Origin of the sequence: uncultured Draconibacterium sp., from assembly GCF_913063105.1 — a bacterium.
Taxonomy (GTDB): Bacteria; Bacteroidota; Bacteroidia; order Bacteroidales; family Prolixibacteraceae; genus Draconibacterium.
The window spans coordinates 173,014-288,356 of the sequence record NZ_CAJXYQ010000002.1; the positions used below are offsets into that span (position 1 = coordinate 173,014).

Here is a 115,343-nt window from a genome sequence, read left to right on the forward strand (position 1 = left end):
GTAATTTAGCCTTCCTCCCGAAATTACCTCGTCGGTGTAGGTTTTTAACTTTGCCCGATACGTTTTTGTTACAAATGTTGTATCGGTAACAGGCACTCTCACCCGTTTGGCAAGACTCTCTTCTTTCTCGTTTCTAACCAGGTTGCCTACTGAAAAATCGTAAAATTCCATACGTACAATAAAATCAGGATTGAGTTGAAAATTCTCGGCTTGTTGTGGCGAGAAGAAATTTACAAAACCTGAAGTTGGAAATTGATTATTCAGGTACTCAAAAACCTGATTGTAAAAAAACTCAGAGCTGAGCTGGTATCTTTTTGTTCTAACGGTAATAGCTTCTACCACAACGTTTACGGTAGCCATTTCCTTAGCAATAGCCATTTTATCATTACTGTCTTTATAGCCAGGAATCCAGTAATCGGCTTTATTAAAATGATTAAAGGCGGTTCGGGCACTTTCGCGCGAGTCTTCTTCTAAAAAGTGCAAACCGGCCTGGTAGCGGTCTTCAGCTGCTTTTTCGTGTGCCAGATTCAGTTCTGAGGTGTACGATTTCGGATCTTTAATAATATTTCGTGCTGCCGGTGTGCTTCTAATCAGTTCACTCATCCGGTTCACCTTATTCATTATAAAAATGGTGTGCTCCCATTTAAAAGCTTCTTTTGTGGTAAGTGCCTGGTCAATTTCTTCCTGCGACCATTGTATGGCAGTGGGGTAGCCTTCGCGCAAAACTTTTAGTGCCTTTTCGTTGGATGGGGTCGACTTTAAGCGTTCAACAGCTTTTGTGATGGCCTCGTAATAATCACCGCGTTGCAATGCTTTTTTACCCGACGAACACGAAAAAATAAAAAGGGTGAGCAGTATATAAAGTAAGTTTCTGGTTGTCATTTTTCATCAACAGTTTGTTACGGCAAATATAACCTTTTGCGGGTGGCTTTAACAAGCTATTTGTTCTATAAATAGAGTAATTTTCCCAATTCTTCCATTGCTTCGGTGGCTTTCATTTCAAGAAATATATCGGTTACCGTATGTGTAAAATGGGAAGGTTTAATGTTGATTTCGATAATTTTGGCGCCATTTTGTTTAGCTACCTCCGGAATTTGGGCAGCCGGCATAACTTCAGCATTGGTGCCAATAATTAACAGTACATCGGCTTTGGCAGCCTCCTGAAACGAGCGTTTTTTGGCAAAAGCCGGAATAGGTTCGTTAAAGAACACCATATCGGGTTTTAATATTCCTTTACAAATGTAGCAGGTGGGAGGGAGGTAGTTTAAATCGGCAAAGCTCATGTCGTACTCCGAGCTGCATTCGGTGCAAATTAATTGTTTATAGGTGCCGTGTAGCTCGTAAACATATTTGCTTCCGGCTTTTTGGTGAAGATGATCGATGTTTTGTGTAATTATTGTCTCAACAAAGCTACGTGCTTCCATTTTAGCCAGCATGCGATGCGCAATATTGGGTTCAGCATCACCTAAACTGTCGTAAAAAATCTCCTTTATTTTTTTCCACGATTGTAAGGGTTTTTTATGAAAATACTCAATCTCCAGAAAGATTGGATGGGTGGTGTTCCATAAACCGTCTTCGCCACGAAAAGGCGGAATTCCACTCTCAACAGAAATCCCTGCTCCGGTAAAAGCTACGGCATATTTTGCCTTTCGAATCAGAAAGGATGCCTGCCACAGTTTATCAATCAGCGATTTTGTGAGTTTTGTTGAATTCATAAATTTAAAATCCCGGTAAATGATTTGTTTACCGGGAGATAACTATTTTCTATTTGTATTGGTCTTTATTCTTCCGGTTCAAGTAGTTTTGATACTGAAACGGTAGTATCTTCGTTAAAACGTATTTTAAAATTCAATTTCCTGAATACCGATATCATGGGTTTGTTATCGCGGGTGGTTTCTGCAGCCAGTTTTTTTATTCCGCGTGATTTGGCAATATCTAAACAGTAACTGGTTAAGGTATAGCCCAATTCTTTCTTTTGCCATTTGTCGGTGATTAGCACTGCGTACTCCATAATTTCCACATCGGGGTCGGCAATTAAACGCCCTACGCCAATAAGTTCTTTACTGCCGTCTTCTTTTTCGTGCTCGGCAACAATGGCAATTTCACGATCGTAATCGATAAAACAAAACTGCGAAGCTACCTCATGCGAATCAAAATAAAAATCGTAACGAAAGCGGTGATAAATAGATTCTTTTGAGCAGCTGCCCAGCAACTCCAGCCACATGGGTTCGTCTTCGGGGCGTATGGGGCGCAGGGTGATGGGCGTTCCATCGCGCAGGGTTGCATCAGAAATTAAGCTTTCGGGATAAGGTCGCATTACCAGGTGCGAGTATTCTTTTGCCGGACTTGCCAGTATTTCTTCATCAACAACAATACGGGCATCCAGTGCAATAACATCTTTTGGTGTTACAATTAGCGGATTGATATCCAGTTCCTCAATTTCAGGATAATCGGCTGCCAGGTACGACATGCGAATGAGCACTTCAATCAGCTTCTCAATGTTTTTTGGGGCATCGCCACGCCAGCCTTTTAGCAAGGGATAAATTTTTAACGATTTCAGCATTTGTTGGGCCAGTCGCTCGTTTAGTGGCGGAAACTCCAATCGTTTGTCTTTAAACAGTTCGGCTGTTGTACCGCCCATGCCTACCAGCATTACCGTTCCAAAAACCGGATCTTTTTTGGTACCAATAATCAGTTCAATGCCATCTTTGGTGTCAACCATTTTTTGTACGGTAACGCCTTCAATTTTGGCATCAGGACGCTTTTCTCCGGCAGTTTTAATCATATTTCGGAAGGTGGCTCTTACCATCTCCTCATTTTCAATATTTAAAGCCACACCGCCAACATCTGATTTATGCGTAATATCGGGCGAGTAAATTTTTAATACAACCGGATATCCCTTTTTCCCCGCAATTTTTACGGCTTCGTCTTCTGTAGCAGCAGGTGTAGGGTGAGTGGTGGCAATGCCGTATTCGTTAACCAGCATTTTCGAGTCGTCTTCGTTAAGTATTTTGGCTTTTGGAAATACTTCGCTCAGGTATTTTTTTCGCAGTTCGTTTCGGTCGTATTGAAACGAAAGGGGTACTTCGCGTGGTGTTTCGTAAAGCATTTGTTGGTTTTCCGAATAATCAGACAAGGTCATAAATGCCCTGATGGCTTGCTCCGGAGCGGGGTAGTTTGAAATTCCGTTCTGGTTTAATATCTGAATGCCTTCGCGCATGGCAGTTCCTCCAAGCCACGCTGCCATTACCGATTTTGTGGTGTTTTTAGCCATTTCGGCTATCGCATTTGCCGTTGCAGTTGGGTCGGTCATGGCCTGCGGGGTAAGCAATACCAAAACTGCATCTACTTTTTTATCTTCCAGCACTATTTCTGTTGCCCGGGCAAAACGCTGTGGTGTTGCATCTCCCAATACATCCACCGGGTTGCCATGCGACCAGAAAGGTGGCAGGTAATCATTCAGTTTTTGCATGGTCTCTTCTGATAAGTTTACCAGTTTGCCTCCCATCGAGATTAGCGAATCGGTAGCCATAACTCCGGGGCCACCGGCATTGGTAACAATAGCCAGGCGATTACCTTTAGGAATTCTTTTACGGCCTACGAGGTCGGTAAAATCAAAAATATTTCCAAAATCTAACACCCTGGCCAGTCCGGCTCTTCTGAAAACAGCATCGTAAATTGAATCTTCTGATGCCATTGCCCCGGTGTGCGAGGCTGCTGCAGCTGCCGATTCGGGATAACGGCCAGACTTGTATACAATAATTGGTTTCTCGCGCGAGAAAGCTCTTGCCGCCGACATAAAAGTGCGGGCATCGGCAATTGATTCTACATAAAGAACGATGGATTTTGTGTTTGGATCCTGGCCAAAGTAGTCTATCAGGTCGCCAAAACTTACATCCATGGAGTTACCAATGGAAACAAAGTTGGAGAATCCAATATTTGATTCGTAAGCCCAATCAAGAACGGAGGTGCAAAGTGCTCCGGATTGCGAAATAAAAGCTACATGACCTTTTTTGGGCATTCCTGAAGCAAAGCTCACGTTCATATTCAGCCCGGGAACAAGTATTCCTAAGCAATTTGGCCCGATAATTCGCATGTCCGGAAATTTTGCTTTTTCTGCTTTTACCTGAGCTTCAAGTTTTTTGCCTTCGTCGCCCGATTCTTTAAATCCTGCCGACATGATGATGACCCCGTGAATGCCAGCCTCGCCACAATCTTTTACCAACTGTGGTACGGCCTGGGCCGATGTCATAATAACTGCCAGGTCGGGAGTTTTCGGAAGACTTTTTACATCCGGATAACAAGGAATACCAAACACCGCCTCGCGTTTTGGATTTACCGGATAAACTACACCATTAAAACCTCCTCCAACAAGATTACGAAGTGTTATTCCGCCAACACTGTCGGGGTTATTTGAAACTCCAACCAGCGCGATGCGTTTTGGCCGGAATATACTATCAAGTTTTTTAATTGCCATATTTCAAAATTTTTGGTCTTTTTGGGTGCTAACTACAGTCTTGCACCTCAAACTGGTTGATTCTCGATATAAATTTCATGAAAAAATACCAGCTTCTAAAATATGTTATTTCGCGATATGTTTTTCATTGTGTTGTTGTAATGTGCAGTTAGTAAGTTGTTTGAATGGTTTTGTTGCGGTGTTTTTAAGAAAATTTATGCTGTAGAACAATTGAAAATTTCGCTGTTTTTAAGCATACGCGTTGTTGTAATCATCATTTTAATAGAAAAAAGCGCCTTTTGGGCGCTTCACTATCATTGAAATCGCTTTGGTGGTTTTGTAAGCAAAATAATAATACTGCCGATTAAACATGCAACTCCGGCTACAATAAAAGGAGTCATCCAAACAATTGGACCCGACGATGCTGTTGCTGCATCTTTAAAATAACCTGCCAGCTGTGGGCCTGCAATCCCTGCAATTCCGTAGGCAGTAAACATCCATCCGTAGTTTTTGCCAACGGTTTTATTTCCAAAAAAATCGGCAGTTATGGCCGGAAACAGTGCAAAATTTCCGCCAAAATTAAATCCAATAATGCAAGCACTTGCTATAAAACCTGCTGTATGGCCATATCGGATAAAAATGTGATATATCATCAGCATAATTACTCCTTGCAATACGGTCATAAAAAAGATGGCTCTTTTTCGTCCTAATTTGTCGGAAATCATGCCCCAAACAATTCGGCCAAGGCCGTTAAATATGGCGTACCAGGCCATGGCTGTTCCGGTTATAACGCCTGCATTTTTTACTTCGTTATGTTCCAGGGCATCAATGCCAAAAAGTTTTATACAGTAGATAACCATTAAACCAGCCAATGCCGAAAAAATGAATACCGCCCAAAGGGCATAAAATTGTTTGGTATGCAGCATTTGCTTTGAGTCAAACTCAATACCTCCTGATGCTTTTGTCCCAGTCTCAGCCGGTGGTTCCCAGCCAGTGGGTTTATAATCTGCCGGAGGGTTTACCATAACCAACGAACCCAGTAAAACCATGGCAGCAAAGGCGATACCGTAAATGACAAAAACACTTTGTACACCGGGTAATTCAAATAAATGTGTGGTATTTAACAGCCCGCCAAACCACGAGCCTGCAAGTTTTACCCAAATGGTAGCACCAAACCCAAAACCAGCAACCGCTAAACCCGTTATCATTCCTTTTTTATCGGGAAACCATTTTACACCTACTGCTATCGGAACTACGTATGCCAGGCCTATTCCGGCTCCGCCCAAAAAGCCAATACACAGCAGCTGGGCGATAAAGGAATTGCCAAATATACCTCCAAGAACATATCCGGCACCTAAAACAAGTCCACCGGTAAACGCAACGATGGTTGGCCCTGATTTGGTCTGCCATTTGCCGGCAAATACCATTACTACAGCAAAAGTGGCAAGTCCGAGCGAAAATACCCAAGCTGTTTGTGTGGCCGAAAAACCATATTCCCCATTGGTGTCGGTTAATAATTTTGTAAAAACCGACCAGGCATAAATAGCTCCAAGAGCAAGCTGTATAAGTATTGCTCCAGCTACCACAACCCAGCGGTTTGTTATTTTTAGTCCTCTCATTTTGTTTTGATTTGTTAGTTTTTTATTGTCAGGCTTCAGGGTACAAAAAATACCCAAATAGTACCCAAAATTCATTTATAGTTGTTGGGGTGAATTTGGTTGGAAAAGAAACAGACATCCTCAATTGAAGATGTCTGTTTAGGAAAAGCTATCGTTTTACTTCAACTTTTGCACCGTCAATAATTTCATCAACAACGCCCGGATCGAGTAAGGTAGATGTATCGCCAAGATTGGTAGCGTCGCCTTCGCCAATTTTGCGTAATATGCGTCGCATAATTTTTCCCGACCTGGTTTTAGGCAAGCCGCTAACAATTTGAATTTTATCGGGTTTAGCAATTGGTCCGATAAATTTGTTTACCGTTGCCCGAATTTCAGCTTCAATGTTTTCCAGTTCCGCGTCGGTCATTTCCTCACAAATTACATAGGCATAAATTCCTGCCCCCTTAATTTCGTGCGGATATCCCACCACTGCAGATTCAACTACTTTAGGATGTTGGTTTATGGCATCTTCAACTTCTGCCGTACCAATACGATGACCTGAAACATTGATAACATCGTCAATCCGACCTATTATCCGATAGTACCCCTCTTCGTCACGTTTGGCGCCATCACCCGTTAGGTAATACCCCGGGAAAGAGGAGAAGTAGGTTTGATAACACCGTTGATGATCGCCCCAGGTAGTGCGCAACATGCCCGGCCAGGGGTGTTTCATGCAAAGTATTCCTTCCACGCTATTACCTTTCAATTCATTTCCCTCGTGGTCGAGTAATACGGGCTGAACACCCGGTAATGGCAAAGTAGCAAGAGAGGGTTTGGTTGGTGTAATTCCGGCCAGCGGGGTAATCATTATTCCGCCGGTTTCGGTTTGCCACCAGGTATCTACAATGGGGCAGCGCCCTTTTCCAACCAAATCGTGGTACCAGCGCCAGGCTTCTTCGTTAATCGGTTCGCCAACTGTTCCAAGTACTTTTAACGAGCTCAGGTCGTATTTTGTAACCCATTGGTCGCCCTGGGCTACCAGTGCCCGAATTGCCGTTGGTGCAGTATAAAACTGGTTTACTTTATACTTATCCACAACTTCCCAAAACCGGCCGGCATCAGGCCAGGTAGGCACTCCTTCAAACATTATTGATGTGGCACCGGTAAGCAGTGGCCCGTAAACAATATATGAATGCCCGGTTACCCAGCCAATATCCGCGGTACACCAGTACACATCTCCGTCGCTGTATTGAAATACATTTTTAAAGGTGTATTCGGCATAAACCATATAACCAGCAGTGGTATGCACAACCCCTTTGGGCTTACCGGTTGATCCTGAAGTGTAAAGGATAAATAGCACATCCTCAGCATCCATCGTTTCTGCTTTGTTTTCGCAATCAACGCCAGCAACTAAATCGTGCCACCAAATATCTCGTCCTTCAGTCCAGTTTATATCCTCTTCTGTTCTTTTTAAAACAACTGCGGTTTTAACCGATGGGCAGTTTTCCATTGCTTCGTCGGCAATACTTTTTAAGGGAATTGATTTTGTTCCCCTAAATCCTCCATCAGAAGTAATTACCACTTTTGCTTCTGCATCATTTATACGATCGGCTAATGCAGTAGCCGAAAAGCCGGCAAATACAATGGAATGAATTGCTCCAATTCGGGCGCATGCCAGCATTGCAATGGCCAGCTCGGGCACCATTGGTAGGTAAAGTGCCACACGGTCACCTTTTTCCACACCAATTTTTTTCAAGCCATTAGCAAACTGTTTTACTTTATCGAACAGTTCGCCGTAGGTGAGCCTTATTTCGGGCTCTTTTGGGTCGTTGGGTTCCCATATTATGGCCACCTGATCTTTTCGCATAAACATGTTACGTTCAAAAATATTTTCAGTGATGTTGAGTTTGCCGTTTACAAACCAGTTTACATCCGGAGCTCCCTCTCCTTCAAATTTGTAATCAAGCACCTGGTCCCATTTTTTTTGCCAGTAATGACTTTCGGCTATTTTTCCCCAAAAAGCATCGGGGTCAGCCACACTTTCCTTGTACTTCTGAAAGTACTCGGCTAAACTTGTGATTTTATTTACCATAGCAGCTATCTTTTGGTTAATTAAGAAAATGATTCGAGTTAAAACAACTCCGTAATTAAAATTACGGAAGCCCTAAAAAATGCCGTTTGCACGGTTTTGTCCTGTTGAAAATAAGTTGTGGTTATTCCCAATTATATTTGCTTCGTAAGAATTGTCGAAGGAAGGTTGAAATATTCGATATGGTAGTATTAAACAAATCAAGTTGAACATAGAAAACAACTTAATATTTCAGCTTTTGAAAATAGTATAAAATCAGTTTAGTTTAAAAGATTTTAATATATTGTAAAACACTATCTTGTTGATTGTAAAACATATAGTCGTTTTTGATAAAAACAGGTTTTTTCCTTAATTTTAAACAAATCTGCTCTTATAATTTTCACTCATTCTTTCATCGGACTTTTGTATATTCAGTAAATCTAATTGTATCGTATTTCGCAGGAAGCAAGTTTAATGGCAATACCCAAGTTTTATGAAGCAATTTATATCAAATTCAAACCAGTTGATAATTCGTTAAATACGATTTCTAAGTTTAAAATTTTTCAGGATGGTTTACAACATAAAAATAACTGAGAAAAGTTATCGCTTGTAAACATCAGGAGCCGTACCTTCGGTAAAAAAATCGCACAATGAGAATAAACAACTTTAACGAACTTCTTGAAGTAGTAAAAAAACAGGAACCCAAAAGAGTGGTTGCTGTTAACGGTGTTGATGTAACTACACTTGAAGCCTTACACGATGCGGTTGAAATGGGTTTTGTATCGCCAATTTTGACGGGTGATAAAGTTAAAATTGAGGAATCGTGTAAAAAACTGGGAATAGATAGTTCTGATTATCAGATTTACCATACCAATTCGTTGAGTGAAGCTACAGAGAAGGCAGTTGAACTTATTCACGAGAAAAAAGCCGACGTTTTAATGAAGGGAATGGTTTCAACCGATAAGTTTATGCGAACCTTATTGAAAAAGGAGTTTAACCTTGTTCCCTCGAAAGGAACTTTAAGCCATATTTCGGTTGTTAATAATCCAAATTATCACAAACTATTGGTTTTTAGCGATGCAGCGGTTCTTCCTTATCCTGATTTAAAACAAAAAATTCTGATGACCAATTACCTTATTTGCGCAGCAAAGTCATTAGGGATTAATGAGCCCAAAGTGGCGGTAATTGCACCAACAGAGCAGATTATTATTTCCATTCAGTCGTGTATGGATGGAGCAACCATAGCCAAAATGGCTGAGCATGGTCAGATTGAAGGAGGCCTGGTTGATGGGCCGATGGCGCTTGATGTGGCTATTAATAGCGAGGCGGCCGAAGTGAAAGGATTTACCTCGCCGGTAGCCGGTGATGCCGATTGTTTGTTATTCCCGAATATTGATGCTGCCAATGTATTTTATAAAACCAATTCGAAGCTGGCCAAAGGCGAAATGTCGGGGATTATTGCCGGAGCAAAAGTGCCGGTGGTTGTTTCATCAAGGGGCGATAGCCGGCAAACCAAGTTAAACTCCGTAGCGCTTGCATCAATAGTAAGTTACCAGGCAAGTATAAGTTAATTAATTTTATGCATCAGGTATTAGCCATAAATCCGGGATCAACCTCAACAAAATTTGCCGTTTATAACGAAAAAGAATGTGTTTTTACTCAAACTATCCGGCATCCGCTGGAGCAACTGCTTCGTTATAAGAATATTATCGATCAGTTCGCGTTCCGAAAAGGAGTAATTATTGACGCTTTGGTGGAAGCTAAAATAGAAGTTGATGCCATAAAAATTATAATCGGGCGTGGAGGTTTAACCTATCCGCTTGAATCGGGTGTTTACCAGGTAAACAACCTTATGCTTGAGCATTTACGGCAAGGAATTATGGGGCACCATGCCAGCAATTTGGGCGGAATGCTGGCCGATTATATTGCCCTGCAAATACCAAATGCCAAAGCATATATTGCCGACCCGGTGGTTACCGACGAGTTGGATGAGGTAGCACGTTTTGCCGGTCATCCAAGGTTTAAAAGACAATCTATTTTTCATGCATTAAACCAAAAAGCTACAGCTCGATTACATGCTCAAAAGGTTGCGGGAAAATATGAAAGTATGCGCTTAATTGTAGCGCATTTGGGCGGAGGTATTTCGGTTGGGGCACATAAAAACGGAAGGGTAATTGATGTAAATAATGCGCTTGATGGAGAAGGACCTTTTAGTCCGGAACGCTCGGGATCTCTGCCCGTTGGCCAGTTAATTGACCTTTGTTTTAGTGGAGGGTTTTCAAAAGAACAGGTACGCCGAATGGTAGTTGGCGAGGGTGGCTTTGTAGCATATCTGGGCACTAATGATGCGCTGGAAGTTGAAAAACGAGTTGGTAATGGAGATGAAAAGGCCCGAATAATTCAGGAGGCGCTTTTTTACCAGGTGGCTAAACTAATAGGTGAGATGGCAGTTGTATTGGAAGGGCGAGTAGATGGTATTTTGCTAACTGGCGGGCTGGCTTACAACAAGCAGTTGGAAACTTATATCAGCAACAAAGCAGGCTTTATTGCCCCTGTTTTTGTGTATCCGGGTGAAGACGAGTTGGAAGCTTTGGCTTCAAATGCTTTGCGTGTGGCCAAAGGCGAAATTGAAGCAAAAACCTACAACCCGGTTGTTTAAAAGGACTTATTTTCTTAATGACGATTGGCGAACAACCAAATCAATGGGTAACATTACCTTTTTATTCAGGTTTTTTCCTTCTTTAAGCGATTCGAAAAATAAGCGGGCAGCTTCTTCTCCCATTTGAAAGGTGGGATGGCTAACCGATGTTAACGGAGGATCAACAACAATGGAATGAAACTCATCGGTAAAACCGGCCAGCGAAATATCATCAGGAATTTTGTAACCTTGTTTTTTTACTTCCAACATGGCAGCAAAAGCAATGGTGTCGTTTACCCCAAAAATAGCATCTGGTTTTCCATCCAAACGTAATAATTTCCTGGTGGCCTCCTTGGCATCGTTAATACTCAGGTTGCAATGTACCAGCAGGTTTTCGTCGTATTCCAACCCACATTCCTTTAATCCGTTTAAATAGCCAACTTTGCGGTTTTGCGAAATATTCAGATGTTCGGGGCCTGAGATGTAAGCGATTCTTCGGCAACCGTTTTCATAAAAATGCTGGGTTATCTTTTTTGTGGCATCTTGTCCGTTTGCCAATACGTTCGATACATCGAGCTCTTCACAAACACGGTCGAAAAATACCAGCGGAATTTCGTTTTTTATCAGTTGATCAAAGTGCGAAAAATCATTTGTTTCCTGGCTCAGGCATACAATAAACCCTTCCACTCTTGAGCGTTGCAGGTTTTTTACCGATTCAATTTCCTTTGCCATCGATTCGTTTGATGAGCTGATAACAATAAAATAGCCGTGTTCTTTCGCTACCTTCTCAATACCCGAAATGATGGACGAGTAGAAGTGCGTATTGATGTCCGGAACAATTACACCTATCATTTTTGTTTGCTGACGCAATAAACCCATGGCCAGCGGATTAGGCGTGTAATTACGTTCCTCGGCAAGGGCTTTGATTTTTTTTGTCATCTCCGGACTAATGTCGGGATGATTTTTTAAGGCTCTGGAAACGGTGGATATGGAAACGCCCAGTTCGTTGGCAAGGTCTTTTAATGAAATGTGTCTTTTCCCCATTTATTGTTAATTATAACATTGTAAAGGTAAACAAAATTTATGTTTTGGAACACATTTATTTCACCGCAAAGCTTTGCGAAAACCTTTGCGTAGAACTGCTGTAAAGCTTGCTATTGCAGGGTTTTTGCAGAATGCTAATCTTTGCATCGGAAAGAAAATTAAAAACATCAAAAAAAACATTAAAAATTTAGAATCATGAAAAAAAGAGCAGTAGTTACAGGCGCTGGTGGTTTTATTGCAGGACACCTGGCAAGACGTTTAAAAGATATGGGTTACGATGTACGTGCGGTTGATAAAAAACCATTAACAGAATGGTACCAGGTACACGATGATTGTGATAACCTGGTATTAGACCTGAACATCAAAGAAAACTGCTACACTGCCGTTAACGGTTACAACGAAGTTTTCAACTTAGCTGCCGATATGGGTGGTATGGGTTTTATCGAGAACAACAAGGCAGAATGTATGTTGAGTGTTTTAATTAACACACACATGCTTATGGCAGCCCGCGATTTGGGAGCAACCCGTTTCTTTTATGCTTCTTCGGCTTGTGTTTACAACGGCGAAAAACAAACCGATCCAAATAATCCTGGACTAAAAGAAGCAGATGCATACCCAGCATTGGCCGAAGACGGTTACGGATGGGAAAAGTTATTTTCAGAAAGAATGTGTCGTCACTTTATGGAAGACTATGGTTTAACAACACGTGTAGCTCGTTTCCACAATGTTTATGGTCCTTACGGTACATACGATGGCGGTCGCGAAAAAGCACCGGCAGCAATGGCTCGTAAAGTAATTGATGGTGAGTTATACGGAAAAGACGAAATCATTATCTGGGGCGATGGCGAACAAACTCGTTCGTTTATGTACATTGATGATTGTGTAGACGGAATTTTGAAAATAATGTACAGCGGAATTGAAGAGCCTATTAACCTGGGTAGCGACGAAATGGTGTCGATTAACCAATTGGTGGATATTGTTGAAGACATTGCCGGTTACAAACTTAAAAGAACTTACGATTTGGATGCACCAAAAGGTGTTCGTGGCCGTAACTCAGACAATACATTGATTAAAGAATACCTTGATTGGGCACCTGCCTATCCGCTTGCCGATGGTATGAAGAAAACATACGATTGGATTAAAGAGCAAATGGTTGCTAAAAAAGGATAATTATAATATTTGCCTCTTTCCGGTTTGCCCGGATTGAGGCTTTTTTTATTTCCCCTCTTCGCATGCAGGAGAGGGGTTTTTTCAGAATCAGATTATTAGTAATGAGTTAATAGTACCGAGTAAGGAGTGCACGGTACTTACAATTTTGAATGCAGAATTATAAGAATCGAATTCTCACTACTCATTACACCAATCTCAATACTTAATACTCACTACTCAAAATCTAAAAAATAATGAGCGATAAAATTGTAATGATAAGCGGCTGCTACGACCTGTTGCATGCCGGCCATATAACCTTTTTTAAAACCGCTGCACAATATGGTAAAGTTCATGCCTACGTTGGACAAGACCAAAACATTAAATTGCTTAAAGGCAAAGCACCATATTTCTCGCAGGAAGAAAGAAAATATATGGTTGGTGCGGTTCGCTATGTTGAAAAAGCAAATGTAGCTTCCGGATCGGGAATGCTTGATTTTGAACCGGATATGAAGGAGCTGAAACCCGATATTTTTGTAGTTAACAGCGACGGGTTTACTGAAGGTAAAAAACGCATTTGCGAAGAAAATGGTGTAGAATTGCTTGTGCTCGAACGCATTCCGGAAGAAGGACTGCCTGCACGGTCAAGCTCCAGCTCTAAAAAAGAATTAAAATTTCCGTACCGTGTTTGTTTGGCTGGTGGCTGGATGGATCAACCATGGGTTTCGGAGAAATGTGCCGGCTCGGTGGTAGTGGCTCAAATGTATCCTACCATGGATTTTAACGACCGCTCGGGTATGGCAACAAGCTCACGAAAAGTAGCGCTTGAACTATGGGGCGATGAATACCCTGATGGAGACCCCGTGCGTAACGCACAGTTGTTGTTTGGCGCCGAAAATCCTCCCGGATCAGAATACATTTCAGGTACACAAGACCATATTGGTTTATTGGTACCCGGTGTAACACGTATTGATTACGATGGAAAATACTGGCCAAATAACCTGGAAAATACCGTTGATCCTGAAACCTGCGAGTGGCTTTCATCAGTGCTTAATTTTGCACCACTTCAGCCTCGTCCGGAGGGTTATAATCCATTACTGAAAGAAAATCTTGATCCAAAAATTATTAAACGCCTTGGCGAGTCGGGGAAAGCTTGTTACGATGCTATTCTTAAAAAAGATGTAAAACAGTTGGGCGAATCAATGAAAGAATCGTTTATGTGTTGGAGCGAAATGCTACCCTACACCGTGCCTGATTGGGTAATGGAAGAAATGCAAAGCAATTATTTCTCAAAATACTCGGGTGCTATAACATCGGGAAGTGGCGGTGGTTACATTGTTTTTCCATCGGAGGAACAGGTTGAAGGAACGATTAAGGTTAAAATCAGATTTTAATGTTATTTAAAACCGACATGCCCCGGCGTGTCGCTGCAATTTATTACATTGCAGGTAAAAAACGATTTATTTAGTGTACCGTACAGGTAGCAAAAACCATTAATTTGGTTTAATAACTATTTGGTACATTCGAAAACAAACAATTTAAATAATATGAAAGATTTGTACACCCTAATTATGGCTGGCGGTTCAGGAACACGATTTTGGCCACGAAGCAAAACTGTAAAACCAAAACAGTACCTGAATATATTTGGAGACGACTCTTTATTGCAAGACACAATAAAACGTTTTGCTACCTTTTCTGAAGAGGAAAAAATATATATTGTATCAAGTGCAACACAGGCAAAGGTGTTGGAAGAACAAACACCAATGCTGCCTAAAAACAACCTGATTTACGAACCTGTTGGACGGAATACTTTACCTTGTATTGGTTTGGCCGCCATGTTTGCCGAACGCGAAAATCCGGACGGGATTATGGTTGTTTCTCCTTCAGATCATCTTATAAAAAATAATTCGCTTTTTAAAGACACCGTACTGGCGGCCGCAAAAATTGCCGACGAAAAGGATGGAATTGTAACCATTGGAATCACTCCAACTTATGCAGCAACCGGATATGGTTATGTACAAACAGCAGACAACATAACCGGAACTGAAAAGATAAAGCAGTTTAAAGTTGAACGTTTTGTGGAGAAACCAGATGAAGCGACGGCCACAAAATACCTGCAAGAGGGTGGTTTCTACTGGAATAGTGGATTATTTGTATTTAAGGTATCCGTGTTTCTGAAAGCAGTTGAAGAGTTTGCTCCTGAATTATACTCGGATTTAAGAAAAATTCAGGCCGAATTTGGAAAAGACAGCTACGAGCAAACCCTTGATACCATTTACCGGGCAGTTGAAAGTATTTCGGTTGACTATGGTATAATGGAGCATGCAAAAAATATTTACCTGGTTGAAGGAAACTTTGATTGGAACGACCTGGGCAGCTGGGAATCGGTATACCTTGCTGACGAAAAGAAAGACGAAAACGGTAATGCAGGTTCGGGCGATACCATGTTTCTTGATACAAAAAACTCTTATGTGTATGCCGAAGATGATAATGTTGTGGCAGTAGTTGGAATGGAAGACGTTATTGTAGTAAAAGACGGAAACACAACATTAGTTTGTAAACGCGAAAATGCTGAAGACATCAAAAAAATAGTAGAACAACTAAAAGCAGATAACAAATCACAATACTTATAACTTACAAAATGTTCGGGTTTAGCTGAAGTTTATACCTCAGTTGAATCCGGACTTTATTTTCATCCAAACACAATGCGAACTAATCAATAGCTTAATAACCAGTTTAACTAATTAAAAAAATGAACGACCTAAAAAAGATTGTAGTCGAGCGTAAAGTGTTGGTTCCCTTTGTTCTGATAACCAGTATTTTTGCGCTTTGGGGGTTTGCAAACGATTTAACAAACCCAATGGTTGCGGCATTTAAAACCGTAATGGAAATATCAAATGCCAAAGCAGCATTGGTACAGGCAGCTTTTTACGGCGGCTACGCAACTATGGCTATTCCTGCAGCCCTCATCATCAAAAAATATTCATACAAACTAGGTATAATTATCGGTTTGGCCCTTTATGCCGTGGGTGCTTTGTTGTTTTTTCCGGCGGCGCAGTACGAAATGTTTGGTTTCTTTTTGGTATCGCTTTACATTTTAACTTTTGGCCTTGCTTTTCTTGAAACTACAGCCAATCCATATATTTTGTCAATGGGCGACCCAGCAACCTCAACGCGGCGTTTAAATTTGGCGCAATCGTTTAATCCAATGGGGTCGCTAATGGGAATGATCGTAGCCTCGCAGGTTGTGCTTCCGGCCCTGGTTTCCGATGAACGTGATGAGGCGGGAAATCTGTTATTCGATTCGTTGGGAGCAGCAGAAAAAGCGGCTATCCGAACCCAGGATTTGGCAACAATTCGCGACCCTTACGTTATTCTTGGCTTTGTGGTTATACTAATGCTGGTAGTTATTGCTGTGGCAAAGATGCCTAAACGCGAAAGTGCCGACCACGAAATTCACGCCTTGGATTCGTTTAAACGACTAATAAGTAATAAAATTTACCGCGAAGGAGTACTTGCACAGGTATTTTATGTTGGCGCACAAATTATGTGCTGGACATTTATTATTCAATATGCCGATAACCTGGGTATTTCAAAAGCAGAAGCCCAACGCTATAACATTGTTGCCATGGTGCTTTTTTTAAGTAGCCGTTTTATAAGTACAGCTTTAATGAAATATTTAAATGCGCGTTTAATGCTGTTTATTTTTGCCGTTGGAGGCATGTGTACCATTGCTGGTGTAATTGTTATTCAGGGAATGATGGGACTGTACCTACTGGTAGCTACTTCGGCCTTTATGTCTCTTATGTTTCCAACTATTTACGGTATTGCCCTTGAAGATATTGGCGACGATGCTACACTTGGCGCAGCCGGCCTTGTAATGGCAATTGTTGGCGGAGCTTTAATGCCGCCTTTACAAGGCCTAATTATCGACCAGGGAACAATTGGCCCGCTTCCTGCCGTTAATTTCTCGTTTATTCTTCCGTTAATTTGCTTTGTAGTTATTGCAATATACGGACGCAGGTCGTACAAGGCGCTAAAAATTAATTAAGAAAAATCGAAATAGAACCTGATACGGGATTCATTTTTAGCCAAGGTATCAGGTTCTTTTATTCAACTCCAATTTGCAAAAGCATTACCAAGAAAATTAAAACCGAATGGAACAAAAAAGATATTGTAAAGCATTAAAGCTCGAAGATGATAAGCAATTAATTGAAGCGTATAAAAAAGTTCATGCACCCGGTGCGGCATGGCCCGAAATTACTCAGGGCATGCGTGATGTGGGTATAGTTGATATGGAAATCTATCTTTTGGGTACTCAGCTGTTTATGATAATGGATACGGTGCCCGATTTTGATCATGATTCGGCAATGAAAGAACTGGCAACCAAGCCGCGTCAGTCGGAATGGGAAGCATATGTTTCGCGTTTTCAGAAAACCAGTGCTGAGGCTTCAGCCGATGAGAAGTGGCAACTCATGGAACGCATCTATAAAATGGGCTTATAACCTGACCAGGCTATGCTCGCCCGTTTTCTTACTCAATAATATACTGACAAAAACAACGCGCCTTAATACCAATTATTTATAACCAACAAAAACCTAAAAAATGAAAATCTTTTCGTTGTTAGCAGCTATTGTATTGCTTTTAGGATGTGTTTCATCTTCCAAAAAAACAATCGAAGAACAAAAACCTCTGAAGTACCAGGAAAACTGGGAATCGTTGGCTAAACACAACGAAGAACCCGAGTGGTTTCAGGATGCTAAATTAGGAATTTACTTTCATTGGGGAATCTATTCTGTTCCGGCCTTTGGTAACGAGTGGTATCCGCGATGGATGCATTTTGAGGGAACAAAAGAATACCAGCACCATTTGGAAACTTATGGTCATCCTTCGGAATTTGGTTACCATAATTTCGCAGAACTTTTTAAAGCCGAACATTTCAATGCTGAAGAGTGGGCAACATTATTCGAAAAAGCAGGTGCCCGTTTTGCCGGCCCGGTTGCCGAACACCACGATGGTTATTCGATGTGGGATAGTGAAATCACACCCTGGAATACCAAAGACACTGGCCCTGGCCGCGATATAACCGGAGAACTGGAAAAAGCCATTAAAGGTAAAGGCATGAAATTTATTACAACATTTCATCATGCCAAACAATTACAGCGTTACAAAGGTAAAGAGGCAGAGGAGATTGCTAATAATAAAGATAATTCTCGCGGAGCATTCCGTCACAGTCATTATCCTTTGTTTGATGGTATGCCACCTACTGTCGACGATAAGAAACTGAATTATTTGTACGGAAATATCCCCGAAGACGAATGGAATGAAAAAGTGTGGTTTGGAAAACTTAAAGAGGTTATTGATAAGTATCAGCCTGATATCATTTGGTTTGATTCGTGGCTGGATCAGGTACCTGAAAACTACCGCCAAAAGTTTTGTGCTTATTACCTGAACGAAGCTGAAAAATGGGGCAGGGAAGTGGTTATTGTGCGCAAACAAAACGATCTGCCTTTAGAATGTTCTGTTGATGATTTAGAGAAATCGAGAAAAAACAAGCTCGAAGAAAAATCGTGGATGACCGATGAAACTGTATCAACCGGTAGCTGGTGTTACACGCAGGATTTAAAAATTAAACCGGCAGCCGACTTGCTTCATGTGCTCATCGATATCGTGAGTAAAAATGGGGTATTGTTGCTCAATATATCGCCTAAAGCTGATGGTACAATTCCTGCTGATCAGCAAGAAGTATTGTTAAAAATGGGCAGGTGGTTGGAAAACTATGGCGAGGCCATTTACGGCACCAGACCCTGGTATACTTTTGGCGAAGGACCAACAAAAGAACCGGAAGGCCATTTTAAAAACCATGCCGCCTTTTTAAAAATTAAATATTCGGAAAATGACGTGCGTTATACCACCAACAACGGCAATGTTTACGCCACCATACTGGGATGGCCAGGTGCAAACAAGGAGGTTTTGTTTGAGGCTTTCTCGAAAAATGAGTGGCAAAATGCCAAAGCCATTAAAAATGTTAGCCTGCTGGGATGTAACGAAACCATCGATTTTGAACTTAGCGATACCGGTTTGAAAGTTAAAACTCCTACCCAATCTGTTGATGATATGGCCATTGTTTTTAAAATAGAATTTTAAGAAAAATACCTTACAGTAAATGTAAGCCACCTCAGTTATTTGGGGTGGCTTTTTTTGTTAAAACAAATGCCGTTTTTATATGTTTCTATATTTTCAAACCCAAAGAATCAACGAATGAATGCATATCTGTTTTTAATTGGCCTCTGCGTAATTGTTATTATATCATTTTTCACCAATATTCTTGGTAAAAAGACCAAAGTTCCCAGTGTTTTACTTTTAATTATTTTGGGTGTTGGAATTCAGCAATTGTTGCATTATTTTAAAATGGAACCCGATTATTCGCAAACCCTTGAAATATTGGGAATTGTTGGCTTAATAATGATTGTGCTGGAGGCTGCTCTTGATTTGGAGCTAAAACGGGAAAAATGGCCAATTATATGGAAATCATTCACCATTGCAACACTTTCGTTGGCGTTTACATCAGTTTCAATCTCGTTTATCATTTTACTTTTTATCCCCGAGCTTGAATTTATTTCGGCTTATGTTTACGCATTGCCCTTGTCGATTCTGAGTAGTGCGATTATTATTCCAAGTGTGTCGCATTTGTCGGAGTATAACCGGGAATTTCTGATTTACGAAAGTACCTTTTCTGATATTTTGGGAATCATGATTTTTTATATGATTATAGAAAATTTGCATGTTGAGGGCATGCGACAACTTACCCTGGTAATTAGTAGTAATATTTTTATTACCCTCGTTATCTCTGTAATTCTGAGTTATTTGTTGTTGTACATCATACAAAGTATCAGGGGGAAAGCAAAATTTTTCCTCTTTCTGGCCGTATTGGTATTGTTGTATTCCGTTGGAAAATTATTTCATCTTTCATCACTCATCATCATATTAATGTTTGGCTTGCTGTTGCGCAACCACACTGTACTGCTTTTTGGTCGTTTAAAAAAGTGGTTAAGCGATTCGCGTGTCGACAGTGTTTTCGATCAGTTTAAAATGATTACTGAAGAAACATCATTCCTGGTGCGCACCTTCTTTTTCGTGGTTTTCGGAATTAGTTTACCATTGACTAGCTTAATCAGTTGGCGGGTATGGTCAATTAGTCTTATATTTTTGGTTATTTCATACCTTGTTCGCTACCTGCTTTACTTTTCAGTAGAACAGAAGAATACCATGCCACAAACCTGGTTAGCCCCCCGCGGATTAATATCAATTTTATTGTTTTTTGCTATTCCCGAATCGCTAAGGATTAACGGATTTCAAAAGGGAATTTTGTTTGTGGTAATTATTGTTACCAATATCATCATGGGATGGGCATTGGTACTGACAGGTAGAAAATCGTCGGGTCGTGCTGAAAATGAATCTACTTCTTCAACCCAATTGGAAGCTGACGGTAAAGTGAAGGAAATTCCGCTCTAAAACTTTTAGGCGGTAACCTTTTATTTTACTACTGCTTTAAGATATACCTATCGTACAAGGTGTTAATCGAGTTGGTTTCACCAATAATGGTTAAAATATCATTTTCTTTAAGAATTGTTTTTCCTTTGGGGGCAAACACCTCTGAACCACGCTCGATAAATACAACCAGCACGTTGTTGGGCAGGGTTATATCCATAAGTTTTTTATCAATAAAACTACTGCTTTCGTTCTCTTTCTTTAGAGCAAATGAAATGTACTGTTTATCGTGTAAAAGATATTCAATAAGTTCCTGGTCAGTCTTAAACGAGAGCATATCTTTTATAAAATAATCGCGTTCAGCAAGGTCCAGTATCCCACTCAGAATTCGAAGTTGTAATTTTGGTTTTTGGTCAGAATGAACCAAAAAGAAAAAAACATTAATTGCTTCCTGTTCTTCGTCATTATTTTTTCGAACGGTTTTTGTAATCTCTTGCTCTGCAAGAACAATGTGTAGCATTGGGGTGTCAATATTCTGATGAATCATGTAATGAAATGAAACACCCTGAACAGTTAGCAACGAATCAATGGGACTGGTATTTGTGAATTCTTTGCGTAGGTTTTCTTCAGCAATATTCAACCGTTGTGCAAACGATTTGGAAACGGTTTCAATAACTTCATCAAAGTGGGCTGTCTGTGTGCAACGGCTAATTTTTGCCCTTACCAGCATTTGGTTGAACTGATCATCTTCACGCAATCCTTTTTCCCGAAGAATAGTCATAAATTCGTTTTCCAATTCATCATGCTGGTGCTTGCCCAGCAAGGCAAACCAATGAAAAATTGCTCCTTCCCGTTTTACACGCTGCCTTACGTAAAAGCGGTACCACAAATAGGTGATAAAAATGGTAAACAGGGTAAAAACAACGGGCCAAACACCCATAAAGAACATAAGGCCAAGCGATGTCAGAATACCAAAAATTTGCATAAAAGGATAAAGTGGCGAATGGTATCCCGGATCGTAGGATGCAATTTTACTGTTACGAAAAACGATAACCGAGAAATTGATGGCAATAAAAATGATAAGCTGAAAGGTGCTGGCTAATTTTACAATACCCTCTTCAGTTAAAAAGAGTATAAAAAGTATGATAAGAATAGCGGTTAAAATTATTGACGGTATTGGAGTGCCAAAGCGGCTGATAGATTTAAAATAGGACGAAAAAAGTTTATCGCGACTCATAGCAAGCGGATAGCGCGATGTAGAGAGCATTCCTGCATTTCCGGTTGAAGCAAAGGCTAAAATGGCCGAAACAATGATAAGGTAGAGTCCGATTTTTGCAGGCAGCCACTTAAAAAGTTGTTCGGCAGCAGTGGCAACAGGCGACAGGTCGTTTGCCAGCGTATTTTTATCCACCACGGCAACAATAATGTAAACACCGGCAACATAAATAAACATTATTACCGCAAGCGATAAAGCCATGCCAAGTGGAATATTTCGCTCTGGTCGTTTGATTTCTTCGGCAACACTGGCAATTTGTGTTAATCCCAGGTAGGAAACAAAAACAAAGCCTGTTGTAAAAATAAGTCCTTTTGTACCGTGAGTGAAAAAGGTGTCAAAATTGTCGGCAATTTGCACGGGTTCAGCTGACGACGAAAAGATTATGGCCCGCAATCCTTCGGCTATAAATAGCCCGATAGTAACCAGTAAAATAATTACAAAAATCTTTTGAATGCCGGATGATTTTTTTGCTCCAAAAATGTTGATTATTGTGAAAACAAAAGCAAAAAATACTGCCGTTTCTTTTATGGGGATATCCCAAAAAATGGAGGTGTAGGCACCGATACCAACCAATGCAAAAGCCGTTTTTAACGACAATGCAATATATTTTCCAATGCCCCCAATTGTACCAAACATTGGGCCCAAACTTCGGTCGAGGAAATAGTAGGTTCCGCCAGCACGCGGCAGGGCGGTGGCAATTTCGGCAATGCTAAACATGGTTGGCATAATTAATATGCCGGCAAGAAAGTAGGCCAGAATGACCGAGGGGCCGGTATATTGCGATGCAATTCCGGGGAGCAAAAAGAACCCAGAGCTAAACATAGCCCCGGTGCTTATGGCAAATACATCAAATAATCCCAGTTCCTTTTTTAACTTCATCTGTACTTTTTATTTCTACTTATGTAATATTTATACAGTTAAGTGGAATAAAAAGTTTAGCTGTCGTAAAACATCTCGGAATAGGACTGTTGCAAAAGCAGGGGGTAAGAGTTATATGGTATTGAGAATAAAAAAGGTTGCCAATTTTTTTTGACAACCTTTTTCTCTACTAGCCCAGATATGATTTTAATAATTTGCTACGCGATGTATGTCGTAATCGTCTGATAGCCTTTTCTTTTATCTGCCTTACCCTTTCGCGGGTTAATCCAAATCGTTCACCGATTTCCTCCAAAGTCATTTCCTGGCACCCTATGCCAAAAAATAGTCTTACAATGTCACTTTCTCGCTCAGTCAATGTTGCTAACGCGCGATGAATTTCTCTAGCCAGCGACTCCATGATAAGGCTTTTGTCGGCGTTTGGCGAATCGTTATTTACCAAAACATCAAGAAGACTGTTGTCTTCTCCGTCAACAAAAGGTGCATCAACCGACACATGTCGGCCAGATACTCGTAAAGTATCAGCAACCTTATCTGCAGGTAATTCTAGCGATTCTGCTAATTCTTCCGGCGAGGGCTTGCGTTCGTGTTCTTGCTCAAATTTTGAGAATGCTTTGTTGATTTTGTTCAACGAACCTACCTGGTTCAATGGCAAACGAACGATACGCGATTGCTCTGCAAGCGCTTGAAGAATAGATTGGCGAATCCACCATACTGCGTAAGAAATGAACTTAAAACCGCGGGTTTCGTCGAACTTTTCGGCTGCTTTAATCAAACCAAGGTTTCCTTCGTTAATTAAGTCGGGTAAGCTAAGTCCCTGATTTTGGTACTGCTTTGCCACCGATACTACAAATCGAAGGTTTGCTCTTGTTAATTTCTCCAAAGCCGCCTGATCGCCTTTTTTAATCCGCTGTGCTAACTCCACTTCTTCCTCTACAGTAATCAGCTCTTCCTTACCAATTTCCTGCAAATACTTATCTAAAGAGGCACTTTCACGGTTAGTGATTGACTTGGTGATCTTTAGTTGTCTCATATGTAATCCTTAAAAAATCGTGCAAATATAGAACATTAATAACTAATGGTCAAGGAGAAAGCACATCGTATTTTGTTATTAATACAAAATTAAAGGTTGTAGCTCTGGGTTTTTAGTTTTCCAGGCCAAAAACATAATATGCTGATTCTCCGTTAGGATAAACGCCTTCAACCAATATTCCTCCTCTCGCATTTCCTACTTCTCTCTTAAAATCGCCAACTTCGTAAATAGGCTTTTTATTTACCGAAGTAATAATAAAACCTTTTTCGAGGCCGGCATCTTTTAGTTTTCCTTTCTCTAATTTGGTAATCATTATACCGCTTCTGATTCCCAATTCTTGTTTAACATTGTTGCTTACGGCTTCAAATTCGGCGCCCAAAACTGTCATGTTGTCGCGCACAATCTCGGTGTCGCCGTGTTTGTTACGTAAGGTAACGGTAAATTGTTTCTTTTCATTGTCTCTAATTACAACAATATCTACGTCGTCTCCCGGGCGGTACTGACTTACTTTTTCCTGAAGCTCGGCGGCTGTTTTTGTTTTCTCACCATCAACACTAATGATAACGTCTTTTTCTTTTAAGCCAGCCTCGTTAGCTGCGCCGTTTTCAACAACTCCACCAATATAAACACCTTCAACCTTGTCAAGGTTCAGTTCTTCGGCAATTTCGGCATTTACGTCACCAATATTTACTCCCAGTAATGCACGTTGCACTTCACCAAATTCTTTCAGGTCCTCAACCACTTTTTTTACAATTGACACGGGAACAGCAAACGAATAACCGGTAAACGACCCCGTACGCGAAGCAATCGCAGTATTGATTCCCACCAGGTTTCCCTGCTGGTTAACAAGTGCACCACCACTGTTTCCCGGGTTTACGGCAGCATCGGTTTGAATAAATGATTCAATGCGGTACTGGTCTTGGTTGATTCCTAAATTACGACCTTGCGCACTAATAATTCCAGCAGTAACTGTTGATGTAAGATTAAAGGGATTTCCTACGGCCAATACCCATTCTCCCAGCTGCAGGTTGTCGGAGTTACCATAAGTTAAATAGGGTAAGTCTTCTGCCTCTACCTTAAGCAAAGCAATATCTGTAGATGGATCGGCACCTACCAGTCGGGCTTCAAATTCTCTTTTATCGTTTAAAATTACTTTTATATTCTGGGCATTTTCAATTACGTGGTTGTTGGTAATTATAAATCCATCTTCTGACATGATAACACCAGAACCAAAGCCCTGGCGTACCTCCGGCTGGCTTCTTAAACCAAAAAACTCGTCGAGAAATGGATTTCCGCTCGACCACTGGCCGGTACGAACCGATTGTGTGGCAATGTGTACTACAGCATGTACCGATTTTTGAGCGGCAAACGTTAAATCGGGTAGTTGTTGTTCACTGTTGGCGGGTAGATTAATATAGCGGGCAGCCTGCTCTTCTTTTATAGTTACAACCTGTGTTTTATCAAAAAATGTACTGTAAGCCCAAACGGCAACAAAAGCACCTGCAATTACAAGTAAAAATGTCAGCGAAATTCTTCCTACTTTTTTCATAACTTAAAATTTTAAAATACGTTCTTGTTTTCTTTTTCGGTGTATTAAGAACGCAAATTTACTGCCACTGTTTTGCTTATCCCTTGGGCTGTACGTCTATTTTGCATAATTTAACACCCTGATAGGTGCTTTGTTAAAAAGTTAAAAACAAATCATTCTTATACTGAAACTATGTCAGTTTGTCTTGTCAGTGTTTGCTGAAATAGTACGACAATTCAGCTTACAATTAAAAACACAATTCAAAAATCTATCTCTCGGGAACTTTAAACCATTTGGTATCCAGCTCAAATGCTTTATAGTTTGTTATGTAGTTTAAGGCCTCGTGAGGAGTTTCTGCCACATAATAAAGTTTCCTGTAAATATCTTTTGCAAACAATTCGACATATGAAAGCTCAAATTGTTTAAACAAGTGGTCGAAAAAATTATTTGTGTTTACAAAAACAATAGGTTTGGTATGGTAAGAAAGCTGGCGCAGGGTCATTACTTCCAATATCTCTTCCAGTGTTCCAAAACCGCCGGGAAGGGCGATAAATGCATCTGATATTTCACGCATTTTTTCCTTACGTGTCATCATATCAGGGGTAATAATTACCTCGTGTGCATTGTCTGAGGTTAAGGAACGCTCAATCATTTTTTCAGGGATTATGCCAATTGTTTTGCCACCTGCTTCTACCGCGGCAACAGTTGCTGCTTCCATCAGACCAACATTAGCACCTCCATTTACCAGTGTATGCCCTCCTTGTCCGATGAGTTTACCCAACTGTTGGGTTGCTTCAAAATAAACCGGATTAATTGCATTGCTGGAAGAACAGAAAACACAGATATTCATGATTTTAAGTATGAGTAATGAGTAATTAGTAGTGAGAAAAAATCCGGGTTAGAGCCCGGATTTTTCTATGTAATTTTGAAATTAATTTTCAAAAAGAAAGAGAAAAATTTTGTACTGGAGAGCTATTCTTTCTCGGTACTCAGTACTTTTATTCTCAAATCTGGCTTACGCATCAATATTGGCGTAAGTAGCGTGGTCTTCAATAAATTTACGACGAGGAGGTACATCGTCGCCCATTAACATCGAGAAAATATGGTCGGCTTCTGCCGCATTTTCAATGGTTACCTGCTGTAGGGTACGTTGCTCGGGATTCATGGTAGTTGACCAAAGTTGCTCGGCGTTCATCTCTCCCAAACCTTTGTAACGTTGCGTGTGCACTCCACTTTCATTTCCATCAGCCCATTCTTCGATTAAAGCCAAACGTTGCTGCTCATTCCATGCATACGCTTCCTTTTTACCTTTTTTGATGAGGTAAAGCGGTGGGGCCGCAATATACAAGTGACCGTTTTTTATCAGGTCGTTCATGTAACGGAAAAAGAAGGTCATTATTAATGTTGCAATGTGGCTTCCGTCCACATCGGCATCGGTCATAATCACAACTTTATGATACCTAAGTTTTTCCATGTTTAAGGCTTTCGAGTCTTCCTCGGTACCGATGGTAACACCTAAAGCAGTAAAAATATTTTTAATCTCTTCGTTTTCGAAGATTTTGTGTTGCATGGCTTTTTCCACGTTCAGAATTTTTCCACGCAAGGGAAGTATTGCCTGTGTTCTGCGGTCGCGACCTTGTTTGGCCGTACCGCCTGCCGAGTCTCCCTCGACAAGGAAAACCTCACATTGAGCAGGATCTTTCTCAGAGCAGTCGCTAAGTTTTCCCGGTAAGCCACCTCCCGATAGTGCATTTTTTCGTTGCACCATTTCGCGGGCTTTACGCGCTGCATGACGTGCCTGTGCTGCCAAAATTACTTTTTGAACGATTTGCTTGGCTGCTTTGGGATTTTCTTCGAGGTAGTTTTGCAGGGCTTCGCTGGTGGCCTGGTCAACCGATAAGCTTACTTCGGAGTTACCCAGTTTGGTTTTGGTTTGTCCCTCAAACTGTGGTTCGGCAACTTTTACCGAGATGATGGAGGTTAAACCTTCACGAAAATCGTCGCCACTAATGTCAAATTTTAGTTTGGCGAGCATTCCACTATGATCGGCATAGTTTTTCAAGGTACGGGTTAAACCACGGCGAAAACCGGTTAAATGGGTTCCTCCTTCAATGGTATTAATGTTGTTCACATACGAGTGAATATTTTCGGAAAAAGAAGTGTTGTATTGCAAGGCAATCTCTACCGGAATACCATTTTTTTCGGTAGTAATATGTACCACCTCATCAATAAGTTTTTCACGGGTGCCATCCAGGTATTCAACAAATTCTTTCAATCCTTCTTCCGAGAAAAACTCTTCTGATTTAAAAGAACCATCTTCAAGGGTTTCCCGTTCGTCGGTAAGTTTAAGTTTAATTCCTGCATTCAGGAATGCCAATTCGCGCAAACGGGCCGATAGTATTTCGTATTTATATACCGTTGTGAGAAAAATACTGGTATCGGGTTGGAAAGTTACATTGGTTCCTGTTTTATCAGTTGTTCCCACAACCTGCACATCTCCCTGTGGTTTACCAGTTGAATATTCCTGCACATAAATTTGCCCTTCGCGGTGTACTTCGGCTTTCAGGTAAGTGGAAAGTGCGTTAACACACGACACACCAACACCATGCAAACCCCCTGAAACTTTGTATGAGTCTTTATCGAATTTACCACCGGCGTGTAAAACGGTCATTACAACCTCGAGGGCCGATTTGTTTTCTTTGGAGTGTTTTGCAGTTGGTATACCACGGCCATCGTCTTTTACCGTGATGGAATTATTTTCATGAATGATAACATCAATATTGTTGCAGTAACCCGCCAGGGCTTCGTCAATAGAGTTGTCCACTACCTCGTAAACCAAATGGTGTAAGCCTTTTTCGTTTACATCGCCAATATACATGGCAGGGCGTTTTCTTACTGCTTCCAATCCTTCAAGCACCTGAATACTATCGGCAGAATAGTTTCCATTGCCGTTGTTTTGGACTTCATTTTTTTCAATTTCGCTCATCTCTCTGTTTTAAAATTAAATCCTTTAAAATAAAATAGTTTCCCCCGCAAAAAAGCTTTAAAAACTTTTCGAAGAAAACTAGTTGATTTTCAAGTTCTTATCTTGCTTTAAAAATGATCTGATAATCACGTCACAAATATATAAAAAATAGGCAGAAAACAGCGGTTTTACGTGTGTTAAAAGACCTTATTTTTCAACAAGATATCAACCTCTGAATGAGTGTTTAGGTGCTTGAAAATTCGTGTCAACGAATTACACGGATTTCACGAATTATATCATTAGACAGGCAGTCCTCGAGAATGATTTTAAGGTTCGTGTAATTCGTGAAATTAATGGATGAAAAAAGGAGAGCATTGGCTCTCCTTTATCCAAATTGATTGATTATGCCAGTTGTTAAAACGAATAACTTATTCCGGCCAGCATATTAAAGCTTTGAACCGGGTATCCGAACCAGCGTTGGTATTTTTGGAATCCAAAATTATTTAGTTGCGCAAAAGCAGCGAATTTATTGGTTAGCTGATAATTGCCTTTAAGGTTTAAATCGAAAGCAGCATCGAGGTTGTTTGATTTATATGTTGGCGGCAGGGCTACGGCGGTGAAATTTCGAGGATCAGGTTGCTGAATAACCAATGCTTTTCGTTCGCCCATTAAAAAAATATCGGCCGACAAACTAAGTTGTTCATTTACTTTGTAGCCAATGTTTAAGGTAGCGTCCCACGTTGGTAGGTTCCAGGCTTCTTCTTGTTCGTCGAGTTTGTAGTTGTAGTAATTAACTGATGCTGTTAATTCTAGCTTATCTGTTGAGGCGTGAAACACTTCGGCATTTAGCTTTAGTCTGTTTGTGTTGTCGTAAAGCACCTTAAAAGTATTGTCAGTCACAAGTGGTGCCGGATTGTAATCGGGGTCGAAATAAAGGCTTTCGCTTAAATAATAAAATGGTTGGTTATCGGTAATGGAATACTCGGCTGAAACTTTAAAATTGGTTTTTTTCGAAAGTTTGCCATCAAAACCACCATAGAAACGAAATTTTTGGAAGGCATTCATAACATCGTGTTCCGGATCAGTAAATGGGTTTTCGTAGGCAATTTTAGAGTAGTGGTTGCTGATATACTTGCCATCAATTCCGGCGTAAAGGCTAATCAGTTCAGGTACGGGTGTCCAGTTGGCGCGTATGTTTGGCGATAGTTTTGCTACAGCATCTTCGTCAGAGACCATGGCAAACCAGGTGTTAACACCTAATTTTAGGTTGGCAGTTTCGTCGCCGATAAACCAGGCAGGTTTAGCGTGTATAATGATTTGCGAACGGTTTCCGATGGCGGAGTCGGCCTGCAGAAAAATATCGCTGGCCTGGGTGTATAAAATACCGCCTTCAAGCAGTCCTACGCCTGTAATCATTGGTTGTTGCACATCCATTATAAAATTAGCATAATGCTCGCGCTGATCGGTTTTTGTACCAAAATAATGGTAGCTAAAATTAAACCCGATGGTTGCATCATCGTATTCGGCAGTTGGGTTTTTAAGTCCAATGTTTATACCTCCTTTGGCAAACGATTGTTTGGTGTCGAAATAGTTGATATCCTGATTATTTTCGAGTAGCGGATCGGGCACAGCCACTAAAGGGTAGCCATAATAGTTAAAAGCATCGTGTTTAAAATCGATGTTCACCGATAGTACATTGTCGCGAAACAGGTGTTTCACAAACAGGTCAATTTCGTTTTTCATAAAAGGAGCATCCACTTTGTTGCCTCCTTCCAGTTCAATTTTATCGAACGAAGAAAGGTGCATGGCATGAATTCCGAACAGTGAATTTTTTGAGTTGACATTATTAAAAAACACTTCGCCGTAGGGGCGGAAAGTTGTGCCCAGTCCGGCACGTACCAGTCCATAACCGTTGTCTTGTGGTGCTTGTGTTTCAATAATAGCGGCTTTTAACGGATTTACCGAGAATGAACTAAAAACCGGCTGGCTGTTTATGGTGTAATTAAACGTTGGCTTTTGGTGTTCTGTCTCGTCAATGGTTGGCATGCTGTTTAATTTGTTGGCGTCCGAAAGTGTTGGTTTGTAGGCTTTTGTTACCTCTACTTCCTGGGTTAAGGTGTCGCGTTGAGCCTGAGCAGCCAATCCTATTCCCATTAAGATAATTACAAGTATATATTGAATTGATTTAAACATGTTGCGCATTTTTAATTGTGTTTAATTTCCATTTGGAACGAGCTGTCTACTGCATTTTGCTGTTGTTGTGCTTCTTTTGAAAGGATAACATCCAGGCGTTGTTGAGCTTCTGCTTTTATTCCGTCGGTGTCATCGTTATAATTTTCGGCAAGGCTTTTTAAGGTGTGTTTCGCCTGAAACTGGTCGTTGTTGTCTTCGTAAATACTGGCCAGCAGTAGAAATGCTTTCCCCAGCCAATAGGTGTATGGCGTTCCTTTTTCAATAAAATCAACTATTTCTTCTTCGGATTTGGCTTTATTGTTCTCGCGGTAATAAATTTCGGCTAACAGGTATTTGGCCTCGGCACCTTGCTCAAGTTTGGTGTCTTTAGCTACATCGCGCAGCGGACTTATTGCCGAGCTTAAATTGCCCAGTTCGTAATTTGATTTCCCAATGGCATAATCGGTTTCTTTTTTAAGGGCATCGTTGGCTACGTCCGATTTTTTTACTTTTTCGGCTGCTGGTATAACCTGCTGGTAGTTTTTGTCAATAAGGTGACACCGCATTTGGCCGGTGTTGGCGCGCAGTAAATTCCATTTTCCTGTTGCTTTTTCTTCAAGTCGGTTAAAAAAGGCAAGTGCATTACTGTAGTTACCGGCATTATAGGTTAATTCCGATGCGCGTGATAATGCCTGTTCTGTAAAAATATTATCGGCCTGGTTGGCCACAAAAGTATAATGAGTGTTAGCCGCCTTGTAATCGCCATTTTTATAATGAGTTTCAGCCAGATAAAAATGAGCATTGGTAACATAGGCTCCGTTTGGGTACTGGTTCAGGTATTGCTGAAGCTGACGTTCAGCACCATCCTGCCCTGCCATGTAAACGCGTTCGGCAGCCGAGTAGGTTAGCTGGTCTTGTTCCGAAGCACTCACACTTACATTGCCTCCTAAACGTCGCACGTAAGCAAAGTAGGCGTCAACATTGTTTAGTTCAACATAGCAATTTTTAATGCCTTGCAGAGCCGAATTGGCTTCGGGTGTGCCTTTGTAGTTTTCAGCAACTTCTTTGTACTGGCGAAGGGCTTTGTTAAACTCGCCATTGTTATAATTAACCAGCCCCAACTGAAGCAGTGCATTGCGGTAAAAATTACTGTGCTGATGGTTTTCAACAATTTCCTGGTATTGCTGAACAGCCTCAAAACTGTTCCCGATTCGCTCGTTTGCACGGCCCAGTTCGTAAAGGGCATCGTCGTAATAGTCCGATTCCGGAAACTCTTTTGTCAGCTTATTCAGGTTGTTTATTTTATCCTGTTGTTTTCGTTGTAGTCCCTGGCAAAAAGCAATTTGCAGTAAGGCGTAATCGGCTTCAAGCATTTTTATGTTGTAAGCCTTTTCGTAGCTGTTAATTGCCTGGGCATAATTGGTGTTTAAAAAATAGTAATCGCCAATGCGGTTGTAGGCGTCGGCAATTTTAGGTGTGCGTTTCCCATCCATTTTTTCAACATAGCGGGTAAAGCCCTGGTGCGCTGCCTCTTTGTTGCCGGTTTTAAGGTAGGCATAGGCCATGTTATAGTCGGCACTTATGCCTTCATCGGTGCTGGTGTTTGAGCTGCTTTGCACAAACTTATTGTAAGAAGCAATAGAGTTGTTGTAATCGCCAACCCGATATAAGGCTTCTGATTTCCAATACAATGCCCTCGACTTAATATCGGCGTTAAAGCTTCCGTTATTCAACGACAGGTCGAAATATTCTATGGCCTGGTTATAGGCAAGGTTGTTAAAAAGCTCCAGCCCGCGGTAAAAAGTTACCCGTTGGTAAGCCTTTAAAACCTGGGGTGTCTTATTCTGAATCTTTTCAATTGACTCTATGGCGTCTTTGTAATTTTTTGTTACCATGTACACGTCAACCAGAATTTTGTAGGCTTCTGCATTTTTTGGCGAGTTGGGGTATTCGGCAATGTAGCGGTCAAAAGCTTTTATGGTTTCGTTAAAGGGCGAATACGATAGCTCGTAGGTTAATTTCGCATAACTAAACAAGGCATCTTCTTTAATTTCCGGATTAAAATTAAACTCAGAAGCTGCATTGTAAGCTGTTTTTGCTTTTTCCTTTTCGTTAAGTTTTATAAAACAATCGGCCAGGTGGTAGTAGGCGTTTTGTGTCATCTCATCTTCTCCGGTTGCAGCTTTTTGCAACAAGTTAGCTGCTTCGCTGTAATTTCCGGTGTGGTAATAACAAAATCCAAGGATGTAGTTCTCTTCGCGTGTTTTTGGGCCTGAGGTTGCAAAATATGATTCAAGGTAAGGGATAGCCTCCTGGTATTGGTGCAAATGAAAATACGAATCACCGATTATCCTTGAAAGTTCATTTTTATGCTCTTCAGGCACATCGTTAATAACAGAGGTGGTATAACTTACTACTTCGTTGTATTTTTTTTGTTTGTAGTAAATATGGCTAACATAAAGTGGAATAACCTGAGAATAAGCCGGGTCGTTGTTTAAGGCTGTAAACCCTTGCAAAGCCGCATCATACTCCTCATTCAGGTATTGGATATGAGCACAATAATAGGTTGCGGGTTTGCTGTAAATGTTATTCGAATTTCTAATAGATAAAAATTCTTTGTAGGCCAATTCCGTATTTCCCTGCTCCATATTGGCAAAACCATTTTTATATTGCAGCTCAATGCGCTCGGTTTCCGGCAGGTCGTTACGATCTATTTTTGCAAAGGTGCGCAATGCCACTGTGTATTGGCGCTTATCAAATTGATTTACACCAAGGTTAAACAAGGCACTGTTGATATATGGACTTTCGGGGTAGGTTTTAACAAAAGTACCAATGAGTTTGTCGCCCGATTTGTAGCCGGCATGCAGCGCTGAAACTGATTTAAAATATTCTGCTTCGGAGTACAGCTCTGATTTTGCATCAACCTGATTCTGAATTTTTTCAAATTGCCGGTAGCTCGAAATGTACTTTCCTTTAGCGTACAGCTCTTTAGCGATGTCGATATCCTTTCTTACATTATCAAACCAGGCAGTTTGTTGTGCAGATGCCGATTGATAAGATCCAATGATGAAAAAAAGAAATATCAAAATTTGAATTGTTCTCATGCTTAATTTCTTGTTTTTAATGTATTTTCTGTTGCCAAACAATTGTTTTAGATAACAACGAACTAAAATAGCTATTACATATATGCCAAACGGCTGTTAATGTTTGTAATTCTTAACAAAAAACTGTTTATTTCTTTCCTTTATTATATGAGCAGATAAAAAATTTCAAACTAATTTAGTTGCACGACATATTTTATGGACAAGAATACAGTTATACAGTTGCTCGACTCGAGTATTTACCAATACGAAAACCTGGTACTTTCAGAAGTAAATATTGAAGTAAAAGCCGGTGAGTTTATTTATGTAATTGGCAAGGTAGGAACGGGAAAGTCGAGCCTGATAAAAACTTTAAATGCAGAATTGCCGCTGTATTTTGGTACAGGTCGTGTGTTTGATTTTGACCTGGTTGGCATAAAAAGCAGAGAAGTGGCACAGCTCCGAAGAAAACTGGGAGTGGTTTTTCAGGATTTCCGGCTGCTTACCGACAGAAATGTACATGCTAACCTGTCTTTTGTACTGAAAGCCACAGGCTGGAAAAACAAATTTGAAATAGAACAGCGTGTTAATGAAGTGCTCGAACGGGTAGGAATGTCGCATAAAAAGGAAAAATTTCCGTATCAGTTGAGTGGGGGCGAGCAGCAGCGCGTAGTTATTGCGCGAGCCATTTTAAATCACGCCGATATAATTTTGGCCGATGAGCCTACGGGAAATCTCGACCCGGAAACTTCGGAAGAAATTCTTGAGCTGTTTATTCAGTTAAATAATGAAGGAAAAACCATTTTAATGGCCACTCACGATTATGCAGCCATTGCCCGAAAGCCCGCGCGAACCTGGGTTTGTGCCAACGGAAAACTGAACGACTCGGCTAAAATTACCGAGGAATTAGCTTTTGAAAACCTCTTGGAAAAAAATGTATAATTAAATCAGCTCTAAAAACAAGTGCTGAAGTACTTTTTCTTCGTTCTCCCAGCGCAATTCTTCCGCAGCCGTTTGAAGGTTTTCTTTCCAGATTTTCCTTTTTGATGGATTTAGCAAAGCTTCGTTAATGGTTTTTGCCAACTCTTTGGGTTGGTGCGATAAGGCAATTGCACCAATGGCATACGCCTCAACAATCGCTTTCATTTCAGGCAGGTTACTTACCACCACCGGTACTCCTGCATGAATATAATCGAAAAGCTTATTGGGAAGAGCAAAGCGGTAATTCAAACCCAGATCCTCCTCAATTGATAAACCCAGGTTAGCCATAGGTGTTAATTTAGCTAATTCATCAATCGGAAGCCTACCGGTAAACTGTACCTTCGCCTCAAGTGCTTCTTTTTTAACCAGGTTCTCCAGTTGTTGTTTTATATCGCCATCGCCAGCAATAATCAGTTTAGCTTCAATAAAATGCATGGCTTGTATGGCCTGTTCAAGTCCCCGGCCAATATTTAATGCCCCCTGGTACAGGATTGTTTTCTCCTCACTATCGACAGAAATGGCTTGTGTCCTATTTTTCTGAAGCGGAATGTTTCTGACCACCTTAAAACTGGTTTGGTACTTTTGGTTGTAAATATTGGCTATAGAGTTACAAACGGTGTAGCAATAGTGAATGTTTGGCAGCATTTTCCGTTCCAATCCTTCCCAAATCCTTTTTACCCGGGGGCGTTGTATAAGTTCCGGAACTTCTGTAAAATATTCATGACTATCGTAAACCAAAGTTATTCCTTTCAGTTTCGACACCAGGTAGTTGGCCGTTAGGGTATCCAGGTCGTTGGCTAATAAAATATCTGCTTTTTTAAACAATAAAAACAAGAATAAACGAAGGTTGAATTCGGCATAAAAACAGGCCCCTTTTTTAAAAAACAAGCGCATCCGTTTGGTTGCATAGCTTCTACTTACCTCAAGGCTGTTAGGTAGCAAACGTCCAATTAGTAGCACCGAAAATCCCATTTTTTCGAGCGATGTGCAAACTTTGTGCACGCGGTTGTCGGCCACAAGATCGTTGGTAACTGAAACAATTATTTTTTTTGTTTTGGTTTTCAAGGTGGTTTTCTGATTTCGTGTAAATATAGAACTTTTGTTGGGGCAAATTATTTTCTCAATCTATATTTTCTGCATTGATTCTTGTCTAACCCTGTATTTATCCGAAACCAAGTCTTGTTCGTAAACAAGTAACTTTCTTCTGGCTTCTGTATTCGGGCTTACAACTTTCGTATATCTTTGCAGGAAATTTATTTTTATGATTCGTTTTTCTGAAAATCATTCGCTGAAAGCGCACAATACATTTGGCATTGATGCCAAAGCAAAATATTATTTCGAATTTACAGAATTGGAAGATTTGGAGGTTTTTCTAAAATCAAACCAAAGCTGGAAAAACGAAAAGCTTATAGTTTTAGGCGAGGGGAGCAATATTTTGTTTTTGAACGATTTTGATGGATTGGTAATTCATCCGAATGTGCCGGGAATGAATTCGGTTTGGGAAGACCGTAATCATGAATGGATTGAAGTTGGCGCCGGAGAGGTGTGGGATGAATTTGTTGAATACGCCGTAAACCGGGGCTTGGGCGGAGCTGAAAACCTATCGTTAATACCTGGAAAAACAGGTGCTGCGCCGGTACAAAATATTGGCGCTTACGGCCAGGAAGTGTGCCGTTTAGTGGAAAAAGTTAAAGGCTTCGACCTTGAAAAAGGTTGCGTTGCTGAGTTTACCGCTGCCGAATGTGAGTTCGCCTACCGCAACAGTATATTTAAACACTACCTTAAAAACCGTTTTATCATCACCTCAGTAATTTTTAGGTTGGATAAGTTTCCTGAATTCAACCTGGGCTATGGTCAACTGGAGAAGCAAGTGAAAGAAAAAGGTGAAATTTCGCTAAGCACTATACGTGAGGCTGTAATTGAAATACGCTCATCAAAATTACCAGATGTAAAGAACCTGGGTAATGCCGGTAGTTTCTTTAAAAATCCGGTGGTACCAAAAGAACTGGCAGAGCAGTTGCAAGTAAAATATCCGGAGTTACCGGTTTATGCTGCCGAAAATAACCAGGTAAAACTAGCTGCAGGTTGGTTAATTGAGCAGGCCGGGTGGAAGGGGAAGCGCCTTGGCGATGCCGGAGTACATGCGCAACAGGCATTGGTACTGGTTAATTATGGAAAGGCTACCGGTAATGAAATTTACGCCCTTTCGGAAGATATTTTTGATGCTGTAAACACGCAATTTGGTGTGAAACTGGAACGCGAAGTCAACTGCATTTAAGCCGATTCTAAAATTTTATGCATAAAAAAATCCCGGCGTCCACTCCGGGATTTTAATTTTGTTGTTGATGTTGTGTCTTACAATTTTTTCAGGTTTGTGCTGCAAAAATACAAATTGTGCGCTTCATAAAAATGACCTTTGTCATGCAACTTTTTAAAGCCGCAAACCAATCCTTGTTTTGCTTGTTGTTTTAGCAGGCATAGTGCTGCCTTTTTCCACATAATAAGAAAACAACAAACAATGCAAAACACCAATAATTTAATTCATGCAAGTTCCCCTTACCTCAGGCAACATGCAAACAATCCTGTGCACTGGCAGTCCTGGAACGAAGAGTTAATTGAACAGGCAAAAGCAGAAGATAAGCTATTGCTGGTGAGTATAGGCTATGCCGCCTGCCACTGGTGCCATGTTATGGAGCACGAGAGTTTTGAGGATGAAGAAGTTGCGGCAATAATGAATAAATATTTTGTGTGTATAAAAGTAGACCGCGAAGAACGCCCCGATGTTGACCATTATTACATGAGTGCTGTTCAGTTAATGGGGCAACAGGGAGGCTGGCCATTAAATGTTATTGCACTGCCCGATGGACGTCCGCTTTGGGGAGGAACGTATTTTCAAAAGGAGGTTTGGATGAAAAACCTTGATGCGGTGGCACGTTACTATAAAAACAATAAACCCGATGCTGAAGAATATGCCGGCAAATTACAACAAGGTATTTTCCAGGTTTTGGTAATGCCCGAAATGGAAGCAGCAAGTAAGGTAAATGCAAACCTAATTGAACGCGGAGTAGATGGCTGGAAAACACATTTTGATTGGCAGGAAGGTGGCAGGGCAGGAGCTCCCAAATTTCCCATGCCGGTGAACCTCGATTTCTTGTTGTATTACGGATTTTCGAATAACGACACCCAGGTGATGAATTTTGTGGAAACCACTTTGCTGAAAATGGCCCGGGGTGGAATTTACGACCAGGTAGGAGGTGGTTTTGCCCGCTATTCGGTAGATGACAAATGGAAAGTGCCGCATTTCGAAAAAATGCTGTACGACAACGGACAACTTATAAGTATTTATTCAAAAGCCTGGCAACAGTTTAAAAACGAGGAGTTTAAAACGGTTGTTTACGAAAGCGTGGCTTTTATTGAACGCGAATTGATGGACGAAAGTGGAGCATTCTATTCGTCGCTTGATGCCGACAGCGAAGGCATTGAAGGAAAATTTTATGTATGGAAGCAGGATGAACTGAAAACCTTGCTGCAAGATGAATACGAATTGTTTGCCGATTATTATAATGTAAATGGCCACGGTTTTTGGGAGCACAATAATTATATTTTGTTACGCAAAGAGTCGAACAGCGCATTTGCCCAAAAATATGGACTAACTATTCAGCAGTTGCAGGTAAAAACGGGAAGATGGAAATATACCCTGTTAAAAACCCGTAGCAAACGTGTTCGCCCCGGACTCGACGACAAAACGCTAACATCCTGGAATGCTCTTGTTATAAAAGGTTTAGTAGAAGCATATAAAGCTTTTCAAAACGACGATTTTTTAAGCCTGGCCCTAAAAAATGCACGGTTTATTCAAAATAATTTGCTCTCTGCCAGCGGAAAAGTCTATCATAGCTGGAAAGATGGCAAATCCTCAATTGATGGTTTTCTTGAGGACTACGCCTTGCTTATTGATGCCTATCTTTTGTTATTTGAAGTAACAGGCGAACAGGATTGGTTAATGCACGCCGATAAAATGGCAGCTTATGTACAATCAAATTTTTACGATGCGAACAAACACCTGTACTATTTTATCGATAATCGTGAAAAGACGGTGATAACCAATCATTTTCAAAAAGAAGATAATGTAATACCTGCTTCCAACTCGGTAATGGCCAATAACCTTCACCGTTTGTATTTGCTGCATGCCAGGCCCGAATATTTGCAAATGGCAGAAAAAATGTTGCAATACATTACCCCTCATTTTGCCAATTACCCAATGGCGTATGCCAACTGGGGGAGCCTGATGCTAAAATTAAGCAAACCTTATTTTGAGGTGGCGATTTGTGGAATTAATGCCAGGCTGGTATTAAAACAATTACAACAAAATTTTCAACCCCATATACTTTGGGCGTTTTCTGAAACCGAAAGTGATGTTGCCTTTTTAAAGAACCGTTTCAGGCAAACTGAAGACCTGATTTACATTTGCAAAAATGGCGCTTGTCAGTTGCCTGTTGATTCGGTGGAAGAGGCCCTTAAAAAACTAGCCGCGCAATGAAAAAAACTGACGTACTGATTGTTGGGCAGGGCCTGGCCGGTACCTTACTGGCTTTCGAGCTGTATTTTGCCGGAGTTAAGTTTTGTATTGTTAATAATCCGAAAAAAAGTACGGCCACACGAGTAGCGGCGGGAATGGTAAATCCGCTGGTGTTTAAACGTATGACCAAAAGCTGGATGGTTGATGATTTGCTGCCGGTAATGAAAAAACGTTATAAAATGCTGGAAGAAATGCTGGGTGAACGTTTTTATTTCGATTGGCCTGTGGTAAAGCCACTTTCAGCCCAGGAAACCGAACTTTGGCAACAACGAAAAGCAGATAAAGCATTCGGGAAATACATTCAATCAATTACAGCAAACAGTCCTGTTAAGCACCTACAGACAGCCCCTGCTTATGGCGTTGTTCATGGATCTGGTTATTTAAAAACAGGAAATTTTCTGGAGGCAGCCAGGCAGTTTTTCCAAAAAAGCGAAATGCTGATTGAAAGCGACTTCCCAGCAACTAAGGGTAATTTTCAATACTCCGCTTTTCAGGATTTTACATTTGAAAAAATTGTATTTTGTCAGGGGCACTACCTGAACACCCATCCCTTGTTTGATTTTGTGCGCCTGCAACCGGCAAAAGGCGAAGTTTTACAAATTTATGCTCCTGATTTGTCGGAAGAATACATTTTAAACAAACGGGTTTTTGTATTACCTGTTGGAAAGCATCGTTTTAAGGTAGGTTCAACTTATGAATGGGACGATTTAATCAACATACCAACAGAAAAAGGAAAGGCATCTATTCTGGAACGCCTGGAGTCATTAATCCCAATTCATTACCGGATTGAAAAGCACTGGGCAGGCATTCGTCCGACGGTTGCCGACCGAAGGCCGGTTTTGGGTAAACATCCTGAACATCAATATTTTTATGTGTTTAACGGCCTGGGGACCAAGGGGGTGATGTTGGCTCCGTATTTTGCGGCAGAAACCAGAAAACTGTTGCAAAACGATTCCTATAAACTTAATAAGGAAGTTGACATTAGCAGGTTTTGGTAGCTTTTGTTGTTAGCTTCATAAAGGGATAAGTCCTATCAAAATTTTTCAAAATAAATTATGTTTACAACAATAAATAGTGTTATTTTAGTTTGGTTAAAAAATACACAATAACGAACTTAAGTAAATTACCAGGTAAAACTCCTCGTGGATGCATCTTTTCAAAAGCTTTTTATTTAAACTTGGTCTGGCCACATTGGTAAATCTTCTTTTTGCAGGGCAAATTGTTTTTGCACAATCCTTTGATTTTCCCGACAGCCTGGAGGCCGAATTAGCAGCAGCGCAACTTACAAAGCATTTGTCTGAAACAAACGATAGTTTACAAACCATAGATTTACTTTATAATTATTCGGTTTATCTTGATGAAAAAGGAGACCTGGAAGGCTCAACATTGTACATGGAAAAGGCACTAAGTACTGCCGTTGCCATTCAGGATAATCGCCAAATTGCGCGTGTTGGCAATTACCTGGCCACTAATTATTTAATGCTTGGACAGGTAGACATTTCAATAACTACGTATAACCTGGCACTTAAACACGCCGAGCAAACCAATGATTATTCAGAAATTGCCAAAATAAGTATGAACCTGGCTGAAAACTATAATTTTATAGGTGACTACAAGAATGCCATAAAGTTTGGCCTTAATTCTTTGAAGATTAAAGAGTCGGAGCAGGATTGGGAACGTATTTGTTACCATTACATGGCCATGAGTAATATTTTTAAAGAAACCGGCGACCTCGATAAACGGGAAGAATACATCTTGTTGGCCTACCAGATGAAAGATAAGCATGATTGTTCGGTTCCGAGCGATGTAGCCAAAATATACAATGGTTTGGGAGGGGTGGCACAGCAACGCTCGCAATACAAGAAGGCCCTGGCCTATTACGATACTTTAAAAGTGTATTGCGAAGAACACGATTTTGCCCAGGGAATTAATACCGCTTTAACCAACAGCGCATTAATTTACCAGGAACAGCAGAACTACGAGAAGGCTTTGGATTTAATTCTTGAATCGGAAAAATATGCGCACGAAACCCCTTACGATACCATTTTTGCAGATAATTGTAAAACGGAACTGTACCGGAGTTTGAATGAGCCGGAAAAAGCACTGGAACTGGCTATGAAAAATTTTAGACGGCATGAACTGGTTTTCTATAGTGCTGAACACCTTAAGTGTCTTGAGTTTTTATATGAAATAAATTTTCAATTAAAAAATTATCAGGATGCTTACCGTTGGAACGACTCCTTATGGATTTATCGCGACTCTTTAAGTAACCAGGGTGTACGCACTGCCATTGCCGACCTGGAAATGCAATACCAAACCGAAAAAAAAGAACAACAAATTGCCTTGCTTCAGGCAGAAAACCGGATTGAGCAACAGAAAAAGTTGGTGTACATTGCTATTTCTTTGGTTTTACTTTTACTGGTTGTAATCGGAACTTTATTGTATTTTAAAAACAAGCGCGAAAATCAAATTCATCGCCTTGAACTGCGGCAACAATTGCTGCGTTCGCAAATGAATCCGCATTTTTTGTTTAACGCCCTGGGAAGCATCCAGAATTTTATGTACAAAAACGAAACTAAAAAAGCGGCCACCTACCTCGGGAATTTTGCCCGCCTAACCCGTTCAATACTCGAACATTCGGCCGAAGAACAGATTATGTTGTGCGATGAGATTGATTTGTTAAAAAACTATCTAGAGCTGGAAAAAATGCGGGCAAAAGGCGGTTTCAATTATCGCATTCAAATTGCTGATGAAATGGATACCGAGTTTGTAAAAATACCTCCAATGTTGATACAACCATTTGTTGAAAATGCCGTAAAACATGGCTTGCGAAATATTAACTACCCCGGCGAGTTATTACTTGCCTTTTCCGAAACCGAAGATGAATTGCACGTTACAGTAAAAGATAATGGCCACGGGATTGGCAAAACCACTGGAAAAAAGAACCAGAATAAATCGCACCGTTCCATGTCGATGGAAATTTTTAAAGAACGACAAGCCATAATGCTGCGCCGCTATAAAAAGCAAATACAATTTATTGTAAGCGATTTGAGTATGGCCAGCCCGCGCGAAAAAGGAACAGAAGTTAAACTTACCATACCACTTTAATTATGATTCGTACAGTAATTATTGAAGACGAAATACATTTGCGGGAAATTAACCGCATGTTGCTAACCGAAAATTTTCCGGATGTGGAAATTGTTGGAGAAGCCGGACGTGTTGAAGATGCGGTTGAGTTAATAAAATCAGAAAAACCACAGCTGGTGTTGTGTGATATTGAGCTGGAAAATGGCAATTGTTTTCAGGTTTTACAAAAATGCCGACCCTATAATTTCAGGCCTGTTTTTATTACCGCTTTTAATCAGTACGCCATTAAAGCCATTAAATTTAGCGCCATCGATTATATTTTAAAACCGGTAAACGAATTCGAATTTTGCGATGCCATTCAGCGGGCTATCGACAGTATGCCTGAAAAGAATTCGCAACAACAAACCGAAAACCTGCTGGCACATGCCAACTACGGTAAAGCTAATAAAAAGGTAGTTTTACGAACTGCCGATGCCATGCACCTGGTTGATGTTAATGATATTATTTACTGTAAAAGCGATAACAGCTATACCACCTTTTTTCTCCACGATAAAAAAGAAGTTACCGTTTCAAAAAGCATAAAAGAGTTTGCCGAACTGTTTAGCGATTATAATTTCCTTCGCCCGCATCAGTCGTTTTTGGTAAACCTAAACGCCATCACAAAAATTGATAAAACCGATGGTGGTTTTATAATTATGAATAATGGCGCAGAGGTGCCGATATCGTCGCGCCGTAAGCAGCTTATTTTTGAACAGCTCGATAAACTTTAGTCTAACCGTTCATTTCTTACACGCTTTCAAATCCACAACTGGCGTTTTCAAATTCGTTACAAAAATGTTTTGTTGATTGTGTTTTCTTGCACTTGTTAAATACAAAACAACAATGCAAAAACACGATTCCAGATTGGTTCTATCTTCTTCAGACTATTTCTACTTATTTGAAAAAGAAGATATTGTATTTTGCGAAGAGCTTGATGACCAAACCACAATAAACCTGCAAAACGGACAACAATTTAGAGTAGCTTTTTCGCTTGACGAACTAAAACAGAAAATAAATCGTACCGACTTTTTCCAACCTCAAAGTAATTGTTTGGTAAACGCACAATACGTAAGCCGCGTGCAGCAAATTGCAGGTATTGAGGTTTTATTAAAAAATGGTCGTGTAATTCGGGTAAGCCCTAAACTGGCAAAGGAGGTGTTGCAGTTTTTCGAGAAATTTACACGAATTCAAATCTAAATTCTACACATTCATATTAACCCCCAAACACACCAACTGCTTAACGTAATTTTAATCAACAAAAACACTAAAATCATTCTACCATGAAAAAAAGCTTTTCACTTCTTGCAATTTTTACCTTGTGCTTTGTACTTGTAGGCCAGGCCCAGGTTAAAGATGTTGAAAAAGAAGCCAAACGACAAGGTACCAACCGAATTAACAGGAAAATTGATAAAGGAATTGACTCGGGCTTTGATGCCATTGAAGACGGCATTGGGAGTTTATTTGGAAAAAAGAAAAAGAAGAACCAGGGAAGTGTTCAACAGGTTGAGACCAGTATGCAAAATACAAGTGGAGGTTCGAATGTGGGCTCCGGAATTTCCATAGCCGGAAAAGATCCGGAAGCTGTGTTTAACCAATACGGCATGTTTCCACCTGACGGGGCAACTGATGTGCCAATTCCGGTTACCCTAAAATGGACACCAATGAATGGCAACGGTTTTAAAGCAGCCAGCTACGAACTGTATCTGGAAGAAGGCCAAACCAACCCAATGCAAATGTTGGGATCGAGACGAAGTAATACCATTGAATGCAAGGATTTAAAGCCTAACACAACTTATAGTTGGAGTTTTAAAGGACAGGCAGCTAATGGTCAATATATGCCCGGAGGCGGTGGAACTTTTACAACCGGCGACGCTGGCCCCATCAGAATGGATGTGCAGTGGAGTAAGTTTGATTTTGTGCCCGGCGATGAAGTAATTTTTTCCGATGGTCCTGATATAATGGAAGAAAATGGAGAATTCCCCAGTCGTTGGGATTTAGTTCAGGGACAAGTGGAAATTGCCAATGTTAATGGTGAAAATGTAATAATGTTTTTAGATGGCGGCGAAATAATTCCATACCTCGAAAATGCAAACGAAGATTATTTACCGGATGTTTTTACAATAGAATTTGATTATTACACGCCGAAAAATGGAAACAGGCTCTCTATTTACTTAACCGATCGAAAAAATAATCCTCAAAGTGAGTCTCAGGAGTTTGAAATTACCCCAATACGGGTTAGCACCCCTTCAAATGGTTATATCGAGCATCCTGAAAGGGATTATACTTATTGTGAGAACGGCTGCTGGACCCATGTGTCGCTTGCCTTTACTAAAGGTAAATTAAAGGTATATTTAGATGATACTCGTTTGGTAAATATTCCACGCTATACCGAAAATCCCACCGGTTTTACATTCTACCCTTATTTTGCCGATGCTTCGGAGCAAAAGGCATTTTATGCCAAAAATTTCCGCATTGCCAAAGGTGGTGTAAAATACTACGACAGGGTAATGACTGAAGGAAAAATTATTTGTAACGGCATCCGTTTCGACGTAAATAAAGCCACACTAAAACCTGAAAGTATGGGGCCAATCAACAAAATTTACGAGTTAATGAGCAAGCAGCCCGACCTTAAATTTAGCGTTGAAGGTCACACCGATGCCGATGGCGACGATGCCAAAAACCAAACCCTTTCGGAACAACGTGCAAAAGCAGTGGCCGATAAGTTAGTTGAAATGGGAATTTCAGCCGACCGTTTAGCCAGCAAAGGTTTGGGCGAAAGCGTACCGATTGATAATAACAATTCTCCCGAAGGAAAAGCTAATAACAGGCGAGTGGAGTTTGTAAAATTCTAAACCCCGAATTCGTCGTAATCATTATGAAAAATAAAAACTAAAATTATGAATTGGTATTTAAAAGTATTAAAACAGTACGCCGACTTTAATGGACGTGCCAGAAGAAAAGAGTACTGGATGTTTGTTCTTTTTAACATGATTTTTGGAATGATAGCAGGAGCTGCAGATGCCGCCCTGGGAACCTGGGGCGCCCTTAGCGGATTATATGGTTTGGCCATGTTAATTCCGGGAATAGCTGTTGGTGTAAGACGTTTACACGATACAGGCAAAAGCGGCTGGATGTTGTTGGTTGCTTTTATTCCGGTAATTGGATTTATCTGGCTGCTGATTTTGCTGGTGTCCGATAGTGCCCCCGGAAACAACGTGTACGGAGAGAATCCAAAATATCAATAGTGTTGTGTTATGAGAAAAAGACAATCACCGCTAGGTACGTTAATTTTTGCTGTAATATTTTTTACGGCTGGTCTTATGGCCTACCAGCACTTAACAAAACCTATTGCCGAGGAAGCCGAAGCTAGCAAAGGCTGGCCATCTGTTGATGGAATAATTACGCTTTCAGAAATGAATAAAACCCGCAACAGCGATGGTAATGACATGTATTCGGCCGCAGTTGCCTACAGCTATTCGGTTAACGGAAAAGCATACAGCTGTTCCGGAATTCGCGTTGTTGATGGTTCTACCAGCTCAAAAACCAGCGTAAAAAAGCAATTACGTAAATATTTTAAAGGAAAGAATGTGAAAGTATTTTACGATCCTGAATTTCCGGAAACCGCAGTGCTTGAGCAGGGAACAGGTTTTCTTTTTGGCATGTTGCTGAAACTGCCACTCCTTTTTTGCCTTGTTTCGGTGCTCATGGTTTTGGGCTTGTTTAAACGTTTGTTATTCGGAAGATAAAAGAATCAATCAAAAAAAAATAGGAAGGCATTTAGCAAAAGTGCGAAATTTTTACCTCCATACTTTTCGCATTCTGCCCGGTGCCCCAAACAAAAATTAGAAGAATGAATTCACACGAAGTAGATTACAAAATTGGCGGACACGACATTCAATACGTTGAAATTGAACTTGATCCGCAGGAAACAGTAATAGCCGAAGCCGGCGCCATGCTGTACATGAAAGAGGGTATTGATTTTCAGACCAAAATGGGCGATGGTTCAGAACCCGACAAAGGCGTTTTCGGGAAATTATTGTCGGCAGCCTCGCGCAAAATTGCCGGCGAGTCGATTTTTATTACCCATTTTACCCACCGCGGAGTGGGCAAGGGACATGTGGCTTTTGCCGCGCCATATCCCGGTACCATTGTGCCCATAGAGTTAAATGAGCTGGGTGGATCGGTAATCGTACAACGCGATGCTTTTTTGTGTGCTGCTTTAGGTACCAAAATAAGTATGCACTTTAACCGTAAACTGGGCGCCGGTTTTTTTGGCGGCGAAGGTTTTATTCTGCAAAAACTTCAGGGCGATGGGCGTGCCTTTATTCATGCCGGCGGAACACTTATTGAACACGAACTAAACAACGAAACCCTGCGCGTAGATACGGGCTGTGTTGTAGGTTTCCAGGAAGGAATTGACTTTAGCATTGAAAAAGCCGGTGGCATGAAATCGATGATTTTTGGTGGTGAAGGCTTGTTTTTGGCAACCCTGCGCGGAACCGGAAAAGTGTGGTTGCAATCCATGCCTATCAGCAAACTTATTGAACAGCTGTCGCCCGGAAGCGCAAACGCCGGTAAGGAACAACGTGGTGGCTTACTTGAAAACCTGTTGGAAGGATAATCAGTTCAGAAAATAACAAAATTAGCAGGGCTCGATTTAATAAAGGGCTAAGCTGCAATTATTTAACAAAACATAATTATTAATCTTTAAATTTTATTAAATGAAAACTCTTTTAAAAACACTTGTTTTTTCAGTACTTTTTTTTGTGGCGGCTCAGTCACAGGCACAAATTAGTGTAGGTGGCGGATTATGGTATGGCAGCGATATCAATTCAATTGGAATTAGTGTTAACGGCAAGTACGACTTTAACGAGAAATGGGCAGCAGCACCTGCGTTTACCTATTTTCTTGAAAAAGATTATGTGAAGTGGTCGGCATTGGATTTGGACGCCAATTACAATATTACCGAGTTGGAAAACATTGGTTCGTTGTACGCCATTGGTGGTTTGGGTATCACTTTCTGGAGTGTTGATTTCGACGGAGGCACCATCGATATGGGGGAATTTGGTTCCTATGACCTGGGTGTGGATGCTTCTGGCTCTGATGTTGGGGTAAATCTTGGGGTTGGACTTAATATTGCAGCATCAGAAAAATTTGCCATTGCCCCCGAAATAAAATATACCATAAGCGATGGAAGCTACCTGCGAATTGGGGCTAAAATTTTATTTGGTTTGTAGAAACTCAGCAAAATATTTGAAGAGAGTCAATGCTTAGGCATACTCTCTTCACCCCCTTTGCATGCAAAAATATGTTGGCATTCACCTATTTTCTAGCCATGAAAAAAATACAGCTTTTGCTTTTTATTCTTTTTTGCTCTACCCTCCTAAAGGCCCAAAAAATTGAGCCGATACTTTGTGTTGAAAACTGTGGAGCAGCGGTTTTAATAAACAACGAGCCAATTATGGCTCTTGTTGAATACCGCGATGAGAAACCTAAAATGACTTTTTTTAACCTCAAAAAAAAGAAAGTAATGCAACGTTTTAATTGCATACTTCCTGAAAATAAGATTGCACACATTATACCTTGCGACGATGGAATGTTATACCTGATTACCCAAAAAGAAAACAACGAGCAGGGGCCTCCGTTTTTTGATGCCATTTACGGTTTTAATTACAAGACCGACCAGTTAAAGCTTTATTACAAAGAAGAGGCAGAGGTCTATCTTCCCCGCTCGGCCAATGCTGTGCACACAAAACTGGTGCTTTACCGCGGAACATTCTCAAAACAACCATTAATATTTAATACCGAAACCCTGGCCTTTGAGCCATTTTCGGACGACGAATCGCTGCGAATGTTGTTTTCTACTGATGACGGCGATAAGTATATCGTATTTAAAACAACCGAGTATCGTGCCGATGATACAGTTCCTGTTTATGTAATGAAAAAAGATGGGACGATGAGTGAAACAGTTGGAATTTACGACTCCAGGATGACACTCTCGACCAATGAAGAAGAGAATCGACTGCCCGGAGTTACCATTACCAATCCCCAGTACAATTGGGTGATTCAGGCCTTTAATTGCAGTGGTCTTCCCTTAAGCGGTTTTGGTATTGCAACCCGTCCGGGTCTGGCAAAAATCTATAATCAATTCGCCAATCTTTACGATATTTCGGAACTTACCAGCGCCACAGGCAGCTTTGTAATTGCCAAAGCTAAAACAACCCTTTTTGTTTATGCTATTCAAAAATAATCATATAATTAATAGTAAAACTACTCATGATGAAAAATGTATTATTAATTGTTTTGGCCTTTATTTGCCTTAATGGTAGCGGGCAGGAAGCAAAAAAGTACCTGGTAAAATCAGGGTACCTAAAACTTGAACTTAGTGGAAATACCACCGGAACAAAAGAATTATGGTGGGATGATTACGGTCAGAAATCGTGTGAGCTGGAAAACTCCACCACCACAACAAAAATGTTTGGTATGAAAAATACCGAAAAAAAGCATATGCTGACCATTTTGGTAAAAGACAGGTTTTGGACTGTTGATTACGAAGATGGTACTGCAGCAAAAGGTATTTTACCTTATTACAACGATGCGCAGGAGTCTGCCGGAAGCATGACAGAGCAGGAACAGCAGGAGTTTGCAGATGAAATGCTAAACCAGTTGGGCGGAAAACGTTTGGCAACCGAAGAGTTGAACGGATATAAATGTGATGTTATTAAGCTTATGGGGGCAAAATCGTGGATATATAAAGGAATTAATTTGAAAACAGAAGCCAAAGTGCTGGGGATTGAGACCAATGAAATGTTTACGGCCTTTAAGCCCAACAGCAGTGTGCCGGCTTCTAAATTTACTCCTCCCACCGATGTAGAGTTCGAAGACATGAACCAGACAGCAAATGGTTTTATGGGGGCTTTTGCCGAGATGGACGATTTTGAAGAAGAGGACGAGGATGAAATAGTTCCGGTTGACTACTCGTACGTGAAGTTTAAAGAAACGGTAGAGGCGTGTAAAATAGAAGGTTATACCTGCGCACGAACAAGCAATGTGGAAGGTATTTTTACAGCCGCTTTTATGAATGGTCAAAACATATTAATGGTAATGCTGCAACACGAGGATAATATAGAAGAAAACAATCCGGAACTGTTAAGTTTTCAGCCGTTTAAACATAGGGGGCATACCTGCCGCTACGGAAGTATAGAAGAAGAAAGCGGGTCGGCATTGTTGGTTGAATATCCTTCGGATGATATGAACCTGATGCTGGTAGCCATACCTGAAAAGAATAAAGAAGAATTGCTGCAAATAGAAAAAAAACTTCAGTTTTAAGCACTGAAGCTGGTAGATTGATTCCCTTGCCCGACTCCGATGAGAGACGGGTAGGGGATTTTTGTTTTCATTTTAGTAATGTTATGCCAACAATTTTGTTTTACCTTTGTTTACTTAACATTAGTTAAAAATAGATTGCGTTAACAAACAAAAAACAAACATGAAAAAATTACTATCCTTATTTCTGTTGCTCCCAGTGCTGGCTTTTGCACAGGAAAAAAAAGACACACTTTGGACAACCAGTGGTAATACAACCCTTAATTTTTCGCAGGTAGCATTAAGCAATTGGGCTGCCGGGGGTAAAAGTTCCATGTCGGGGGTGATGATGTTAAACCTGGCTACCAATTACAAAAAAGACAAAGTAGCCTGGGACAATAGTTTCGATTTTCGTTATGGTTTTTTAAAAGAAGAAGATGTTGATTTGCGAAAATCGGATGACAAAATTGATATTGCATCGAAGCTGGGGATTGAAGCCAAAAAGAATTGGTATTATACGGGCTTGTTAAATTTTAAATCGCAGTTTGCAGCCGGATATAATTACCCTGACACGGATAATGCCATTTCAAAATTTATGGCGCCAGGTTACCTAAATCTTGGTGTGGGTATGGATTATAAAACCGATAAATTCTCAGCTTTGCTGGCACCGGTTTCCGGTAAATTTACTTTTGTAACCGACGATGATCTTTCAGCCCAGGGCGCCTTTGGTGTTGAGCCCGGCAAAAAATCACGCGCAGAAATGGGGGCAACTGTAAAGTTGCAGTTGGTTACCGATATTGTAAAAAATGTAACCCTGGATACCAAGATTGATTTCTTCTCGAATTATTTTGAGGACCCGCAAAATATTGATATCGACTGGACCATGAAAATTATTATGAAGGTGAACGATTACCTGTCGGCCAACCTGATAACCCAGCTGATATACGACGACGATGTGCTTATTCTGAATCCGGATACAGGATCGGAAGTACCACGTTTGCAGTTTATGGAGTCGTTTGGGGTAGGTCTTACATTTAAATTCTAATCAATTAGAAAAAATATATTTAAAAGCTTTCTGAACTAATCAGGAAGCTTTTTTTTGCCAACTTTTTATTTGGCCTGTTTATAAGCAAAAGTAATTTTTATTCACTTCCTTTTTTATAAAACCGTTCCCAGGGTAATTAGTAAGATTCCGCTTAAGATACCAACGAGGTAGGCACCTTTCTTTTTAAGGTTTTGTTCACGAAATAACAGGCCGCCAAATACAAAAGCTACCAAAACACTTCCGCGACGCAGGGCTGAAATTACCGAAATTAATGCATCTTCGTTGCTTAAGGCATAAAAGTAAAGGTAGTCGGCAATTACCAAAAATACCCCGATTAAGGGGATGGTCCAGCGCCACTCGAAGTGTATGTTTTTACGCTTTCGTATTTTTTCATTCAGTAAAACAAAAGGCAATAAAATTACCGCCTGGTATACCGAAAACCAGGCTTGTACCGCAACCCTGTCGATTCGCCGCAGGATAAATTTATCGTACAGCCCGCTGCAGGCACCCAATAAGGTAGCAGCTACAATAAAATAAATCCATTTGTTTCGTTTAAACTCTATGCCTTCCAGTTTTCCGGCCGTTGAAAAAAGGTAAAAGAAAACCAGGGTAACCAAAATGCCAATCCATTGGCAAAGGTTTAACCTTTCGTGAAAAATTAGGAGGGCACCAATAAGTGTCCATAATGGGCCTGTTGCCCGTATGGGTGCAACAATGGTAATGGGCAGGTGTTTTAGGGCAAAAAAGGCCAGTACCCAACTGGCTACCACTATGGCCGATTTTAGCAACACCTGCAAATGCTCGTTAAAGGTAAGCTGAGGAACAAAAAGTCCGGTGTTGGCTAATAAATCAGGCACTTGAAACGAAAGCACAATTAAAGGCAAAAAAATGAGCGTGCTGGCAACTGTTGAAAAAAACAAGACCGGCATAACCGCGTTATTGTTTACCGATTGCTTTTTGAAAATGTCGTAAATGCCTAAAAATAAGGCCGAAGCCAAACCAAATAATGCCCACATAATGTTTTTAAAGCGACTAAAAGTAAGGGATAAATCTGAGTTGAATATTTCCTAAAGGTTATGATTTAAGCGAAATCTATTTCCAATCATTTTTTTCGATGCCAATTTTAAAACCATCTATCACTAGCTTTGTTTTAGGAGAGTAAGTGCAATTAGATGAAATTTATTAAACAAAAACAAATCGCCTTAATCCTGTTGGTAATTGGTGCCATTGGAGGATTTCTGTATTGGAAATATGTAGGGTGTTTGAGTGGTACCTGTAAAATTAAATCGGTGTGGTACTGGAGTACCTTGTGGGGAGCAGCAATAGGTTATTTGGTAGGCGATACCATTAACGATATTGTATTAAAAATTAAAAGTAGAAAGCAGCAGAATGATAGGGAAATTTAATAATGTTATTAATTGTAACCGACCGGTTTTGGTTGACTTTTATGCCGATTGGTGTGGGCCTTGCAAACAGATGCCACCAATTTTAAAACAGGTAAAAGAAGAACTAAAGGAGCAAGTAAAGATTATAAAAGTTGATGTTGACCGTAATCCGAATATAGCTTCAAAATACCAGATTAGAAGTATCCCAACATTGATGTTGTTTATTAACGGCGAATTAAAATGGACAGGTAAGGGTGTGCGCCCGGCCTGGGAAGTGAAGAATATTGTTGAGCAATATTTGTAAATTTGCACATGACCGATAGACAAAATTCTTTTTATACCTCAATATCCAGGTATTACAGCGATATCTTTCCTTTTAACCCTATGCAACTGGCTTTTGTGAAAGCAAAGTTGAAAACTCTTGAAGAAAAAACAATTCTTGATATTGGTTGTGCTACCGGCGAACTGGCCTTTCATCTGGCCAGCCAGGGAGCAAAAGTAACAGGAATTGATTTGAATGCCGATTTGTTACAACAGGCAAGGCAAAACAGGAAACACCAGAACCTTAGTTTTCTGATGGGAAACATGCTGGAGTTGAAAAACGACTTTTCCCATCGGCAGTTTGATGCCGTATTGTGTTTCGGAAATACCCTGGTACACCTGAATTCGGAAAAAGAAGTTTTGCAAATGCTACAAAATGCCAGAGCGGTGTTAAAACCCGGAGGGCAACTGTTGTTGCAAATTCTGAATTACGATTACATTTGCAGCCATCCTGTTCGGGAGCTTCCTATAATTGAGACCGATGCCATTAAGTTTATTCGATACTACAATTTTTCAGATGATACTGACTTAATTGGCTTTGAAACACGTTTGGAAATTAAAGCTGAAAATCGTACTGTAGCTAACGAAACTCCTTTGCTGGCATTAAAAAGTGCAGCGCTAAAAACCTTAATCAAGAATGCAGGCTTTAAAAACATTCAGGTGTATGCCAATTTTAAACAGGAAGCCTTTGGCGGGGCACATTTACCTTTGGTGGTAAGTTGCGAGGGATAGCTTAATCGTATTTTTATAAAGCCAATCCATAAGTTAGTTTCACGATAAGCTGATTTTGATCTTGTCGCCACTTGTCGGTAATTTTTGGTTGAATATTGTGTTTGTACACCACAAAAAGATCGCCCAGTGGCGCAAAGGTCCAGCGCAAACGCGAATAGCTGCCAACCGATTCCGACTCATTATCGTACTGGGTAAACAAGCTGAAGTTTAGGTTCGAATTAATATTCAGAGCGGTTCTTACAGCCAGCAGCTCTTTACTGAAATCGCCTGCCGGAATTCGGGCAATATTGTTCTCGTAACTAAATTCCAAAATTAAAAACGACATTAGACGCCAATTCAGTTGCAGCTCTACTTGATCGAGATTGCCGCCATAAAAGCCACCGCAACGATAGGCTGCCGTTCCGTTAACAGCACGTTTGCTGGCTGTTGATGCTTCAAATTCGAAACTCGACCAATGATAGGCGCCCGGCTCAATGGTCACATCTTCTGCAATGTAGAACGAATCTTTTAAAAACTCGCCTGAGGGGGCAAAATTCAACGAAAAATTATCGCCACTTTCCAGGCTTACATTAATTGGGGTGAATGATAGTTCATAGCTTTCCCAATTGTGATTTAAATCGGTAGTTAACGATGGACTAAAGCGAAACTGGTGTTGCCGGATTACTCTATTTTCCGGACGTGGCATATACGCAACTTTCGCCGAATAGGTACTTATATTGTTGCGCGACACAAAACCCATCGACGGCTCAAATGCATCGCCAATGCGCCGGTACTGTACAAACCAATCCCACAAGTCGTTGGGGTAATCTATTTTAAATCCAACAGCCGATTTGTCGCCATCCAGGCCTTCGCGGTTTGCATACATGCCCCAAACACCAATCAAAAAGTTTTTGTTTCCACCAAAAGTAGAGGTTTGGTACGTAAAATCAATACCACCGGACCAGGCGTTGTTGCGGTTACCCGGGTCGCCTATGGTTGTAATCATGCCAACCGACGATTCTTTTAAAATATTTTGCTTGACCCTTAAAACACCCATTTTTGATGATGGAATCACCGAATTTACATCGCCCGTTTGGGTAACCAGGCCACCAAAATAGGTGTTGTTTACCTTGCCATTAACCTTAGCCCCCCAATTAATGGGTACTTCCTGGTTGTTGTATAGCCCAATTCTGCGGCTGTAGAACGGCATTAGAGATCGACCAAGGCTTATTCCAAAATCAAAAATATCAGCACCTTCGAGGAAAAACTGGCGCTTTTCGGGATAAAGCAGTGGAAAGCGCGTGAGGTTGGTTTGTCGCGAATCAACCTCCGTTTCGGCAAAATCAGTATTAACGGTTAGCTGAGCGGTGATGTCGGTAGTAATACGCTGGGTAATATCAAGGCTGGGCTTTAAATCGTAGTTTGCCGACTCGGTTCCGTCCTGAGTAAGTTTACCGGTTAACGAAACTCTTGGTGTTAGCCCAATTCCGGAATTAAACAGCGGAACATTACTCAAACTTCCGGCATGCAGGGTTTGCCCCACTTTGTAATCCATGCTAATTCCTGACCAACGGTTTACTTCGAGTAGTCGCTGAATCCGACGTTCCACATTAAACCCCCACGAATCAAGTTTTTTATTGTAGGTAAGTGTGCTCACCGGAATCCGTATTTCGGCGCTCCACGAATTGGTGTTAATAGAAGTTTTGGCATCCCACGGACCATCCCAATTTGAGTTTTCTGATTCGCCGTTATTGGAAACCAGTGCATCGTATCGGGCAGCAAAGGGATTTATGGCAAATATGTAGCCATTTCGTCCATCGTTAAACGTATCGAAAATTATTTTCAGGTAGTCTTCGTCTTCCAGCTCCGAGTCTCTTGCCTTCGAGAAGGCAACAATAGCGCCGGGTTGTGTGTCGAAACAGGTAATTCCAACATAAATGTTTTTAGCGTCGGCAAGCACTTTAACGGTGGTGTTATATGTAGGCGCTCCATTTTCAATGGGTTCTACCATGCCCAGGGTTGTTATTGAATCAGACTGTTGCCAACCAGCTTCATTTAGCAAGCCGTCGACCCGAATCGTTTCTTCAGAAAAAGTAAAGGCGATTACAGGCTTTTTTGTTGATTGCCCTATAGATTGAAGGTGAAGCAATAGTAAGAATATCCAGAGGAAGTGGTTTTTCATAGGTAATTAATTGGTCGGTACAAAATTATACGACTAAAGAAACTGATTTTTGGACAGTTAACCTTGAAAAACGATAATAAATTTTGAAAACGACCTGCTGTAAAAGGTCTCCGGAAATATAAAAACAACAGTACCATTCTCAGCAGCAAGGAGGATACAGCTTTGGCCCGCTAAGAAAACCCTGATTACCCTAAAGTAGAACCAGGCTAAACTTTAAACAACTGAGCAGCCTTTTGCAGTTTTTTCCTGAAAAGCCAGTAAAATCGATATAGACTGTTTAATAGTTTCAGCTCCACCAGGTGTGTCTTTTTATTTGTATACTGGTGCATTTAGTTTTTGTGCATAACAGCTAATGCTTTTTTCGAGTAAGCCACTTTTGCTTCCAAAACTTGCATAAATTGAAAATTTGTTAATTCCCATAGCTTTCTCAAGCTGGTGCATTGAGGTAGTTTCATAACCATTTTCCCAGAATACATTCATGGCTTTTTCCAGTACCTCTTGTTCGTTGTATGCTTTATTTCGTGGCATTGCTGTTAATTAATGGGGTAAAACTAAACAATCAGTTAGAAATAATCAGTTAACGTGATGTTAATGGTTTAGCAAGATGCTTTTTGTAGTAAAATTTAATTTGAAAGTGAAAATTAATCAATCGGTACAGCGATATTAATTTAGAGCTGGCTTCAACGACTTTTTGAATTGTGTTGTATTTATGTTCAATTGTAAACAAAATGCACTTGTAGGGGTTTAAATATCAGTGTGTTGTTCATTTTTTTCTACTGTAAAATCAAAAAAAGGAGGTAACCAATGAAAAAGCTTTTCCGACTATCAGCCATTCTCACCTGCACTATTTTTTCCTCATTAATGCTGTCTTGTTCAAACGACGACTCTGATGACGATACCGCTCAGCTCCAACAGGAGCGATTGGAAATTGGGCGTGCCCTGCTTGAAGTGCAGGCGCCTGAGGTAGCCGACATACTGCCTTATTACACCGACGACATAGAATACCACGACCCCATAGTTGACATCAACGGTATTGAGGATATGACCGCTTTCCTGAATCAGCTTATTTTGGGGGCATCGCCTAATCTTGTTACCATTATTGAAGATGAAACGCTTATCGGCGACATCTATTCGGCAACGTGGACCATGTCGGGCGATTTTCTTAATTCACCCTACCAGGCAAAGGGTATTTCTATCTTTAAATTTTTGCCTAACACTACGCAAGTATATTATCAACGCGATTATTATTCCGAAGGGGATATAATGGCAACAATACCCGGGTTGGATGAAGCAATTGGGGGATTTAGGGCCTATTACCGTTGTGCAGTTGACCCCACTTTCGATTGTCCGTTTCCTCCTTCAGCTTTAAATATCGAAAATTCAGCTTTACAAGCTGTGAATAAGTCGGTTAATGATCAACTAACAGTTGGACGCCAACTGGTTGAAATTCATGCCGGAAACTGGACGGAGGTTATTCCTGCATTGGCGGCCGATTACGAATATCACGACCCCATTGTTGATATTTATAGCCCTGATACCATGGCTTTGTTTCTGGCACGTTTATTTGCCGGTTCGTCGGATTTATACACTACTGTTGAAGATGAAACACTGGTTGACGATATTTACATGGCCACCTGGACAATGGCCGGCGAATTTAACGGCGCTCCGTTTAGTGCACCCGGTATGTCGATAGTTAAGTTTGTTGAAGGTACAACCCAAAGCTATTATTCGAGGGATTATTATACCGAAGGAGATGTTATGCTTGGAGTTCCGGAACTTGCCGATGCCGTAAATGGTTTTCGTATATACTATCGTAGTGCCGTAGACCCTGGCTTTGAAGGCCCATAGCAGAGATAATGACGATTATTCCTGTAATCTGCTTTAGTATCTATTTGGTAAGAGGAAGAGTTAACGAATTGGAGAAGAATTAACACTTGTTACTTTTTTTCTGCACTGGTTAGTTTCTTTCGGTGTAGTTTCCACCACAAATACAGTCCACTAAGCAGCACAAGCATAATACAAACGCCGGCCAGTGGTACAAACAAAATATAAAAGCTGCCTACCAGGTGTTCAAAAATTCGTCCGGTGTGTATTTCCAGGGCCACATTCCATAAAGCCATTGGAGATGCTTGTCGTATATTTTCAGGCATGGCGCCAAATGTTGACTCCTGATTTTTGGCGTTTAGCTCCATTGCGCCCCGACTGTAATCGAACCACCAGCTTTTGTTTTTGCACTGCACCAGCCCGCTTACAGTATTTGTACCAATAGGCCGTGTCATGCCCTGTGGTGCCTGGTATGTTTCCCCACTAAAAAAGTTGCTTATACCACCATTTTGCAAGTTCCACAAATACATTCCGCTAAACGAACCAATCATTAGGTGGTGCGTGCCTATAGGTTTTAGCACATTACACCCCATAACACTCACTGGTGGTTGTAAAGGAGCAGGCCGAAGATTTTTACTCAAACTCTCTTCAGCAAAATAAAAACCATCGGAAGTAGAAAAAATATATTGTTGCCTTTCTTCATCCCAGTAAATACGTCGTAGTTTGTCAAACCACGGATTAGGACTGTCGAGGTGGGTACCCGGAATTATGCCCACTTGTTTTGGCGCAATGGCAATTAGCAGTGGCGGGCGCAGGTGCATCCCTGTAAAAGTGTTTATGAGTAAAAAAAGCACAAATCCATACCCTGCGGCGTTGTGCCAGCTTAAGTTGCGTTTTTTGGTTTTAATAAATGCCGCCTTTTGTTTGTGCTTATGTTTTACGCGTTTAATCAACTTTGGAAAGAAAAAATGCAGCAGGCCGCTTAACGAAAGAAAAATGGTAACCAGCCCAAGCAAATCAACAAAAAGTTTTCCGGGCGTTCCAAAAAGTTCGCCGCTGTGTAACTGCCACATTGTTGTAAAAAGCCCTGTTTTTTGTTGATAATGAAGTGGTTTGGGAAGTTGAATCGTGTTGAATTGTTGTCCGTTCGTACTCTTTAGCAGATAATGCCGGGTGAGTACCAGCAATTCATCATCTTTGCAGATTACATCGGCAATGCGTTCCTTTTTTACCGGAAGAGGTATTTTTTCCCACTCTTGTTCATCAAACCGCCGCTTGTAAAGCCCCATATGTGTACCTGCAAAAAAGTGGTTGGAAAAGCTTACCAAGGAATAAATCTTTCTGTTGTCAATTCCTTGCGGAAAACCCTGGTTAAAGTCAGTAAAAGTTTGCAGATTATCGTCTGATTTCCACACCCCGGTATTTCCAAAAATAAGAGTACTGTTGTTCCAAGCCAACGAACCACGCACGGCTGCCTGGTTCCAGTTGTTGTAGCGGTAGTTTTCAGGAAGCAGCTTTCGTGAAACCGAAATTCCCGAAAACAGTTGCCGGTGGTTCATAATAATTCCTGTTGTTGCGAACAAAATGGCAATAAAAGCAATAATTATGGCCGGCCATTTATGTAATTTCTTGCAAGTTTTTATGAAACGCTTTCTGGACATACGCTGTAATTAACGGGAGCAAATGTGCCTGAATTTTTCAACACAGGTTGTAACATTTGATACAAAAAAAGTAAACACGCTTGCTTAAACAAGTGGTTGGATTAGTTGGGGGATATTAAAGATTTATAAAAAGGATGCCATTGCAACCTCCGGAAACAATAGCATCCTTTTTTAAACCAGGAGTTCGGCAACTGTAATTTATTTGATAAACGTTGGGTTTATTGCCAGCATTACATAGCCCCAATATTGGCTTGCCGAACTATCGCCACCTTTTAATAATTCCATCGATTCTCCTGCAAACATACCCGACAGTCCGAAGGATATTTTGGCCATTGGATTTACAGTCCAGCCTAATGCCAGATCGATTTCTGTTCCCAGATATTTATCCGCATTGGCAGCAATTTCAGCTGCTGCTCCAAAATAATGCAAATGAGCATCAAAAGCCAGTTTGTTTTTGCTGTAGTTGTATTTCAGGTATAAATCGTTTAAACCAACCGACCCGATATGGTTACCCACATAAAAATAATCCATAAAACCATTGAACTTATGGTTGGTGCCATACAATGGGGTAAACGATTTATAATCCGTATCATCATAAGCACTTCCCGATAGGTGTTCGAATCCGAGGGTGAAAGTTGCTAAGCTCGCTTCTGCCAGAAAGTTAAAAGCCGAAATTGATGCGCCGGAAACATGCTTGCCGGTTTGGTAATACAGGTTCGATACCAGTTGAATTGTTTTAATCCTGCCTTTAACATGTCCGCCCATCGTTTGACTGAATTTATTTTTTTGCTCGCCGTCTTCCATTGCCGGCACCCCGTTGTTCAGGAATAGCAGGCTTAAAGCTGCTTTTTCCCAGCTATTGTTAAACCAGATAAATTGCAGGTCTTTGTAGGCATCGGGGCCATTGTAGTCGCTGTTGGTTATATCACCATTTTCGTGGTGGGCAATTCCAAAATGAAGTTTAAGGTCTTTTTCGTATTTGAAAACCGCTATATCGTGCGATCGTGCCTGGTGAGCCCAGCCTACGTTACCAAAAATACGTGAGTCGTCATACACCAATTCCTGTCGGCCGGCTTTTAACGAAAATTCCTTGCTGAAAAGTATTTCGGCCCAGGCCTGATGTACCGAAACTGCATAATCTTCGTTGCTTACCAGTTGGGCCTGATTTCCCCACCGGCGTACATCCTGCAAAACCAGGCTGGTTTTTATAAATTCGTTTGAATAACCGGCATTTAAGCGTGTGCGTTGTGCGGTAATAGTTGAGGCGTCCTGATTCTCAGAAGCCAGGCTTTTGTATCCGTGACTCAATTCTGTGCGGGGCCTGAACTCGCCTGATAGCGTAAACTGCGCTTGTGCGAAGTGGGCAATACCCAGGCTAAATACCATCAATACGATGTATTTTAATCTTGTCATAATTGATAATTTGTGATGTTAAATTTAGAATTGGCAGTTGCTCATAATTACCGGTTGACTGCCCTTGGTATCGGCAGTCAACCGGCTATTGAATAAGCATTTACTTTGGGTTTGAAGCAACGATGTCGTAGCTTTTTTCGCGTTCTTTAGCTTGTTTTTCCCATTCCGGAATAACCGTTTTCAGGAATTCCTGTTTCTCTGAATTGAGTTTTTTCATATCCAGTCCGATAAACTCCTGTGCTTTTGCTTTAGTTGAAATATCGGGGTAGGGTACCTCCTGGTTATGACCAAGATCGGCAAGCAAGCGGGCAAGTTTTATGCGAGTTTCCTGCGCAATATCAATACCGGTAGAAATAACCCTGCTGGTTTCAACCGGCGAGTGGAAAGATCCTCCGTGGCTGGCAGCAGCATAATCCCAGCGCCATTGAGCGTGGCGTATTCCCTGAAGAATGTCTTTCATTTGTGCTTCATTGGCACCGAGGTCCCAGGCTTTTTTAGCCTCCACATGGGCGCGCACCACCAGTTCTTCCAACTTATCGCGGTTTTCAATAATTTTATCCTGTCGTTCATAAACATTGGCCATTAAAGTGCCGGCTTCTTCGCGGTGGCATACCTGACACGAATTGGCAATGTTGTTTAAGGGCGACTGCATTTTGTGGTCGGTAAATTTTTGTCCACCCTCGCTTTTGTAAGGCATGTGGCAATCGGCACACGAAACACCACGTTGAGCATGAATACCGGTCATGTATACTTCGTAGCCCGGGTGTTGCGCTTTTAACATCGGGGCTTTGCTTAAAGCATGAGTCCAGTCGGCAAATTCGAGTTTGTCGTAGTATTCTTCCATTGCCTCGGCCGAAAAGCCATTATCCCACGGAAAAGTGAGGTAGTTGGCGCCGGGTGCCGTTTCCTTGTTAAAATAATATTCAACATGACATTGCGCGCACACCAAACTACGCATTTCCTGGTGGCTGGCTTTATTAATGTCTTTTCCCATGCGCTCAAAGGCTTCAATAAGTGCAGGGCGTGTAATTCTCAGGTTCATGTTTTCAGCATCGTGGCAATCGCCGCAACCAATGGGGTTTACCACCTCCGGTCCCAGTTCTGCCCATTTACCGGTATAAAATTGTGCTACCCCACGTTCGTTCATCAAACGTGGTACATCAGGGCTTTTACAGGTCATGCAGGTTGTTGGCATTGGCCCGTCATTAGGGCCTTTGGGAGCCCCGGTTCGTAGCGTATTTTGTAAGTCGGTAACTGCATAATAGTGCCCACGACCCTGGTTGTAGTCTTTTGCAAAACCATAACCTGCCCAAAGTACCACTAATCGGGGATCAACTTCAAGCATATCAATCATGGCATTGCCGTTGTATTTGGTTCTGAAAGAGGTATCAGCAGTAGCATAATACGATTGAAATTCGCGGGGGTAGTTCTCGCCCCAAACTTCGTTTCGCGGATCAAACTGATTGATTTTGTTCTTCGGAACATTTACATAAGCAGCTTCGGCACGTCGTTCCAGAATAGAAGAAGCCAGCAGGCCCAAAAGGAAAACTACGATTATGGTAGCAATAAAAATCCCCCAGTTAAGCAGCGGATGGCGTTTTGATTTTGTAGTCATAAGAATTGATATTTAGTTATTTTTAATATACGTTTTTAACCAATCGGGAACCGGGCTGGAAGGCAGCGGCACTTTGGCATTGGGAACACTCGACAGGCTGTTTACCCGGCCATGGGGTACTTCGCGGTGGCATTCCCAACAAGGGCGGTCTTGCATGTGTGCCGTGTGTGCTTCAACCGACGAGGCCAGCTTGGGGTCGGTAATTTGTTGCTGGTGGCAGCGAATGCAATTGTTGTGTACCACCTCTTTTCCCGCTTCATGAATAAAAATTACCTGTGGTTCCATTCGTAGTGTAAACATTGTGGCATGTCTCAATCCATCCTTGGCTTTAAAATAATATTTGTTAAAAACATTATTGTGCGGAACATGGCAGTCGTTGCAATGGGCAACCTCGCGGTGCGAACTGTGGTTCCATGTTGCATATTGCGGTGCCATAATGTGGCAGTTGGTGCAGGTTTCAGGTTTGTCGGATAAGTAAGAATGTGCTTTTGAAATGTACAGGATAAACACTACCAAGCCAACAAGAATGCTTAGTACAAGCAGCACCGGTAATCTCCATTTTTCGGGAGGAAGTAGTTTCTGCAGCATAGTTATAAATTCGGTTAATTATATAAAGCAAAGTTGATTTTACTTCTTACCAAATTTTGTAACAGATGTTACATTTTGAGCTTATTTTTAAAATTGAAAGTGTTTTTTGTAATGATTTTAAATTAGCAGCTCTACTTTGTGTTTGACCTTGGTAAGTTGCACATCATAAGTGTTTTGCTGTGTTTTTTGTTGTTGTGTTATTTTCTGAAAAACATGACAATTCAGGTTGCATACTATTTTCAAATTTCTACTTTTGTTGGCTTCGAAAATTAAACCAAAATGCAAAAGAATCTATTTTTAGGGGTTGAAGCCATTGCGCAGGGCGCAATTGATGGTGGCATATCAGGTGTTTATGCCTATCCGGGAACCCCATCAACCGAAATTACCGAGTTTATCCAGGACAGCGAACTGGCCACTAAGAAAGGTATTCGTAGTAAATGGTCGGCAAACGAAAAAACAGCTTACGAAGCAGCGCTGGGGATGTCGTATGCCGGTAAACGCACCATGGTATGTATGAAACATGTGGGTTTAAATGTGGCTGCCGATGCTTTTATCAATTCTGCGATAACAGGTATTAACGGTGGTTTGGTACTTACCGTTGCCGACGATCCATCAATGCACTCGTCGCAAAACGAACAGGATTCGCGTTTCTACGGAAAGTTTGCTATGATTCCGGTTTTAGAACCCAGCAACCAGCAGGAAGCGTACGATATGGTGCGCGAAGGTTTTGAACTTTCAGAACAGCTGGAGGTACCGGTTATGGTGCGTATTACTACCCGGTTGGCACACTCGCGGGCCGGCGTTGTGCGAAATACCGAACTGGAGCAAAACGCTTTACAATTACCCGGCGATCCGAGCCAGTTTGTACTGTTACCTGCCATTGCCCGGAAAAGATACAAGGGCCTGCTTGAAAAACAGGAACAGTTTGAGAAAGCCGCAAAAAAATCGGAATACAACCTGTATAAAAAAGGGGAGGATAAAAGTTTTGGGATAATTGCCTGTGGAATTGCCTACAATTATTTATTGGAAAATTACCCCGAGGATGATTGTCCGTACACTGTTTTTAAACTGGCACAGTACCCGGTTCCGCAGAAAATACTGGATAAAATGGCCAAAAACTGCGAAGAGGTGCTGGTGCTTGAAGAAGGTTATCCGGTTGTGGAAGAGCACATAAAAGCAGTTTTTAAGAAAGATATAAAAGTATCGGGGCGTTTAAGTGGCGCCTTGCCGCGCGATGGCGAACTAAATGCCGATTTGGTTGCCAAAGCTTTAGGGAAAGAAACGCAGGTAGGTGCCGATGTTCCCGGGTTGGTTGTTAACCGCCCACCGGCCCTGTGCCAGGGATGCGGCCACCAGGATATGTACAAAGCCTTAAACGAATCGTTGGACAAGTACACCAAAGGTCGCGTATTTTCAGATATTGGCTGCTACACACTGGGCGCACTTCCGCCGTATAAAAGTATTTATTCGTGTGTTGATATGGGGGCCTCGGTAACCATGGCCAAAGGGGCGGCTGATGCGGGCTTGATTCCGGCAGTAGCGGTAATTGGCGACTCAACGTTTACGCACTCCGGAATAACCGGTTTGTTAGATGCCGTTAACGATGGATCAAATATTGTTGTGGTAATTTCTGATAACGAATCGGTATCGATGACCGGTGGTCAGGAATCGTCGGCATTAGGAAAAATTGAAAGTATTTGCACTGGTGTTGGGGTAGATCCGAAGCATATTCGTGTATTAACACCCTTAAAAAAATACCACGAACTGATGGTGCAAACTTTTGAAGAAGAGATTGCCTATGAAGGCGTTTCTGTAATTGTTTTCCGCAGAGAGTGTATACAGGCTGCGGCCAAACGTTTGCGCAAACAAAAGAAAATGAAGGACAACCCCAATAAATAAGAAAAAATGAAGACAGATATTATATTAGCCGGAGTTGGCGGACAGGGTATCCTTTCCATCGCATCGATTATTGGCGATGCAGCCATAAATGAAAATTTATACTTAAAACAAGCTGAAACACATGGAATGAGTCAGCGGGGTGGGGCGGTAGTATCGCACCTGCGAATTGCCGATACCGAAATTGCTGCCGATTTAATTCCAATGGGTAAAGCCGACCTGATTCTTTCGGTTGAACCCATGGAGGCCTTGCGCTATTTGCCATTCCTATCGCCCAAAGGCTATGTGGTAACCAATACCACACCGTTTATAAATATTCCGAATTACCCGGAGTTAAACGAAATTTTGGCAGAAATAGAAAAGCAGCCACGGTTTGTGGCGATTGATGCCGACAAAATTGCCGCAGAAATTGGCAATAAACGTGCTTCGAATGTAGTGATGCTGGGAGCAGCTACTCCTTTTATCGATATTGAACCGGAAAAGATTGAAGCCGGCATCGAACATATTTTCTGTAAAAAAGGCGAGGCAGTTGTTGAAATGAACCTTAAAGCCTTTCAGGCAGGCCGATCTTTTGCCCTCGAAAATAAATAAGGTAAGCGATGACGAAAAATATAACCCGCTCCGTTTAGTACGCGAGCGGGTTTCTTTTTTCAATTATTTATAGCTTGTTTGTTGCTGCATTTTTTTCCGTAAAACAGGCAGTAGTTCTGTAACAATGCCTTCATTTTTGCTGGCAATGTTTTTTGTTTCGGCTTCGGGTGTTGTATGGTCATAAAGTTCAATCGATTGGTCTTTTTCCTTATAAATTAAGCGGTATTGGTCGGTTCTTAAGGTGTACCTTCCATTTAGGTAAGCAAATGCCTCACGTTTGTCAGGCGTGTCGTTTTCAATAAGCGTTTCAAGCGATTTTCCGTGCACAAAACCGGGTTTTTCAATGCCCGTTAAATCACACAAGGTTGGGAAAATATCGGCCGTTTCAACTATAACCTTTCTGTTGCCGGCATTGCCCGATTCAGGATTATAAATAATAAGCGGCGAGTGCAGGGCTTCTTCAAATAAACTATGTTTGCCCCAAATGGCATGTTCGCCCAGGTGCCAGCCATGGTCGCCCCACAGCACAACAATGGTGTTTTTGTCGGCCCCGCTTTCTTTCAGCGCATCTAAAATCATTCCTACATGGTGGTCGGCATAACTTACACAGGCAGCATAATGCCTGCGTACTTCATCGGCAAATTTCAGATCTTCTCGCGGGTCTTTTCCCCATCGCTTGTATTTCATAAACTCGCCCGAAGCATGCCATGTGGTGTTGCCTTCAGGTTTTTCCGGGTGCTGAATAGCCGGTAATTCCACATCTTTATAGTAACTCATATACCGGGCAGGTGCCCCAAAAGGCAAATGGGGTTTAATTAAGCCAATGGCCAGAAAAAATGGTGCTTCCTGCTTGGCCAGTTCCTGCAATTGTTTTATTCCCTGTTGGGCAATAAGTCCGTCGGGGTAAATGGTGTCGGGGCCTTTGGTACTCTGAAAAAGGGCCATTTCCGAGGCATTTTCCCGTATCTCGCCGTGTGCCAAACCGTGCATGGCTCCACGGGGGTGTTGCCATTCGCCTACAGGCATCAGGTGTTTATCCCAGCCACCGGGTACTTCAATTTTTGTCGAATCATTCCAGTCGGCACCTCCCCGGCCTCCCGGATGATGCGATACTTTACCAACCGATACAGTAGTGTAGCCGCCGGCTTTAAACCATTCGGGCATCGAAGGTGTAATGTTCAGCGTGTTGTTAGCTAAGTTTTCAGCACGAAGAAAAAGTGCATCGTTGCCAGCTGGGCCATAAGTGCCGGTTAACAGCGTGTAACGCGATGGGCCGCAACTTGGAGCATTTACATAGTGTTGCTGAAAACAAACGCCTTTGGCAGCCAGGGCATCAATATTTGGCGAGTGAATGTAGTCGGCACCAAACGACTTTAGTTCAGGGCGTAAATCATCGATACACAGCAAAAGAATGTTGGGATGCTTGCTTTGTTCTTCTTTTTTTGTACACGACAGTGTTACCACAAAAATAATTAGTAGAATCAGGTTGAATTGGTTTTTCATTTTTATTCAGGCTTTTAAAGCCGGAAGATAGTTAAAAACGTAAAACCAAAGAATTGAAAAACTTAATTTTTAGTTTGTTGCAAGTAGTCTTTATGTATGATTGAATATCAGCAGATGAGTTTTGATTTTAGGAATTCCATCATTTTTACGTTGGTGTCCCACTGGTCAACGGTTTCTTTTTTTGTGTAAGGTAACTGTTGAATGTACGGAAAAGGCCCAAATTCCGGACAGATAAAAAACTCCTTTTCATTTCTTAATTTAGCTAAGTCGATAATTTTTTGCCACCACTGCACAAAACGCTCCAGGTGGTATTGCCACTCGGGAGCAAAGGGATCGTTTACCTGGGCACTTTGGTCGAAACCAACCCGGGCATGGATGTACCGGCAATGGGGCAGGAGTTTTTCCAGCGCTTGTTCCTGATCTTCCAATAAACTTTCGGAAACGGCACAGAAATGCGAAAAATCGGCATTAAATTTTAACTCCGGAAATTTATCGATATACCGGAGCGAAGTGGCCAGCTGAAAATTAAACCTGCCACGGTGTGTTTCGTGTACAATGTTTATACCCGAAGATTGACTGAGTTGAAAACAGGTTTCAATCAAACTGCAATTTTCGGCAAACGAGAAAAAATCTTTACCCGTATGGGCGTTTATAAATTGGGGTTTTAATGCTACCAAACGCTTCAGTTTTTGCAGCATACGCTGTCGGTATTGCTCAAACGTTTCGGTGGCCGGAGGAAGCCATTGCTGACCAATAAAATCACAGGCTGTTTCAGCAAGGGCTTCCTTTAATTCAATATCAAAATTTGTGTCATCCGGCAGGTTTATTTCAACACCGTCGTATCCGGCACGAAGTGCTTTTGAAATAAATTGTTTTGCCGAAAGATGGCTACTACCCCAATACGGGCAAAGATATTTTACTTGCATTGTTCTTTTTTTGTTATTCGCTGGTAATAACAATTGTTTCGGAACTTAGTTGTTTCGTTTTTGCCTGAACTGAAATTTTTCCACTGTTTTTTGTACTCTGAATATAAACAATAGCTCGGCCCTGGTACGTTTCAACCGCATTCGATTTTGGATTTTGAATATTGTTTTCCCAGCCATTATCAACACCAATACTCAGGCCTTCGCCACTTACCTCGAAGTTGATGGTTTGTTCGTTGTCAACAACCGGGTTGCCATTCTTATCCAGCAATTCTACCAAAACCGGCGTAACATCGTAGCCATTGGCTTTTAAAGTGGTTTTGTAGGGGCGAATGGCAATTTTTTCTGCTTTGCCAAAAGTTGCCAAAGTGTAGGTGGAAGTTTCTTTTCCCTTGCTGTAGCCAACTACCTTTAACTCGCCGGCAGTATATGGCACCAGCCATTTTATAATATTGTCGTCGGCAAAATCGCTGCGTTTTTGTTTGCCCAGAGATTTTCCGTTGAGAAACAATTCAGCTTCGTCGCAATTGGTGTAGGTTTGTACCACAATTTGCTCTCCTGTGTCGTATTTCCATTTCGGATAGGTTTTGTACCACTCCCATTTTCGTAACTCGGGCCAAAACGGTGGCTCGTAGTAGTCCATTTCAAAATTCCACCCTTTGTTTTCAGAATAAGAGAATTCCGATTCACTGGCAGGAGTGGTGACCATGTAAATCTTTGGGGCGTTTTTCCACAAGCACTCGTAAAAGTGCCCCCTGGGTGTTTTTACTCCGGCATAATCGAAAAAGGCAATTTCCAGTCCTTTACGTGGCCATGGACCAGCCTCTCCGAGGTAGGCAAAACCTGTCCAAACAAATATGCCGGCAACAAAATCGCGTTCCACACAGTTTTTCCACTCCGAGTAAGCTCCCCAGTTTTCAGAGCCAAGAATACAGGTATTGGGATATTCTTTGTGGGCCGCATCGTATTCAACAGCGCGGTAATTAAAACCATAAACATCAAGATTATCGCCATAGCCACTGGCTAAACCAATTGATGGCTGTACACTACCGGCAGTAACCGGGCGGGTGGTGTCTTCCTCTTTTACCCAATGTGCCAGCTTCTTTGCTGTTTCGGCCAGCAAATCGCTGCCGCCGGTAATTTCATTAAACGCGGTTCGTACAGTTAGCGAATCGTAGATTGGAGTATGTGCATAATACTTTTTACCTTGTCCGTTTACCTTGTTGTATGTTTGCGAATAATGCGGAAAAGTCCATTCTATTTCATTGCCAATGCTCCACATAATAACTGAAGGGTGGTTGAAATCGCGTTGTATCAAATCTTTTAGGTCTTGTTCTGCCCACTGGTTAAAATAACGCGGATAAGCTGCCGCAGCGGCTTCCGGAGCCTTGTTGTCGCCAATAAAAACCAGGTTTTTCCCCTTGGGTACCATCCACTCGTCGAAAGCCTCGGCCATAACCAACATGCCCATTTCGTCGCACACTTCCATAAGTTCTTTCGAATGTGGATTGTGCGCCATTCGAATAGCATTTGTCCCAATGGATTTTAGCTGTTCAACACGGTATTTCCAAAGTGCTTTTGGTACGGCAGCACCAACGGCTCCGGCATCGTGGTGCAGGTTAACGCCTTTAATTTTAAGGGCTTTCCCGTTTAACGAGAATCCTGTATCTGCATCAAAAGAAAAATAGCGAATTCCAAAACGTTCAGTAGTAACATCAGTTTTCTTTCCGTTTTCAAACACTTCAACTTTAAGGGTGTATAGTGCGGGATTTTCCACATCCCATAAAAGAGGTGATGGGACCCTGAGTTCGCAGGTGTTTTCCAGGGTATTATCAAGCTCTGTCTTTTTTTCTGATACAAGTTTGTTTTCCGGGTTAAATACCTGGTAATTAATTGAAATGTTTCCGGTTTTTAGGGCTCCTGAGTTTTCGAGGTGTGTTTTTACCTGTACCGTTGCCTGTTCTGATAAAACTTCAGGCGTGGTAATTTTAATTCCCCATTGAGCAATATGTAAGGGCGATTTTTTAATGAGCTGCACTTTTCGGTATATACCCGAACCGGTGTACCAGCGGCTGTCGGCATAAAAAGTTCGATCAACCTTTACAGCCAAAACATTTGCTGAGCCATCGTAGTTCAGGTACCGGCTTAAATCGTAGGTAAACGATGAATAACCATTTGGGCGGAATCCCAATTTATGACCATTAATCCAAACGGTTGAGTTGTTGTAAACCCCATCAAAAAGGATTGTAATTTGTTTTCCTTTATCAGCCGGGGTAAGCGTAAACGATTTGCGGTACCAGCCGATACCTCCTTTAACAAAACCGGTGCTTGCCGCAGTTTTTTCGGTATGTTTATGGTAACCTTCTTCAATGCTCCAGTCGTGCGGAACGTTTAAAATTCGCCAGTCCGAATCATCAAATTCCGGTTGCAAGGCCTCGGGGTGTTCTCCCAGGTTAAATTTCCAGTTGTCGTTAAAATCTTCCACAATACGTGTTGTTTCTTGTTTTGAACAGGAAAACAGCAGCGAGGCAAGAAAAAAAAGCAAGAGTACATTTTTCATAATTACTTGGTATTCAGAATTGATTTATTGATGATTTACGTTTTTAAAAGAAAATAATATAAAGGGTTACAACAATGGCAATTAAAATGACGCTCCAGAAATTGAAACTGCTGTAAAACGGACGGTTGTTAAGCAAAGCTTCATCTTCGGGCGAAAAACTACGGTCGATGATGGCTGTTGCCGGAATAACACCGGACTTGTTGCGAAAGATGAACAAAATCACCCAGCAAATAATAAAATCAACAATTACACGGTTCAGGAACGGGATAGTCGGTATCAGATCCTGTGCCTGAAGCAGGTTGATAATAATTGCCCATGTTGGCCCCAATACCATTGCCCAAAGTGCACCCTTTGCGGTGGCTTTTTTATAAAAGAAACCCGCAATAAAAATGGCTGCAATTGCCGGGTAAGCAATCGACCAGTATTGTTGGATGTAGGTGAAAATGGCGTCAATATCGCGCAGGAAATAGCCAAAAATAGTGGCAATAATAAGTATTGCAACAATCACAAAACGCCCGATTTTAATCAAATGCGTTTCGCTGGCCTTAGGTTTAAACATAGTTTTATACACATCAAGGGTAATAATTGAACTACTTGATGTAAGCAGCGATGCCACCGTTGACATTACCGCTCCCATTAAACTGGCCATCACCAAACCCGATAAGCCAACGGGTAATAATTCTTTTAGCAGTGTAGGGAAAGCCAGGTCGGCGCGTTCGAGACTTAATTCGCCGGCCAACAGGCCGTTGGCGGGATCGTAAAGCGTGAATGCGATGATTCCCGGCAGTACCACTAATACCGGCACCAGTAATTTCAGAAAGCCGGCAAAAACAAGGCCCATTTGTCCGTGCCAGATGTTTTTGGCTGCCAGTGTTTTTTGCGTAATAAACTGGTTGCAGCCCCAGTAAAAAATATTGGCCAGCCAAATGCCGCCAAAAAATACGCCTATCCAGGGTAGCTCCGGATGATCGATAGGTTGGACCATTTTGAATTTCTCGGGCGCTGCTTTAAACAAGGTTTTTAAGCCGTTAACAGCTTCCCATGTTTCGGCGTGGTTTAAAATTCCTATTTTGGTTAAGCCCAGGTAGGTAACAACCAAGCCACCGGTAATAAGTATGGTAACATGTATTACATCGGTGTAAGCCACTGATTTTAAACCCCCGTAAAGGGTGTAGGCTCCCACCAGAAAAAACAGTATAGCCAAGCCATATACAATGGGCAGTCCAAAAAGCGACTGTATGGCCAACGCCCCGGTAAAAAGCACAACAGCCAGTTCGATAAAAATATAGCCGAACAAGCTAATGATGGCAAAAGTAATTTGCACCTGTTTGTTAAAACGGTTGGCTAAAAACTCGGGCATGGTTACAATTTTCGATTTTAAAAAGTAGGGAAGAAAAAACTTTCCTACCAGAATTAAAACGATGGCAGCCAGCCACTCGTAACTGGCTATGGCCAGCCCAATGGAAAAGCCTTGCCCCGACATGCCAATAAAATGATGGGTTGAAATATTGGCAGCAATCAGCGAACCGCCAATTATCCACCAGGTGAGTTTTCGCCCTGCCAGAAAATAATCTTCGCTGTTTTTGCTTTTACCAGCCGAAAATATGCCAATGGCAAACACCAAAGCAATGTAAAAAATAAATACGATTAGGTCGATATTAAAGTTCATGGTTAAGATGACGGAAGCCGAAAGCCAAAACCCGAAAATTACCGGCTTTGAATTTCTGGCTTCCTTTTTTTGGTTTTTGTGATTATGATTCTATTTTTCCGTTAAATAGCATAGGAAAGAATTTTCCTTCCATTTTTTTTCCGTTTTCAATGGGAGGTACTCCCACTAAAATTGCTTCGTTGGTATTGGATAGGGTGCCATCGGCAAAAACATTTATTACAAAAGCGCGGCGTGGCCGATCTGAATTATTTTCGAACGAACCATGCACGAGTAAGGGGTGGTGAAACGAACCATACCCTTTCGGCATTTCAACCGGAATTGGATTTTCAAGCGCTTTGGCTTGTTCATCGTTTATAAACTGCGTCAGTCCTTTCATTTCTCCTGTTAACGATGGTTTATCCAGAAGCCCCCACTTCTGGCTGCCCGGAATGTATTGCAAACAGCCGTTTTCCTGCGATGCATCATCTAAACCCACCCAGGTTGTAAGGTGTTGCATGGGGCTGGTTCGGGTCCAGTACGAATAATCCTGATGCCACGCAACTACTCCGCCATGTTTGGCCGGTTTGCAAAATAACTGGTCGTGCCAGAAACGAACACCTTTATTGCCAAGCAATTGATAAGCAGCCATTACATAGGCCGGATTCCAAAGAATATCGTGAAATCCCGGTGTCATTCGCCAATGCCCAAGCGAGTGAAAAATTACCCGATCGGGGTCTTCCGATTCGTTGGAGTGGAATTCATACAACAAATCATGCTTCGGATGTTTGGCATCCATTACCACAAGCAGCTCTTCGCGTAATTGTTCCACCTGCTCCTCCTCAAGTAACTTGATATTGGCCAGGTAGCCATTTTCCTGAAAGAAATTTACCTGTTCTTGGCTTAGCCGGTACTTTGCCCAATCTTTTTTGTTTTCAGGCCATTTAAACATTTTTGAACACAACTTACTGTAGTCTGCTAAATCCCGTTTTAGTTTCATCATATTATAGTTTTTACATTAAAAACATGGCACCTATACCCAAACCATAAATTTAGGCCCTTAGCTATCGAGCTGGGCTTTTGCTATTTTTATAAAAGTAAGCATGTTTTCGAGGCTGGTATCGCTCTCAACCGAATGCGAAGGTGAGAAAATATACCCGCCATCTTTGCCTAATTCCAATAAACGATGCGACTCTTCTGCAACCTCTTCTGGTGTTCCAAAAGGTAATATCTTTTGCATGGATAAACCGCCGTGAAAAGCCAGGCGACCGCGGTATTGGGGTAAAATGGTGTAAATGTCCATCACCTCGGGCTGGAAAGGATTAAAGCAGTTTAATCCGCATTCCACTAAATCATCAAACAGTTCGTCTACATCGCCGCACGAGTGAATCATTACATACTTGCCATTGTCGCGGGCAAAACCATACATGCGTTTTAGTTGCGGATAAACATATTCTTTCCACATATCGTAGCCAAAAATCAGTCCGTGCTGCTGGCCCCAGTCGTCGCCAAAATAAATGGCATCAATGTCGTACTCCATTGCCTTGCTCATTTGGGCAATGTTGTAGTCGGCTATTTTGGTAAATAATTCGTGTACAAAGTCAGGATACATCATCATATCCATCAACAGGTTTTCCATACCCCGCATACTCCAGGCACGCTCGTACAGGCTAAAACCAATCTGGAACAAACGAAAAAGATCAGGTTTCTTTTCAATCTCGGGTTCAATATTGGCAAAAAAACGGGGATCGTGCGGATCAGGAAATGTAACTCCATCCATGCTTGGCTCAGGTATAACATAGGGACTTCTTGGGTCGCCGATATCTTTGTCAATACTTCTGTCCCAAACAACGCCAAACACATCCTGAAACATATTTGGCTCAATTTCGTCGAAAAAACCGATGTCGCTGCCCAGGTTTAAGATGTGGTTACCCAGGGCCAGGTCAAGGTCGCTTTCTTTAAAATAGTTTTGTAATTCTTTTTTTGGTTCTTCGGTAAATTTGAATGACCATGGCACATAAGGTGGCTTTTTGCCGTCGAGTACCATTTTTATTACTTCTCTTTTTGTCATAACAAATAAGTTCTTGGCTTTATTTTGATTGAATTATTTTTTTTAGGTTTTTCCACCTTACAATTTTAAGGAGAGTTGGTTTCAATTTTTTAAACTATATTGCCAATAGTTTAGCTATTTTGTCATTGTGGAGGTAAAAAGAGAAAATACGGCGCTTTCTGCTGAACGGGAAAACATAACGATCTCGAATCATTCTTCTTTTTATGTGGGTACCTATCGCGATTCGTACTTTCGGCGTTCATGGCATTATCATCCTGAATATGAATTGCTTTTAATTACCAAAGGATACGGTACGCGCATGGTTGGCGACCATTTTGAATCTTTTAAAAAAGGCGACCTGGTGTTGCTTGGCGGCAATCTTCCGCACGCATGGATATCTGACCAGTATTTTAAAAAAGATACAGTAGCCGATAGTTGCGAATCGGTTTTTATTCAGTTCCGAAAGAGTGTTTTTGGAACACATTTTATTGATATGCCGGAGATGGCAAGTATTCGGATTGTGTTGAAAAAAGCCGAACGGGGTCTGCGTATTACCGGTGAATATGAGGAGCTGATTAAATCATCGATGTTGGCACTACGTAATCAATCGCCTTTGGAGCAATTGCTTACGCTTATTCGTATGCTTGACCTTATTCAAAAGGGAGATTATGAAATGCTGGCTTCTGATAATTATTCGCAGCAGGGTGTTTTTAAATCTGAAAAAATGACCATGGCCCATAATTTTATTATGCAAAACTTTAAACACGATATAAGTGTGAATGATTGTGCCGAAACAATTGGAATGACGACCCCCTCGTTCTGCCGGTTTTTTAAAAAACAAACCAACGTTACCTTTTCGGTTTACCTGAATTACCTGCGTATTAATCTTGCCCAAAAATTGTTGCGGCAAACCGTTATGCCGGTAAAAGAAATCGCATTTGAGTGTGGTTTTGTTTCGATTGTTTATTTTAACCAGAAGTTTAAAACGTTAACCGGAATGTCGCCGGGTGATTATCGTAAAAGAGGACGCCTGAGCTGACTGGTTTGAAAAATTAGTTAATTTTACCACTAAAATATTGCTTTGAGGAACTACTTACTAACTATACTAATTATTTTAAGCTTTGCATCAAGCGCTCAGAATTATGTTTTCGATAAGATTACCACGCTTGAAGGGCTTTCGCAAAACGATGTAAATACCATCTACCAGGACAAACAGGGATTTTTATGGATTGGTACGCACGATGGTTTAAACCGTTATGATGGCTATTCGTTTCGGGCCTATCATGTTAATCCGTTAAACGAAAAAGGAATTCACAGTAACCTGGTTTTTGATATTGCTGAAGATGAAACCGGCAATTTATGGCTGGCCACCTCCGACGAGGGGATATGCCGTTTTAATGTGCAAACCGAAGTTTTTACCTCCTTTTATAATTCTGAAGAAAATCCTGAAATTTTTTTTACAAATCAGATTGTAAAAGTGTTGCCGGCAGAAAACAACAAAATCTGGATTGCTACCGGTCTGGGTGTAACCGTAATGACTTTTGACGGCAACAACTTTACCACCCAAAATATTAATGCTGCCAATACGTCTGAACTGGAAGATGACCAGATAAGCGACCTGGCAAAAGATGTTTACGGAAGAATTTGGGTAGCTACACGAAGAGGATTGTATGTGATTTCGGAAAATGACGATAATTTTAATGTTACCCCGGTGCTGAATAATATCGGTGGGAATATTGCAAAAAATATTATCATTGGCGATGATGAAATAATTGTTTCTTATCTGGATGGGATTTACCGGGTCACTATGGATATGGCAAGCGTTTCTGATGTTCAGTTCCAAAAAATAAGCGATTTAAACGTGAATTGTTTATTGGTAAGTAAAAGGGGAGATTTATTTGCCGGTAATGATTTGGGACTGTATGTTTTTGAACGTACTCAGCAGGATCATCAAAAATTTAATGCCCCCCTGCATTTTACCGAAGGCTGGGAAACCAATAGCCTGAGTAAAAATGTGGTGGTTTCATTATTCGAAGATAAATCGGGAATAATTTGGATTGGTACCAACGGTGGTGGCCTGAATAAATATAATCCGAAGAAAAAGAAATTCAGGCATTTTAATAAAACGCGTATTGAAGGCAGCTTGAGCTACAATAAAATCAGAGCCATACACGAAGACCGATCGGAAAATATTTGGGTTGGAACCGAAGGTGGTGGAATTAATTTCTTATCAAATAAAAACAGAAATAATTACACCTCGGGATGGACTGGGCTGGATGTAAATACCGGATCGTTGCAAAACAGGGTGTACAGTTTTTTGGAACTAAACGATGAGGGGCCGGTTGAAATAGTTGCCGGTGTTGGTTATCCACAGGTTATTGCAAAACTCAAAGAAAACTACCCGGTTCCGGATGTTCTGCCTGCCGATGATTTTGCTGAAGTGAAAAGCTCGGTGTTTACTTCGTTAAAAACGAACGATGGAACAATATGGTTTGGAACCTATGGAAGGAGAAATGGTCTGATTCGAATTCGTACTACCTCAGATGGCAAAATAGTTGATGATTTTAAGCCCAACGGACAGGCTGGGTGTCTGTCTTCATTCAATATCAGAAGTTTACTGCAAGACTGTTATGGTAACTTGTGGGTGGGAACCGATAGAGGAATAAACCTGCTCTTACCTGATGAGCAGAAAAAGAAAAATCCGAATTTTATACAATTTAAAAAGGGCGACAGTCCCGGAAAATTAAGCCACAATTATATTTTACCCATTTTTCAAGCAGCTGATAGTACAATTTGGGTAGGAACCATGGGAGGTGGTTTAAACCGTGTAAATTATAATAACGATCCGGAAAAAATAACTTTTGAAGCAGTAACTACCGCCGATGGCCTTCCTAATAATGTGATAAAAGGAATTCTTGAAGACGACTATGGATTTTTATGGATTTCGTCGAACAAAGGTTTAACACGTTTTGATGTAAAAGACCGTTTATTTATTAGTTACGGCATAAACGATGGACTACAGGATTACGAATTTGGAGAACTGGCCTGTTGTAAACTTTCATCAGGAGAAATGCTGTTTGGTGGCGTAAACGGCATTAATGCTTTTTTCCCAAAAGATATTATCAGTGATATGTCTACTCCCGAAGTGGCATTTACCGATTTTCAGGTGCTGAACCAATCGGTAGTGCCTGGCGATATGCTAAATGGAAGGGTAGTGCTTGAAAAAAGCATTAACCATACCGAAGAGGTGCGCTTAAAATATGCCGAAAACAGTTTTGCTATTCATTTTTCGTCCTTGCATTTTTCTGCACCGGCGCAAAATACCTATAAATATATGTTGGAGGGTTTCGACAACGACTGGATTCGTAAAGATGCTTCCAACAGAATTGCAAAGTATACCAACCTTCGTCCGGGTACCTATACCTTTAAGGTACTGGCATCAAACAACGATGGCGTTTGGGCCGACGATCCGAAAATACTTAAGGTAAGAGTTACGCCGCCTTGGTATTTGAGTATTGCAGCCTGGGTGGTTTATGTTATTTTATTTCTTACCTCCCTGTGGTTTTTTCAGAAATACTCGCTTATTCGCATCAAACAACGAAACGAACTGTTGATGGAGCATTTTGAGAAAGAAAAAATCCAGGAACTTTCTCAAATGAAATTACGGTTCTTCACCAACATCTCGCACGAGTTTCGTACTCCGCTTACCCTGATTATTGGCCCGCTTGAAAAACTCATTAAACAAGGAAAAGAGTTACCCGAGAAAAAGATAGCCGAAAGTTATGCCATAATGCACCGTAATGCTTCTATTTTGCTCAGGTTGATTAACCAGCTAATCGATTTTAGAAAGTTTGAGCAAGGCAAAATGATTTTACGCGCCTCCAACACCAATGTGGTGGCATTTCTTAACGATGTATTTCTATCGTTTTCAGAACTGGCCGAAAAGAAAGATATCAACTATGAATTTACAACACAACGCGAAAAAATAGACGTTTGGTTTGATGACGACAAGCTGGAGCGCATTATGTACAACCTGCTTTCAAACGCCTTTAAATTTACCGCACAGGGAGGCAAAATTCAGCTGTTAATTGACGAGGACGATAAGCACATAATTATCCGGGTGGTCGATAATGGCGCAGGAATTCCGAAAGAAATGCAGCAACATATTTTTGAGCGTTTTTACCAGGCCGACCGCATTAAAAACCGTAAAGTTGGAAGCACAGGTATTGGCCTGTCGTTTATAAAGGGCCTAATAGAAATGCACAAAGGAGAAATAACTTTTGAGAGTGAGGTTGACAAGGGAACAACATTTACGGTAAAACTACCGAAAGGAAATGCCCACCTGGAAACGGAACAGATGCGTGCAGTAAGCCGCGACCAGGATACTGACAAAAAGGATTTCTCGTTTCTTGAACCGGTGCAAATTGTTGAAGCAGAAGATGCTGAAGAGAAATCGAAAAAAAATAAAGTACTGGTAGTTGAAGATAATTTTGAATTGCGAAGTTTTATAAAAGACAGCCTGAAAGATAAATTTGAAGTACACTGTGCTGAAAACGGAAAGGAAGGTTTGGAAAAAGTACATGAAATAAATCCTGATGTAGTTGTTAGCGATATTATGATGCCGGCAATGAATGGATTTGAGTTGTGCGAGACCATAAAAACCGATGAAAATATAAGTCATATTCCGGTGGTGCTTTTAACCGCCAAGTCAAACCCCGAGAACCGTGTTAAAGGCTATAATCTTGGGGCCGACGGCTATATCTCTAAACCCTTTAACATCGAGGTGCTCGAAGCACGTATACAAAACCTGATAGAATCGCGCGAAAAACTTCGCGAAAAATTGCGGGGAACAATTTCGGTTGAACCATCAGAAGTTACAACCACCTCGATGGATGAAAAATTTCTGAAACGCATTCTTAAAATTATTGAAGAGAATATTCCTAATTCGGATTTTACCGTTGAGCAGCTGGCCAGCGATTATGGAATGTCGCAAATTGTACTCAATAAAAAGCTTAAAGCGTTAACCGGGCTTACAGCCAAAGCATTTATCCGGAATATTAGAATGAAACGTGCGGCACAACTGTTTAAAACCGGAAACTACTCGGTTACCGATGTTACCTACGAAGTTGGTTTTTCCGACTTAAAATACTTCAGAAACTGTTTTAAAGACGAGTTTGGCATGTCGCCCTCAGAGTATATCAAAGCAAATAGGCCAGAGGCTGAATAGCAGCAAGGATTAAGCTGTTGCAATTATTTACCCTATTGCATTTCAGTAGGGTGGGATTAACGTCTGCTGAGTAAATATGGCCATTTGTTGATTTTCTTTATTTATGCAAGTGTCAAATTAACAGTGCTTTATATTAGGGATTTACATGTGCTAAACAAATAGCTTTGTTCTGTTTTTTAAGTACAAAGGCTTTGTTATTGTTTTCGATTACCGCTTAATACGAGTTTTTTTCATTAGGTTGATTTGGCATTTAGCAAAACAAATTGGTCAGGTAGCTTAAATCATCAATTGGGTTTACCCCCTGTATGCAAACAAGTTTACCCCCTGTGTGCTTAATTCCCCCCCTTATCGGTTACAATAATCCGACACAAATCACCCTCCCCGCAAATTAATTTTGATACCGGAAACGAAGCAAATTTTTTTAAAATGAACTAAAATCAATAATTATGAAAAGAACAGTTAATTGTTTTTGCAAGAAATTGCTGGTAACGGTATTGGCTGTATTGTCGTTTTGGAGCATGGCAATGGCTCAAAATCTGACAATAACCGGTACAGTTACAGGCGAGGATGGTGAACCTATTCCCGGAGCCAACATCGTTGTTAAAGGAACTACCAATGGTACGATTTCATCTGCTACCGGTAATTTCTCTATTAATGCTCCTGCTGATGGGACTCTTCAATTTTCGTTTATTGGTTACGAAACAAAAGAAGTTGCCATTGAAGGAAAAGACAAAATAGACGTTGAACTTGAACTGAGTTCAATTGGTATTGAGGAGGTTGTTGCTATTGGTTACGGTACAGTAAAGAAAAAAGAACTTACCGGTGCGGTTGCGCAGGTTAAGGCCGAGGAGGTTACCAAAGTATCTACTTCTGACCTGGGTACTGCTCTGCAAGGTAAAGTTGCGGGTGTAAGTGTTCAGGCAAGTTCCGGAGCACCTGGTGAGGCTGCCAACATCCAAATTCGTGGTATTGCAACCAGTTTTGAAGGGGCAAACAATAATCCGCTCTTTGTGGTTGACGGAATTCCATACGACGGAGATCCGGGGCTAAGCCCCGAGGAAATTCAGACTATTGACATTTTGAAAGATGCGGCATCAACAGCTGCCTACGGAACAAGGGGTGCAGCTGGTGTAATTTTAATTACTACAAAACAAGGCCAGGCAGGCGAAATGAAAGTGAGCTATCACGGATATTACGGTATACAAAACATTACCTCTGGTCTTCCTTTGGTAAATTTTGAGGATTACATGTACATTCAAACCTTATACAATGTAAACACAAACAGCACAAAATTTGAGAACGATTTTTGGCATACGCTGGTTAATTCCCCCCACTTAATGTCGAATAATAACAATATTATAGATGTTGTTACAGTAGATAATGCTCCTACGCAGAGTCATACCGTTCAGGTATCAGGAGGTAAAAATAATTTAACCACAAGTATGGTTTTAAATTATTTTACCCAGGATGGTACCTTAATAAATTCGAAATACGAAAGAACAAATGGTAGAATCAACCTTAACTACAAAAAAGATAAATTATCGGTTAGTGGTGGTTTTGGTTTTAGTATTGATGAAAAGAAAAATGCGCCGTGGGGAATTTTATATGATGCCTATAAATTTAATCCATACAGCAATTTAATAGACCCTAACAGCTTAACCTTTACAAGTGAGGGATCTGACAACGATTTGACCAACGCAAGTTACCTGGCTATTAAATTTGCCCAAACCGACGTTACTGATGGTAAAGCCTTTAATGCCAATACCCGTATTAACTACGAGCTGCTTAAAGGTCTTAATCTTACCTATACGCTGGGGGCAAATTACAGAAATACCTTCAGAGATTATGTTGTTCCGAAATTCACCCTGTATGATTCAGAGGGCGAATTAAGAACACAGGCAACACGTTCGCAGGTTCGTAATACTTCGGGTTATTCGTCGAAAATAACTTCAGAAATTGGTGCCAACTACACGAAAAAAATTAAAGGCCACAGGTTTAAGCTTCTTGGCGTTTATACCTACGAAAAATCAGACTATAACGAGCATACCGGAATTAAGTACGATTTGCTGAGTAACGATGTAACAACTTTAAATGGTGCCACATCAGACCCCAATGCGTATTCGGGGGATGGTACCTACAACCAGGACCGTACCACTGTTATAATGGGTATGTTAGGACGATTAACCTATGATTTCAAAGGACGTTACTTACTTACTGCAAGTTTAAGGCGTGATGCTTCATCAAGATTTGGTGCCGATAACCGCAGTGAATATTTCCCTGGCTTTTCTGCCGGATGGAACGTGTCGGACGAAGCGTTCTGGTCGGGAATGAAAAAATACATTGGTACTTTAAAACTCCGGGCTAGTTACGGTAAGGTGGGTAACGATAACTTTGGAGATTACTATTACTCATCGGGTATAACCATCAGTAAAGACTATTTATTTGGACCCGAAGAAAGTGAAACACTTGTAAATGGTGCCACACAAACGAGTTACGCTAACCCATACGTTCAGTGGGAAACCTCCATCTCATCAAACTTTGGTGCCGACCTGTATATGTTCGACAATAAAGTTCAGTTAACTGCTGAATATTATAATACCGAAAAAGAAGACATGCTTTTCCCATTACAGTTGCCAGCCTCGGCAGGTGCCGGTACCAGTGCCGATTCAAAGGTGCCTTACAATGTTGGTAACATGACTAATAAAGGGGTAGAGCTTGCTGCAACCTACCGTCACTCGGGTAAATTAAGCTGGAGTGTTAGTGGCGTGTTCACAAAAAACAAAAACGAGGTTACCACTATGCCCGAAGGCGTTGATATTTATTATTATTCGGATGGAAAACCGGTTTCCGATGGGCAGAACAACTACGTGGTTACTGCCCTGGCTAAAGGTTACGAAGCGGGTTCGTTTTTTATGCGACCAACTGCCGGACTTGTTGATTCGCAGGAGAAACTCGAAGCATTTCAGCAGTTGATGCCTACTGCAAAAATGGGCGACCTTATTTATGTTGATACCAATAACGATGGAGAACTGTCGGATGATGACCGTGTTTATAGCGGTAGCGGTATGCCGGAATGGGAAGCAGGTTTAAACTTTGATGTTGCCTACAAAGGCTTCGACTTTACCATGCAATGGTACGCTTCAATTGGTAACGAAATTATTAATGGTAGTAAACTGTACTCCAGTTTTAATATGGCGCACCAGGATATGGTTTACCAGTGGACACCCGAAAATCCAACTTCTGAAATTCCAATATTCAGAGGACGCGACCATATCAACTACGCATCGTATGCCGATATCTGGGTAGAAGATGGCTCGTTCTTACGTTTACGTAACGTTATATTAGGTTATACCTTACCCAAAAAACTCACCAAAAAAGCAAAGCTAAACAAGGTGCGCTTTTATGTGGCTGCTCAAAACCCGATTACCATTACCGAATATGATGGATACGATCCTGAGATTGGTAGCAATGGTCTTTCCAGAAGAGGTTTAGATGTTGGTAACTATCCTGTTGCAGCGCAATATCGTGGTGGTATTCAGGTAGATTTTTAATAGTTGGACAAGAAACTTAAAACGAAATTGAAAATGAAAAATAAAATAAAAGTTTTATTATCGGTTTTAGCAGGAATACTGATATTAAATTCCTGTAACGAAGATGAACTGGAACAGGTAAACCCTAATAAGGTGACCAGCGAGAGCTTTTGGGCAACCATGGACGATTGCGAACAGGGTGTAAACGCCATTTATAACGCATTTAAGTCGAAAAACTTAATGTTAATGCTGAAAGAAAACGAGCGTGCCGACATGGGACATAAACCGGCAAGTTGGGCCGATGGCGCAAACGCCTTCTATAAGAAAACATTTAACAATGCCGAAAACAATATTCAAAATAAATGGGCAGCGTTGTACGAAGGTGTTTTCAGAGCAAATCAGGCTATCGAGGGGTTAGAAAAATACAAATCGGAGACTACTAATCTTGATGAGGAAGCATGGAATGATTTATATGCGCAGGCGGTTTTTTTTCGCGGACTTTTTCATTACTACTTGTATTCTTCATTTAACGAGGGAAGTATTCCTATTCGTAATAAGGTGCCTAAAACAATGGCGGAGCAATACGTTGCTATTAGTCCGGCAGAAGAAGTATTTAACTTTTTTATGGAAGACTTGCAGTTTGCCTATACCGAAGGTTTTTTACCCGATGTATGGAATGCAGGAGATGAAGGAAAAATAACCAGGGGTGCTGTTGCAGCTGTTATCGGGCAGGCTTATTTATACGAAGGCGAATACAACCAGGCAATGGTATATTTAAAAGATGTTATCGATAACTATGGGTATGCCTTAACTGACGACCCGGCAGATAATGTTACTACTCATGCCGAATTTAATTCAGAATCTATTCTTGAAATAAATTACTCGTATAGCTTAAAACCGGAAGAGGCAGTAAACTCTGACGAAGGACTATCAGCAAAATATGTTGATGACATCAGCCCGGTTGAAGCACAGTGGGGAGGAGCAATGTTTCCGAGTTACTGGTTGCAACTGGCTTATAAGGAGGATCCTATGGATTCGACAGATGAGCGTAACCTGGCTCCGGTAATTGATATTCCAACAGGCGAAGTGTTAAAAGCTGCCGACGGAACCGATAGTATGGCCGTAAGAAAACATAACCTCAGGGCTTCGGCTTACATTTCGTTTGTTGACGACGAAGCTCAGCATTATTACCTTGACCGTCCGGCCTTTACCTGGAACTGGAATGTTGGAACAAAGGCTGCATTTAAATTTTTATCAAACTGTAACGAATTTCATTACGATGATCTGCCTAACGAAGAAACCTACAAGTCGGGTGTAAACTACCGCGTTATTCGTTTGGCTGATGTTTATCTGATGTATGCCGAGTGTTTGATTCAGGGCGGAAATAACGACGGTGGTGTTCAGGAAGCGTTGGCTTACATTAATAAAGTAAGGTATCGCTCGGCACTGCAGTTATTAGGTAACCCGGGCGAATTTGCGGGGTCAACTTACGATGGAAAATCCTATTCAGCACAAGATGTAATGAATCAGTTAATGTATGTTGAGCGCCCGTTAGAGATCTCTATTATGGGGCACGCAACACGTCACATCGACCTACGCCGCTGGGGTATTTACAAAGAGCGTTTTCAGGAACTGGCTGATAAAAGATATGCATCAGGCTCTTATCCTCCTGAAATTTGGTCGGATGTTGAGGTTGATGGCGTAATGAAACGTAAGTATTTGTTCCCCAATGCCAATCAGGGGCAACGTATTGTAAATCCTAACGGTGGTAATCCAATAATCCGCTGGGGATGTGTTATTTACGATGCTTCATATTTTGATAATGCTGTAGGTTGGGATCTTAAAGATTACAACACAAACAATTTCTTGTTCGAGTACGAAGAATCGGCTGCCAACTACATTGAGTCGGAGCATGCCTACTGGCCAATACCTTTGGTGGAAGAAACAACCAACCCTAATATTTACGGTAGTAACTAAAAAACTGAAACAAGATGAAAAAGATAAATTTTATATACCTGTTAATTTTGCTGGCAGCCTTTGTGAGCTGCGAGGAAGATTACGTAGCACCAAACAGCTTTTCAGATGTGTCGTGGTATTCGCCGCAACACCAAAGCCTCGACGAAAATTACCCCATTATTGGGCAGGGTCAGTATTATTCAATCTCCGATTTGTCGCAGGGCGAGCTTAGCCACCAGTGGGAATTACTTGATCCTAACATTTACTTCCTGGGAGGAACGCTGGTTAGAAACGATTCTACCCTTGAAGAAAAGATTATTGGTGGCGGTAATATTGGTGATATCTCGGAAGATAAAACCGTTCACCTCTATTTCCCTGAAGGTGGTATACAAAGTGTAAGACTTTACAACACTTTTGATGATACGGTAAGTTTTGTGGCCGAAGATACCGTACTTTACTCGTATTACGATGAGGCTTTGGGCGTTCACGTTTTCGACCATACCTTTACCGTTGATGTTTATTTCGATGTTGTAGCCGATTACCTGGTTTACGATCCCGATCTGAATGTAATTGATCTGGCATCGGCAACTGATACGCTTGTAATTACCATTGAAGCAGGGCAGGCCTTGCATTTTGCACAAAAAGTAGATTCTATTTACCACATTACCGATGTTACCTGGAATATTCCCGGAGGTTCGCCACAAACTTCGTTTGAAGATTCGGTTAAGGTTACTTTTTATGTGCCTGGCACTTATTCGAACCTAAGGTTTACAGCCAGCAGAAATGCTCAGAATATTCCATCGGGTAGCGATAGAGACACCATCCCTTTAAAGGTTGTTGTTGAGCCATCATCGGCGCCGTTTTTAGTGGCCGGTGTTACAAAAATTAATTCAAATTCAGTTCGTCTGCAGCTTTCAGGACAGGCAGCAGGTACATTATCAAAATCTGATTTTACGGTTACTGCACGCAATGCCGATAAAGGAGAAGATTTTGCCATTGGCGTGGCTTCTGTAAATATGATTGACGACAGAACCGCCCTGGAATTAACTTTTGCCGACCCTATTTACAGTAACGACGAAGTTATTATCGAATACAGCGGTTCGGAACTGATGTCGACCGATGGCCGTACCATTGAACCTGCTACAGTAACGCTTGATCCTATTGATCCTGAAAACCTGGTAACCGATCCTGGTTTTGAAAATGGAGCTGATACCTGGGTATCTCCTCCTGAATTTGATGGTGGCAGAGTAACCGATGCTGCAAACTACTCTACCGACATGCCTAAAGATGGTAGTTATAGCATGCACGCAATTAAAGCTGCCGGTGGCCAAACCGCTTTTGCTAATTCAAACGGATTTGTTTTGGAACAAGGAGTTACCTATACCTATTCTTATGATTATTATGGGGTAAGTAGCAGCAAACAAGGAGGTGCCTGGGAAGCTCGTATCTCTGAGCTGCTTGACAACGGACTTGTTAAGGAAGGTAAACTCTTTGGTGGTTGGACCGGATTAAATGGAATTAAAATAGGGGAATGGACTAAAAAAACAGCGACCCTTACAGGTGATGGTAAAACATATGCGATAGCAATGCTTATGTATGGAGCATCGTCAGCTGAAGTATATTACGATAACTTTAGCATTACGGTAAAAGACGATCGTCCGTAAAGGTTGAAAAGCAAGTCATATTAAGCGAACCGTACTGTCTGGTTCGCTTAATATGCTTCTTTATAGCTCTAAGACAGCTTTTCATTCCTAAAAAAACTAAAATGTACAAAACAAGTATAGTGCTGGTTTTGGTAGCTTTCTTATTTGCTGCCTGCCAATCATCAGCACCCAAAAAAGAGCTGCTCCAATTCGAACCCAATTGGGAATCGTTAAAAGAGTACCAAACGCCACAATGGTTTGCCGATGCCAAATTCGGAATATTTATTCATTGGGGGTCCTATTCTGTCCCGGCATATAAATCAGAATGGTATCCGCGTTTAATGTACCAGGATTCGGTGTTGTGGCACCAAACCGATCCGGAAAAATCAAGACCTGGTACAAACCCGGTATTTACCCATCACGTTAACACGTATGGCCATCCGTCGGAATTTGGATACAAAGACTTTATACCGCTGTTTAAAGCCGAAAACTTCGATCCACTGCAATGGATGGAGCTTTTTAAGCGAGCCGGTGCCCGCTACGTAATTCCGGTGGCCGAACATCATGATGCTTTTGCCATGTATAATTCTAAGGTAACACCCTGGAACTCGGTAAATATGGGGCCTAAACGCGATATCATTGCCGAATTGAAAAGCGCTGCCAAAGAGGCCGGATTGCATTTTGGCGTATCATCGCATTTTGCGTTTAACTGGGATTATTTTAATAAACAGGAACGTTTTGATACCTGGAACCCCGAGTACGAAGAACTATATGGACCTAAACACGAACCATATGCCCCCGTTAGCAAAGAGTTTATTGAGCTTTGGTGGCAACGTACCACCGACATTATCGATAATTATCAGCCTGAAATTCTTTGGTTCGATTTTTATATCGATCGCCCGGAGTTTGCGTCGTACCATCCAAAGTTGGCGGCCTATTATTACAATATGGGAATTGCAAGCGGACAGGAAGTGGTGTTGCAAAATAAAAATATGAATTACGAGTCGTTTCCGGAAGGAACAAACATGCTTGACATTGAGCGCGGAAAATTGGCCGATATCAGAAAAGATGTGTGGCAAACCGACACCTCAATTGGTAAAAACTCGTGGTGTTATACCGGTGGCTGGCAAAGCAAAACGGCCAATTCGTTAATTGATGATTTGGCCGACATTGTGAGCAAAAACGGTACAATGCTTTTAAATATCGGGCCAAAGGCCGATGGAACTATTCCACAGGATCAGGTAAATGTTTTAACCGAAATAGGCGACTGGCTGGCAGTGAACGGAGAAGCAATATATGAAACATATCCGTGGGACAAGTTTGGTGAAGGCCCAACCATTGTCGAAAAAGGACACCATTCCGAGGGGAATAATAAAGGCTTTACTGCCGAAGATGTTCGGTTTACCGCCAAAGAAAATGTGCTGTATGCCATTGTTTTGGATATACCTGACGATGGTAAGGTAGTGCTAAAATCGCTGGTAAACCATAAAACAATTAATGCAAAGACCATTAAATCGATAAAGTATTTGGGAGAATCGTTTACTCCCGAATGGCATATTGATGACAAGGGCTTAACCATTAAAACAAACGGCGAGTTGCTTGCGAAAAATGCACTTACAATAAAAATCTCATATTAGATAGTAAAAAATAGTTATTGATCAGGTAGATTAATAAGTTTAGTTAGAGTGTGTTAGGTGGAGCAATTGCGCTCCACCTAATTTTTAAAGATAAATGGTAAAGAAATTGGTAAACGCTGCCAAAATTTACAATAGAAATGGGAGACTTACTTCCCGAAATCTTAAAACAAAAAAATACTACATAATGGTAAAAACATTAATGCTTGTCTTTGCCCTTTTTGGCGCTATGCAAATAGATGCGCAGGAGCGAAATGTTTCAGGAAAAATAACCGCATTTAACACCTACCAACTGAAGGGGGCACATGTAAGTGCCAAAAAAGCAAAAACAGAAGTTTTTACTGATGCGGAAGGAAACTTTCAGATAAAATGTAAGCAAAAAGATGCCCTGAAAATACAGGCTAAAGGTTTTGAAACGCAGGTGTTAAAGCTGGACAATGAAAACGTTTTAAAAATTAATCTGATTTATATTGATAACGAATCAGCATTTAAAAGCGCAGTTGAAGTACAACATATTTCCGAATCGGATTTGGAATATGCCGTTGGAAACCTGATGAAAGAGAATAACGATTATTCGCGCTATAAAGATATTTATGAGATTATTCAAAGTGTTTCTCCCTTGGCAAGAGTGGTAAACGACGGTGGTTTTAACCGTATTTATTTTACTTCTCGCGGGCCAAACTCGTTTAATGCCGGCTCCCATGCCTTGCTGGTGGTTGATGGTATAATTACCGAAGATATTTCAACTGTTCTTCCTATACAGGTAGCCACAATCACGGTCCTTATTGGCACCGAGGCAGCTATGTATGGCGTGCGCGGAGGAAATGGCGTTATTGAAATTGAACGAAAATACTAAGCTTAGCCGCTGGTCAATTGGAAAAATAAAACCGTTAAAAGCGGAGGTGTGCCGCTTTTTATACCAGGCCTCCCATTTTTCGGTATCGGGCAGGTGTGCTGCCAGTATGTTTCTGAAAAACACGGTAAAAATAGGGTAGGTTGTTAAAGCCGGTTTTATCGCAAATCTCATTTAACGACATATTGGTAGTTAGCAGTAAAATCTGTGCTTTTTCAATGCGTTTGGTGTTAATATATTTAAGCGGAAGCAGGCCGGTGGTTCGTTTAAAAATCCGGGTAAAATGATCGTAAGAATAGTGTGCAATTTCAGCCAGCTTTTCTACCTTTATTTCCTGGCTCAGATTTGAATTGATGTACTGAAAAACTTTCCTGAAATCAGAGAATTGCTGAAAGTTTTTTTGTTCCACTTTAGTTTCAACTATAAAGCGCGAGAGCAGCTGCTTAAGTATCCCAATGGTTTCAAGGTACGATTTGCTTTCGCATTGAAACTCAACCGTTCCTTTCCAGTTTTCTTTTTCATAATCCTTAGGGTTGCTTTTTTTTAAGGCTTTATGTTGGTTTAACTCCACCAGCCTTTCGAATAAATGCTTGTCTAAAGGTAGCGCTTCAACCTCGTTTTTTATCGAAATAAAATCGTAAATGTTTAACCCGGTACTAAATGCGTTGGAAAAGTGCACATAATGTTGCTCTAAAAAATCGGTACAATGGTAGCTGCATTGCACAAAGCTGGGAATCAGGTACAAATGACCAGGTTTTAGCCGGTGCATGGTGTTATTGGGCAAAATATAACCTTCTCCACTTGTAATCAGGTAAATTCTCGAGAACGGACTCAAAACATTCGCATAGTTCCATTCTTGCCCAACATTAACATAGCCCACATTCATTAAGTTAACCTGTAATTCTGATAGTAAATTTGTAGGAAGTGTATTTTTCATCTCAAAAAAATGCTGTATAACAACCCTAAAATAGCAGAAAAGTCGGAAATGTATAATTATTCTGCGTTTTTTTGAAATAATAGCATTTGCTTTCCTTTTAATTTTGTAGATGAATAATCAAGCTAATTCAATTAAAATGAACCTAAAAAGTATTACTCTGCTGTTTATGGCATTTGCACTATTTGCCTGTCAGCCAAAATCCACAAAAAAAGCGCAAGAACCATTGGTATATAAATCTACCTGGGAGTCGTTACAACAGCACAAAACACCTGAATGGTTTTTAGATGCCAAATTCGGAATATACTGTCACTGGGGGCCTTACTCGGTTCCTGCACATAAAAACGAGTGGTATTCACATTGGATGTATGTGGAAGATCATCCAATACGTAAATACCACGAAGAAACTTACGGCCCATTAAACGAATTTGGCTATAAAGACTTTATACCCATGTTCACTGCCGAAAATTTTAATGCCGACGAGTGGGCAACATTATTTAAAAAAGCAGGCGCACAGTTTGCCGGGCCTGTTACTGAACATGCCGATGGGTTTGCCATGTGGGACAGTAAAATTACCAAATGGAATGCTGCCGCAATGGGGCCAAAACGCGATATTGTTGGCGAAATGGCCAAAGCTATTCGTAAGCAGGATATGAAATTTATTGCCACTTTTCATCACCAATGGAACTTTGGCTGGTACTCTACCTGGGACGAAAACACCGATGCATCAAACCCGGAATACGAAGAGTTGTATGGCCCAAAACTACCGGGGCCCGAAGCTTTTGAGTATCCTGACAGAGGCGAAACAAAATTTTACCCCGAAGAGAAATTTGTGAATTTCTGGTACAACAAAATCATTGAGGTAATACACAAATACGAACCCGATTTAATTTATTTTGATAACAAGCTTAATATTATTCCCGAGCAAAAAAGAACCGACTTTTTAAGCTACTATTATAATTATGCCGCCAAAAATAAGCAGGAAGTAGTGTGTACCTACAAATTTGAAGAAATGGCCAAAGGTGCTGCTGTTCTCGATTTGGAGCGCTCGCGAATGGCTGAGAAAAAAGATTTTCCGTGGCTAACCGACGATTCAATTGACTGGGGTACATGGTGCCATGTTTCAAACCCCGATTATAAATCGACCAACCGGCTTATTGATTTTTTGGTGGATGTGGTTAGTAAAAATGGTGGGGTATTGTTAAATATTACACCTACAGCACAGGGCGATATTCCACAACCGGTTCAAGAGCGCTTGCTGGAAATGGGACAATGGCTTAGCACCAATGGCGAAGCCATTTACGGAACCCGGCCCTGGAAAGTTTATGGTGAAGGCCCGGCTAAAGTTACCGAAGGGCACCTGAGCGAACATCAGAATAAAGATAATACAGAAGAAGATATACGCTTTACACAAAAAGATGGCGTGTTGTACGCCTTGCTTTTAGATGTGCCAAGTAAAGAAATTCAAATAAGGGCAATGGGAAAAAATGCGGCTTTACTCGATAAAAAAATTAAAAACATCGAGGTGCTTGGCAGCAACGAAAAAGTTTCGTGGGAAGTTACCGATGCTGCACTTAAAATCTCGAAACCAAAAGAAAAAACATCAGACCACTGCGTTGTTTTCAAGTTGAGCTTTTAGCGTATCTACACCATTTCCTGTATTTAAAAATGTAAGTTATGACACCAAAAGAAAGATTTTTTGCCACTATAAATAACCAGACGGTTGACCGGCCGGCAACCTGGCTCGGATTACCAACTCCCGATGCCATTCCGGGCTTACTGAACTACTTTCAGGTAGGCTCGGTTGCCGAGTTGAAAACAAAACTAAACGACGATGTTTGGCCGGTAATTGTACCTTATAACAACGAACCGTTTAATGATATTGGCTGCGCACTTGATTTTACCAAAGATGGTGAAGGGGGCTCGCAGGACGAGCGCACTTTAACGGCACCCGGATATTTTGAGAACATGACCGACCCGGCGGCTGTGGAACAATTTCCGTGGCCCGATCCAAAAGATTTTCTCGATGTGGATGAGGCAGCCCGCAGAGCAAAGGAAATTCCTGCCGATAAGCTTCGTATGGGTATAATGTGGTCGGCACATTTCCAGGATTCATGCTCGGCTTTTGGTATGGAAAACGCCCTGATAACCATGATGATGTACCCCGAAATGTACCAGGCCGTTATTAACCGGATAACCGATTTTTACCTGGAAGTGAACGAGCTGTTTTATGAAGCCACAAAAGGCCATTTGGATGCGGTGCTAATTGGTAACGATTTTGGTTCGCAATCAGCACTTATGGTTGACCCCGATTTGTTGCGGGCTTATGTTTTCGAAGGAACAAAAAAGTTGGTCGACCAGGCCAAAAGTTATGGTTTAACTGTCGTGCATCATTCATGCGGGTCAATATTTCCTATTATTGGCGATTTATTTGATATGGGAGTAGACGTGGTACACCCCATTCAGGCTTTGGCGGCCGATATGGATATTGAAACTTTACAGAAAAATTTTAAAAATAAAGGTGCATTTTGTGGCGGCGTCGATGCGCAGGAATTACTGGTAAACGGAACACCAGCGCAATTAAGCGCCGCGGTAGAGAGAATTAAACAGGTTTTTCCAACAGGATTAGTAATTTCGCCCAGCCACGAAGCTATTTTACCCGATATAAATCCGGCCAATATTGAAGCCATGTATGCTGCGGTGCATCGCAGCTAAAACCGGAAGGGTATAAACCGTCGCAAAAAAACGTTACAGTTTGGCTTTAACTAAATATTTAAACTAAAACTTGCGAATTCTTCGCGTAATTAAAACATAAAAATATGATTCAACCTAACCCAATTATAGGAACCGGACTACACGCTGTAGGAGGCGTTTCAGCTGCCAGTTGTTACATGCCTTTCGAGGGCATAAAAAAATGGTCGTGGGGTACCTTTTGGATTGTACAGGCCTTGTTTGCCTGGTGCATTATGCCATTGGTAATTGGTTATTTAACTGTCCCGAATTTATTCCAGGTATTAACAGAAGCTCCGTCTTCGGCTTTTTGGACTGCTTTTATTTTAGGAGCATGTTATGGTTTTGGCGGCTTGTCGTTTGGTTATGCCATTCGTAATATAGGTTATTCGTTAACCTATACTATTTCTATTGGTATCTCGGCTGTTTTAGGTACCGTAGTACCTCTTATTCTTAACGGAACAGTTGTACAGCAATTCTCTAAAACAGGCGGAGGAATAGTATTGGCCGGCATGGTGATTTCAATGCTTGGAGTTGGACTTTGCGGTCGTGCCGGTTTTTTGAAAGAAAAAAATATGGGCGAAAAACAGGCGGGAAGCAAACTCCGGTTCAATATGAAAAAAGGCCTGTTGCTTACTGTTATTGCCGGTTCGTTATCAGCCGTTTGGGGCATTTCTCTTGAGTTTGGCCAGCCTATTTCCGACATTGCCGCAAAATACGGAGCAGGTCATTTTGAAGGTAACGCCAAATTGATTGTTTCGTCGTTGGGCTGTTTGCTTACCAATTTAACCTGGTTTATTGTTGTAACCATAAAAGACGGCACTATAAAAAGCCTTTGGCAACGAAAAGAAGTGGGGAATAAACTGTTTTTCAGCAACTACGCGTTATCGGCGCTAGCCGGTTCGCTTTGGTACACACAATTCTTTTTCTACGGACTGGGACACGTTAAAATGGGAAGCTTCCAGTTTGCAAGCTGGGTGTTGCACATGAGTATGCTTATTTTCTTCAGTTACATTATTGGTGTGATAATGAAAGAATGGCGTGGTGTTAAACGCAAAACATATGTAACATTAATTATTGCTCTTATTGTTTTGGTTGGCTCGTTTGTTTTAATGAGTTATGGCAGCTACATCGGAGAAATGGTTAACGGACATTAAAACTTAAAACAATAAACTCATAGATAAATTCCATTGTGTATAAAAATTACCAATGGAATTTTTTTGTGTAATTGTTTGGAATGATTGTTCCAAAGAGTAGTTTTGTAAGGTGAATAAAAAGGAAGAAATATTACAGGCGGCTTTAAAGCTTTTAATTGCAAACGGAGTGCATGCCACGCCTATGTCGGCAATTGCGAAAGCGGCAAATACCGGAATGGGAACCATTTATAACTATTTCGGAAACAAAGAGGAATTAATCAATGCTATTTATGTAAAAATAAAACAGCAGGAAGAAAAGGTATTTGCCAAGGTTGACACCAGGTTGCCCGTTAAAACACAGTTTGAGGCATATTATCGTGCATCACTCCATTTTTTTATTGCAAACCCGCTGGCTTTCAAATTTATGATACAATTACACCCTTCGCCTATAATTACCGAGGAAAGTCGAAATGTTGGTAAGGCTTCGCTGGGAAAAGTGTTCGATTTATTAAAAAAAGGACAGCAGGAAAGAATTATTAAAACAATTAATACCAGTGAGTTATTGCAATTTGTGGGAGGAACATTAACCACGTATTTAAACTGGCATTTTAGCAGCAAACAAAAAGAGATAAACGAACGCATTGAAAATCAGCTGAAAATGGTTTGGGATGCGATAAAAGAATAAATTTTTTAAAATAAATTGGAATGATTATTCCAAAAAGGAAAACAAAATAGGTAACATGATGGTATTCGCAGCACTTCAGGTTAAGATTTAGTAAGTGAATTCTGCTGTTGCTTATAATTAAACAATTTTTAGATAATGAAAACAAATGTATTGATTACCGGTACATCAACCGGAGTTGGTTTTGAAAGTGCCCTGTTATTTGCAAAAAACGGTTTCAAAGTTTATGCTAGTATGCGCAACCTGAAAAAAGCCGGACCGTTAAAACAGCAGATCGAAGAAGAGAACCTGGATATTAAACTGTTGGAGCTGGATGTTGTAGATCCGGCATCCATTGAAAAAGCAGTGAAAACCATTATTGCAAACGATGGTAAAATTGATGTGCTGATTAACAATGCCGGTGCCGGAATGGCCAAGCCAAGCGAACAGGCAAGTAAAGCCGAAATTAATTGGGTAACAGATGTTAATTACCACGGAGTTGTATATTGTACCAACGCCGTTTTACCCTTTATGCGCGAGCGTAAACAAGGAAAAATTATAAACATTACCTCGGTAGGAGGATTGGTGGGACAGCCCTTCAACGAATTGTACTGTGCTGCAAAATTTGCGGTAGAAGGCTACACTGAAGCATTGGCGTCATATGTGGGCAAAAACTTTAATATCGACTTTACCTGTATAGAACCAGGTGGAATTGCCACCGAGTTTACAAATTCGGCAGTAGCAGCCACAATGGTTGACGGGCAATTGGCTACGGGCGAGTACCTGCCTATTTTTGAGAAATACCTGGGGGGCGTCCAGCAACGCGCCGAAGAAGAGGAGGTTCAGCTTTATCAAACAGGCCTTGAAGTTGCCGAAGTTGTTTTAAAGGTGGCCAAAAATGAGAACCCACCCTTACGAATCCGCACATCAGCCTGGGCAGAAAACCTCTGCCAGCTTAAAACAGCTGCCGACCCTGATGGTACTAAGCTTGTAAACCAGGTGTTTAGTCAGTTTTTATAATGGTTTATATCTTAAAGGTAATCAGTTAAAAACTATTGAATCTGTTAAACGTAAAAGCACCCGACCAACCGAAGTTGACGGGTGCTTTTTGTCAAAATTAACTAATCAAACCTATTACTTATAATTATGCTTTATTAACCGTCTTCGCCACCAATACCACGTTCTTTATAACCTTCAAGGGTAATTTTAAAGCAGTGTGCATATTCGGTTGGATAATTTTTAGGAGCCGTAATAATTAAGCCTTTGTCGGTGCGTTCCCAAACAATAGTTTCATTGCTACCAAGTAACTCAATATTTTCAATAGGGTTATTTAATGCTCCAATTTGTGTGCTTAAAGTGTTTATCTGTATTTCTTTTTCCGGATCACCCATCACAATGGCATACAATTCAGTATCCGATTTTTTGGTAAAGCGAATGTCTTTGTTGGTATATTCAATTTTCCCTTTTTCCTCGATTTTATGCCCGCCGGATGCAATACGTGTAGGACCTTCTCCAAATACAGTCCATGGACGGGTTCCGTAAATGGCATCGCCGTTTACCTTTAGCCAGGCACCCATTTCTGCCAGCAGGTATTTCATTTCTTCCGGAATCGATCCGTCAGGATCCGGAGGAACGTTAAGCAACATGCAACCGTTTTTAGACACTATATCTACTAAAATATCCACCAGTTCGTTAGGCGTTACAAATTTGGCATTCGAGCGGTAAAACCAGGCACCGGGCGAGGTGTCGGTTAACCAGGCCTGTTTCTTGGGCTGGTTGGGGCGGCCACGCTCGTAATCGCGAATGGCAACTTCTTCAGGGAAAGTCGTTTCTTTAAAACAAACGGCAACATCTTTTCCCCATTCTATTCCTTTATTATAGTAGTAAGCTAAAAATTTCTTGCGATCAGCTTCCGGCAGATTTTCCAGCCACCAGTCGAACCACAACAGGTCGGGCTGGTAAACATCGATAAATTCTTTTAGTTTAGCCCACCATTCTTCCATAAACCGTTCTGAAACTTCAGTTGATTCCACATCATGAGGCTCAGTGTATAAATCGTAATCTTCCGGATTTACTGTAAAATAGGCGTGAGCCGGTGCAAAGTATTTCCATGTAAATGCGTGGTGAAATGAGCCCATATATTTCAGGCCTTTTTCTTCAATCGTTTTTTTCAGTTCTGCCGAAACGTCAACACCACCATAATTTACCGAGTTCCACCGGGTTGTCTTGCTGTCCCACATGGCAAAGTTGTCGTGGTGCATGGCTACCGGACCGGCAAATTTTGCCCCGGATGCTGCAAATAAATCGGCCCATTCCTGTGCGTTAAAGCCTGTTGGTTTAAACTGATTAATTAAATGGATGTAATCATATTCGGCCGGGTCGCCATATTGTTCAACATGATGTTTAAAATTCGATGTTTCTTTTTGCCACATACGCATGCCATGCCAGCCTTGCATCCGGTCATTTTCATCCATATTTATAAAGGCATTTGAAACGGGTCCCCAGTGGGCATAAATACCGAACTTGGCATCTAAAAACCAATCCGGAGTAACATTAGCTTTCGCCAATGATTCCCAGTTTTCTTCAAATTTTTGATTGCAGCAAGAGGTTTCAACTTTGTTTTCAGGTGAGTTTGTATTGCATGCTTGAAGTAGTAATAAAATTGCACTGATAATAAGTGGCAGACTGATGGTTTTCATTAAAAAATATTTTCAGGTTTCAGATGAATACAAAGCTAAGGGCTGGCCTTAAATCTTTAGGGAGGTTATTTGCCTAAAATTAGGGGACAAATTTTTTAAGCTGATTCTGTTGTGTTCAGTTTTTTCCACAACAGAGAACAGTTACAAGTTTGGCGATGAACACCTTTAAACCAGACCTAATGAGTTTCAATAAAAAAATTGACCACCTTAAATATGAAATTTTACCCCTGACAGGCTTGAACAATACGCAGTACTTTTGTTGTGTAAACTTTAAGCCAATAAAATGAAGTTTTTAAAACTTTTATCTACACTAATTATAATCATCGTCTTAAAAAATGTTGCGGTTGCACAAACCAACTTTGTATTTGTTTTAACCGACGATCACCGATACGATTTGTTGGGTTGCACCGGAAACAACCTTATAAAAACTCCACATATTGATAAACTGGCCAATGACGGTGTGCTTTTTACCAATGCCCACATAACCAGTGCCATTTGCACACCAAGCCGGGTATCCATGTTTTTAAGTCAGTTTGAACGAAAGCATGGCATAAATTTTAACTCTGGTACAAGCATGTCTGATGAGGCCTGGGAAAAATCATATCCTGTGGTAATGCGTAAAAATGGCTACTACACCGGTTATATCGGGAAAAACCATGCCCCAATTGGCGATGGTGGTTACGGAAGCGGAGTAATGGAAGAATCGTTTGATTACTGGTATGCCGGACACGGACATTTGAGTTTTTATCCCAAAAACAGGCATAAAATTTTTAAGGGAGCAAAAAACGATACCCAGGTGGAGGTAATGAATGAAGGGGTTGATGATTTTTTTAGCAACGAATATCGATTGGAAGGGGCAAAACATTTTCTGGAAAACCGACCCGATGACCAACCCTTTTGTTTGAGTATTTGTTTTAACCTGCCTCACGGTGCTAGTACCAGCACCATGAAATTGCTGCCTACCGACTCCTCGCTGTATCGTACAGCTTATCGCGATGTTGAAATACCAATGCCTGAAAATTACATCACTAAAGCCGATATCAAATCACCAAAATTACCTGCTGAGATACATTTTGCCAACGAGCGCCAGGAGGGCTACAACTATGTGGATACACCGGAAACCTTAAAAGAACGAATGATCCGGAATTACCAGGCAGTTACCGGCATTGACGGTTTAATAGGAAGTCTGCGAAAAACATTGGCACAAAATGGCCTCGATGAAAATACGATAATCATTTTTACATCAGACCATGGTATTTTTTGGGGCGAACACGGACTTGGCGGAAAAGCCTTGTGTTACGAGGTGTGCACTCATGTGCCAATGATTATTTATAACCCAATGGCACCGGGTAAGGCAAAAGGTGTTATTTCAGACCAACTGGTTCAAACCATCGATATTGCCCCAACCATGCTCGAGTATGCGGGTATCGAAAAACCGGAAGCATTTCAGGGGAAAAGTTTAGCTGCCCTTGTTGATGGGCACACCGAAACGGTACGCGATTACCTTTTCACCGAAAACCTTTGGTCAACCCAGTTTGGAAATCCACGCTGCGAGTCGGTTCAGAATAAAGAATGGAAATACATACGATACTATAAGAATGAGAACCTGAAAGCTTCTGTAAAAATTAAGGCTGCCCAAATGCTCGGTATGAAAGTTAATGACATGCTTTATGCTCAGCACGATCCGGATATTGCGCAATACAGAGCATTTGTTGAAGCTCCTTTAAACGGCGAAAACGCAGTTTACGAAGAACTTTATAACCTTAAAAACGACCCGAACGAACAAATAAACCTGGCCGCGGATGAAAAATACAACTTGGTGTTGAATGAATTAAGAGCAGCCTGGAAAAAAGAAATTAAATACGCACGAGGCGAAGGTGCACCAAAAGTGCTGCGCTACACAAAAGATTATTCCTTGGAAAAAGGAGGCCCGGTATCGCACGAATAGGGGGCGGTAATTGAGCCCATTGGTCCGGTTTTAACGCTTAAATTAAAGAACCTAAAATATGAACATCAGAAACACTTTTTTACTACTTCTTGGTTTTGCTATCCTGGCGTCGTGCCAGGTGGAACAACCACACATTGCCGACCAAAATTTTAATGCCGATTGGCTATTTTATAAAGGCGATGCCGAAGGCGCTGAAGCAACAGCTTTCCCTGATGCTGAATGGCGCAAGCTCGATTTACCTCATGATTGGGCTATTGAAGGTCCGTTTGACGGCGTAAAAAACAATGCCCGCACCGGAGGTTTGCCGGTTCACGGAACGGGCTGGTACCGCAAACATTTTACTGTTGAAAAAGCCATGCAGGGCAAACAGGTTTCCATTGAGTTTGATGGGGCAATGGATGATGCCCATGTGTGGCTAAATGGCCAACAGGTGGGTAACAGGCCTTATGGTTATATTGGATTCGAGCTGGATTTAACACCCTACATAAAATTTGGCGAAGAAAATGTTTTGGCGGTGCGTTTGCAACCACAAGACCTTGCCATGCGCTGGTATCCCGGAGCAGGAATCTACCGCAATGTTCGAATAAAATATAATAATCCCGTTCATATTCCGCAGTGGGGAACTTTTGTTACCACCCCCGAAATATCGGCAGAAAAAGCTGTGGTGAAAATTAGAACTACTGTAAAAAATGCCGGGCAAACCAGCCAGGTAACGCTAAAAACCAGTTTAAAAGACAAAAATGGTGCAGAAGTGGCAAGTGCAGCTGAAGAGGTTAACATATCAGGCGAAAAGCTTGCAGAAACCGAACAGGTTCTGGAAGTGGCAAACCCGGAACTTTGGGAGTTGGAAACGCCAACTTTATACAAGGTTGTTTCAGAAATAATTCAAAACGGGAATGTGCTGGATGTTTATGAAACTCCCTTTGGCATTCGCACCATTGAATTTACGCCAAACGATGGATTTCTGTTAAACGGCAAGCGGGTTCTGCTAAAAGGTGTTTGTATGCATCACGACCTTGGTGCACTTGGTTCGGCTTTTAACTACCGTGCACGCGAGCGCCAGATGGAAATAATGAAAAGTATGGGGGTAAATGCCCTGCGCACAAGCCACAATCCGCCGGAGCCCGAGTGGTTGGAAATTTGCGATAAAATGGGAATTTTGGTACAGGTTGAAGCTTTCGACGAATGGAAAAAGGGAAAGGTAATAAATGGCTACAACCAGTATTTTGATGAGTGGCACGAGCCGGATTTACGCGATATGGTCCGTCGCGACCGCAATCATCCATCGGTGATAATGTGGAGCCTCGGTAATGAAATTCTGGAACAGGGTGTGGCTGATGGCTGGCAACTTACCAAACACCTGAACAATATTGTAAAAGATGAAGATACCACGCGGCCCACAACCGCAGGATTTAATTACTATCCGGCACCTTTTAAAAACAAGTTGGCTTTTGAAATCGATGTGGTGGGAATGAACTACTGGCCCATTGAGTACAAAGAAATCAAAGAGAAATATCCGGATATGATTGTTTACGGTTCGGAAACTTCATCGCAAACCAGTAGCCGGGGCGTTTATCATTTGCCTATCGACCCCTTGCCACAGCGCCACACCGGGCATGTTAGCAGTTACGATGTAATTGTTGGTCCGCCTTGGGCTTACCCACCTGATGCCGAATGGGATGCACTGGAAGCTGAACCTGCGGCTTTGGGAGAGTTCATCTGGACAGGTTTTGATTACCTGGGAGAACCAACTCCTTATGGTGGCCGCGATAATTCAACCCATGGCTATTGGAACGACGATTGGCCATCGCGCTCGTCGTATTTCGCACCGGTTGACTTGTGCGGTTTCCCAAAAGATCGCTATTATCTGTACCAAAGCCAGTGGACCGAAGAGCCCATGGTGCATGTGTTGCCGCATTGGAACTGGAATGGAATGGAAGGTCAAAACATACCGGTTTTTGCTTACACCAACTGCGAAGAGGTAGAGTTGTTTGTGAACGGAAAATCGTATGGTAAAAAAGTAAAAGGGAAAGATTTAACAGAAATTCCTGCAGAGTTTCATTCATACCCAAAAGGAACGTACAAAACAAAATACCGCCTCTCGTGGGAAGTGCCGTACCAACCCGGGGTGCTAAAAGTTATTGCCTATAAAAATGGAGAGGCTACCATTCAAAAGGAAATAGAAACAGCAGGTAAACCGGCAAAAGTGTTGGTTGAAGCCGACAGAAACGAAATTTCAGCTGATGGTTCAGACCTATCGTTCTTAACGGTAAAGTTAACCGACGAGAACGGTAACTTGTGCCCCTTATCCGATAATCTGATTGAATTTGAAATTACCGGTGCCGGAACCTTAGTTGGCGTTTGTAACGGCAATCAGCGCGATCTGTCATCATTTCAGGAGCCTCGCCAGCAAGCCTTTAATGGTTTGTGCCAGGCAATTATTAAAAGTTCCAACGAACCCGGGGAGATTATCGTAAAAGTTAGCTCCGAAGGATTGGAAAATACCGAAATAAAACTAACAACAAAATAGACGCTGAGAGCCTGGAGCTCGTGGCCAGAAACTAAAAAATATGAAATCGAAAACACTAACATTAATTCTTGCACTATGTTGTGCCATCAGCGTTTTTGCCAAAGAACGACCTAATGTGCTAATCATTATTTCCGACGACCAGGGGTGGGGAGATGTGGGCTTTAACGGTTGTACCGATATTCCAACACCAAACCTCGATAAACTGGCAGAAGAAGGGGTAAGCTTTCAGGCTGGATATGCCTCACATCCTTATTGCAGTCCTAGCCGCGCAGGCTTGCTTTCGGGCCGTTATCAGCAACGTTTCGGGCACGAAAATAACACACCTTACGACCACGGTGATCCTGAAGCAGGATTGCCGGTTGATGAATTAATGATTTCGGAATTACTGCACGAAAACGGTTACCAAACCTGTGCCATCGGAAAGTGGCATTTGGGCGATTACGAGAAATTCTGGCCAAACGAACGCGGTTTTGACGATTGGTTTGGATTTTTTGGTGGCGGATACAATTACTGGGGAAATCCGGATAAAGATCCCAATCACAAAATTATGCGAAACGGACAAGCTGTTAAACCGGAGGAAATAACCTATTTAACCGATGATTTTACACGGGAAGCGGTTAATTATATCGACTCTTATGCTAAAAATGACAAACCGTTTTTTATGTACCTGGCTTATAATGCACCACATGCGCCAATTCAGGCAACACGCGAGTATTTGGATATGATGGAACATGCCGAGTTTGGCGACCGTGCAGCTTATGGTGCAATGGTAGCTGGCATGGATGTAGGAATTGGGAAAGTAATTGAAAAATTAAAAGAAACAGGCGAATACGAAAATACGCTGATTTTCTTTTACAGCGATAACGGAGGCCATGGTATGGGCTCCAGAAGCCTGCCTTTCCGTGGCAATAAAGGCAAATTATTTGAAGGCGGAATTCGTGTGCCATTTTTGGCGTGCTGGCCAAAAGGAATTAATGGCGGCAACCGCTACCTGAATTCCATTTCGGCGCTGGATATTTATCCTACAATTCTGGCCGCTACCGGTATTGAATATCCTGAGAAAAAACTGGATGGAGTTAACCTGTTGCCATTTGTAAATGGCGAGAACAAAGGAAAACCACACGATGTAATTTTCTGGCGTTATTCTGATGGGGCCGGATATGCGGTACAAAAAGGCGATTACAAAATTGTTAACTCGGCATTTAAAAAGAATCGCATCTACCTTTTTAACCTAAAGGAAGATCCTTATGAAATGAATGATCTGGCCGAACAAATGCCCGAAAAACTGGCTGAGCTGCAGGCCGATTACGAGCAGTGGACAAAAGGAACTGTTCCGGCAAAATGGCACGATCCACACATTGATAATGTGGAAAACGATGTAGAAAAACGAGAGAAATACATTCGTGCGGCATGTGCCGGCGAAAAAAAGAAATAATGCAGCAACAGATAAAAATACGCGAATAAATAATTGGCACTTTAAAAAGTGGAGTAAAAGAAGTCTGTTGCCCGTAAACACGGTGTGGCAGATTTCTTATTTTCTTGATTATTAAAATAATAACCTGGCTTTCCGCTTGTTCGGAAGCCATTTTAAAAATCTAAACCATGAATAAAATAACATTACTGTTTACCTTGCTTTTGCTGACAACCTTTGCTGCCAGTGCCCAACCACCCAAAGCGCCCAAAGGTTACAAATGGGTAAAAAATGAAAAGTTCTCCGACGAATTTAACGGCGATAAACTGGATAAAACCAAGTGGTACGACCGCTCGCCCTATTGGGTGCATGGTCGTCCACCGGCAACCTTCCGTGCACGTACGGTTTCTGTAAAAGATGGTTTTCTGCAAATAAAAAACGATATTTTGCGCAAAGAAGACAAGGAAAAACAAGATAAGTACAATATCGTTGGCGGAGCAGTGGCTTCGGTGGCTAAAGATGCTCATTATGGCTACTACGAATCACGAATAAAAGCTTCCGGAATTTCCATGTCTACCACATTTTGGTTTAAAAATAAAGCCAAAAAGAATGACCCGAAAGGAATTCATCAAGAGCTTGATATTGCCGAGTTGGTAGGGATGCAGAAATTGAAAAATGATTTCAGAAATATTCTACATTCAAATACTCACTTTATTCATAACGATGAAAATGGTAAGCATAAGTATATTTCTTCCGGAGGAACCTGCCCGATTGTACCGGCAGCAAACGAAGCCTTTCATATTTATGGCTGCTGGTGGGAAGATGCCAATAATATTCACATTTACCTGGATGGTGAATTTAAATTTACCATGCATCCTGATACCACTTATTCAAAAACACCATTCGATACTCCAATGTATATGCACCTTGTAACCGAAACCTACAATTGGGAAGAACCACCAACGGAGGAGGAGCTGCTTAACGACCAGATAAATACATCGTATTACGATTGGGTACGAGCGTATAAACTTGTAAAAGAAGATTAACAGCCTTTCCCTGGCTGGCTAAAAATAGCAAGACACAGAAAAAAGTAAAATCATAAAAAAATGAATAAAACGCTCATCCTAATTCTGATTTCCATTTTCGGAACCTTGCAACTATCAGCGCAAAGCCTCCCCGAGGGCTATCCGCAAACGCAGCGCACCAAACAAAAATTAAACTCGGGTTGGAAATTTCATTTAGGCGATGCAGGGGAGTCGTTTTATACAAGCGATTTTGATGATTCGAATTGGGAAGAAGTAAACATTCCCCATACCCTAAAACTTACTACCATTAACCTTGATGGAGTACTGGACGATAAAACTCAACCGACTTTTCACCGGGAAGTGGGGTGGTACCGAAAAACTATAAAAGTTGGTGCCAATCCGTTCAAAAAAGTATTTCTTGAATTTGAAGGAGCCCACCAGGTAACCGACCTTTGGGTAAACGGAAAGCATGTGGGGCAGCATGCACTTGGTGGTTATACGCCTTTTATTTTTGATGTGTCGGATGTTGTAAACTATGGAGAAGAAAACCAGGTAACCCTTTTGGTTGATAACCGCGTAAATGATGTGGTAGCGCCCGATCCGGGCCCATTTGATTATGTTAAATTCAGTGGCTTGTACCGCGATGTTTATTTGGTGGAAACCGATTGCATGCGTATTACTTTTAACATCGAATCGATAAATTCAGGGGTAACAATTACCACACCATCGGTTGATCCGGTAAATCTAAATGCTACCATAAACATAAAAACAGCGGTTAAAAACGAGAGTAAAATTGCACGCACAGCAACGGTTGTAAATCGGGTAATCGATCAAGAGGGCTTTGTGGTGCTGAAACTCGAAGAAACACAGAACATTGTTCCCGGCGCCGAGCTTGTGTTTAATCAAATTGGCGGAATTGAAGAAAATGTGCAGCTGTGGGATGTGGATAATCCATACTTGTACAAAGTAAATACATTGGTGCTTGAAAACGGCGTAGCCATTGATGCCGTGGATAATCCGCTGGGTATCCGTAAATTTGAGCTCGATCCGGAAAAAGGGTTCAAACTAAACGGAAAAGTAATTGAGCTTATCGGCTATAATCGTCATCAGCACTACGGCTATATTGGAGATGCCATGCCCAATTCGTTGCATTACAAAGATATGCTCGATTTCAAAAACATGGGCTTTAACGTAATGCGTTGTGCGCATTATCCGCACGACGATGAAATTATGAGGGCCTGCGATGAGTTGGGAATTTTGGTTTACGAAGAAGCGCCAACCTGGATTTCGATTTCGCAAAAAAAAGAGTGGTACACCAACTGGGAACAGGCCGCCAGGGTTATGGTGCGCAACCACCGTAATCATCCGTCGGTGGTAATTTGGGGAGCTGGAATTAACCACCGGGGTGCCGTTCCGCAAACACATTACACCATAAAACAAGAAGACCCAACGCGCCTTACTGCCTCGCAAAGCAGCCGCTGGACCGGTTGGCAAACCTCGTGGGTAACCGATATTTATGCCAATATGAATTACGGACCGGTTATGTGGGAAAGAAACGAACCACTGCTGGCTATGGAAGGGGGCTCGGGGCCCGAAGTTATTGCCCAATACAAACGCGACCCCATGATGCCCGGTATGATTTCATGGGTGGCTCATGCTTACTACACTTTTCACGATATTGGCAATTTTGACGACCGAACCCGTGCCGGAATGTGGGATTCGTTCCGTTACATCAAACGTCAGGATTTAATGTGGTATCCTACCGAATTAAAAGATACACCAATGATTTATTTTCCAGATCAGTGGGAGGAAGGAGTGCAGCAACTTACCATATACAGCAATTGCCCTGAAATAGAACTGTTTGTTAACGATAATTCAATAGGAAAATACCGTCCGTCGGGTGCATTGAAGTACCAGGGGCTCGATCATCCTCCTTACGAAATAGCGGTTAAAAATTTCGAGCCGGGAAAACTCACTGCCAAGGGGCTGCAATACGGAAAAGTAATTGCGGAAGAAACCATATACACACCCGGCAAACCCGCTGCCATAAAGTTTTGGCTTGATAAGGAAGGTCGTAATTTTGTGGCCGATGGTTCAGATATTTTGGTGGGACATGCCGAAGTGGTAGATGCTAACGGAATGATTATTCGCGATTCGGAAGCTGAAATAAAATTTGAGATAAGCGGCGATGCAAAAATTGTTGGCGATACCGAAAATATTGGTTCCAATCCCTTAAAAGTGAAAAGAGGAGGAGCGTCAGTTCTTATTCAGGCCGGTAAAAATCCCGGAAAGATTATGGTTACCGCCAGTTCGCAGGGGTTAAAACCGGCAACAGCTTCAGCACAAACTATTGCCGATGAAACAAATATGGTGCTTAAAAATGCTTACCCTATCTACGATTTCGAAAAAGTAAAAGTGGATATGGGCGCTGCCGACCAGTTACTGCAATTTGGGTGGCTGCCCTGGAACGGTAAAGACAATGAAACATCGGAAATAGCGATTAAAGAACTGGGCGGGTTTAAAGCCGAGGTAAAAACAGCTTCTGGAGCCGGTGTGTTGCGCTGGTTAAGCGAAATGAATGTGATTGGAAAATACGGTTTTGTTTATGGAGAAGGAGTTCTTGGAATTGACGACGAGGGGCTTGAATTGATGTTTTCCGGATTACCCGCCGGAAAATACAAGCTCAAAAGCTACCACCACGCGCCACGTTCCAACACCGATAGCATGGATCCTAACCGCGAGAAATTGAAAACAGTCCGCATTCATACATTGCCTTATGCCCGCAGTATAAATGCAAGGGTAAACGATAAAAACGGGCAAACAATCATTAAAAATATTCCGGTTTCTGAAGGGCAGGAATTGCAGTTTAAAAATCCAAATCCGGGGCATGCTGAAGTTATTTTTGAGACAGATGGAAGTCCGGTAAAAATCGTTTATAAAGATGCTGGCGAAAACAATGGAGTTTGGTTAAATGGCTTTGAGTTAAGTACGCAATGAATTCCGAAGGCCAACTTTTTGTATTAATTGTTTGGTGTTCGCAGGCGAAAATATTTACTTTGTTACAGAATAGAACAGAACAATTTTAACTAACTCACTAATTAGAAATCATGAAGAGGATAATTCTTTTATCGCTTTTGTTTGCTTGTTTTCAACTGGCAGGCAATGCACAAAACACCGAATTCGACTGGTTCGACTACAATTTACCTATGGAAGAGCGTATCGATGCGCTGGTAAATTCAATGACTATTGAAGAAAAATGTTCACAATTATTGGATGAAGCCATTGCCATCGAGCGTTTAAATGTTCCGCGTTATGGTTGGTGGAACGAATGTTTACATGGAGTAGGACGTACCGGTCGTGCAACAGTTTTCCCACAGGCAATTGGCCTGGGAGCTACTTTTGATGAAGAACTGATTTTTCGTGTAACCTCGGCAATTGCAGACGAAGCACGCGCAAAATACAATGTGGCTATCGCCAACAATAATCGGTCGAAATATTCTGGCCTTACCTTTTGGTCGCCCAACGTCAACTTGTTTCGCGATCCGCGCTGGGGACGTGGTCAGGAAACCTATGGTGAAGACCCTTACCTGACTTCAAGAATTGGAGTAGCTTTTGTAAAAGGCCTGCAAGGCGATCATCCGAAATACCTGAAGGCTGCAGCTTGTGCCAAACATTATGTGGTGCACTCGGGGCCCGAGGCCTTAAGGCACGAATTTGATGCCGTTGTTTCGATGAAAGACCTTTGGGAAACTTACATGCCTGCTTTTAAAGCACTGGTAACCGAAGCAAAGGTGGAAGGGGTGATGGGGGCCTACAACCGCACCAATGGCGAAGCCTGTTGTGCCAGCCCCTACCTGATGACCGAAGTATTACGCAACGATTGGGGTTTTGATGGTTATTTCACTTCCGATTGTGGTGCCGTAAACGATATCTGGCGATTTCATGGTTTGGCAAAAGATGCTGCCGAAGCGTCGGCTTTGGCTATAAAAGCCGGAATGAACCTGAACTGTGGAAATGCCTTCAAACACCTGGATAAGGCCCTGGAAAGGGGACTGTTATCGGAAACAGACATTGATACGGTATTAAAACAATTGCTAAAAACACGTTTTCGTTTGGGCATGTTCGATCCGGAAGAGGAAGTGCCTTTTAATAAAATTGGACCCGAAGTGGTTGGCTGCCAAAAGCATGTAGACCTGGCTCTTGAGGCCGCACAAAAATCGGTGGTACTGGTAAAAAATGAAAACAATGTACTTCCGCTGAAAAAAGATTTGAGAACCCTTTTTGTAACAGGACCGCAGGCTGCCAACGAAGAAGCCCTGCTTGGGAATTACTTTGGCGTAACGGGCAATAGTGTTAACATTCTCGACGGTATTGCTGCCAAAGTAAGTGTGGGTACCAGCATCAACTATAAAATTGGGCAAATGCCCTGGCATGTTAATGCCAATCCAATTGACTGGACCACCGGAGAAGCTGCCGCAGCCGATGCCTGTATTGCAGTGATGGGTATAAATGGCATGTGGGAAGGTGAAGAAGGAGAGGCCATTGCCTCGAATCTGAAAGGCGACCATATTGATGCCCGGTTGCCACAAAACCAGGTTGATTTTCTGAAAAAAATACGCGCAAAAAGCGATAAGCCTTTAATTGTTGTTATCACCTGTGGTAACCCGCTTATTATTCCTGAAGTTTATGAAATGGCCGATGCCGTTATTTATGCCTGGTATCCGGGCGAACAAGGTGGTAACGCCGTCGCCGATATTATTTTTGGCGATGTTTCTCCATCAGGAAGAATGCCATTTACCGTGCCTTATTCGGTTGAAGATTTACCACCATACGATGATTATGCCATGGCCGGACGCACCTACCGCTATATGGAGAAAGAACCGCTGTTTCCCTTTGGGTTTGGCTTAAGTTATGCCAATTTTACCTATTCAAATATTACCTCAGCTACCGAGGGTGATAAAGTGATTGTTTCGGCACTTGTAGAAAACACCGGGACAATATCTGCCGATGAGGTGGCACAACTTTACATCTCATCGCCACTGGCCGGTAAAGGCTATCCGCTTTACGCCTTAAAATCATTTAAACGTTTGAGTTTAAAATCAGGAGAGCAAGCCAAAGTTGAATTTTCAGTTTCAAAAGAAGCCTTTTATCAGGTTGATGAGCAGGGTGAAAACTTTTTACCCAAAGGCGACTACAAAATAACAATTGGCGGTTCGGTTCCGTCAAAAAGAAGTGCCGATCTTGGAGCAGCAAAAACAATTACTACAAGCATCCAATCAAAACAATTAAAATAGTTTACCGTAAAAATATACGATAAAACCCGGGCTTGACCCGGGTTTTTTGTTTTCAAAAAAATTCCCCCCTGCAATTGCTTTACTTTCCCCTCCCTGTTTGAGCAGGTTCTTGGTATTTTTGCAACTAACCAACAATAAACTAATATGAATCTAAAACAATTGGGCTGCATTACTTTTATGTTTTTGCTAGCCTTAACTGTTTCGGCCAAACAATTTAATGTTATTGATTTTGGCGCCAGGGCCGATGGCAAAACGCTGGATACAAAAGCTGTTCAGGCAGCTATTGATGCCTGTACCCAAAACGGGGGAGGACAGGTAGTTATTCCGGCGGGTAAAACAGTGCTGGTAGGAACCATTTACCTCAAAGATTTTGTTAACCTGAACATCGAAACCGGTGCTGTATTATTGGGAAGCCCACATATTGAGGATTACGCCACCGATACCCATAAAATTATGTACAAGCGCGAATCGCACATGGACCGCTGTTTAATTTATGCCGAAAATGCCAACTCGTTTGCTATTGAAGGCTATGGAACCATCGATGGAAATGGGGCCGAATTTACCAACCAACGCCCCATGTTGCTGCGTTTTAAAGACTGCAATAACATTCACCTAAACGACATCACCCTAAAAAATCCGGCAGCATGGACTTCAGCTTTTTTGTATTGTAACGAAATTGCCGTTTCAGGAATACGAATCAGCAGCTGGGCCAATAAAAACGGCGATGGTTTGGATTTTGACGGATGCACCAATGTTCGGGTAGCAAACTGCTCGTTTAGTAATTCTGATGATTCTATTTGCCTGCAGGCTTCATTGCCCAATAAACCTTGCCGCGATGTGGTGGTTACCAATTGCATTTTCGAAACCAAATGGGGCGGAATGCGAATCGGATTACTCTCGCGTGGAAATATTGAACAGGTGGCGGTTAGCAACTGCACTTTTAAAAACATTGAAGATTCGGGATTGAAAATTCAGCAGTGCGAAGGTGGCGAAATGCGAAACATGACCTTTACCAACCTGGTGATGGAGAACGTTCCTCGCCCTGTTTTTATGACCTTTAGCCAGCAACGCGCTTGTGTTGATGTGCCCGAAGGAACCTACGAGCCGCTGAACCGGATGCACAACATGATTTTCAGCAATATTGTGGTTGATAACCGTAAGCTCGACAAAAATTCATGCTTCTTTTTTACCGGATACCCCGGAAACGATATTGAGAATGTTGTGCTGAAAGATGTACAGTTTACAATTTCGGGTGGCGGAACAGCCGAAGATGCCGCTAAAGAAGTAAAAGAATACAGCCTGGAAGTGGTGAAAAAGCACTGGCCCGAGTTTTACCTGGTGGGCACTTTACCGGCTTCTGCACTTTATGCGCGCCATTTGGATGGCCTTTATGTGGAGAATTTCCATGTGTTTATTGAAAATGAAGATGCGCGCAAACCATTCATACTTAATGATGTGAAAAACGGAAGTGTTGAAAAATTTTATGTGAATAAAAAACAGATAAACTGATGTTGAATAAAATCCATCATATTGCCATAATTTGTTCTGATTATCAGCAATCAAAACATTTTTATACGAAAATACTCGAATTGCAAACACTTCAGGAAACCTACCGTAAAGAGCGGGATTCGTGGAAATTGGACCTGGCATTGGGAGGCGATTACGTAATTGAATTGTTTTCTTTTCCGAACCCTCCGCAGCGGGTAAATCAGCCCGAAGCCCGGGGATTGCGGCACCTGGCTTTCGAAGTGGATTGTATTGAGGAAACTGTTTTTAAACTGAATAAGAACGGCGTGGAAACCGAAGCGGTAAGAACTGATGCTTTGAGTGGCAAAAAATTTACCTTCTTTTTCGACCCCGATGGTTTGCCGCTGGAGATTTATGAAAAATAGGAACGGAACTATGAGAAAGCTTTTTTTTATTGTTTTAATAGCCATTGTGGCCTTACGGGTTGTTGCACAAAAGCCAAACATTATACTTATTGAATCTGACGACCAGAGCAACCTGGCTGTTGGTGCCTATGGCTGGGATAAGGTGTTTACACCCAATATTGATAAAATTGCCGAAGAGGGAGTTTACTTTACTTCAGCCTACAACATGGGCTGTTGGAGCCCCGCAGTTTGTATTCCCAGCCGAACCATGCTTTTTAACGGTGTTTCGGTTTGGCGGGCCGCACAACTGAGTGCCAAAAATGTACCGGGCCCTTCGCTGGTCGAGCGTTTGGCGCAAGTGGGCTATACCACCTATTTTACCGGAAAATGGCACGCTCTGGGTAAGAACCCTCGCGAGATGTTTCATCACTATGGGCATATTTTACCCGGACAGTTAAAAGATTATTACACCAACCAAGGGCACCTAACCGATGTGGTAGGGCAGGAAGCGGTTGAATTTATCAATCAGGCAGCACAAGAAAACGAGCCTTTCTTTTTGTATGTAGCATTTAATGCACCACATGTGCCACGCAAAACCGCGCAACAGTATTACAATATGTATCCACCGGAAAATATTAAACTTCCGCCAAGTGTAAAAGACGGGCCCTTGCACCCAAATATTAAATACAACTACTCAAAAAATCCGCTCAGCAGTAATGAAATGCGAACCCGTTACCAGCAAAATAATGCTATGGTTAGCCACATGGACGAACGAATTGGTGATATTCTGGAAGCACTGAAAAAAACAGGAAATTACGACAACAGCATCATTGTTTTTATGTCGGATCAGGGAATAAATTTTGGCGAAAACGGCGTGGCAGGAAAAGTTTGTTTGTACGATGTAAGTGCAACTGCTCCGCTTATTATCAGTGCACCCGGTATTTCAAAAGGCAAAAAGTTTAACAAATGCGTTTATTTACAGGATATTTATCCAACTCTGCTTGAAATGCTGGATACCGATGTGCCCGAATACATGGAGTTTAAATCTTTGCTCCCGGTTTTGCAGGCAAAAACAAACGAAAGTCCGCACAACTCAATTTATATGGGAATGTTCGACGATCAGCGCGGAATTGTGCATAACAATTATAAACTGATTTTATACACGCAGGCTGCCGAGGCCGAATTGTATAATCTTAACCAGGATAAATGGGAAATGAATAACCTGATGGGGAGCAATATTGCAAAAACGATAATTCCGACTTTGGGCAGCGAATTTTTTAAATGGCAGCAACAAACCGGCGATACGCTTGATGTTAAGGCCTTGTTTCCAAATCTATTTACTGAAAACTAACACATGATAAATATGAATTGGATAAAAATTACAATAATTGGTGTGTTTCTGGTATTTACCGGAACAACAGCAATTGGACAAGCAACCAAAAAGTTGGTACTTGGCGAACAACCCGTATTTAAAGTAAAAAAAGCCAATCAATTAATAGTTGTTGATGGCAAAATGGATGAAGCCGTTTGGAGCCAGACTGAGGCCCGCGCCTTTAATTATTTTTATCGGGTTGAAAAACCGGACGACCGGCAAAAAATGCTGTTCAGAATGTTGTGGGACGACCGCAATTTGTATGTTTTTTTCGAAGCTGAAGATAAATACATTACCGCACGCGAAACCAAACGCGATGGGCAACCTTATTTCGACGACTGCGCTGAAGTGTTTTTTATTACCGTTCCAGATAGCCTGGATACGCACATTGGCTACGAACTTAATTTGTACAAAGCTGCTAACGATTTTGTGTATTTTAACGATTTTTTGCCCGGGCAAAGTGTGGCCATGAAATCGTTTAATCCAGAATACCAGGTGGAGGTACAGGTAAACGGAACCATCAACGACAATTCGGATATTGACAAAGGCTGGTCCATGGAAATGGCAATTCCGCTGGAAAACTTTGGGGGCCTTGAAAAATTTTCACCCGTGCAGCCCGGAAATAAATGGGCTTTCCTTGCCGTTCGTCAGGACAGAAACGACGCCGAGGGTGAGCGCCGTTCCACCAGCACCATTTTTCCCATTTACGAGATTGAAAAAAATGTGCACCAGGCCAATCGTTTTGGTTTGATGGAGTTTGTAAAATAAAATCCTGTTTAAGTTATTTCGAATATAAAATCAGCAAATTTAGATATGAATAAAATTATTTTGACTACTGTGGCTGTTCTCTTGTTTTTTACAGGGCAGGCACAAGAACCCAAAGGTTTTCCTTTTACCCTACCAAAAGAAAAACCCAATCGCCCTTTAAGTGCGGCTATGGAGCGTAATTACGATGCCTACCTGGCTCCGCGGCCTGAAGACAACGAGTTGTATTCGCAATTTAAATACACCGAGTTAAAAGGTTTTGATTACAACGGCCACGATGGCACAATTTCGCGCCGCGATCCTTCTAAAATTATTTTCGAAAACGGGAAATATTACATCTGGTACACATACCGGAATACGCCAACCAAACCAATGGGGGCAAAAAACTGTAACGACAGCATCCCCTCGGCCGATTGGGATTTGTCTGAAATTTGGTACGCTACCAGCACCGACGGTTTTACCTGGGAAGAACAGGGCGTTGCTGTGCCACGTCCGCCAAAACCTGCGGTAGGCTGGCGCTCGGTTACCACCACCGATATTTTAAAGTACAAAGGAAAGTATTACCTGTATTACCAGGGCTTTATGGAAGCCAGTGGTTTACGCGGTGATGATTGTCCGGTAGCGGTTTCTTATGCCGATTCGCCTGATGGGCCATGGACACCCTACAACAAAGTGGTGGTGGAGAACGGCGCGCCCGGAGAATGGGACCAGTATTCCATTCACGATCCGCACCCCTTTGTTTATAACGATAAAATTTACTTGTATTACAAATCGGATTTTGATGGCGATCCGCGCCTGGTGCGCATGCAGGGATTGGCCATTGCCGATAACCCACTGGGTCCCTTTAAAAAGCACCCGTTAAACCCGGTAATTGCATCGGGGCACGAAACTTCGCTTTTCCCCTTTAAAGAAGGAATGGCAGCTATGGTTACCCGCGATGGAAACGAACACCATACCATTCAATATGCCACCGACGGGGTAAATTTTGAAATCGCATCTATTGTTTCGTTGTTGCCAAATGCGGCGGGCTCTTTTGTGCCCGATGCGTTTAATAGCAAGGGAAACGGAAGAGGAATTACCTGGGGAGTTTCGCACATAACAGCTGCAACTGGTTGGGAAACCAATCATGCTATTCTGGTGCGTTTTGATTGCGACCTGAGCCTGGATGTTAACGACCCCGATATGAAGCATCACAATGAATATTACCGACCTGATTTTTATTACAAGCATGGGCTAAACAAAAAGCAGCGCGAACGCATTGCACAACAAAACAAGGCTATTCAGGCAAAATAGGATCAGCCATGTTTTCGTTCAATAAAGCCGGTTTAATTTCTAAAATAGAGAAGGGAATTAAACCGGTTTCTTTTTCCCCCCTGTTATTCAAACAAAAATCCACCTTCCATGCCTTTGTCAATTTCTAATTTTGTATGAACAAATAAAACAATCATGCTTAAAAGATTTCTTCTGTATTTTTTGGTTCAAAGCTTTGTGGTTTGCGTTTTTGCTGGTGAAAAGCCAAATGTAATTGTTGTACTGGCCGACGATATTGGTACCGGCGACATCTCGCACTACCGGAGTATTCACTCCAGCAACATTATACTTGAAACACCAAATATTGATAAACTGGCGCAGAGTGGAACCGTTTTTACACAAGCCCATGCACCGGCGGCACTTTGTGCTCCTTCGCGTTACGGAATAATGACCGGTAACAGTTGTTACAGAAGTCCTTTCCCATGGGGTGTTTGGGGCTCGTACCAGCAATCACCAATAAAAGACGAAGACCTGACTTTGGGGCGTTTAATGACGCAGGCCGGCTACAACACTGCTTTTTTTGGCAAATGGCACCTGGGGGGCGATTATTACCGCAAAGATCAACCCGGAGTAATTTACCGTGGCGACCGCAGCAAACCACAAACCGATGTGGATATCTCAAAAATCATTGACGGTCCCAATCAAAAAGGATTTGCCTATAGTTTTGCTTATCCCGCAGGTATACAGGCTGTTCCGTATGCAGCATATGAAAATGGCGCAATTTATCCCTACAGCGATAAGCCTGTTGAGATTGGTTACATCTCGCAGGAGAACATGTCAAAAATCGGCGTAAAACTCGATAAGCTTGAAGGACTTGGCGACTTAAACTGGAACCCCCGAAATGCCGGCCCCTTGCTGGCAGCAAAAGGCGTGGAATACATTCGTACCCACGCCAATAAGGAGAAGCCATTTTTTATGTATTACTGTTCGCAGGCTGTGCATCTGCCGCATAATCCACCGGCAGAGTTAAACGGAATTAAAATTGCCGGAACAACACCATCGGCACACATGGATATGATTAAAGAACTGGATGTGCAAATGGGCATGTTGGTGGATGAATTGAAAAAGCAAGGGGTGTACGAAAATACCGTGTTTATTTTTACGTCCGACAATGGTGGCTTGCATGTAAACCGCAAAACCCTGGAATCGGGGCACCAGCCCAGCGATATTTACCGGGGCAGTAAAAACGACATGCACGAAGGGGGCCACCGTGTACCTTTTATTGTAAGCTGGCCGGCAGGATTTAAAGCCCGCCAGGAAAGCGACCAGTTGGTACTTGGCCTCGATATTGCAGCTACCCTCGCCGAAATAGCGGAAGTGAAAATTCAGCAACACCAGGCCATGGATTCCTACAGCTTAATACCAGTTTTAAAAAACAAAAAGCCACTAAAACGCGATTTTGTAATGTTGCAAAGTGGCACACAAAAGCAGCTGATAATAATTGAAAACGAGTGGAAGCTTATTATCCAGGTAGACCGGAACGACAAAACCGATAAAACCCGTAAGCCGATTGCTCTTTTTAATTTAAAAGAAAATCCTTC

At 41.6% G+C, this 115,343-nt stretch carries 83 protein-coding genes (2 of these 83 only partly in view); 54 read left to right on the forward strand and 29 right to left on the reverse strand.

The window, feature by feature from the left end; all coding sequences use genetic code 11:
- From QZ574_RS02380 to acs, 5 genes are all read right to left on the reverse strand, one after another.
- Positions 1 to 882 carry the 5' portion of a hypothetical protein gene (locus QZ574_RS02380; protein WP_297086391.1) on the reverse strand. The gene continues 246 nt to the left of window position 1, outside the view, so only the first 882 of its 1,128 coding nucleotides appear in the window; its start codon is at positions 880 to 882; its stop codon lies off the left edge, out of view.
- 65 nt (positions 883 to 947) lie between these two features.
- Positions 948 to 1,715, reverse strand: coding sequence for an NAD-dependent deacylase (locus tag QZ574_RS02385; protein WP_297086393.1), 768 nt, complete (start codon positions 1,713 to 1,715; stop codon positions 948 to 950).
- Between the two features lie 65 nt (positions 1,716 to 1,780).
- Positions 1,781 to 4,477: a bifunctional acetate--CoA ligase family protein/GNAT family N-acetyltransferase gene (locus tag QZ574_RS02390; RefSeq protein ID WP_297086395.1), complete on the reverse strand. Its 2,697-nt coding sequence runs from the start codon at positions 4,475 to 4,477 to the stop codon at positions 1,781 to 1,783.
- Positions 4,478 to 4,770: 293 nt separating this feature from the next.
- A complete protein-coding gene (locus QZ574_RS02395) occupies positions 4,771 to 6,075 on the reverse strand; it encodes an OFA family MFS transporter (protein WP_297086397.1) in 1,305 nt (434 codons plus the stop codon).
- 148 nt (positions 6,076 to 6,223) lie between these two features.
- Positions 6,224 to 8,179, reverse strand: coding sequence for an acetate--CoA ligase (gene acs, locus QZ574_RS02400; protein WP_363313388.1), 1,956 nt, complete (start codon positions 8,177 to 8,179; stop codon positions 6,224 to 6,226).
- A gap of 593 nt (positions 8,180 to 8,772) precedes the next feature.
- On the opposite strand from acs, the gene QZ574_RS02405 reads away from it, so the two are divergent.
- A complete protein-coding gene (locus tag QZ574_RS02405; RefSeq protein ID WP_297086399.1) occupies positions 8,773 to 9,693 on the forward strand; it encodes a phosphate acyltransferase in 921 nt (306 codons plus the stop codon).
- Positions 9,694 to 9,701: 8 nt separating this feature from the next.
- Positions 9,702 to 10,781, forward strand: coding sequence for a butyrate kinase (gene buk, locus QZ574_RS02410; RefSeq protein WP_297086401.1), 1,080 nt, complete (start codon positions 9,702 to 9,704; stop codon positions 10,779 to 10,781).
- A 6-nt stretch (positions 10,782 to 10,787) separates the two neighbouring features.
- On the opposite strand, the gene QZ574_RS02415 is transcribed toward buk, so the two are convergent.
- A complete protein-coding gene (locus tag QZ574_RS02415) occupies positions 10,788 to 11,804 on the reverse strand; it encodes a LacI family DNA-binding transcriptional regulator (protein ID WP_297086403.1) in 1,017 nt (338 codons plus the stop codon).
- Between the two features lie 195 nt (positions 11,805 to 11,999).
- Between QZ574_RS02415 and QZ574_RS02420 the strand changes: the two genes are divergently transcribed.
- From QZ574_RS02420 to QZ574_RS02450, 7 genes are all read left to right on the forward strand, one after another.
- The gene (locus QZ574_RS02420) at positions 12,000 to 12,974 is read left to right on the forward strand and encodes an NAD-dependent epimerase/dehydratase family protein (protein WP_297086405.1); all 975 of its coding nucleotides are present in this window, start codon (positions 12,000 to 12,002) and stop codon (positions 12,972 to 12,974) included.
- Positions 12,975 to 13,207: 233 nt separating this feature from the next.
- Positions 13,208 to 14,344: an adenylyltransferase/cytidyltransferase family protein gene (locus QZ574_RS02425; RefSeq protein WP_297086407.1), complete on the forward strand. Its 1,137-nt coding sequence runs from the start codon at positions 13,208 to 13,210 to the stop codon at positions 14,342 to 14,344.
- A 153-nt stretch (positions 14,345 to 14,497) separates the two neighbouring features.
- Positions 14,498 to 15,583: a mannose-1-phosphate guanylyltransferase gene (locus QZ574_RS02430; RefSeq protein WP_297086409.1), complete on the forward strand. Its 1,086-nt coding sequence runs from the start codon at positions 14,498 to 14,500 to the stop codon at positions 15,581 to 15,583.
- Positions 15,584 to 15,702: 119 nt separating this feature from the next.
- The gene (gene fucP / locus QZ574_RS02435) at positions 15,703 to 17,001 is read left to right on the forward strand and encodes an L-fucose:H+ symporter permease (RefSeq protein WP_297086410.1); all 1,299 of its coding nucleotides are present in this window, start codon (positions 15,703 to 15,705) and stop codon (positions 16,999 to 17,001) included.
- 106 nt (positions 17,002 to 17,107) lie between these two features.
- Positions 17,108 to 17,455 carry an L-rhamnose mutarotase gene (locus tag QZ574_RS02440; protein ID WP_297086412.1) on the forward strand — a complete coding sequence of 116 codons (348 nt, stop codon included), beginning with the start codon at positions 17,108 to 17,110 and terminating at the stop codon, positions 17,453 to 17,455.
- 100 nt (positions 17,456 to 17,555) lie between these two features.
- Positions 17,556 to 19,097, forward strand: a complete 1,542-nt coding sequence (locus tag QZ574_RS02445; protein WP_297086414.1) for an alpha-L-fucosidase — start codon at positions 17,556 to 17,558, stop codon at positions 19,095 to 19,097.
- Between the two features lie 114 nt (positions 19,098 to 19,211).
- The gene (locus tag QZ574_RS02450; RefSeq protein WP_297086417.1) at positions 19,212 to 20,465 is read left to right on the forward strand and encodes a cation:proton antiporter; all 1,254 of its coding nucleotides are present in this window, start codon (positions 19,212 to 19,214) and stop codon (positions 20,463 to 20,465) included.
- A gap of 28 nt (positions 20,466 to 20,493) precedes the next feature.
- Here the strand turns inward: QZ574_RS02450 and QZ574_RS02455 are convergent, their stop codons facing one another.
- The 7 genes from QZ574_RS02455 to QZ574_RS02485 form a co-directional block, all read right to left on the reverse strand.
- The gene (locus QZ574_RS02455) at positions 20,494 to 22,596 is read right to left on the reverse strand and encodes an amino acid permease (RefSeq protein WP_297086418.1); all 2,103 of its coding nucleotides are present in this window, start codon (positions 22,594 to 22,596) and stop codon (positions 20,494 to 20,496) included.
- Positions 22,597 to 22,765: 169 nt separating this feature from the next.
- Positions 22,766 to 23,626 (reverse strand): RNA polymerase sigma factor RpoD/SigA, encoded by an 861-nt coding sequence (locus QZ574_RS02460; protein ID WP_297086420.1) that lies wholly within the window; start codon positions 23,624 to 23,626, stop codon positions 22,766 to 22,768.
- Positions 23,627 to 23,738: 112 nt separating this feature from the next.
- Positions 23,739 to 25,175, reverse strand: coding sequence for a Do family serine endopeptidase (locus QZ574_RS02465; protein WP_297086422.1), 1,437 nt, complete (start codon positions 25,173 to 25,175; stop codon positions 23,739 to 23,741).
- A 247-nt stretch (positions 25,176 to 25,422) separates the two neighbouring features.
- Positions 25,423 to 26,004, reverse strand: a complete 582-nt coding sequence (locus QZ574_RS02470; protein WP_297086424.1) for a TIGR00730 family Rossman fold protein — start codon at positions 26,002 to 26,004, stop codon at positions 25,423 to 25,425.
- A gap of 165 nt (positions 26,005 to 26,169) precedes the next feature.
- The gene (gyrB, locus tag QZ574_RS02475; protein ID WP_297086425.1) at positions 26,170 to 28,140 is read right to left on the reverse strand and encodes a DNA topoisomerase (ATP-hydrolyzing) subunit B; all 1,971 of its coding nucleotides are present in this window, start codon (positions 28,138 to 28,140) and stop codon (positions 26,170 to 26,172) included.
- Between the two features lie 393 nt (positions 28,141 to 28,533).
- Positions 28,534 to 30,312, reverse strand: a complete 1,779-nt coding sequence (locus tag QZ574_RS02480) for a hypothetical protein (protein WP_297086426.1) — start codon at positions 30,310 to 30,312, stop codon at positions 28,534 to 28,536.
- Between the two features lie 11 nt (positions 30,313 to 30,323).
- Positions 30,324 to 33,395 carry a tetratricopeptide repeat protein gene (locus QZ574_RS02485; protein WP_297086428.1) on the reverse strand — a complete coding sequence of 1,024 codons (3,072 nt, stop codon included), beginning with the start codon at positions 33,393 to 33,395 and terminating at the stop codon, positions 30,324 to 30,326.
- A gap of 195 nt (positions 33,396 to 33,590) precedes the next feature.
- Between QZ574_RS02485 and QZ574_RS02490 the strand changes: the two genes are divergently transcribed.
- The gene (locus tag QZ574_RS02490; RefSeq protein WP_297086429.1) at positions 33,591 to 34,313 is read left to right on the forward strand and encodes an ATP-binding cassette domain-containing protein; all 723 of its coding nucleotides are present in this window, start codon (positions 33,591 to 33,593) and stop codon (positions 34,311 to 34,313) included.
- On the opposite strand, the gene QZ574_RS02495 is transcribed toward QZ574_RS02490, so the two are convergent.
- Entirely contained in the window at positions 34,314 to 35,417 is a 1,104-nt protein-coding gene (locus tag QZ574_RS02495) for a glycosyltransferase family 4 protein (protein WP_297086431.1), read from the reverse strand.
- A gap of 196 nt (positions 35,418 to 35,613) precedes the next feature.
- Between QZ574_RS02495 and murB the strand changes: the two genes are divergently transcribed.
- From murB to QZ574_RS02565, 14 genes are all read left to right on the forward strand, one after another.
- Positions 35,614 to 36,630 (forward strand): UDP-N-acetylmuramate dehydrogenase, encoded by a 1,017-nt coding sequence (gene murB, locus QZ574_RS02500; RefSeq protein WP_297086432.1) that lies wholly within the window; start codon positions 35,614 to 35,616, stop codon positions 36,628 to 36,630.
- Positions 36,631 to 36,870: 240 nt separating this feature from the next.
- Complete coding sequence (locus QZ574_RS02505) at positions 36,871 to 38,889, forward strand: thioredoxin domain-containing protein (RefSeq protein ID WP_297086434.1); 2,019 nt, start codon at positions 36,871 to 36,873, stop codon at positions 38,887 to 38,889.
- Positions 38,886 to 39,926, forward strand: coding sequence for an FAD-dependent oxidoreductase (locus QZ574_RS02510; RefSeq protein ID WP_297086436.1), 1,041 nt, complete (start codon positions 38,886 to 38,888; stop codon positions 39,924 to 39,926). The genes QZ574_RS02505 and QZ574_RS02510 overlap by 4 nt, the downstream gene beginning before the upstream one ends.
- 148 nt (positions 39,927 to 40,074) lie before the next feature.
- The gene (locus QZ574_RS02515) at positions 40,075 to 42,036 is read left to right on the forward strand and encodes a histidine kinase (protein ID WP_297086438.1); all 1,962 of its coding nucleotides are present in this window, start codon (positions 40,075 to 40,077) and stop codon (positions 42,034 to 42,036) included.
- A 2-nt stretch (positions 42,037 to 42,038) separates the two neighbouring features.
- Entirely contained in the window at positions 42,039 to 42,785 is a 747-nt protein-coding gene (locus QZ574_RS02520) for a LytTR family DNA-binding domain-containing protein (protein WP_297086441.1), read from the forward strand.
- Between the two features lie 112 nt (positions 42,786 to 42,897).
- Positions 42,898 to 43,251 (forward strand): LytTR family DNA-binding domain-containing protein, encoded by a 354-nt coding sequence (locus tag QZ574_RS02525; RefSeq protein ID WP_297086443.1) that lies wholly within the window; start codon positions 42,898 to 42,900, stop codon positions 43,249 to 43,251.
- 83 nt (positions 43,252 to 43,334) lie between these two features.
- Complete coding sequence (locus tag QZ574_RS02530) at positions 43,335 to 44,906, forward strand: OmpA family protein (RefSeq protein WP_297086444.1); 1,572 nt, start codon at positions 43,335 to 43,337, stop codon at positions 44,904 to 44,906.
- Between the two features lie 45 nt (positions 44,907 to 44,951).
- Complete coding sequence (locus QZ574_RS02535; RefSeq protein WP_297086446.1) at positions 44,952 to 45,299, forward strand: DUF805 domain-containing protein; 348 nt, start codon at positions 44,952 to 44,954, stop codon at positions 45,297 to 45,299.
- Positions 45,300 to 45,308: 9 nt separating this feature from the next.
- Positions 45,309 to 45,800 (forward strand): DUF3592 domain-containing protein, encoded by a 492-nt coding sequence (locus tag QZ574_RS02540; RefSeq protein WP_297086448.1) that lies wholly within the window; start codon positions 45,309 to 45,311, stop codon positions 45,798 to 45,800.
- Between the two features lie 104 nt (positions 45,801 to 45,904).
- The gene (locus tag QZ574_RS02545; protein WP_297086450.1) at positions 45,905 to 46,675 is read left to right on the forward strand and encodes a TIGR00266 family protein; all 771 of its coding nucleotides are present in this window, start codon (positions 45,905 to 45,907) and stop codon (positions 46,673 to 46,675) included.
- A 100-nt stretch (positions 46,676 to 46,775) separates the two neighbouring features.
- Positions 46,776 to 47,291, forward strand: coding sequence for an outer membrane beta-barrel protein (locus QZ574_RS02550; RefSeq protein ID WP_297086452.1), 516 nt, complete (start codon positions 46,776 to 46,778; stop codon positions 47,289 to 47,291).
- 98 nt (positions 47,292 to 47,389) lie between these two features.
- Complete coding sequence (locus QZ574_RS02555) at positions 47,390 to 48,304, forward strand: hypothetical protein (RefSeq protein WP_297086453.1); 915 nt, start codon at positions 47,390 to 47,392, stop codon at positions 48,302 to 48,304.
- A gap of 29 nt (positions 48,305 to 48,333) precedes the next feature.
- Entirely contained in the window at positions 48,334 to 49,383 is a 1,050-nt protein-coding gene (locus QZ574_RS02560) for a hypothetical protein (protein WP_297086455.1), read from the forward strand.
- A 160-nt stretch (positions 49,384 to 49,543) separates the two neighbouring features.
- Positions 49,544 to 50,404: a DUF3078 domain-containing protein gene (locus QZ574_RS02565; RefSeq protein WP_297086457.1), complete on the forward strand. Its 861-nt coding sequence runs from the start codon at positions 49,544 to 49,546 to the stop codon at positions 50,402 to 50,404.
- A gap of 113 nt (positions 50,405 to 50,517) precedes the next feature.
- On the opposite strand, the gene QZ574_RS02570 is transcribed toward QZ574_RS02565, so the two are convergent.
- Positions 50,518 to 51,420 (reverse strand): DMT family transporter, encoded by a 903-nt coding sequence (locus QZ574_RS02570; protein ID WP_297086459.1) that lies wholly within the window; start codon positions 51,418 to 51,420, stop codon positions 50,518 to 50,520.
- A 156-nt stretch (positions 51,421 to 51,576) separates the two neighbouring features.
- On the opposite strand from QZ574_RS02570, the gene QZ574_RS02575 reads away from it, so the two are divergent.
- Genes QZ574_RS02575 through QZ574_RS02585 form a run of 3 tightly spaced genes read left to right on the forward strand, consistent with a single transcriptional unit; the run spans position 51,577 to position 52,842 of the window.
- Positions 51,577 to 51,810, forward strand: a complete 234-nt coding sequence (locus QZ574_RS02575; RefSeq protein WP_297086462.1) for a DUF6132 family protein — start codon at positions 51,577 to 51,579, stop codon at positions 51,808 to 51,810.
- Complete coding sequence (gene trxA, locus QZ574_RS02580) at positions 51,794 to 52,093, forward strand: thioredoxin (protein WP_297086464.1); 300 nt, start codon at positions 51,794 to 51,796, stop codon at positions 52,091 to 52,093. Before QZ574_RS02575 ends, trxA begins: the two co-directional genes overlap by 17 nt.
- An 8-nt stretch (positions 52,094 to 52,101) precedes the next feature.
- Positions 52,102 to 52,842 (forward strand): class I SAM-dependent methyltransferase, encoded by a 741-nt coding sequence (locus QZ574_RS02585; RefSeq protein ID WP_297086466.1) that lies wholly within the window; start codon positions 52,102 to 52,104, stop codon positions 52,840 to 52,842.
- 13 nt (positions 52,843 to 52,855) lie between these two features.
- Here QZ574_RS02585 and QZ574_RS02590 read toward each other — a convergent pair whose 3' ends face one another.
- Both QZ574_RS02590 and QZ574_RS02595 read right to left on the reverse strand, forming a co-directional pair.
- Positions 52,856 to 55,003: a DUF5916 domain-containing protein gene (locus QZ574_RS02590; protein ID WP_297086468.1), complete on the reverse strand. Its 2,148-nt coding sequence runs from the start codon at positions 55,001 to 55,003 to the stop codon at positions 52,856 to 52,858.
- 309 nt (positions 55,004 to 55,312) lie between these two features.
- Positions 55,313 to 55,531: a TetR/AcrR family transcriptional regulator gene (locus tag QZ574_RS02595; protein ID WP_297086470.1), complete on the reverse strand. Its 219-nt coding sequence runs from the start codon at positions 55,529 to 55,531 to the stop codon at positions 55,313 to 55,315.
- 276 nt (positions 55,532 to 55,807) lie between these two features.
- Between QZ574_RS02595 and QZ574_RS02600 the strand changes: the two genes are divergently transcribed.
- Complete coding sequence (locus QZ574_RS02600; protein WP_297086472.1) at positions 55,808 to 56,851, forward strand: nuclear transport factor 2 family protein; 1,044 nt, start codon at positions 55,808 to 55,810, stop codon at positions 56,849 to 56,851.
- Positions 56,852 to 56,940: 89 nt separating this feature from the next.
- On the opposite strand, the gene QZ574_RS02605 is transcribed toward QZ574_RS02600, so the two are convergent.
- The 4 genes from QZ574_RS02605 to nrfH form a co-directional block, all read right to left on the reverse strand.
- A complete protein-coding gene (locus QZ574_RS02605) occupies positions 56,941 to 58,488 on the reverse strand; it encodes a PepSY domain-containing protein (protein WP_297086474.1) in 1,548 nt (515 codons plus the stop codon).
- A gap of 198 nt (positions 58,489 to 58,686) precedes the next feature.
- Positions 58,687 to 59,901, reverse strand: a complete 1,215-nt coding sequence (locus tag QZ574_RS02610) for an alginate export family protein (RefSeq protein ID WP_297086477.1) — start codon at positions 59,899 to 59,901, stop codon at positions 58,687 to 58,689.
- Between the two features lie 100 nt (positions 59,902 to 60,001).
- Positions 60,002 to 61,516 carry an ammonia-forming cytochrome c nitrite reductase gene (gene nrfA, locus QZ574_RS02615; RefSeq protein ID WP_297086479.1) on the reverse strand — a complete coding sequence of 505 codons (1,515 nt, stop codon included), beginning with the start codon at positions 61,514 to 61,516 and terminating at the stop codon, positions 60,002 to 60,004.
- Positions 61,517 to 61,528: 12 nt separating this feature from the next.
- A complete protein-coding gene (gene nrfH, locus QZ574_RS02620) occupies positions 61,529 to 62,104 on the reverse strand; it encodes a cytochrome c nitrite reductase small subunit (protein WP_297086481.1) in 576 nt (191 codons plus the stop codon).
- 279 nt (positions 62,105 to 62,383) lie between these two features.
- Between nrfH and QZ574_RS02625 the strand changes: the two genes are divergently transcribed.
- A complete protein-coding gene (locus tag QZ574_RS02625; protein ID WP_297086483.1) occupies positions 62,384 to 64,003 on the forward strand; it encodes a thiamine pyrophosphate-dependent enzyme in 1,620 nt (539 codons plus the stop codon).
- A 6-nt stretch (positions 64,004 to 64,009) separates the two neighbouring features.
- Positions 64,010 to 64,591, forward strand: coding sequence for an indolepyruvate oxidoreductase subunit beta (locus tag QZ574_RS02630; protein WP_297086485.1), 582 nt, complete (start codon positions 64,010 to 64,012; stop codon positions 64,589 to 64,591).
- 63 nt (positions 64,592 to 64,654) lie between these two features.
- Here the strand turns inward: QZ574_RS02630 and QZ574_RS02635 are convergent, their stop codons facing one another.
- The 6 genes from QZ574_RS02635 to QZ574_RS02660 all read right to left on the reverse strand — a co-directional run bounded on the left by QZ574_RS02635 (position 64,655) and on the right by QZ574_RS02660 (position 73,293).
- Positions 64,655 to 66,094, reverse strand: coding sequence for a sulfatase (locus tag QZ574_RS02635; RefSeq protein WP_297086486.1), 1,440 nt, complete (start codon positions 66,092 to 66,094; stop codon positions 64,655 to 64,657).
- 107 nt (positions 66,095 to 66,201) lie between these two features.
- The gene (locus QZ574_RS02640; protein WP_297086488.1) at positions 66,202 to 67,020 is read right to left on the reverse strand and encodes a TIM barrel protein; all 819 of its coding nucleotides are present in this window, start codon (positions 67,018 to 67,020) and stop codon (positions 66,202 to 66,204) included.
- Between the two features lie 13 nt (positions 67,021 to 67,033).
- Positions 67,034 to 69,577, reverse strand: a complete 2,544-nt coding sequence (locus QZ574_RS02645) for a sugar-binding domain-containing protein (protein ID WP_297086491.1) — start codon at positions 69,575 to 69,577, stop codon at positions 67,034 to 67,036.
- Between the two features lie 43 nt (positions 69,578 to 69,620).
- Positions 69,621 to 71,246, reverse strand: coding sequence for a sodium/solute symporter (locus QZ574_RS02650; RefSeq protein ID WP_297086493.1), 1,626 nt, complete (start codon positions 71,244 to 71,246; stop codon positions 69,621 to 69,623).
- Between the two features lie 82 nt (positions 71,247 to 71,328).
- Positions 71,329 to 72,225, reverse strand: a complete 897-nt coding sequence (locus QZ574_RS02655) for a phytanoyl-CoA dioxygenase family protein (RefSeq protein WP_297086495.1) — start codon at positions 72,223 to 72,225, stop codon at positions 71,329 to 71,331.
- A gap of 57 nt (positions 72,226 to 72,282) precedes the next feature.
- Positions 72,283 to 73,293 carry a uroporphyrinogen decarboxylase family protein gene (locus tag QZ574_RS02660; protein WP_297086497.1) on the reverse strand — a complete coding sequence of 337 codons (1,011 nt, stop codon included), beginning with the start codon at positions 73,291 to 73,293 and terminating at the stop codon, positions 72,283 to 72,285.
- A 127-nt stretch (positions 73,294 to 73,420) separates the two neighbouring features.
- Here QZ574_RS02660 and QZ574_RS02665 point away from each other — a divergent pair, with 127 nt between their 5' ends.
- From QZ574_RS02665 to QZ574_RS02695, 7 genes are all read left to right on the forward strand, one after another.
- Positions 73,421 to 74,311 carry an AraC family transcriptional regulator gene (locus QZ574_RS02665; RefSeq protein WP_297086499.1) on the forward strand — a complete coding sequence of 297 codons (891 nt, stop codon included), beginning with the start codon at positions 73,421 to 73,423 and terminating at the stop codon, positions 74,309 to 74,311.
- A 42-nt stretch (positions 74,312 to 74,353) separates the two neighbouring features.
- The gene (locus tag QZ574_RS02670; protein ID WP_297086501.1) at positions 74,354 to 78,499 is read left to right on the forward strand and encodes a hybrid sensor histidine kinase/response regulator transcription factor; all 4,146 of its coding nucleotides are present in this window, start codon (positions 74,354 to 74,356) and stop codon (positions 78,497 to 78,499) included.
- A 446-nt stretch (positions 78,500 to 78,945) separates the two neighbouring features.
- A complete protein-coding gene (locus QZ574_RS02675; protein ID WP_297086502.1) occupies positions 78,946 to 82,050 on the forward strand; it encodes a TonB-dependent receptor in 3,105 nt (1,034 codons plus the stop codon).
- A 33-nt stretch (positions 82,051 to 82,083) separates the two neighbouring features.
- Positions 82,084 to 84,006, forward strand: coding sequence for a RagB/SusD family nutrient uptake outer membrane protein (locus QZ574_RS02680; protein ID WP_297086503.1), 1,923 nt, complete (start codon positions 82,084 to 82,086; stop codon positions 84,004 to 84,006).
- Positions 84,007 to 84,020: 14 nt separating this feature from the next.
- Entirely contained in the window at positions 84,021 to 85,649 is a 1,629-nt protein-coding gene (locus QZ574_RS02685; protein ID WP_297086505.1) for a hypothetical protein, read from the forward strand.
- Between the two features lie 101 nt (positions 85,650 to 85,750).
- Positions 85,751 to 87,265 (forward strand): alpha-L-fucosidase, encoded by a 1,515-nt coding sequence (locus tag QZ574_RS02690; RefSeq protein ID WP_297086507.1) that lies wholly within the window; start codon positions 85,751 to 85,753, stop codon positions 87,263 to 87,265.
- Between the two features lie 184 nt (positions 87,266 to 87,449).
- A complete protein-coding gene (locus QZ574_RS02695) occupies positions 87,450 to 88,118 on the forward strand; it encodes a carboxypeptidase-like regulatory domain-containing protein (RefSeq protein WP_297086509.1) in 669 nt (222 codons plus the stop codon).
- Between the two features lie 58 nt (positions 88,119 to 88,176).
- Here the strand turns inward: QZ574_RS02695 and QZ574_RS02700 are convergent, their stop codons facing one another.
- A complete protein-coding gene (locus tag QZ574_RS02700) occupies positions 88,177 to 89,052 on the reverse strand; it encodes an AraC family transcriptional regulator (protein ID WP_297086511.1) in 876 nt (291 codons plus the stop codon).
- A 136-nt stretch (positions 89,053 to 89,188) separates the two neighbouring features.
- On the opposite strand from QZ574_RS02700, the gene QZ574_RS02705 reads away from it, so the two are divergent.
- The 5 genes from QZ574_RS02705 (at position 89,189) to QZ574_RS02725 (ending at position 94,596) form a co-directional block, all read left to right on the forward strand.
- A complete protein-coding gene (locus tag QZ574_RS02705) occupies positions 89,189 to 90,688 on the forward strand; it encodes an alpha-L-fucosidase (protein ID WP_297086513.1) in 1,500 nt (499 codons plus the stop codon).
- 38 nt (positions 90,689 to 90,726) lie between these two features.
- Positions 90,727 to 91,764 carry a uroporphyrinogen decarboxylase family protein gene (locus tag QZ574_RS02710; RefSeq protein WP_297086514.1) on the forward strand — a complete coding sequence of 346 codons (1,038 nt, stop codon included), beginning with the start codon at positions 90,727 to 90,729 and terminating at the stop codon, positions 91,762 to 91,764.
- Between the two features lie 104 nt (positions 91,765 to 91,868).
- Positions 91,869 to 92,936 (forward strand): L-rhamnose/proton symporter RhaT, encoded by a 1,068-nt coding sequence (locus QZ574_RS02715; protein ID WP_297086516.1) that lies wholly within the window; start codon positions 91,869 to 91,871, stop codon positions 92,934 to 92,936.
- Between the two features lie 109 nt (positions 92,937 to 93,045).
- Positions 93,046 to 93,600: a TetR/AcrR family transcriptional regulator gene (locus tag QZ574_RS02720; RefSeq protein ID WP_297086518.1), complete on the forward strand. Its 555-nt coding sequence runs from the start codon at positions 93,046 to 93,048 to the stop codon at positions 93,598 to 93,600.
- Between the two features lie 135 nt (positions 93,601 to 93,735).
- Positions 93,736 to 94,596, forward strand: a complete 861-nt coding sequence (locus tag QZ574_RS02725; protein WP_297086519.1) for an SDR family oxidoreductase — start codon at positions 93,736 to 93,738, stop codon at positions 94,594 to 94,596.
- Between the two features lie 134 nt (positions 94,597 to 94,730).
- Here QZ574_RS02725 and QZ574_RS02730 read toward each other — a convergent pair whose 3' ends face one another.
- Positions 94,731 to 96,275 carry an alpha-L-fucosidase gene (locus QZ574_RS02730; RefSeq protein ID WP_297086521.1) on the reverse strand — a complete coding sequence of 515 codons (1,545 nt, stop codon included), beginning with the start codon at positions 96,273 to 96,275 and terminating at the stop codon, positions 94,731 to 94,733.
- A 283-nt stretch (positions 96,276 to 96,558) separates the two neighbouring features.
- Between QZ574_RS02730 and QZ574_RS02735 the strand changes: the two genes are divergently transcribed.
- The 12 genes from QZ574_RS02735 to QZ574_RS02790 form a co-directional block, all read left to right on the forward strand.
- On the forward strand, positions 96,559 to 98,223 hold the full coding sequence (locus QZ574_RS02735; protein WP_297086523.1) for a sulfatase-like hydrolase/transferase: 1,665 nt from the start codon (positions 96,559 to 96,561) through the stop codon (positions 98,221 to 98,223).
- Between the two features lie 58 nt (positions 98,224 to 98,281).
- Positions 98,282 to 100,753, forward strand: coding sequence for a beta-galactosidase GalB (gene galB / locus QZ574_RS02740; RefSeq protein WP_297086525.1), 2,472 nt, complete (start codon positions 98,282 to 98,284; stop codon positions 100,751 to 100,753).
- Between the two features lie 40 nt (positions 100,754 to 100,793).
- Positions 100,794 to 102,188, forward strand: a complete 1,395-nt coding sequence (locus tag QZ574_RS02745; RefSeq protein ID WP_297086526.1) for a sulfatase-like hydrolase/transferase — start codon at positions 100,794 to 100,796, stop codon at positions 102,186 to 102,188.
- A 167-nt stretch (positions 102,189 to 102,355) separates the two neighbouring features.
- Positions 102,356 to 103,210 carry a family 16 glycosylhydrolase gene (locus QZ574_RS02750; protein ID WP_297086528.1) on the forward strand — a complete coding sequence of 285 codons (855 nt, stop codon included), beginning with the start codon at positions 102,356 to 102,358 and terminating at the stop codon, positions 103,208 to 103,210.
- Positions 103,211 to 103,270: 60 nt separating this feature from the next.
- A complete protein-coding gene (locus tag QZ574_RS02755; RefSeq protein WP_297086530.1) occupies positions 103,271 to 106,186 on the forward strand; it encodes a glycoside hydrolase family 2 TIM barrel-domain containing protein in 2,916 nt (971 codons plus the stop codon).
- A gap of 110 nt (positions 106,187 to 106,296) precedes the next feature.
- Positions 106,297 to 108,483, forward strand: a complete 2,187-nt coding sequence (locus QZ574_RS02760) for a glycoside hydrolase family 3 C-terminal domain-containing protein (RefSeq protein WP_297086532.1) — start codon at positions 106,297 to 106,299, stop codon at positions 108,481 to 108,483.
- A gap of 144 nt (positions 108,484 to 108,627) precedes the next feature.
- Positions 108,628 to 109,992 (forward strand): glycosyl hydrolase family 28 protein, encoded by a 1,365-nt coding sequence (locus QZ574_RS02765; RefSeq protein ID WP_297086534.1) that lies wholly within the window; start codon positions 108,628 to 108,630, stop codon positions 109,990 to 109,992.
- Positions 109,992 to 110,375, forward strand: coding sequence for a VOC family protein (locus QZ574_RS02770; protein ID WP_297086536.1), 384 nt, complete (start codon positions 109,992 to 109,994; stop codon positions 110,373 to 110,375). The genes QZ574_RS02765 and QZ574_RS02770 overlap by 1 nt, the downstream gene beginning before the upstream one ends.
- A 10-nt stretch (positions 110,376 to 110,385) precedes the next feature.
- Positions 110,386 to 111,705, forward strand: a complete 1,320-nt coding sequence (locus QZ574_RS02775; RefSeq protein WP_297086538.1) for a sulfatase-like hydrolase/transferase — start codon at positions 110,386 to 110,388, stop codon at positions 111,703 to 111,705.
- A gap of 12 nt (positions 111,706 to 111,717) precedes the next feature.
- Positions 111,718 to 112,494 carry a carbohydrate-binding family 9-like protein gene (locus QZ574_RS02780; protein ID WP_297086541.1) on the forward strand — a complete coding sequence of 259 codons (777 nt, stop codon included), beginning with the start codon at positions 111,718 to 111,720 and terminating at the stop codon, positions 112,492 to 112,494.
- A 45-nt stretch (positions 112,495 to 112,539) separates the two neighbouring features.
- Positions 112,540 to 113,784, forward strand: coding sequence for a family 43 glycosylhydrolase (locus QZ574_RS02785; RefSeq protein WP_297086543.1), 1,245 nt, complete (start codon positions 112,540 to 112,542; stop codon positions 113,782 to 113,784).
- A 153-nt stretch (positions 113,785 to 113,937) separates the two neighbouring features.
- A protein-coding gene (locus QZ574_RS02790; protein WP_297086545.1) for an arylsulfatase crosses the window boundary here: on the forward strand, positions 113,938 to 115,343 show its 5' portion. The gene runs 112 nt beyond the window's last position; the window shows 1,406 of its 1,518 coding nt (coding positions 1–1,406); it begins with the start codon at positions 113,938 to 113,940; its stop codon lies beyond the right edge, outside the window.

Excerpts from the sequence above, each read along its gene's own strand:
- QZ574_RS02385 (WP_297086393.1), bottom strand. The coding sequence starts at position 1,715 with ATGAATTCAACAAAACTCACAAAATCGCTGATTGATAAACTGTGGCAG.
- QZ574_RS02390 (WP_297086395.1), bottom strand. The coding sequence starts at position 4,477 with ATGGCAATTAAAAAACTTGATAGTATATTCCGGCCAAAACGCATCGCG.
- QZ574_RS02395 (WP_297086397.1), bottom strand. The coding sequence starts at position 6,075 with ATGAGAGGACTAAAAATAACAAACCGCTGGGTTGTGGTAGCTGGAGCA.
- QZ574_RS02405 (WP_297086399.1), top strand. The coding sequence starts at position 8,773 with ATGAGAATAAACAACTTTAACGAACTTCTTGAAGTAGTAAAAAAACAG.
- buk (WP_297086401.1), top strand. The coding sequence starts at position 9,702 with ATGCATCAGGTATTAGCCATAAATCCGGGATCAACCTCAACAAAATTT.
- QZ574_RS02415 (WP_297086403.1), bottom strand. The coding sequence starts at position 11,804 with ATGGGGAAAAGACACATTTCATTAAAAGACCTTGCCAACGAACTGGGC.
- QZ574_RS02420 (WP_297086405.1), top strand. The coding sequence starts at position 12,000 with ATGAAAAAAAGAGCAGTAGTTACAGGCGCTGGTGGTTTTATTGCAGGA.
- QZ574_RS02425 (WP_297086407.1), top strand. The coding sequence starts at position 13,208 with ATGAGCGATAAAATTGTAATGATAAGCGGCTGCTACGACCTGTTGCAT.
- QZ574_RS02430 (WP_297086409.1), top strand. The coding sequence starts at position 14,498 with ATGAAAGATTTGTACACCCTAATTATGGCTGGCGGTTCAGGAACACGA.
- fucP (WP_297086410.1), top strand. The coding sequence starts at position 15,703 with ATGAACGACCTAAAAAAGATTGTAGTCGAGCGTAAAGTGTTGGTTCCC.
- QZ574_RS02440 (WP_297086412.1), top strand. The coding sequence starts at position 17,108 with ATGGAACAAAAAAGATATTGTAAAGCATTAAAGCTCGAAGATGATAAG.
- QZ574_RS02445 (WP_297086414.1), top strand. The coding sequence starts at position 17,556 with ATGAAAATCTTTTCGTTGTTAGCAGCTATTGTATTGCTTTTAGGATGT.
- QZ574_RS02450 (WP_297086417.1), top strand. The coding sequence starts at position 19,212 with ATGAATGCATATCTGTTTTTAATTGGCCTCTGCGTAATTGTTATTATA.
- QZ574_RS02455 (WP_297086418.1), bottom strand. The coding sequence starts at position 22,596 with ATGAAGTTAAAAAAGGAACTGGGATTATTTGATGTATTTGCCATAAGC.
- QZ574_RS02460 (WP_297086420.1), bottom strand. The coding sequence starts at position 23,626 with ATGAGACAACTAAAGATCACCAAGTCAATCACTAACCGTGAAAGTGCC.
- QZ574_RS02465 (WP_297086422.1), bottom strand. The coding sequence starts at position 25,175 with ATGAAAAAAGTAGGAAGAATTTCGCTGACATTTTTACTTGTAATTGCA.
- QZ574_RS02470 (WP_297086424.1), bottom strand. The coding sequence starts at position 26,004 with ATGAATATCTGTGTTTTCTGTTCTTCCAGCAATGCAATTAATCCGGTT.
- gyrB (WP_297086425.1), bottom strand. The coding sequence starts at position 28,140 with ATGAGCGAAATTGAAAAAAATGAAGTCCAAAACAACGGCAATGGAAAC.
- QZ574_RS02480 (WP_297086426.1), bottom strand. The coding sequence starts at position 30,312 with ATGTTTAAATCAATTCAATATATACTTGTAATTATCTTAATGGGAATA.
- QZ574_RS02485 (WP_297086428.1), bottom strand. The coding sequence starts at position 33,395 with ATGAGAACAATTCAAATTTTGATATTTCTTTTTTTCATCATTGGATCT.
- QZ574_RS02490 (WP_297086429.1), top strand. The coding sequence starts at position 33,591 with ATGGACAAGAATACAGTTATACAGTTGCTCGACTCGAGTATTTACCAA.
- murB (WP_297086432.1), top strand. The coding sequence starts at position 35,614 with ATGATTCGTTTTTCTGAAAATCATTCGCTGAAAGCGCACAATACATTT.
- QZ574_RS02505 (WP_297086434.1), top strand. The coding sequence starts at position 36,871 with ATGCAAAACACCAATAATTTAATTCATGCAAGTTCCCCTTACCTCAGG.
- QZ574_RS02510 (WP_297086436.1), top strand. The coding sequence starts at position 38,886 with ATGAAAAAAACTGACGTACTGATTGTTGGGCAGGGCCTGGCCGGTACC.
- QZ574_RS02515 (WP_297086438.1), top strand. The coding sequence starts at position 40,075 with ATGCATCTTTTCAAAAGCTTTTTATTTAAACTTGGTCTGGCCACATTG.
- QZ574_RS02520 (WP_297086441.1), top strand. The coding sequence starts at position 42,039 with ATGATTCGTACAGTAATTATTGAAGACGAAATACATTTGCGGGAAATT.
- QZ574_RS02525 (WP_297086443.1), top strand. The coding sequence starts at position 42,898 with ATGCAAAAACACGATTCCAGATTGGTTCTATCTTCTTCAGACTATTTC.
- QZ574_RS02530 (WP_297086444.1), top strand. The coding sequence starts at position 43,335 with ATGAAAAAAAGCTTTTCACTTCTTGCAATTTTTACCTTGTGCTTTGTA.
- QZ574_RS02535 (WP_297086446.1), top strand. The coding sequence starts at position 44,952 with ATGAATTGGTATTTAAAAGTATTAAAACAGTACGCCGACTTTAATGGA.
- QZ574_RS02540 (WP_297086448.1), top strand. The coding sequence starts at position 45,309 with ATGAGAAAAAGACAATCACCGCTAGGTACGTTAATTTTTGCTGTAATA.
- QZ574_RS02545 (WP_297086450.1), top strand. The coding sequence starts at position 45,905 with ATGAATTCACACGAAGTAGATTACAAAATTGGCGGACACGACATTCAA.
- QZ574_RS02550 (WP_297086452.1), top strand. The coding sequence starts at position 46,776 with ATGAAAACTCTTTTAAAAACACTTGTTTTTTCAGTACTTTTTTTTGTG.
- QZ574_RS02555 (WP_297086453.1), top strand. The coding sequence starts at position 47,390 with ATGAAAAAAATACAGCTTTTGCTTTTTATTCTTTTTTGCTCTACCCTC.
- QZ574_RS02560 (WP_297086455.1), top strand. The coding sequence starts at position 48,334 with ATGAAAAATGTATTATTAATTGTTTTGGCCTTTATTTGCCTTAATGGT.
- QZ574_RS02565 (WP_297086457.1), top strand. The coding sequence starts at position 49,544 with ATGAAAAAATTACTATCCTTATTTCTGTTGCTCCCAGTGCTGGCTTTT.
- QZ574_RS02570 (WP_297086459.1), bottom strand. The coding sequence starts at position 51,420 with ATGTGGGCATTATTTGGTTTGGCTTCGGCCTTATTTTTAGGCATTTAC.
- QZ574_RS02575 (WP_297086462.1), top strand. The coding sequence starts at position 51,577 with ATGAAATTTATTAAACAAAAACAAATCGCCTTAATCCTGTTGGTAATT.
- trxA (WP_297086464.1), top strand. The coding sequence starts at position 51,794 with ATGATAGGGAAATTTAATAATGTTATTAATTGTAACCGACCGGTTTTG.
- QZ574_RS02585 (WP_297086466.1), top strand. The coding sequence starts at position 52,102 with ATGACCGATAGACAAAATTCTTTTTATACCTCAATATCCAGGTATTAC.
- QZ574_RS02590 (WP_297086468.1), bottom strand. The coding sequence starts at position 55,003 with ATGAAAAACCACTTCCTCTGGATATTCTTACTATTGCTTCACCTTCAA.
- QZ574_RS02595 (WP_297086470.1), bottom strand. The coding sequence starts at position 55,531 with ATGCCACGAAATAAAGCATACAACGAACAAGAGGTACTGGAAAAAGCC.
- QZ574_RS02600 (WP_297086472.1), top strand. The coding sequence starts at position 55,808 with ATGAAAAAGCTTTTCCGACTATCAGCCATTCTCACCTGCACTATTTTT.
- QZ574_RS02605 (WP_297086474.1), bottom strand. The coding sequence starts at position 58,488 with ATGTCCAGAAAGCGTTTCATAAAAACTTGCAAGAAATTACATAAATGG.
- QZ574_RS02610 (WP_297086477.1), bottom strand. The coding sequence starts at position 59,901 with ATGACAAGATTAAAATACATCGTATTGATGGTATTTAGCCTGGGTATT.
- nrfA (WP_297086479.1), bottom strand. The coding sequence starts at position 61,516 with ATGACTACAAAATCAAAACGCCATCCGCTGCTTAACTGGGGGATTTTT.
- nrfH (WP_297086481.1), bottom strand. The coding sequence starts at position 62,104 with ATGCTGCAGAAACTACTTCCTCCCGAAAAATGGAGATTACCGGTGCTG.
- QZ574_RS02625 (WP_297086483.1), top strand. The coding sequence starts at position 62,384 with ATGCAAAAGAATCTATTTTTAGGGGTTGAAGCCATTGCGCAGGGCGCA.
- QZ574_RS02630 (WP_297086485.1), top strand. The coding sequence starts at position 64,010 with ATGAAGACAGATATTATATTAGCCGGAGTTGGCGGACAGGGTATCCTT.
- QZ574_RS02635 (WP_297086486.1), bottom strand. The coding sequence starts at position 66,094 with ATGAAAAACCAATTCAACCTGATTCTACTAATTATTTTTGTGGTAACA.
- QZ574_RS02640 (WP_297086488.1), bottom strand. The coding sequence starts at position 67,020 with ATGCAAGTAAAATATCTTTGCCCGTATTGGGGTAGTAGCCATCTTTCG.
- QZ574_RS02645 (WP_297086491.1), bottom strand. The coding sequence starts at position 69,577 with ATGAAAAATGTACTCTTGCTTTTTTTTCTTGCCTCGCTGCTGTTTTCC.
- QZ574_RS02650 (WP_297086493.1), bottom strand. The coding sequence starts at position 71,246 with ATGAACTTTAATATCGACCTAATCGTATTTATTTTTTACATTGCTTTG.
- QZ574_RS02655 (WP_297086495.1), bottom strand. The coding sequence starts at position 72,225 with ATGATGAAACTAAAACGGGATTTAGCAGACTACAGTAAGTTGTGTTCA.
- QZ574_RS02660 (WP_297086497.1), bottom strand. The coding sequence starts at position 73,293 with ATGACAAAAAGAGAAGTAATAAAAATGGTACTCGACGGCAAAAAGCCA.
- QZ574_RS02675 (WP_297086502.1), top strand. The coding sequence starts at position 78,946 with ATGAAAAGAACAGTTAATTGTTTTTGCAAGAAATTGCTGGTAACGGTA.
- QZ574_RS02680 (WP_297086503.1), top strand. The coding sequence starts at position 82,084 with ATGAAAAATAAAATAAAAGTTTTATTATCGGTTTTAGCAGGAATACTG.
- QZ574_RS02685 (WP_297086505.1), top strand. The coding sequence starts at position 84,021 with ATGAAAAAGATAAATTTTATATACCTGTTAATTTTGCTGGCAGCCTTT.
- QZ574_RS02690 (WP_297086507.1), top strand. The coding sequence starts at position 85,751 with ATGTACAAAACAAGTATAGTGCTGGTTTTGGTAGCTTTCTTATTTGCT.
- QZ574_RS02695 (WP_297086509.1), top strand. The coding sequence starts at position 87,450 with ATGGTAAAAACATTAATGCTTGTCTTTGCCCTTTTTGGCGCTATGCAA.
- QZ574_RS02700 (WP_297086511.1), bottom strand. The coding sequence starts at position 89,052 with ATGAAAAATACACTTCCTACAAATTTACTATCAGAATTACAGGTTAAC.
- QZ574_RS02705 (WP_297086513.1), top strand. The coding sequence starts at position 89,189 with ATGAACCTAAAAAGTATTACTCTGCTGTTTATGGCATTTGCACTATTT.
- QZ574_RS02710 (WP_297086514.1), top strand. The coding sequence starts at position 90,727 with ATGACACCAAAAGAAAGATTTTTTGCCACTATAAATAACCAGACGGTT.
- QZ574_RS02715 (WP_297086516.1), top strand. The coding sequence starts at position 91,869 with ATGATTCAACCTAACCCAATTATAGGAACCGGACTACACGCTGTAGGA.
- QZ574_RS02725 (WP_297086519.1), top strand. The coding sequence starts at position 93,736 with ATGAAAACAAATGTATTGATTACCGGTACATCAACCGGAGTTGGTTTT.
- QZ574_RS02730 (WP_297086521.1), bottom strand. The coding sequence starts at position 96,275 with ATGAAAACCATCAGTCTGCCACTTATTATCAGTGCAATTTTATTACTA.
- QZ574_RS02735 (WP_297086523.1), top strand. The coding sequence starts at position 96,559 with ATGAAGTTTTTAAAACTTTTATCTACACTAATTATAATCATCGTCTTA.
- galB (WP_297086525.1), top strand. The coding sequence starts at position 98,282 with ATGAACATCAGAAACACTTTTTTACTACTTCTTGGTTTTGCTATCCTG.
- QZ574_RS02745 (WP_297086526.1), top strand. The coding sequence starts at position 100,794 with ATGAAATCGAAAACACTAACATTAATTCTTGCACTATGTTGTGCCATC.
- QZ574_RS02750 (WP_297086528.1), top strand. The coding sequence starts at position 102,356 with ATGAATAAAATAACATTACTGTTTACCTTGCTTTTGCTGACAACCTTT.
- QZ574_RS02755 (WP_297086530.1), top strand. The coding sequence starts at position 103,271 with ATGAATAAAACGCTCATCCTAATTCTGATTTCCATTTTCGGAACCTTG.
- QZ574_RS02760 (WP_297086532.1), top strand. The coding sequence starts at position 106,297 with ATGAAGAGGATAATTCTTTTATCGCTTTTGTTTGCTTGTTTTCAACTG.
- QZ574_RS02765 (WP_297086534.1), top strand. The coding sequence starts at position 108,628 with ATGAATCTAAAACAATTGGGCTGCATTACTTTTATGTTTTTGCTAGCC.
- QZ574_RS02770 (WP_297086536.1), top strand. The coding sequence starts at position 109,992 with ATGTTGAATAAAATCCATCATATTGCCATAATTTGTTCTGATTATCAG.
- QZ574_RS02775 (WP_297086538.1), top strand. The coding sequence starts at position 110,386 with ATGAGAAAGCTTTTTTTTATTGTTTTAATAGCCATTGTGGCCTTACGG.
- QZ574_RS02780 (WP_297086541.1), top strand. The coding sequence starts at position 111,718 with ATGAATTGGATAAAAATTACAATAATTGGTGTGTTTCTGGTATTTACC.
- QZ574_RS02785 (WP_297086543.1), top strand. The coding sequence starts at position 112,540 with ATGAATAAAATTATTTTGACTACTGTGGCTGTTCTCTTGTTTTTTACA.